Here is a 115,343-nt window from a genome sequence, read left to right as displayed (position 1 = left end):
ATCTCGCACATGGATGAAACCTGTGGGGCGATGCTGGTAAGCAACCCTTGGAACATGGCCTTTCCCGGACGCGTCGCGTTCATCGACCTGGGCGGCCTGCAAACGGCCTGGACGGCAGATCGCAGTGAATTCCTCGGCCATGGCGGTAGTCATGCTTCCCCCGCGGGGCTTGCCGGTCGCACGCCCCTTTCCGGAGCCACAGGCGCCGGATGGGATCCTTGCACGGCCCTGCAGTGTACCGTCGAGCTGGCACCGGGGGAGACGATCGAGATCGTCTCATTCATCGGTCAATGCCATTCCAACGATGAGGCTAGAGCGCTCATCGCCCTCTATCGCCAGGCCGATCTCGACGCCGAGCTCGCCGCGGTCACGGCCTACTGGCAGAAGCAACTGGGTGCAGTGCAGGTCACTACCCCAGACCGCGCAATGGACATCATGCTCAACGGTTGGCTGCTCTACCAGACCCTGGCCTGCCGGATCACTGCGCGTTCCGCCTTCTACCAGGCCAGCGGCGCCTATGGTTTCCGCGATCAGCTACAGGATGGCATGGCTCTGACCTTCGCCAACCCCGAGATGACCCGACACCACCTGCTGCGTGCCGCTTCGCGTCAGTTCGCCGAAGGTGATGTGCAGCACTGGTGGCTGCCCCATTCCGGCCAGGGCGTGCGCACCCGCATTTCCGACGACCGGGTCTGGCTGGCCTATGCCAGCGCCCTCTACATTGCGACCTCGGGCGACGCCGCCGTGCTGGACGAGTCGGTGAAATTTCTGGAAGGCGCGTTGCTCGGCAACGATGAGCACGATGCCTTTTTCCAGCCCATGATCGCTGACGAGGCCGCCTCGCTATACGAGCATTGCGCGCGCGGCCTCGACCAATGCCTGACGTTGACGGGCGAGCACGGCCTGCCATTGATCGGCGGTGGCGACTGGAACGATGGCATGAACCGGGTCGGCGAAGCAGGCAAGGGGGAAAGCGTGTGGCTGGGCTGGCTGCTGGTACGCACCCTCGACCTGTTCCTGCCCTTCGCCGAACAACGCAGCGGCGAAGATGCCCGCGCCAACCGCTGGCGGGCCCACGCGGTCTCGCTGCGTGAGTCGCTTGAACAACACGCCTGGGACGGCCAGTGGTATCGGCGGGCGACTTATGACGACGGTAGCTGGCTCGGTACCCAGGAAAGCGATGAGTGTCGTATCGACTCGATTGCCCAATCCTGGGCGGTACTCTCCGGTGCGGCAAATCCACAGCGGGCCGCAACCGCCATGCGCTCGCTGGAGCGTGAATTGATCCGCAAGGCCCCAGGGCTGGCCCTGCTGTTCTGGCCCCCCTTCGACCAGCCCGCGCGTGACCCCGGCTATATCTGCGGCTACCCTCCCGGGCTGCGGGAAAACGGCGGCCAGTACAGTCATGCTTCGATGTGGGCCATCCTGGCCTATGCGCAGCTGGGCGATGGCGACAAAGCCGCCGAGCTGTTCTCGCTACTCAACCCCATCAACCACGCCCGCACTCTGGAAGAGGCAGAACGTTATAAAGTCGAGCCCTATGTCGTGGCTGCCGATGTGTACTCCGTTGTCCCACATGCCGGGCGAGGCGGCTGGACCTGGTACACGGGGTCCGCTGGCTGGATGTATCGGGCGGGGCTCGAAGGCATTCTTGGCATCCGTCGCGAGGGCGCCTTCCTGATCATCGCCCCGTGCCTACCCGCCGCCTGGCCGGGCTTCGAAGCGACCATTTCAGTGGCCTCGTCCCATTACACCATCCAGGTTGCCCACTCTTTCAAGCGGCACCTCGTCACTTCGCAAGCCCACCTGGACGGAGAAGCAATAGCCTGCGATGCGGGCAAAATCCGTGTGCCGCTCGATGGCGCTCGACACCATCTGGTTCTTGCGATGTCCACCAACCAATCTTCGGTGATAAAGCAGTCGAGTCCGTAAGTGCCTCGTTTCACATCAAACAAACAGCGTGGTCAGCAATGCTCCATTACATGCAGATTGCGGCTATAAATCTGCCCAGCTGAATGCACAGCCCCGCTCACGAGCACTAACCTTAGAGGCCTATTGTTTATACATAACTTTGTAATAAAGGTGCAGCCTGATGGTGAAGCAAGAAAAAAATGAGCTGGGGTTGTCACCACTACCCAAGGGGTATATAGACCGAATTGCAAAGCCTTTCTCGAGCTTTTTGAAGATCGAGTCGGCTGGGGGCGGGCTTTTACTTTTATTCACCATAGTAGCTCTTGCTTTATCAAACTCGCCGTGGGCCCTTCATTTTGAAAGAATATGGGAAATATCGATTGGACTTCACATTGGACCGCTAGAGTCCTCCCGTTCAATACGGGAGTGGATCAATGATGCCTTGATGACGCTGTTTTTCTTTCTGGTAGCATTGGAACTCAAACGAGAATTGATTCTTGGTGAATTAAGAAAACCGCGTGTGGCTGCTTTACCCATAATCGCCGCGTTGGGCGGCATGGCCATCCCTCCTTTAATCTATTTGGCATTGCAAGCGGGGCAACCCGGCCAACACGGTTGGGGCACGGTCATGGCGACAGATACCGCTTTTGTGATCGGTTGTCTGGCCCTATTGGGGACACGTATCCCACAAAGCTTACGCTTATTCATGCTATCTCTAGCGATTATCGATGATATCGGCGCGATTATGGTGGTTGCCATCGGATACAGTAACAATATTAGTTGGGATTCACTGTCTCTTGCTTTGCTTGGATTACTGACAATACGGGCTATGACAATGCTCGGCCTACGAGGATTTCCTCTCTACTTTCTTGTTGGGACAACGATATGGCTGGCTATTGATGCCTCAGGAATCCATCCCACTATCACTGGAGTCATACTCGGTTTGATGACACCTGCACGCCGGTGGGTCAACGATAAACGACTCTATGCCATCTTGGGCCAGGTCGTTTCTCATCCAACCAGTAGAGAGAGCAGCAGGGATACTCAGGACAGGATTACATTACAGGTAGCTGCGATTGCTGCACGCGAATCATTGTCCCCCGTAGAGCGTCTTGAGATTGCGCTACACCCTTGGGTCGGCTTTTTCATCATGCCACTTTTTGCGTTTGCCAATGCCGGATTTCCATTCGCATTTGGCGACTTTAGCAACTCGGTAACTGTGGCGGTATTTTCAGGATTCGTTCTCGGAAAGCCCATCGGGATTCTATTTTTAAGCTGGCTAGCTGTGCGCTTGCACATCGCAACTCGCCCACCTGAGCTTACCTGGGGTTTGATCGCAGGCGGCAGCCTGCTTGCTGGGATCGGATTTACAATGGCATTATTTATTACAAGCCTGGCTTTCGATGAGAGTCTCGCAAGTAGCGCTAAGCTAGGGATTTTTATTGCATCTGCTTTTTCCGCCATGGCGGGAGTCTTACTGCTCACCTGGTTGCATGCGAGAAAGAAGCCGCCTGGCGCGAGTGATTAAATGCTCCGGCTCGCCTCTAGACCAGACAATCAAAAAACTTTTTCTAGCACTGACATGACAAGATCTGAAAACTTGGATTAGGCGAGCAATACAAAATAATTAGCAATATATAATCACCCGCAGTGCACATGAAATATATATAGCTCAACCATATCTATAGCCATGAATGCATGTGACAATAGCTATACCGCAGAGCACAGGACGCTTTGTGTAGGAAGACCGAGCACGGATAGCTTGAGGATGCCAAGGATGCACGAGCAGGACGCTCGTGGAAGCAAGTAAGGATACGCAGTAGTAGAGCCCGGCCCAGGCCTTTCTGGTGTTCGGGCTTTTCTATGCACTTCCTTCGTTTTGCCTCGGAATTGATAATAGGTTTGGCGCTCGCTTTAACGGGGAGAGTCGCTATTATTACTTATAATCCTTTTGGCCCCTGTCACGGAAATCTTTATCATGCGCGTTTTTTCCAATCCCGTCGGTTCGGGCTCACTATGGTTCGACAATCTTGCCACAGCCGATGGCACCCCCATAGCTTACGACCCGCAGGCGCGCGCCTTCCTGCCCATGCCACCTTTTTGCGCCAATCGTGAGGTGATCGGCTGTAACTGGATCGCCCCGGAACAGGGCGCCTTTTGCCAGGCCTGTGCCATGACCGCGCTAGCCCCGGACCCCCAAATCCCTAATGCCATTCCCAACTGGGCGCAGACCGAGGCTGCCAAGCGCTGGGTGCTCGATAACCTGGGCCGTTGGAACTGGTTCCGGCCGGAAGACCCGGGCGTGCGTCCTCTTTTTCACATGCTCGCCGAAGGGCCGACTCCGGTACCCATGGGCCATGTCGAGGGCGTAGTGACTATCAGCGTGGCCGAGGCGGACCCGGTCCTGCGAACTACCCGTCGTCAGGCGTTGGATGAGCCCTACCGAACCATGATCGGCCATATGCGTCATGAAATAGCCCACATGATTTGGTGGCGGCTCAGTTTGCGCGCTGATTTTCTCGATGCTTTTCGTGCCATGTTCGGCGACGAGCGCGCGGATTACCCGACCGCACTCCAGCATCACTATCATGACGGCCCGCCTCCCGATTGGGAGCAACACTTCCTGACCACTTACGCTTCTGCCCATCCTCACGAGGACTGGGCCGAGACCACGGCGCATCTACTGCACCTGACCGATATCGCCGATAGCTTCGTTGCGGCGGAACTGTCATCGCCCCAATTGCCGAGCCCAAGCTGGGACCCGTATTCGGAACCCGATGCCGATCGCCTGATCTATGTCGCTGCCTCACTGGCCGTGGGGATCAATAACGTCAACCGCTCCATGGGGCTATCGGATCTCTACCCCTTTGTGCTGTCGGACATCTCGCGTCGCAAGCTCGCCTTTGTGCATGGCTGGTTGCGCCGGGGTGCTCAGGGGCGCTGAGTTTCAGGGCCGCTCGAACCGTCCAGATGAGAAGAGCGGCGTGGGGCATCGAGCTATGATGGCGTCTGGCTAAGCCCCAGCGAGCTTCGCCCAACTGCAAGCGCACCGGCTATGGCTTAGGCGATTTAGACGCTCTGGAATTGGTGGAAAACGTTCAAGAGTTCGACGCGACGACCAAGTCTTCAAAGAGTGCTCGACTGGCGAAATTTCTGACAAGCTATTGATTTTAATGGTGGGCCCAGCAGGACTCGAACCTGCGACCAAGAGATTAAGAGTGCAATTTTGCTAATTTAAGGATCGCGCCTGCAGTGCGGTTATCCTTAAAATTCAATCAGCTAGGAGATTCCAACATTTACACCAGCCACACTCTTTTCCAGCAATCAGCAACCAACCCGCAACCAGAATTGCTTTTGCACGACTAGTGGCGCAGCTACGCGAGCTTAGGGCTTAGGCTGGTAGCAAGCTAAATGACCGGGCTGGTTCTGTTAGGCTACCCGAGTCTAGTCATGGTGAGCCGTTATCTGGATATTCGGTATAGCCTTGGAAGGTAACGAGGTCACATCACAGGCAAGCCAGCCGCTTTCCACTCCGAATAACCATCCTCGAAGCGTCTGATCCGATAGCCGAGTTACCGCAGGCACTGAACCGCCTCATGCGACATGCCGGGAGCGAGCCAACACCTAACGATAGGATACCAGTCCCTTGAAATCATTTCCGGTGTCGAGTTTCTGGATACTGGTTGGCCTCACCTACGCACTATCAGTACCACTCCTGGTCCTGGCTATACTGCTCACCCGCCTGTTGTGGCGGTGCATCATCCCCTATCAGCACAGGTTTACCGTCCTGCCAGATCACGGCGTACTGGCCGAGGCGCCGCTTGCGCTCCAAGATGTCGGCCACTGCGGTGCGGAGGCTGTCGAGCATCTCCTGGGTATCGGGTGCCAGTTGTGTCATGGCCTGACTCCTTGACGAGTAGCTTGTAGTGGCAGTCATCGTGAATGTGGCTCTGAGGCCCCACCTGCTCAAAAACCGGCTCGGGGGTGCCGCCAGCGTTCATGAAGCAGCGCGCCCGGGTGACGCTGGGAGAGCGAGGGCGCCACCTGGACCGTAGTATACGAGGTCCTGCGCGAGAGGCAGACACTGCTGCTGCAAAAGCTCTATGCAGAGGGAGGCAACTGTTGGCTGAAGAAAGTCGACGGTGCGTGCTCGACGCGCTGAACCAGCGGCTACAGCGCAGCCAGAACCTGAACGATCCATTGCGCGAGCTCGGCGAGTACTTCTTCGAGTCCACCAAGCAGCGCTTCGTCGACAAGCAAACGCCTGACGGCAGCGAGTGGCCCGATAATTCATCGGTCACCCAGGCGCTCAAGGGTGGCAGCGTCCCACTGATCGGCGAGACCCGCCGGCTAACCAGCGAGATCCACTATGCCGTGATCGGTGATGAGCTCGAATGGGGCAGCTCGATGGAGTACGCCCCTGTAAGCCGTTCTGAGTGTTTCCGGCCACTAAGGCCCCCTTGCCGTGTTTGAACGCGCTTGGTGGCTTTTAAACGGAGCTTAATCGGGTATAGACAAGACGTTGAGGAGGTGTGCGCGCACTGAGACCGAAAGTTCAATTGATCTGCTGAGTGACGATACTTACAGTTACCTCCTGCAAGGTTAAGTAAAAATGCCATTACCGCGTAGGGGGCTCAGTGGCAAATAACTATGAGATCGTCATCCGATCCGAGCAGGAGGCTTATGACATACTTCATATGGCTTCCACCGGGGCACTGCCCGAGAATGTTGAAATCCACTTCGACGGGTGGCCGCAGTTAGAGATCATCGTCCGAGGCGATCGATATCAGGGCACGATAACCCCAAGCATCATGAAGGGGTTCATAGAGTTCCAGACGGCCATTTACCGCACCTTTGCGCTGGCACGCTATAACTCGGTCAATATCAACAAGCTGACCAGGGAAGAGAAGGAAGCCCTGGAGCTTTACATCAAGGTTGAAGAAGGCTGTTCTCGTTTCACGATCGACGTCCAGGCGCTCATGGAACGCCTCGTTGACAGGATAGGTGACAAAGTGACTCCAAAAAGTCTCGTAACCATCGCTCTGATCGTGGCTGTCGGCTACTTCGGCGCCAGCATGACCAGGTCTTATCTTGAGGAAAGGCGCCAAGTCCGCATAGCAGAGCTGCAATCGGAGGAGCGCATCGCTGAGTTGAAAGCACAACAGTACTCTGACGAACTCGACGTGCGGCGCATGCAAATCCTGGCTGACGCCACGCTTGACGAGCCTAGAGCTGCCAATATTCGAGAATTTGCAAGTGACGCTCAGAACAGTTTGGTCAGATCGGTGCGCAAAGCCGACGAAGCATCTATTGGCGGCCTCACGATCGAGGGTGAAACCGCTCAGGAACTGACCAAGAATGCCCGTCGCGAAGCGAAGGAGTTAAGGCTTGATGGCGCTTATCGCGTCAAGGCGGTAGATGCTTCCCAGATCGATGTCTTCAAGATCCGTGTGCGGAGTGAAGCTGACGGCGACGAGTTCATAGCGACCGTGCAGGATGAAACGCTCAACAACCGCTATAAAGCCGCCATCCGCGAAGCCGAGTGGGCTAAGAAGCCAGTACACTTGTCGATCAATGCCAGGGTTGTGGGTGACGATATCCGTAAGGCGATCGTGATCGGTGCAGAACCCCTTGCCATAGAATCTGACGACCAAAACCAGCTGCCGCCTCCCGAAAATTCCTAAAACTCTTTAAATCCCGTCTTACCCTCGTGCGCCCCAGCTGGGCTCATGACTACGACAACTTCGCTCCATCCCATCGCCGCCTGCAGTGCGGAAGCCAATCAGCCTCTGGTAGCGGTCTGCGCACTCGCGGTGCGCACCGACGCCGCCAAGTTGCGTCTGATCCCCGCCGGCACCTTCGATGCGCAGCGCGGCTCCATGGAGGATGAGGGGCCCTGGCATCTCGATGCCACCAGCGCTCAGCTATTCAGTCCAGGTCTGCGTGTTCTCATGACTGGGCCGGGTGTCTCAACGATCTCAGGTCTTGGAGAAGCGTCTCGCAAAATCGGCGCATCACGGCTGGCTGCCATGGATTGTAGCTTTCCCCTTCCCTCTCACCGGCCGATATCCCTGCGCTTTGTGAAATCAAACTGAGCACTTCCTCGAGAGACTGGTCTGCCTGTTCGGCCCAGATCGAGTCGGGTAGAGGCTGGCCACTACTGGTCTGGTCTATAAGCGCATTGATATGCCGTGCATGGTCCCCAGCAGTCTTGACCCATCGCTCCATTCGGTAGTAGTGCGATGAGTATCCTTTCGCCTTTGATCCTGGCTGGCTCGTTTGTCGTAGCCGTTCGGCCAGAATCTTCTGGAGGTCGTTCCGTACATCGGCATCAGCAAGGTCCTGATCCTTACTGGCCGCTGCGAGAAACGTATCCAGGACAGCGACCTTCAGGCAATCGGGATGGATCGAAAAGACCCATTCATAGGGGTAGGGTCTCGCCAGGCATTGCCATTGCCCAGTGATCCAGTCGAAGTCCGAACCTGCGAGTCGTGGGTAACTGGCAGAAAGCTCCTTGACCGGGTGCCAACGTTGCGGCGCTGCGACACCGAGCGCCTCCCGCGAGATCTGGATTTTCCGCTGGTGCTTCTCGATGTCCTCGAGCAGCTTTCTGCCCGCGTCCAAGTGCGCCGCCAGGCGTTGCAGCTCACGGTACAACTTCCTGTCTCGTTGCTCCGCGTGACGGCTCATTTCTATTGTGCGCCTTTCGGCCTGGGCCTGCTCGTGCTCACGCCACATGGCAGCTCGTTCGGCTTCATCGCGAGCCTGTTGCTCAGCCCTTTCACGGACATTCTTCTCGTCCGTGGCCTTTTGTGCTTTCAGCGCTTCGCGCTGCTGAGCCTGGTTAAAAGCTATTTGGTGCCGGCGTATCGATTCCGGATACTTGTACCAACGATCATGCCTTGCCCTTGGCCCAGCCAAGAACGCATCCAGCTCGTCATCCTGCCAGTGCGTGCGCGAGCCGCCCTTCAATAGCGCAGATATATCCAGTACGCAGAATGCGCCGGCTATCCTGTACAGTTCCCGAAGGTGGTAGGGCTCCGGCTTAGAGGGATTATGACAGTCCCAGGCGATAGCGAACCGATCGGTTTCACCCACGGGAAGCATTTTGCTGGCGTAGACCATCCACTCCTTATCGTAGGCGGAGACAGTGAGCCCCTGTCCATAGTCGCCGGGCAGGCCTTCTGGCAACCATTGCTTCATGACGGGTGGCAGATTGATTGGGGCGTCGGCACTGAGGCGCCCTTCAAGGGCCTGGTACACGGCGCTAAGGCGTTGCTTGAATCGATCCTTGCCCTGTTCACGCCTGGCCCGTTGCTGCATTTCGGCTTCACGGGCGGCTTGTAGTTGCTCCTGGTAGATCCGCTCATTTTCCTCCACCCGCTGCGCCATCTGGGCTCGCAGGCTTTGTTCATGCCGATGGTAGATCCACTGAGCGTTGGCCGTGATCGATAGTGCCTCTTCGATATCAACAGGCGAGGCCATGCGATCCAGCCCTGAAAGGTCGATTTCGATGGTCGAGACATTGAGCTGTTCGATCCGCTCTCGCTTGCGTTCGTCGACCTCGTGCGTGACCCGTATTTCGATGAAAAGCTCAGTCTCTGAAAGCGTCCCGATAACGTCGGGTGTAATGCCGCTTCGATACTGTTCGACGAGGACATTATCGAATTCAATGACAGTCCCGCTTTTTACCAGATCCCTCCTCTCGCACCGCCCGTCCTTAAAGGCGCTGTCGGAGAACTCCTTGCCGACAGTCACGGTGAGGCCCGGCAACTTGACCCAGCCATGCGAGGCTATCAACTCCTTGGCCTTGAGGTGAATGCCGGTCTCCGCGGCGGTCGTGCAATGACTTTCCTGGACGTGAGCAAAGTGGTGCGCGTATACGGGGCCCATCCTGGCTTGTAATTTCCCATTGCATCCAGGGCAGAGACAGCTGCATTTGTTCCCTCGTTCGGCGATTGTCAATTCACTGATGTGCACGACCACACCATCACGAAGGCCATATGGGATCTTGCCGGTCTCCGATGGTGGCGGGGCTAGCAATGGATCTGACGTGCTCAGCGGCTCAAAAATTGGCGTATCGTTGTGATTTGCGTCTGCGGTGTCCATCCAAGAAGCTTGCCCTTATCCAAAGTTGAATGCTTCTATCGGCTTGTCGATATTGCCGCACTGATAAGCGCCTCATTCCCAAAGAGCTAGGGCGCCCCCCGCTTGTCAGTTTGCGCTTGGGCAGACACGCTCATGCTCCGTAGAGCATTCGCATACCAAGGCCGACCACCCCAGAAGTGATCAACGCGATATCTCAAACTGTTAATTGGTTAGTATTACGTCCTAGGCCTGAACACGTTCCGACGTGGTTCTAGCAAACGTTAGGGGGTGACGAACCACTAATGCCTCTCCTCTCAGGCGCCGCATAACAATCCACTACTGCGGATATTGGTCATCCGTCCTTTACCGATTCCCCGAATGCGTGTGAGCTCTTCCACGCTCTGCCAGGATCGACCATCGATAATTTCTTGAGCACGGGCCGGACCGACGTTGGGGAGCCGATCCAACTCGCTCGCCGGCGTCGTATTAGAATCAATGCAGTGTCTGTCGTCCCTGTCAGATAAGTTGATTACGGTCACTGGATCGTTCGTTTTGCCAAACGCGGGGGTCGCATCGCCCGTGGTCAAATAAAGTGGCGCATGCTCCGAGACGAAGTCTCTTGCGGTGGAGATTTTCACCTCGTCATCCAGCGGCTCCCTGGGGTGAGCGAGCGAGATTGGCATTGCACGCTCAGCAGGATAGAGGCCTTCGTTCGGGCGACTATAATCCGCCTTTCTGACGGCAGCGCCGGGCTAAGCTGGGGATCGATTCGATTTTCAATTTACATCTATCCAGACCAAAAGGTTTGTAGAATAGCCTTTGTCAGGGCTAGCAATTCCACGATGCTTTAATTCTCGTTGCAATGTGGGCTCGATATGCTCATACAGCAGAGCAGCTCGTTCATTAGGTTGAAATTGGGGCCTACCGGGCGGGGCCTTAAAACAATCACGATACTGTTTCTCTACGTTTGGTGCTCGTTTACCATCTCGACCAACAGCGATGGGAATCATGTGGGAGCCAATATCTTGTTTGGCACCGAAGGAATGTACCAACCAGATACTAAGCGCAACCGGTTGATCGACACCCAAAGAAGCCGAGGCACCTAGAAAGGACGGTTCCGCTGAACGCCATCGATTTATAAGTCGATCAACAAGCGGGTGGTCTATACCGATCAGTTCAAGCTTCTCATGCTGCTGCGCGAGGTCGCGATCCAGCGTGTAAACAATCGGCGCTGATCCCGAATCCAGTGCCATCTCAAAGCGAAGCCCATCGACTGGTCGAACACTTCCCCCGTTGTACTCTACGGCAGCCCTCACGAACTCCATAATGCGTGACTTACTTTCATCAATATTCGCAAGCGGCTTGTAATCATCAAGACTGAAACGATCCAGGTCCTGAAACAGCTCGAAGACTACCTTGCGCGCCTCCCTGGCATTGTTCATTGCCGCTTCCAGTTCCTGGTGCGTTCGCTTCAATTCAGGATCGGACAGCGCTTCCCGGTAAAGCTGGTCGTAGCTCAGGCGATCGGTAAGCTGCCCGAGAATCTGGCCTCGCAAATCCTCGGCTACATTCCCCTGGGCATCTACCTTGCCCAGGGTACGTGCGATTTCCTGGAGCTTGTCGGTCAGCATCAGGAATATGCGCCCCTCAATCGTGTCGGAGAGCACCAGGTTGTAAACCTGAGCGGTATCCTTTTGTCCATAACGATGGATGCGTCCGATTCGTTGCTCGACGTCCATCGGATTCCAAGGCAGATCAAAATTGAACAGCACCCGGCTGAATTGCAGGTTGATCCCCTCCCGGCCCGCCGCGGTGCAGATCAAAACGCGCGGGCCATCGGCTTTACGAAAGCGCCTTTCTGCCGCCAATTTCGAGCCATGGTCACCACCGCGAAGCACCACTACGCCCTGTCCTGGGTAAGAGGCTTCAATCTCCCTAGCTAGCAAATCAACCGTCGCTAAGTAGGTCGCAAAAATGACGATTTTCTCGTACGTATTTTGCTCCCACAAGGCACCCAGACCTCGTAACAATTTATCGGCCTTAGTTTCCCTCTCTTGTGGGAACACCTTGAGCAAATCCGAGATGCGCAACCTTTCTTCCGGCAACGACAGCTCAACCGCCGTTGTCACCACATCCTCCCCTTCCGCGGTCACTTCCTCGGCAGAGTCAGACGAAGCCACAGCCGACAGGCGTTCTTCATCGAGCTTGCGAATCAAGCGGAGCTTGAGGTCTGCGAGGATACGATCCACCTCGCCCCGGCTCACGGCGTCATCGGCCAGGCTGTTTTGCTGGTGGATCAACTGGCGAGCCTCTTCCATTAGGGCATGGTGCCCGTCAATGTCCAGCGACTCATCTTTAAGAATGGCTTCATGAATGGTCAGGGCCAACTGGCGACGAAGCAAGGTGCTGCGAACCGCCGCAAAGCTGGAGGCGGCAATCTTCTGAAAGATGGTCATCACGAACCCTAGGGCTCGGCCCTGGTTGCCCTGCTGCTTGGCAAGGTCAAAACCGTCGATCAGGTACTCCCGCAGCTTGGCGTAAAACGCCTTTTCCGCCGGGCTCATGGTGAAGGATTCCGTATGCACCCAGCGTCGCGCGAATAGCGAAGAACCGTCCGCAGTGCAGGCATCGGCTTTGGTGCGCCGATAGACCAATTCATTGAGGCGGTGACGCGCGTCCACCATCTCCTCGGGGCTCTTGAACAGCGTCGGGTTGAGCAACTGGATCAGCATCCAAAAGCGAAAGTGATCCCCCTGGTGTGGTGTGGCCGAGAGCAGAATCAAATCGCGGGCATGGTCGCGCAGGACTTCAGCAAGCTTGTAATTCTCGGTCTTGCGCACCTTCTTGCCGTTCCTGTAGGCCGAGAGGTGATGCGCCTCATCGAACACCACCAGGTCCCAGGGCGGCGCTTCCTTCAAACGGTTGATTCGTGCTCGCCGCTTCAAGGTGTCGACGCTGGCAATCAAACGGTTGTGCTTGTCAAAGGCGTTGCTTCGACGGTCAGTCACATCGCCTTCCGAGCCGAACACCTCAAAATCCAGGTTGAAAACCTCGTTAAGCTCCCGATGCCAGTTGTTGACCAGCCCAGCCGGCACCACCATCAAAGCACGCTCCAGTTCACCACGGCTTGCCAGCTCACGCAGAATCAAGGCAGTTTCGATGGTTTTTCCTAATCCCACCTCATCGGCTACCAGAAAACGTCGGGGCAAGGCGGTTGCAACCTGGTGCGTCAGCACCACCTGGTGGGGCAACAGGTCAATGCGTGCGGACGTCAGCGCCGCCGCGTTCTCCATCAGCGGCAGCGCATGCGCCTCGACATGCAGCCAAGCCGTACGCAGGCGAACCGCATCACCAGCCACTTGGGCAATAATCTGTTCGGCACGGCTCGTGACCAGCTGCAGTGACTCACCGAAAACCTGCCGCTCACCACTCGGAAAAAAGGCACGCACATAGCCATTGGCAGTGAGCTGTACCACCACACCTTCGCCGAACTCGGCATGTAATACACGCTGGCCCGGTTGGAAGCTGGGCTCGGCCATGGATCGTATCTCCCTAGCTAATCCGCGGGTGGTGCAATCCCGCCCAGTGTTTGCCGTCATAGTCAGCGTGCGGGTCATCCGTATTTAGTAGGCGCTCCACCTCATTTTCAGCACCAGAAAACAGCAGACGCCCAATAGGCAATCCCTCCTGCCCGGAAGGCCTGTGCCGCCAGTAGTAGGATTCGCTAGCTCCCTTCATGCTGATGCGGTTCCGACCACTAGGCATCCAGAAGATCAAGCCGGCCTGCCCCTGGTAGAAGTCCTGGAAGGACAGCAAGGCCTCTTTCAGATCGATTTCCAACCAACACCTGGCATCCTCTCCATCCAGGACATCCAAGCATCCTTCCAGCCCCGCTACCACCAGGGCATCGCCATCCGCGGCGGGCAAATCATCCGGCCAGTCGTCGGCCATGGCAAAGAAGTGATGCAGCGACACCACCTCGTCCGGTGTATTCAGGCCGGACAGAATCCCGGCATCCCAAAGCAACGCAATGCCGCGCCGAGGCCAGCCTTGATTGAAGCGTGTTCTGACCATCAATCCTCCTCTTCACCCATACGCTCAAATAAGTTGAGCTGCTTCACCTGGGCCTGGTTGCGTGTCTCCCAGGATTGGTAGAGCGACGCGGCGGTCGAAGCCGCGTTCCGGGTCGGCGAATCCGCACCACGGGTCTTGAACCAGGTCAGAATCGCACCCAAAGCCGGATGGGGTTTGAAGTTTTCGTTATTCAGGGTTTCGCTGGCATTGATGCCACTGCCTTCAAAGCAGGCGCCGATAAGGAACATCGCCTGCTCGTAATCGCTCTGCATACCGCGCCGATGCCGACCGATCCAGCCTTGGGCCAGGTCCAACGGTGAGGTGAGATGAAAGATTTTCTTCTTTTCGTACACCCAACCCCGGCTTGCAAAGTCCGAGGGACCAATGCCCGTCCCGCGCAGGAATTTCTGTAGTTGGTCTCGGGGCAACTGATTGATGCCATCGAACAGACGCAGCAACATACGCGTGAAGGGCTCTGCATTATGCGGTGGCGGCTCCTTAATGCCACCGGACTCCTCATCAAGCAACTGGTTGATGCCCAGCAAGGCCTCTAATACCGTCATCGACGTGTCCTGGTCCTTGTAGACCTGACCATAGTGGCGGGAGAAATACTCCAGCGCCTTGCCGCGCCGAATCACCTGCACATCGGCCTCCGGCAGGCCTTCTTCCTGGTGATGTTCCAGCAAGTTTTGCAGGTCCCGCACATCACGCAGCACCTGGCGCCGCAATTTTGCCCAAGAAATCGGCTTAGGATCCTCGATGCGCTTGCGACAGACATGAATGATGTCGTATTCGATCTTGCGGGAGCCAAACTCGCCCGAGCCCTTGGTTTCATCGCTGCGGATGGGGTAGGTGGCCTCCAGGTAGAAACCGGCATCGAACAGCGATTCGAGCACAGACACCCAAGGCGCATCCTCACTGTGATGGAAGGTAAAACTCAGCAGCCCGCCCGGCTTGAGAACCCGGCCCGCTTCGCGCCAACATTCGGTGAGCAGGCGCTGGTAAAACCGATCGGCGTTCTCTAAACCGGTTTCTTCATCCCGTCCCGGGTGCCGTGCTCGGTTCGCCACCGCCTCTAGCGTCTTGGGAGTGTACTCCGGTCCGAAATAGTCTGGGTAGCGACCCTTCAATGCCAATCGCAACCAGACATAGAAAAAGTCGGAGAGCTCGGAATAATGCAGCAGGCCCCCGAAGGGCGGATCAGTTACAACCAGGTCATAACTGCCTGTTTCCAGCATGGTGAGATCAGTTGACGAGGCGCAGTGTACCTCTGCTTCCCGTACCGGGTCCCCACACTCAATCTTGGTACTTTTTCCATTGATATGAGTTGAAACAACACCCGTTTCTTCTTTCAATCGCTCGTTATGTGTCAGCTCCCATGGAGCCTTAATCCAATCCACGGCTGACGCGAGGCTTCCGTACTGGCTCTGCCAGTTGCCTCGGCCCAACTCAGAAAAAACGCTGTTTTCTACGACATTGTTCTTGGGATGAAAATTAGCGTTACTCATATGGGGAGCTAAGCAGTCTCTACTTACATCCCAAAAGCAGAACATATTCTGGTTTCTCAGATACTGCTGAAATGCCCCAAGCATGAAGTCTCGAACTGCATCTGAATGCTTTCCACCAGTATTGATCGCTTTCAGAAGCAGAGATAGAACAAGCAGTTGGCGTGGGTTGAACATCTTCCACCAATGCGAATAGCCGTGTTGTGGTAAAGGTTGACGCTGGTGGGTCATGTGCCCAAAGGGCAATCCACTACGTGGCCAGAATTCTGCGAGTTCTCCTTCCTTAAGATGCTCCCACTCTTCAGTAGCTTTTCCTATAGACTTTGAGTCTGACAATGCCTTAAAGAATCTACCACCATACGCTTCACCTTGCCTGCAACACTCCGGACAGTGACCGTGAATTGCATAGCTTGCCACAGGTGCTAGTTTCCCAGTTTCTTCGACCGCTTTAACGATTCTCTGGCTAGTTCCACATTCTCCGCAGACAAAAAAACCAGGCTTTGGAGTAGTTCCCCCTTGTGTTCCAGTGTGTATTACAGCTTCAGTATCTGGACAGGCAATGGTTTCTGGCAGTTTGCCACGCACCTCGATCAGCTTGCAGGTCTGCGCCCTGATCTGGTTCCAGCGCACAGTATCCTCCACCGGATCTTCGACACTGCCGTCGAAGGGACGCCCCTGCTCATCCTTGGACGTCTCGCCAGCCAACCATTCTGGGTGAACCAGTAGCGAAAGCTCTACTTTTTTGCGTTTGCCTTTGCCCAGCTTGCCGAATGACTCGATCTGTCCGCAGCAGGGACATTCGGCGCTGTCAGGCTCACCGCTGTGCTCGTTTAGCCGGGCAACGGCGAAGGGCCTTTCCGTGTCGGCAACTACCAACGAAACGCCGGGTGCCATGCGGGCATCGCGCTCTTCTAGATCGTAGTGTTCACCACAATGCTTGCAAGTGCGTGCCCAAGCCTTTACGGAGAGGGCTTTCACGGCCATCACCGGGTTGTTCATGATCGGCGTACGATGGCCGCATCCAGTGACCTGACAGGGGCCGTGCTTGGCCCAGAAAGAGTAAATGATCTCCGGGCCGTGATAGTGATAATCCGTGCGCTCATGCGGCGGCAGCGTCAAGGGGTCGAAATCATCCCCCATGACCTTGCCAGTGCTGACCTGCGTCCACTGTCCGCTGTGGCCCCGCGGACAATCGCAGGCGTAGAAGGGCATGATCTGCGGCTTGACCTCGGCCTCGATCTCCGCCAGAAGAGCCTCAACCTCAGCCTTGTTCACAGGGGCCAGCTCGTTCTTCACCACAAACCAGGCTACTGGGTTGAGCTCGTTACCGACCATCTGCATGCCGAGGCGCGAACCTTCCACGACGGTGGTGCCGCCACCCATGAAGATGTCCGCCACCTTCAAATGCTTGAAAGCACCCTTTTTCTGATGGTTTCCGTAGTAGGCATCCCAGACTAATTTTGCGGCTTCTGCCGGATCATCCGGGGCCTTAATGGCGGACGCCAGCAACAGCGACCGAAACACACTGCTGCGCCGGCGCGCCCACCATTTAGACATCTGGTATATGGGCTTGCCGGCATTACCTTCGATGGCTGCAATCTGATTAATCGGAATAATCGGGAAATCGACCTCGACACAAGTCGGTGGCCGGTTGGGGTCGGAGAAATCGACGGTCTCACACTCCCAGGCATTGCCTGCGCCGACCGCGTTGGCGACCTCCTCGGCCAACCAGTCCGCCTTGTTCATTCCACTGGCTTTCCAGGGCTGATCATTTGCCATGCTTATTTCTGCCTGCTCAGTTCGATAAAGGGTACGGTCACCTCAAGAACACTCAGCCCACCGTGGGCGAGTGTGGGGTAACCGCCCTGGCTCTTCCATTTACGGCGGCCGTTGACGTATAGGTGGCGTCCGTGTTCGCTATCGATGGCCATATCAATCGGCGGCACCCAATCACCGGCCGGAGCATCACCGGGAATGCTCCGGCCGCTCTTGTAGTGCCCCTTGAGGTAGTCCGATTGCTCGCCATTGCTGTCGATGAACTGCCCACTGGCGGCATAACCGTGATCTGCCGTGATGATGAGACGGCGACCGGTCGCCAGCCGTCCAACCAGTGACCAAAAGGCATCTCCGGCAAGGTGTTTTGCCACCTCCTTGGTCAGTGTTTGCAGTCCCTTGCCAGGGTCGTCATGATCGTGCAGACGGTGATCCGGCCAGTGGTGCCAGAAAATCCAGTCGGGCTCCGAACCGATCAGTGCTGCACAATCCGACCACGCGATGTCCACCGATTCTGTACGGGCACCTGGAAAACGAGCGCTGCGCGCTCCGTTGTTTCCGAGCGCAGAACGCTGGCCAAAACCCAGGGCTTTAGCGAAGGGCGTGGTATCGGGGGGTAGCTCAGATCCAGTGGAACGGGCCTGATGCACGGAAAAGCCCCGCGCCTCCGCCTGGTGCAGAATCCATGGCACCTCACGCATTGAGAAGGCATCTAAAATCAGGATGGCTCTACCGGGCGAATGACTGGCCCACCAGGCCGCCAGCTCCTGCGAGGTACGGGGAGCAGCCTGTTCAAAGTGAGACCACAGGTCCCACCCCGCAGTCGCAAGATAGTGATCCAGATCCGCCAAGCTACGATCGCGACTCAAGACTTCCGCCACAGCTGGCCCCTGGTCGAGGCTCTGCGAGCAAATCTCCCAGGAGTAATCAAAAATGGCTGCCCAGGCCTCTTTCGGCTCAGCATTTTGCAGCGTCTGTACCAGTTGGAGCGGCAGAGTCATTGTCCCCCCTCTTTCTCTAGGTCCAGCGCGTAGGTCATGCCATCTGGCAATTTGCGGATCAACTCTTGTAGTTGCGCGCCTGTCAATTGATCCACCCGAAGCGTCAGCCCGTGAAGTTGTGTTCCGGTGCCGATTCCCCATTGCTCGACTTTGCCAAGCAGGTTCAGCGACGACGTTGCCGGAGCGGATAGCGACGTAAAGCTGCCACTGCCACCAAAAATGCCACCGGGAGCAGGTGGCTCTGGGGTGCCCGACTCCCCCGGTGTACCAGGCTGCGGTGACCCTTTGACGCCTCCTGGCCCGTCAGTCGGTTGGCCCGGGGGCACTGTGCCACCAGGAGCAGGCGACACAGGTTGTTCGCTGCCCGGCTGGGTCACACCGCCCGTGGCCGGTACATTCTGTGGAAGCAGTACATGGGTTTCTTCCAAATGTTTGCCAGTACCGAGTTTGCCACGCATGCGTTTGAACGCAGCCTCCTCCTCCTCACCATCGTGGGCTTGGAGGTACTCCATGCCCCGCAAATTAAGCGCGATATCGCCGCGAGCGCATAAACGAACAATTCGCTCTTTTACTAACGTTTCGCCAAGCCAGGGAATGCAGTCTTCACCGCCTGGGCGGGGCTCCCTCAGCTCCCTTAGCAGTTTACTGATGGGCTCGTTGTTTGGCGCGGCCGCCAGGATGAAGGCATCAAAATCCTCCGGGATGAAGAGGTTCTCGCGGATGCTCTTGTCAATGGCATCGGGAATCCGGGCACCTTCAGCCTTATGGCTTTCGATGAAAAAGCGACAATTCTTGGGTTTCTGGTAGTTCCAGTTTGCAATAATGGCAAAGCGATCAAAGCGCGACTTGAGGATGTCGCGGATTTCCTTCTGGTATTTGGTTTGCAGACGGCCATATTCCGGGTTCTCTTTCTTCCAGCGCTCTGCAAGATAAACACAGCGGGCCAGCACCAGAAGATCGCGGTCCAGGAAAAGATTACTTGATCCATCTCTGGGGAGCAGAAAGCGAACAACATTTCGGGCGCTTTGCATGTTGTCCCGCAGCCATTCACCTAGTGTTGCCTCGATATTGGCTGGTGACTCTGGTAGTACAACGATGGGAAGGCGGTTTCCCCAGTTGGTGGGTCCCTCACTTTCGTCCAGCTTCTCCCACGGGCTACTCTTCCACGCCTGGGGCAGGACGATGACCCGGTAGGGTAGCTCTACGTCCCCGCCGCCTTCGAGGACATAGCGTGTTTCCTTAGCGAGGTGCCAACGGTCCTCATCGTCTTGGAATAGCTTATCGTTGCGTGCACTGGCAATGAGCTTGGCCTGGGGGTTTTCCTCTTCCCTGAAGATGAACCGGTTACCGTCTTCGTGGATGTTGAAGCTGTTTTCGACAATGGTAGTCAGTTCCACCTGAAAGGAATTATCATCAACCGGTTTGTCTCGGGTCACATCGACATGAAGGGTGTCTCGGTCCGCACCCGCTTGGTTGACCTCGGCCAGAGAGCGCAGCCATAGGGCTCCGATAATCTCTTCAAGGTGAGGAAGGTTGTGGCCGCTTCCGGCGATGGCGTCGCTGACCGCTTCGAGATTGCGAAGCGCTTTCTCGCGCAGTTTCGCATGGTGCTGATTCGCCACCGAGTCCAGCAGTGCCGTGATGCCGCTGTGTTCATCGTCAAGACGGAAATCCGCTGCGGTCAAAATCGGCTGTTTCTCACCGTTTCGCTTGAATAGGTCTGCCAGAATACGGATCAGGTCACGCGTGCCTTGCGCGCTGGTAGCAATCAGTACCTGATCTTCCAGCAGGTCCATCAGGTGAGGCGCATACGGCCAGGCCTCAATAAACTCCTCACGCATCCTTTCCTGCTCCGCAGGAGGGATATTTTTCAGGCGAAAGTACTCACTGACGTGTGTTTCAACCAGATCCTGAATGGCCGAAGCATCCACCTGAATGCGATTCTCGAACAATCGATGCAGCAACAGACGCAAGCGATCTGTTTTTGCCGACGGTCCCTTAAAATCGACGATGACCGGGTTTACCCGTTGAATCTGCTGGAAGGCATCGGTATTACCGTTTCGCACGGAAACCACCAGTACCAGGTACTCCGGGTACTCCATGGCGATCTCGGAAAGCACCTGTATGAAATTGAAGGCCCAAGTTCGCCATGGATACTGTTTCGTATTGGTCAGGCCGTCGTACCAGGTCTGGAACTCGTCCAAAACCAGTGCCGTCGGTGTGTGCTTGAACAATTCCAGCAATATCTCATCGCTTGGCACATCCGGCTTTTTCTCGTCGAGCGCCTCCCACTTTCCGCGGCAGTAGTTGCCATTGGGGTGGTTATCGAATACCAGATCCCACAGAAACTTGTAGCGCTGCCTGTGCAGGCTTTCGCTGATGACATGCATGCCGCCACGCAATGGCAGCTGCCCCATCTTGGCGTCACCCAGGGTGTGCGACCAGCTATTCAGCCAGTCTTGCGTTGCTGAATGATCGGTAAACGTATGGTACAGCACCGCCATTAAATGTGACTTACCTAGCCCACGTTCGCCTTTCAAGGTGATAGGACGCCCTTGATCGGGGCCAACAGCCTCAATTGCCTTCAACAGATCACGGGATGGGTAGGTGATGCGCAGAAAATCGGACGCTGAAACCTGCGTTGCGCCTGTATTATTTTTATTTGTAAGCTCAATGGCCGTTCCCTTTAATCTACGCCCTTTGAACTCATCGCGAAGGGTTAATCCAAGCATAATTTTCTCCAAAATTCCCCTGCTATCCCCTCAATCATTCTTACTTGCCATCCGTGCGTTCGGTGTTTGCATCCGAACCTGGGACTGCTACACCGTTTTTTTTGCAATAGTCACGAATGAGCACCTCTATCATGTTGGCAATAGAACGGTGCTCACGAGCGGCGGCGGTGCGTAGTGCTTCCTTCACACCGGGATCTATGCGGAACGTCACGGTTGCTGTCTTAGTGGTGGCCATGGCCTTCCCCCCATGGGATGACTGCAGATGTACTGCAATTTACTGCATCCCCTTTCCTCACCCAAGAAAATTTTTCTCTGTCTTTGGTATGTAGGCTTGGATGGGACGGTCCGCCCTACGCCTTCATCTACGTGTGCAAAAAAAAATTCATAGGTCGCCTGTACCGCCATATGGGCGGCACAAGCGTCGTTCACACGCGCTCATAGATGCCCCAGCTCCGCAAAGGACGAACACTCTCACTGCCCACTACGACGTGGTCGATGACTCTGACCTCCACCAGTCCCAGCGCTTCCTTGAGTCGATGGGTAATGCGTCGGTCGGAATCGCTGGGGTCCGGATTGCCCGAGGGGTGGTTGTGCACCAGGATCACCACAGCGGCGTTGCAGGCCAAGGCCCGCATGACCACTTCACGGGGGTAGACACTTGCGAGTCGATGGTGCTGAGGAACAGCTCCTCGAAGCAGATCACCGATGCTGGTTGGCTGATCTTGCGCCCCCTGGCCAGTCGTCGACGAGCGAATGCATTGGTGATGCTCAATAGCTCCGCTTCGGTGACCGGAGCGGTAATGTGGTAGGTACCGGCCACTTCGCCGGCACTCAGCTTGCGATGGTTCATGGGTATCTCCTCAAGCGGCCATGACCATGGCCATGCGCTGCTCCAGTTCCTCGTAAAACGCCTCGACCCGCTCGGCGATGGTGCGTATCAGTGTCTCGTCCCGGTAGGCGCGTTTAACGAACAACGGCATCCCCGGCCAGTAGCTGACGAAGTCGATCCACTCCCGTTCGCTGACCCACAGGCCACCCTGGCACTGAGCGATATGCTCCTGGGGCAGTTCGCCTGCCAGCAGCAGCTCGATCTGGTACTTGGGCAGCTTGGTCTTGACTTCGATAAGCCCATCGCTGTCTACCAGGCTATCCGGCGAGTACCCCGCACCGTGGTTGAGGATGATCCCGACCTGCTTTAGCTGGGTGTTTCCTGTCGCTTCGCTGTAGAGCTCGCGAGCCACCGGCTCCAGTTCGTGGCCCCGCTGGGTATGGGCGTTGCCCTGGAAGGCATCAGAGGGCTCACCGGTGATGCGCTCGCCGATCAGCTGGTTCATGTAGCTCAGAGCACCGGTACCGAAACTGCCGGACCCCTTGCCCTTGACCAGCAAGGTCTTGAGCTCGGACATAGTGACGATGCCTAGCCGTGCGGCATGCCATTCGGGGGTGCCTTGCTCCAGTGTCAAAATCTGCATGGCGGTCTCCTCATGAGTGGGAATACGGCATAGACGGCGAGGGAGCTTCCCCCGCCGCCGGCTCAGTGACGTTGCTGATTGGGCTGCGCCCGCTTCTGGAGCGAGGCCCGCAGCTTGTCGAAGTCGCTGCGGGGGACCTGCTCGGCGCTGGCGTACTTGCCGATGAACCATTCCTGGGTGGCCGGTGGGCAGGCCGCAATCAGCTGCTTGACTTGTCCGGCCTGGAAGGGCGTGACGAGCTTGACTAGGGCAGCCGCCTGGCCGTTGTCGTCCTGGCCCCGGGTGGTGATGTTGAGCAAGGCACAGAGCACGTAGCGCTTGCCGTAGCTGGTCGAGGAACCGAAGGCCTGCACGGCGTTCTTGTTGCCGCTGCCATCGGCCGGCAGCAACATGCTGGTCTCCTCGCGATGGCCTTCTCGATGCATCAGCACGCCGGTGATCTGTATGCCGCGTTCCTGGGTCTGAATACGGAAGCTCACCGCGAAACCATGGCACTGCAGGATGGGGCGTACCGTGTCGACGATATCCTCCAGGGTGGCGTAGTGACCGTTGTTGCCCTGGCCGCGCTCGGCGATGCTCGGCAACTCGGTCTGCATCGCCGCCATGGCGGCGCTGTAGGCCATCAGTGCCTGGCGATCGAGGACTCTTTCTTGAAGCTGTAGCAATCGCTCCATTTTTGTGATGTCGACGTCCGGGTTGAGTGCCGCGCGCTCGATGACCTGAATGATCGCGGTACTCTCGTTGGCCGCAGTGACCACGGTGGCATCGGTACGGGTCTGTGGGGTTTGGCTAGACATGGCAATTTCCTCGCTACTGATACGTGTTGATCACGTCCCGGAGCGCCTCGGCAGGAACCGGGGACAGTTCGACGGTGACGCGGTAGATCTGGCCCTTGGCCAGGACGTGGGTCTGGGCGTGCTGTTGCTCGGCTTCGAGCAATTGCCGAGTTAGCCGGGTCAGCGATTGGCAGAGCCCGATGGACAGTCGGTGTTGCATAAAAGGGATCTCCATAAAAAAGCCCGACCAGATTTGGCCGGGCGTTATGTCGTGAAGGGAGGAGCTGTGGGAAAGGGCATGATCACGCGACGAGCGCGAGGGCCGACTCGAGCGCCTTGTCCTTGAGATTGGCGCCCTGGCCGAACCACGCGGAGTCCATCCGGTAGTCGTTGCTGCGGGCACGCTTCTCGTGGTCGACGTATTCGGTCACGGCGTTGAGCAGTCCCCAGGCCGTGTCCTTGGCGGTACACAGCTCCGCGCCCCGACCTTCGCCCTGATAGAGCTTCTGCACCCGGTTTAGGGCGCGGTAGTTGGGTAGCTTCGAGGGATCGTCCAGCGGCGCCTCGACATTGCAGATCACCGTCTGGAAGTACGCCTTGGCCTCGTCACGGCTGACCTTGCGCTCGGCCAGGGTCTTCAGGCGATGCATGAAGTCGTCCCACTGGGAGACCGAGATCCCCAACTGCTGCTTGACCCGTTGAGCGTCGAACGCCGTGTTGTGCGGGACCTTCACGCCCTGGCTCATGCCGTCGACGGCGATGGTCAGGGTGTTGTTGCAGACCACGCGAACGGTGGTGGGTGTGGCCACGGTCGCCAGCGAGCCATCGCAGGACGTGGCCAGCAGCAAGTAGCCGTTGACGGCATCCTGGCCCTTGAGCGAGGTGCTCAGGCCGCTGCGTGCCAAGGCCCAGAACTTGCGTCCGCCCTTGAGCACCCCGGCCGTCTCCAGTTCGTAGCCGGCGTATTCGGTGAGATCGCGGTAAAACTCCAGCACCTCCTCCGGCTGCACGACCTTGTAACGCTGGGAAACCACTGACAGCGGAGCCTGGGTGTCGGAACGATAGAGTACCTTCTGCTCGGGGAAGGAATGGATGCTGCCCAGGTGAGACGCCGAATCGGCGATGAAGCGCACCGGGGCCTCTTCAATTTGCCAGTCCATGCCGGCCTGGCGTTGCCAGACCTCCAGTGGCTGATGCGGCGCAAGCTGCTGTCCCAGACCATGCCAGGGGGTGTCGCCGACGTAGGCGATGCTTTCGATCTGATGAGCCATGGGATATCTCCTGTTTATTAGCAATGAATACGGCATAAAGAGCCCGCAGCCGGAGAGGCCTCGGGATATTGGAAGAGAAATCGCGGGAAAAGCGGGCTAGCGCGAGAAGCGCTCGGAAGTTACCGAGTGGATCGAAAGGTATGGTGGCAGGCCAGACACTCATGGTTGTCGAGCACCCGGGCGTCGAGCTCGTTACCCAACCGGGCGCCGGTGATCCCGCCCGCCGTGCCGCCTACCAGACCGCCGAAGACGGCACCGGTGAGGCTACCGAGGGCCAGACCGACCGGCCCGGCCCAGGCACTGACCAAGGCCCCAGTCTCGGCCCCGCTCAGGGCCCCAGCAACTCCACCGGCAGAACCCGCTGCCATGCCGATGCCGGCCCCGGTCTTGCGTCCCCGATGCAAGGGACGCGTGCGCAGCGAGCCACAGCTCGGACACGTGATCATCATGCTGACCTCCTGATTGCGGAAATGATGCGTCGAAGAAGCCATTGCTTTCCGACTTCAGGGAGGTAATACGTAGCTGAAAGTTTTTTTAATCGGCCCGTAACGCATGCCAGGGGGACGTAGGGATACGGCGGCTCAACCTACCCGCCGTATTTTCATAGCACTGTGCGGCGCCTGCTCACATCCCACATCCACCGATGTGTATTTCCTTACCGAGTGGCGCCATGGAATGACACGATTCGTTTAACGTGAGAGTTCCTCGTGGTGGCTTGCCCGTTCGGTTTGACTGAGGATTCGATCATCGAAAGACCGGCCCAGCTCCGCACCTATCCGCCAGGGCATTTAGGATATCGTTAATATAGATATATCTAATCATTGATCAGTGACTGCAAGGCTAAGTCACTGACTGAGCACATACCCAAGCCCTCTGAGATTATCCACTGTGGTTTCAGACAGCTCAGATCCTCAAGGAAACTCATGAGAGGCGGCCCCTCTCTGCAGAGTCAGGAGCCGTCTCCCAAGGCGATGGGGGGACCGCTGCCCTATCGCGCACTTCATCATCACGTTCTCGCGTTGTGTCAGCTTCCATTGAGCCGAGTAAGGCTCAGCGAATCCTTCCGCTGTCAGGAGCTGTCCTATGAAACTTCCACCCAAGCGCTCTACTGCCAATAGTAATCACACCCTGCACTGGCAGCCGTTCTTCTCGCCTAAAGCGGGGATCGATCTGCCGGTGCTCACGGCACGGGGGCCGCTGGTCGTCGAGTATCTTCACCGAACCTACGAGGTCTTTGAACGCGCATTGGAGGTCCACTCCAAAGTCATCGTTTGCTGTTTCACCTTGACCCTGCCTCATGGGATTACCTTGCCGGAAGACATCGAGAGCAACGGTCCCATTGTCCGCTTCATTGCTTCGGCTAAGAGCAAAGTAAGGGCCGATCTCAAACGTAAAGGGAGCCCGCACAAGTGCCCGGTGCGCTATGTCATCGCCCGAGAGATGAGTGGCAATGGACGGACTCACTATCACGTCGTGCTGCTGGTCAACGGACATGTCTATCGTACGGTGGGCACCATCGACTACGAAGGTATCAATCTGTTCTGGATGGTTGCTGAGGCTTGGGCCAGTGCTTTACGCATCGAACTTGTGGAGGCCGTAACCCGCGTCAAAACCGGAAATCGCCACTCCAAGCTGAGTTATTACTTTCTGACTCGAGAGAGCGGCCAGGCGAATCTGGACGATGCGTTTCGTCGTGCGAGTTACCTTTGCAAACGGGATACCAAGCAGTTCGGTGATCGCTACCGGGGGCTGTTGACCAGCGAGATCTGAAACAGTGTGGCAGGCGGTGGCCTTGCCACTGTCACCCCGTTAAAGCGCTGGTCAACCAACGTAAGGCCTGGCCGATCACACTCACATTTCCAAGGGGTGATGGCCGTGGCCGTCACCATTGATCGAGCGGGTCCCGCCGATGAACGACGTCAGCACGACATGCCGTAACTTTCGAAAAGGGAACTAAATATCGAAAAAAGGAACCATTTTTAGTAAAATAGCTCTCTCGCAGTCCCCTTTGTCAATCGGCCGGTGGCCGAATCAAACGACCCATCGCCGATTTCCCGGCCGCAGGCTCATGCCCATGTTTCCGTTGACGACCCGATCCCTTCGCAATACGACTGCCGGTGAACGTCTACGCGCCTGGGATCTGGACCTACAGCCGGGCAAACAGCCCAGGCGGTTCGAATCCCACTATCGAGATTGCCAGGCGCTAGAAAACCTATCGCGGCAGATTCAGGCATGGGTCGATCTCGATGAGGCGGACTTCAATGCGATCTGTGGCTCCCCCAATGACGCCGAGGCAGCTATTACCTCCATGCCAGTATCAGCGCCCTCCCTGGCGCCGACCCTCCCCTGCCGAGGCTATGCCGAATCACCCCGCGTCAAACTGATTGAGCAGCTCAAACAGACGCTCGATACGCTAGATAGTTATTCCGATTCGATCCGGCTCACCGGGTATCCCGGTGCGCTCCGTGAGTTCAATCAGCGTCAGGCTCATACGACCCCAGTGGCGTTAATGCATGCCCTTCGGGAGCACTGCCTAAGCGACGCCTTTTTCCAAACACAGGCCAATGCCCAGCGTCGAGAGCGCAAGGCGCACCGCGGCCGTGTCGAGTGGATCAACGGTCTTTTCCAGGAATATGCTTGCCTACAGGTCGTGCACCTAATGCTTGCCAGCATGCCCTTAGAGGACTTCAGTGAGGATGCCTACGACACGCTGCATTCGCAGTGTCAGATGCTGGTAAAACGACTGCGGAAGAAGAAAAATCGGATCTGCATCGGTACCGTAGGCTACCTATGGCGGATTTTTCACCACCCACGGAGCGGATTGCGATTGAGTATGGTGTTATTACTCGACCCCGCATACTGCGACGAGAGCGCCGATCACATAGCCAACGCCGTCGCACAGCATTGGATCGGGCAAATCACCCGTAAACAAGGGGTTGCCCTGACCCAATCGACTGAGCGCGAACGCCTGGCTCAAGTGTCAAGTAGTGTGCCTGCGGCGACATCAGCCTCTCAAGTCGGCGAGGTCCACCGCGACAACACCAGGGAGATGAACCAATTACAACGCCTGCTGGATTACTTGGCGACTCTCGATTACTTTGGCGATTATGCACCCTCGAGGGAAACTAATGAGAAGCGTCACCGACCACGCAGTCAAGGCCGCGGCAGTGGGCCGTGGCGCAAGAAAGTCGTGCCCCGCTCTACTATGGCCGAAGAGAAGAGCGACTCGGCTGAGTCATGAGACCACCTTCTGGAGCATCACGGACCAACTTGGAAATCGGAACCTAGCACATCGCTCATGGTGGTCTTCAAGCGATTAAAGTCTACCGCGTTGACGCCTAGACAAGGCCTTCAGCAATCGAACATGCCCTCTTTAGGGTCTCAACCGAAGCATTTCAGCCGCGCTGCCACTTTCTGAGCTGCGCATCCAGGGCGTCCGCTAACACCGCGTAGCCGTTCACCTTGCCCAACAGCAGCGTCAGGTACTCGTAGGCGAGTTCCTGCTCCAGGTCATGGTGGATAAGTGAGTGCAGGAAGTATCGCAACCACTTCAGATCGGCCTCGACCGGGATGCCTACCCAAGAGATCACATTCTCTTTCAGCCCCGGCATGACATCCCATTCCTTGCAGACAAAGCCACACGCCTCAGCCGTCATCATGAAGTCACGCACTGGCGCTTTCTCCAGCCACCCGGAATCCACATGTAGGAATGCGTGAGGGCTATCCCATAGCGCCTGCATATCACGGCAACGCTTGGCCATGAGTCTTACCTGCGCTTCTCGTAGCGGGGTTTTGTAGCTAACGGGGCTTCCTTGAATTTCCACTCGCGTTACTCTTCTGATGACCAGATTGCTCGCCCGCATCAATGCGGAACCTGTTTGCAGCGGGCAAAATACTATAGCCCCTGGTGATTGGGTAGATGACGGTCTATGTGGCTGCGAACAGACCCTCCTTCAGCTGTAGGGCCCATCCAAGCGGCACGAGCTTGTGAATGGTTGCCACCGCTAGACTCATGGCATTTGACGCTATACATTTGCGAATAACCGTATTTTGAAGGCTAACGTGCATAGGCTGACCCACATGAATGACGACACTTCCATCGGCTCACGGCTACGAAGGCTCATGGAAGAGCAAGAGTTCGGTGAAAACGAACTCGCTCGTCGCACCGGGGTACCCCAGCCGACTATTCACCGCATTCTCAAAGGTGCAAGCCAGTCGCCAAGAATTTCCAATCTAGAAAAGCTGGCCAACGCCCTAGGTACTACTGTTAGCTATCTCGCTCATGGTGATGCACCACCGCGACGCACCGGTATGAACGAGGCTTCGAACCGTGGTTTAGCAGCCTCCGTACCCGGCCCATTAGGCATACCGCTCCTTCCAAATGCGGCAGCTGCAGCGGCCACATCGGTCGCGTACAGAGCGGCAAGAGCAAAGCCAACTCCCCCCACCTACCACTATCCCGTACTTAGCTGGGCACAGGCTGCAGTTATTCGCCAGCCCTACAGCGCTGCGGAATCGGTTGATCTGCGAGTTGAACCCAGTGGCTTCCAGACTAAAGGTACAGGTTTCTGGCTTGAGGTAAGGGGCGATGCCATGGCTGCCCCAACAGGGATGGTACCCAGCCTACCGGAGGGAACCATGATACTTTTCGACTCTGACGCGCCCGTCATACCTGGAAAGCTAGTCCTTGCCACACTTCCAGACAGCCAAGACCCCACGTTCCGTAAACTCATCGAGGAAAGCGGCCAGCGGTACTTGAAACCTCTTAACCCATCTTATCCATTGATTTTATTAGATAAGTCTTCAAGCGTCCTCGCAGTTGCCCTCGAAGCCAGAACCCGGCTTTAAGCCCTGCCCCCTCCTAATCGCTCACTCGCGTGCCTTTACGACCAATCTAATACGTAAACGCATTGACGCGCCAATTCGTTTGGGTATTATTGGCTCGACACTAAGATTTTTCCTTCGGGGTAGAGCTAAAGGGAGGGGCAATTATGGGGGAGAGTCTACTCCGTCCGGAGCAGGTCGCACGCCAGCTGGGTATGAGCCTGAGCTGGGTATATGGACACAAGCACGAAATTGGCTTTATCCAATTCGGCAGTGCGGTGCGTTTTGATAGTGAGGCGGTTGCAGGGTACGCTCAGAAATGCAGGCGCGGTCCTCAACCCAAAGAGGATCGGCTATGGGATACACAGTCTCGAAAAGGAAAGATCGCGACACGTGGGTCGTACGCTGCACCGTCGACGGCCAGCGTACTCAACGAACTTTTCGCACAGAAGGAGAAGCAAGGCAGTATGCCCTGAAGGCGGAGGCGCAGCGGCAAGAAGATGAATTCAACGGTGTCATGGGGCGTAAGCCCAAGTACACCTTCTCTGACGGGCTGCAGCGAATGGTCAGCGAATACGATGTACGCTCTCAGAAGCAGCACATCCTGTTGGTTGCCAGGTGGATGGATGAACATGCACCTGGCGTCATTATCAGTCAGGAGCTGCTGGATGCGGCTCGCCGGATGCAGAAGGCCCTCAAGGAAAAAGGTCTAGCACAGTCAACCATTAACAACCGGATACAGGTCGTCAAACGAGTGCTCTCGTTATCGTACCGTGAGTGGGACTGGCTGGACCTGCCGCTGGACGCCAAGCTGCGCAAGCCATCACCAAAGAATGAGCGGCACGTTTACCTAACTGAGCCCGAGCTTGCTGAGTTGCTGGAGGCAGTTCCCGAGCGCTACGAGGTTGAGCGTCAGGTGATCTTGCTGGCGATGCTCACTGGCATGAGACGAGGGGAGCTGATGGGGCTGGAGCCAGGAAACGTTTACAACGGACGTATAGTACTCAAGCCCAGCCAGACGAAAAATGGCAAGCCGAGGGTGATTCCTTTATCCGAGGAAGCCTTGGCGCTAGTAGAAGCTCTACCTTTCGATACGACTGGTGACAACGTGCGTGGTGCATTCGAGAAAGCCAGGGAGAAGATTGGTCGCCCTGATATTCGCTTTCATGATCTGCGGCACTGCTACGCCTCGCTGCTGGCCAGCAAGGGGGAGGCACTGACGAGCATCAGGGATCTGCTCGGTCATTCGTCGCTCACGGTGACCAGCCGTTATGCGCATGCAGATCCGGCAAGGTGGGAAAGCGTGGTGGCAAAGTTGCCGCGGTTCAGCAACCAAACCGCAACCACACACTGACGGAAATCGAACCTTGGTGCCGTAACCGCCTGATTTAATTGGTGGGCCCAGCAGGACTCGAACCTGCGACCAAGGGATTATGAGTCCCCTGCTCTAACCAACTGAGCTATAGGCCCGGTGTTGCGCGGGCGTATGATAGCGAATGGAAATGGCTGAGACCAGCGCCCGGCTGCTATTCTCGGCACGGCCCAACCATCGGGAGGAAACGACATGGACGTTCGCTACGTTACAGCAGGCCGGCGCTTGCGCCGCCTGGCCAGCCCCCTGCTGATCGCCCCGCTCGCGGCGGGGCTGAGCCTGTCGGCGCACGCCGCCTGGCAGCTCGACCCCGCGCAGTCCCAGGTGACCGCCACCATCGTCGAAGTCACTCCCAGCGGGCCGCTGCCACATACCCATCGGGTCAGCGGCCTGCAGGGCGAGCTGAGCGACACGGGCACCTTGCGCGTGCCGCTGCGCCTCAACCAGACCGACGTCGCCGAGCGCCTGGGGCAGATGCCATCTTGGCTCTCGGGGCTGACCGACGCGCCGCTGGCCACCGTCACCGCCCAGTTCTCCGCGCAGCGCCTCGATGAATTAGCCGTCGGCGAGTCGCTGACCGACACGGTGACATTGGAAGTACAGAGCAACGGCGAGCGCCGTCAGGAGCCGTTGCAGGTGCGCTTCACCCGCGAGTCCAGCGACGTGATTCGACTGCGCAACGCCGAGCGGGTAGCAATGGACGGCAGCGCGCTGATGGCCAACCAGAACGCCCGCGGCATCCTGCTGCTGCTCGGCTACGAGGAGATCGGCGACGAGATCCCGGTCGAGCTGGACGCTACCCTCGTCGACCGCTGAGCCGATGCCCGTCGCGCAATCTACTCCCCTGCCCGCCTGCTGCGGGCCCTGGCTGAGCGCCTGGCCGTGGGCCGAAGCGCTGCCCGGCGCCCGGTGGCTGGCACTGCGTTACGACCGGGCGATATTCACGGCTGAGGAGAGCTGGTCGCAGGCAGCGATCGTACCGCCCGACGCCGTGAGTCGCGCCGCGCCCAAGCGTCAGCTCGAGTTTCTCGCCGGACGGCTGTGTGCCCGCGAAGCGCTCAGCGCGCTGACCGGCGAGCCCCACGTGCCGGCGATCGGCAACGGCAAGGCGCCGCATTGGCCGGCGGGCACGGTGGGCTCGATCACCCATAGCGGCGACCTGGCCGCGGCGCTGGTCGCCCGCGAGGAGCGCTGGCGCGGTATCGGCCAGGATGCCGAGGCACTACTCGGCGAGGCGCGCGCCGAACGCCTGGCACCGCAGATCCTCACCCCTGCCGAGCGCCAATGGTTCGCTGGCTTGCCGGCAGCGCATCGCAGCGAATTCGTCACGCTGGCGTTCTCGCTCAAGGAAAGCCTGTTCAAGGCACTGTTTCCGCTGGTCGGCGTGCGCTTCTATTTTCAGGACGCCGAACTCACCGGCTGGGACGCCGCCCGCCACCAGGCCACGCTAAGGCTGAGAACGACCCTGAGCGACGAATGGCCCGCCGGGCGTGCGCTCACCGGGCACTATGCCCCGCTCGAGCACTACCTGCTCAGCATGATCGCCATCCCCGCCCACCCGGCCTGAAGCCTCGCGCCACGTCTGGCGGCGCCATTTCCCGCCCCTCTTCACAACTGCGTCACTGCTGCGGTCCCTGTGCAGTGACAAGACGCTACATAAGTCGACTTGACTCTCTTTGTTAAATAACAATAATTCGTATTAACATTTGAGACGCAGGATGCCCTCATGTTGTCACACCCATGGCGAATCAGCGCCAGCGCCGCGCTGCTCGGCCTCGGCCAGAATGGCCTGCTCGTCGCCTTGCCGGTACTGGTGGCCCGCTTCGAGCTGACCCTCGCCCAGTGGGCCGGGTTGATCATGGCCGGCTCGATGCTGTTCGTGGTCGGCAGTCCGTTCTGGGGCCGGGTGGCGGATCGTCACGGCAGCCGCCCGGTGGTCATCCAGGCGCTGGCCGGTTACATCGTCAGCTTCATGCTGATCGCTCTCGTCCTGTGGTTTTCCACCGCTCACGACCTGCCCACCCCGGCGCTGCTCGCCGGCCTGCTTATCGCCCGGGTGGTCTACGGCCTGAGCGTGTCCGGCATGGTCCCGGCCTGCCAGCAATGGGCGGTGGCGCTCGATGCCCAGGCCGCGAACGGCCGGGGCCGCGTCGCGGCGCTCGCCACGGTCAGCGCGGGGCTGAGCACCGGGCGCCTGCTGGGCCCGCTGGTCGCCTCCGCCAGCCTGACGTTGTCGGTCTATGCGCCGTTCGTGACGATGCTGCTGGCCGGCGTGCTGGCGTTGCTGTTGGTGCGCGGTATCGCCAACCCGGCCGCAGGGCACGTCGACCCTCAGCCGACCGCCCGGCTACCCGCCCCGCGCAATGGCGTGTTCCTGATCCAGGCGCTGCTGCTGGCGATGTCGGTCTCGCTGATGCAGCTCGGCCTGCCGGCCTCCCTCCAGGCCGCGCTTCCCATCACGCCCGAGCGGGCCAGTCACCTGATGGGGCTGCTGCTATCGCTCGGTGCCGCCGGCGCCTTGCTGGCCCAGCTCGGCGTGATCCGCAGCCGGCGTCTCGCCTGGCCGGCCCTGCTGGGCATCGGCGGGCTGGCGATGACCGCCGGCTACGCGCTACTCGTCCAGGCCAACGACCTCGGCATCTTCGCGATGGGTGTCGTCGTCGCCAGCATCGGCGCGGCGCTCGCCATCCCCGGCTACACCGCCGGCTCGGCCGTTCACCAGGCCCAGGGCGTCAGCGCCGGCTACCTGGCGATGGCCCATACCCTGGGCTACGCCGCCGCCACGCTGTGGGTCGCCAGTCTTGCCAGCGAGCGCCTGCTGCCGCTCGCGCTGGGCGCCGCCATCGCCTGGTTGGCGCTGGTACCGCTGGCCTGGCATCTGGCGGCCCGGGTCGCGTACCGCGCCGAGCCCGCCCGGCCGCGCTGACTCCCGTTCAGGAACGCAACAGGCATAATTCGATTTTCAGCTTAATAGTTAACGATTCCCATTCGCCAATGGTGACCATGTCACTAACCATCAGGAGCCTGCGATGACTCATCCCCGACTCGCGACGGCCACCGGCCATGCCCAGGCGCTCGCCCCGAGCGACATCGCCAGCTGGCGCGTCGATACCCGCAACGACCTGCCGGCCAGCTGTTTCTGCAACGCCCTGCTGCGCGAGACCGGGGGCTGGCAGCGGCTGCAGACCGCCAGCGGGCCGGTCATTCGCTTGCCGGTCACGGCAGGCGTGATCTGGCTGCGCCTGCGCCACATCAGCGCCAGCGGTGAGTGTCGCTTCCTGTGGCCGGCCTACTTCGCCGCCCATGGCCACGACGCCACCGCGCAGCCGCTGGACTTCGCCACGCTGCTCGAGCAGGTGCTGGCCACCGCCGCCCTGGTCGGCCCGCTCGATGCCGAGCAGCGCGAGACGTTTCAACAGCGGGTGCTCGAGAGCCGCGCCAACACCCACCAGAGCCTTGCCGAGCGCGACGACCTCGACCACCTGCAGTACGGCCCGCTCACCTTCGCCGAGGCCGAGCAGGGCCTGCTGGCCGGCCACGCCTTTCATCCTGCGCCCAAGTCGCGGGCACCGTTCGACGCCGAGCAGGCGCGTCGCTACTGCCCCGAGCACCGCGCCCGGGTGGCGCTGGCCTGGTGGGCCGTGGCGCCGCGCGCGCTAGTGTCTTCCTCGAGCCGGCCCCAGTCCGCCGGGGAGCTGGCCCGCGAGCTGCTGCCCGAATCGCTCGCCGGCGAGCTGCCCACCGGGTTCACGCCGTTGCCCATGCACCCCTGGCAGGCCGGCCAGTTGCGCCGGCAGCCCTGCGTGCGCGCCATGGAGGCCGATTGCCGCCTGGTATGGCTGGGCGAGAGCGAGACCGAGTGGTACCCGACCTCGTCGCACCGCTCGCTCTACGCCCCCGGCGCGCCCTGGATGGTCAAGGGCTCGCTGTCGGCGCGGCTGACCAATTCGCTGCGCCTGCTCAGCGAAAAGGAGGTCACCCGCGGCGTGCGTCTCGATGCCTGGATGCGCGAACTCGACACCGCGCGGCGCTTCCCGGGCTTCGCGGTGATGCAGGAGCCGGCCTGGCTGGGCTGGCGCAACGCCTGCGGCGATACCGACCCGGAGAGTCTGGCGGTGCTGCGCGAGAACCCGCTGGCCGACGCCGCGGACGGCGAGACGCCGGTACTTGCCACGCTCACCCAGCAGCCCTTCGACCAGGCCGGCCTGAGCCTGCTCGGCGCGCGCCTGGTGACGCTGGCCGGTGAACGCGCAGCGGCGCCCGGCGCTGCGGCGCCGCTCGCCGAGACCGCCCGCGGCTGGTTCGCGGCCTACTGCGAGCGCGTGCTCACGCCGCTGTTCGGCCTGCTGGTGGAGGACGGCATCGCCCTGCTCGCCCACCAGCAGAACATCGTCCTGCGCCTCGAGGACGGCTGGCCGGTCGGCATGTACTACCGCGACTGCCAGGGCAGCGGCGTCACCCAGCACTTTCTCGCCCGGCATTTCGAACTGGTCGACGCGCCGCCCGAGAACCTGTGGACGCGGGAGACGGTGCGCCGCTACTTCCCCTACTACCTGCTGATCAACTCGACCTTCGCGGTGACCAGCGCGCTGGCCGCCGACGGCCTGATCGACGAGCGCCTGCTGCTCGACGACCTGCGCGATCACCTGGGCACCCTGCGCGAGCGCCTGGTCGGCGATCTCGACTGTCTCGAGCACGTCCTCAGCGCGCCGACCCTCGACGCCAAGGGCAATTTCTTCTGCTACCTGAGCGGCGTCAACGAGGCCACCCTGAGCGACCCGGCACGCCTCTACCGCCCGCTCGCCAACCCGCTCGTCGGCGACGCCGGCGATCACGTTCCCGACCATCCATTGCGCCAAGGAGCCCTGGCATGACCGCGACCCTCACGAGCCCCGCCGCCGATACCGCGCGCGCAGTCGGCGACAGCGCCGCCGCCGCGACCTTGACCGAACGGCCGGACGGCGCCGCCACGCTGGCCTGCCCCGCGAGCCTACCGACCTCGCTGGTCGCTCATCTCGACGCGCTGTTCGCCGAACGCCGCCAGCTCTCCACGCTGATCCTCGACGAGGCCTGGCGCGCCCACCCCGACTGGGCACCGCTGTGCGCCGCGCTGGGCAGCCCGCAGGTGCATCGCGCGGCCTTCTACCAGCAGCCCTGGCACTGGCTGCGGCATACCGCCGCCGATCCCGCCGCCACCCGCTTCGATCCCGGCCTCGGCCACCCGCGACGCCCGCCCAAGCCCCACGGCGAGGTCTACCGGCGCGCCGTACCCGAGCTGGGGCGGGTCTTCTCGCTGCGCGTCATCGATCCCGAGCGCGACCTGGAGCGCTTCGTGCGCTGGATGCACCTGCCACGGGTCGCCGAGTTCTGGGAACAGGCCTGGTCCCGCGACGAGCTGGCGGCGTTCGTCGAAGCACGGCTGGCCGACGCCCACACCCTGCCGCTGATCGGCGAGTTCGACGGCCAAGCGTTCGGTTACTTCGAACTCTACTGGGCGGCCGAGGATCGCCTCGCCCCCTATTACCCCTGGGAGGCCTTCGATCGCGGCCTGCACCTGCTGGTCGGCGAGCAGCAGTTCCGCGGCGCGCGCTTCGTCGACGCCTGGCTCGCCGGGCTGTCGCACTACGCCTACCTCGCCGAACCGCGCACCCGCCGGCTGGTGCTCGAACCGCGCCATGACAACGCCCGGCTGTTTCGCCACCTCGAGCGCCTGGGGCTGCACGCGCAGCGCGACTTCGACTTTCCCCACAAGCGCGCCACGCTGGTCATGGGCCGGCGCGAACGGTTCTTCGCGGAGGTGATGTGATGCAGACCCTGGACGCCGCCCTGGCGCGCCACTGGCCGGCCGCCAACCGTGCGTTGATCGCCAAGATGATCGGTGAGCTCAGCTACGAGCAGATCCTCGCGCCCACCGCTGACGACGAAGACGGCGAAGACGACGGCTACCGTCTCGAGTTGGGCGCGGCCAGCGTGTGGCGTTACCGGGCCCGCCTCAATCTATGGGGCCAGCCAATGGTCGACCCGCAGAGCCTGGCGCCGCCGCCCGGCGAACGCCCGGAGGCCGCCGATTTCCTGCTCGCCCTGGCCCCGGCACTGGGCATGCACGACGGCCAGGTCGCCGAGCATCTCGAGGACCTGTTCGCCACCCTGCGCGCCGACTGCCAGCTGCGCGAGGCCCGCCGCGGGCTGAGTGCCGACGCCGCCATCCGCCTGGCCGAGCCCGAACGGCAGCGGCTGCTCGACGGCCATCCCAAGTTTTTGTTCAACAAGGGCCGGCGCGGCTGGGGGCTCGAAGCGCTGGCGCGCTACGCGCCGGAGCACGGCGGGCGCTTCCGGCTGGGCTGGGTGGCCGTCGCCGACGCCGCGCTGGATAGCGGCGGCATCGCCATCGACAGCCGCGAGCTGCTCGACGCGGCACTCTCGGCCCATGAGCACGCGCGGCTGCGCCAGGCGCTCGCCGAGCGGGTCGCCTACCCGGCCGAGTATCGCCTGCTGCCGGTCCATCCCTGGCAGTGGCAGCAGGTCCTGGGGCCGCTGCATGTCGGCGACATCGCCCACGCCCGGCTGGTCTATCTCGGCGAATTCGGCGACGAGTATGTCGCCCAGCAGTCGCTGCGCACCCTGACCAACGTCAGCCGCCCCCGCGCCGGCTACGACATCAAGCTGCCGCTGACGATCATGAACACCTCCTGCTATCGCGGTATTCCCGGGCGCTTCTTGCTCGCCGGGCCGGCCGCCTCGCAGTGGCTCAAGGCGCGCGCGACCGACGACCCCGAGCTCGCCGGCGCCGGGCTCGAGATCCTCGCCGAGCCGGCCGCCGCGGTGCTGCCGCATGACCAGTACGCGCGCCTGGAGGCCGCGCCCTATCGCTATCACGAGCTGTTCGGGGTGATCTGGCGCGAATCGCTGGCGCCGCGCCTGGGCGACGACGAACAGGCGCTGCTGATGGCCGAGTTGATGCAGTGCGACGAACACGGCCGGCCGTGGCTGGCCGCCTACATCGACGCCTCCGGCATCACCGCGGACCGCTGGCTGACCCGGCTGTTCGAGGCCACCCTGGTGCCGATGTGGCACCTGATGTGCCGCTATGGCGTGTCGCTGATCGCCCACGGCCAGAACCTCACCGTGATCCTGCGCGACGGGGTGCCCCACCGCCTGGCGCTGAAGGACTTCCAGGGCGACCTGCGGCTGGTCGACGAGGAGTTCGCCGAAGCCGCCGACCTGCCCGAAGCGCTCAAGCGCGTCACCGTGCGCCTGCCGCCCGACAAGCTGATCCACGACCTGCAGACCGGCCACTTCGTCACTACGCTGCGCTTCATCGCCCCGCTGGCCGCGGCCTGCGGCGTCGACGAGACGCGCTTCTACCGGTTGTGCGGCGCAGTGCTCGAGCGCTATGCCGCGCGCCACCCCGAGCTCGCCGAGCGCTTTGCGCGCTTCGACCTGTTCGCTCCGCGCATCCTGCGCCTGACCCTCAACCGCGCGAAGTTCCTGCACGCCACCGACCATGCCGCCGAGCGGATGCTCGCCGAGATGCGGCTGACGGTCGCCAACCCGTTGCATCACGCCTGTGCTCAAACGTCCCACAAGGAGGTGCTGGATGCCTGACATGCCCCTTCACCATGCCGCTTTCGACCTCGCCGGCCTGGGCGCCGGTCCGTTCAACCTGAGCATCGCCGCGCTCGCCGACAGCCACGTGCCGACGCTGCGCACGCGCTTCTTCGAGCGCAGGGAGACGCTCAGCTGGCATCCCGGCATGCTGCTGCCCGACACCCACCTGCAGACCGGCTTCCTCAAGGACCTGGTCACCGCGGTGGCCCCCGACAGCCCGCATTCGTTCCTCAACTACCTGGTCTGCCATCGGCGCTTCTATCGCTTCGTCAACGCCGAGCTGCCGACCCTGAGCCGCGCCGAGTTCTCCGACTACCTGCGCTGGGTGGGCGGGCGACTGAGCTCGGTCGAGACCGGCAACGCGGTGCGCGAAGTCGGCCTCGACCGCCACGGCTTCCGACTGTCCTGCGATCGCGGCAGCTACCGCGCCCGCCACCTGTGCCTGGGCACCGGCAAGACGCCGTGGCTGCCGCCCTTCGCCGAGGCGCTGCGCGGCCCGCAGTGCCTGCATGCCGCCGAGATCGCCCATGCCGAGCGCGACTTCACCGGCAAGCGGGTGGCGATCGTGGGTGGCGGGCAGAGCGGCGCGGACATCTTCATCAATGCCCTGCGCGGTCACTGGGGCCAGCCCGGCGAGCTCAACTGGCTGTCGCGGCGGCGCAACTTCCAGCCGCTCGACGAGACCGCCTTCACCAACGAGTACTTCACCCCCGAGTACACCCGCGGCTTCCACGGCCTGCCCGGGTCGATCCGCGAGCAGGAAGTCGCCGCCCAGAAACTGGCCAGCGACGGCATCACCCCGGCCGCCCTGCAAACGCTGTATCGCGAGCTCTATCACCGCTTCGACGTGCTCGGCGAGGCGCGCTGGGCGCGGCTGCTGCCGCATCGCCAGGCCACCGCGCTGACCCGCCATGGCCCCGGTTACCGGCTGACCAGCGAGCATGGCCTGGGCGGCGAGCGCGAGGTCTTCGACGCCGACGTGGTGATCTTCGCCACCGGTTTCGCCACGACGCTGCCCGAGTGCCTGGCGCCGCTGGCCGGACGCCTGGAACGCGACGCGCGCGGCGAGCTGGTGCTCGGCGCGCATTTCGAGACCCGCTGGGATGGCCCGGCGGACCATCGGCTCTACGCCGTCAATGCCGGCCGCCACAGCCATGGCATCGCCGAGCCGCAACTCTCGCTGATGGCCTGGCGCTCGGCGACGATCCTCAATCATGCCTGCGGTCGCGAGGTATTCGATCTCGGCGACGAGGCCGGGCCGATCGCCTGGCAGCCGCTCGCCGAACGCAGCGCCTGGGCACGGGCGATCTAGCGCGCCGGGCGACCATTGATAACAATTCGTATTTAATTTAACCTCTGCGGCTCGGGACGCTGGCGCGCGCGCATCGGATGCATCGCCAGCGTCCCGCCCCGCCCGTCCGCTTGCGGAGTTCGTCATGTTCCAAGTCAATGCCGCCAGCTTCGCGATCAATGGCAAAACCCTGCTGGAGCCCACCGACCTGCGTTTCGACGAGGGCCGGGTCTACGGCCTGATCGGCCATAACGGCTCGGGCAAGTCGACGCTGCTCAAGCTGCTCGCCCAGCAGCAGGGCGCCAGCCAGGGCGAGATCCAGCTCGACGGACGGCCGCTGGCCAACTGGGGCAATCGCGAATTCGCCCGCCAGGTCGCCTACCTGCCGCAGCATCTGCCCGGCGCCGAGGCGCTGACCGGCCGCGAGCTGGTGGCGTTCGGCCGCTACCCCTGGCACGGCCTGCTGGGGCGCATGAGCGACGAGGACCAACGCCAGATCGAGCGCGCCATCGCGCTGACCCATACCGAGGCGTTCGCCGACCGGCTGGTCGACACGCTCTCCGGCGGCGAGCGCCAGCGCGTGTGGCTGGCGATGCTGATCGCCCAGGGCAGCCGCTTCCTGCTGCTCGACGAGCCGTTGGCGGCGCTCGACATCGCTCATCAGGTCGAGGTGCTGGCGCTGATCCGCAAGCTCTGCCACGAACTGAAGCTGGGGGTGATCATCGTCCTGCACGACGTCAACATGGCCGCCCGCTACTGCGATCATCTCATCGCCCTGCACAGCGGCCGGCTGCTCGCCCAGGGCGCGCCCAGCGAGCTGATGTGCGACGCCACCCTCGAGGCGATCTACGGCATTCCGATGCGGGTGATGGCCCACCCCGGCGGCGATCATCCGATCGCCGTGCTGCATTGAGCCCCGATCGTCGAACCGGCTTCGGAGCCCGAGTGTCCCCAGCCCGCCTGACCCGTCCCGTTTCGCCGCTGATCGCAGTCCTGCTGCTGGCCTTGCTGTGTGCGTTGCTGCCGGCTCGGGCAGCCGCGAGTGCGCCGCCGCGCCTGGCCACCATCGACTGGACCATCGCCGAGACCCTGCTGGGGCTCGGCATCACGCCGCTTGCCGTCGCCCAGACCGATTCCTACCGCGACTGGGTCGGCGCGCCCCAACTCCCCGACTCGGTGGCCGACCTGGGGCTGCGCGCCCAGCCCAATCTCGAGCTGCTCGCCGACCTGGCCCCCGAGCGCATCCTGATCTCGCCGATGTTCGCCTCGTTGGAATCGCGCCTGTCGCAGATCGCCCCGGTAGCGACGGTGGGCCTGTATGCCCGCGAGGGTCCGCTGTGGCCCAACCTGCTGGCCGCGACCCGCGAGATCGCCGAGCTCGCCGGGCGCCCCCAGGCCGCCGAGCGGCTGATCGCCGACAGCCAGGCACGCATCGCGGCGCTGGCCGACACCCTGCCGCCGATCGAACGGCCGCTGTTGATGGTCCAGTTCATGGACGCCCGTCATGTGCGCGTCTTCGGCGATCATTCGCTCTACGACGCCGTGCTCGACCGGCTGGGGCTCGCCAACGCCTGGACCGGCGCCACCAACAGCTGGGGCTTCTCGCTGGTCGGCCTCGAGGCACTGGCGGGCATCGACGCGCGGCTGGTAGTGGTCGAGCCGTTGCCGGTCGGCGTCGAGGCGGCGCTGGCCGACAGCGGGCTATGGCGTCACCTCGAGCCGGTGCGCCGCGAGCGGGTGGTTACCCTGCCGCCGGTATGGAGCTTCGGCGGGCTGCTCTCGGCGCAGCGCTTCGCCGAGCAGCTGGCCGCTGCGCTGCGCGCGGCCGAAATGAGCGACGAGGGCGACACGCCATGAAAGCGACCGCCGCCCGCCTGACGCAGCGCCGCTGGCTCACCCCGGGACGCGCCTGCGCCGCGTTCGCCGCGCTGACCCTGGCGCTGGCGTGGCTGGCGGTGGACGCCCAGATGGGCCTGAATGATGCCGTGCACGGCCTGTTCGCCCCCAGCGAGGGCCGGATCGGCCAGTGGGTCGCGCATTACAGCTTCTGGCCGCGGCTCGGCGTCGCGCTGCTCGCCGGCGGCGGGCTGGCGCTGGCCGGGGTGCTGATGCAGCAGGTGCTGCGCAACCCGCTGGCCGCGCCGACCACGCTGGGGGTGGCCAGCGGCGCCAACCTGGCGCTGCTGGCGGCGACGCTGTTCGCCCCGGGGCTTTTGGTGCTGGGCCGCGAGTGGGTCGCGCTGGTCGGGGGCGGGCTGGCCATGGGGCTGGTCTTCGCGCTGGCCTGGCGACGCGGGCTGACGCCGATGGTGGTGGTGCTCGCCGGGCTGGTGGTCAACCTCTACTTCGGCGCGCTGAGCGTGGTGCTGCTGCTGTTCAATCAGGAGGCGCTCAAGGGCCTGATGATCTGGGGTGCCGGCTCGCTTGCGCAGAACAACTGGGATGGCGTGGCTTACCTGTTGCCGCGCCTGGCGATCGCCACGCTGCTGACACTGGCACTCATCAAGCCGCTGACGATCCTCGAGCTCGACGACGCCAATGCGCGCAGCCTCGGCGTCTCGCTCAAGCAGATGCGCCTGGCCAGCCTGGGCCTGGCGGTGTTCGTCACCGCCTGCGTGGTCAGCGTGGTCGGGGTGGTGGGTTTCATCGGCCTGGCCGCCCCGGCCATCGCACGGCTGCTGGGCGCGCGTCGGCTAGGCGCACGGCTACTCTGGGCGACGCTGCTCGGCGCCCTGCTGCTGACCGCCACCGACCTGCTGCTGCAGCGCTTCTCGGGCAAGCTGCCGACGCTGATTCCCACCGGGGCGACGACCGCCGCGCTGGGCGCGCCGCTGCTGCTGTGGCTGATCCGCCGTCTGCACCTGGGCGGCCAGCGACCGCGCGTCGAGGCCGGCGAGACGCCGATCTCGCACGACACGCCGCGGCGACTGGCCGGCGTGCTCGCCGTGGCCCTGCTCCTGGCCGTCGGCGTGAGCCTGCTGATCGGCCAAGGCGCCGGGGGCTGGCAAACGCCGCTGGCCAGCGGCGACTGGTCGACGCTGCCATGGCGCTGGCCGCGACTGCTCGCCGCCGGTGCCGCGGGGGTGCTGCTGGCGCTCGCCGGCACGCTGATCCAGCGGGTCACCGGCAACCCCATGGCCAGCCCGGAAGTCCTGGGCATCAGCGGCGGCACGGCGATCGGACTGGTCGTCGCGCTGTTGCTGATTCCCGGCATCGGCTACCTGGGGCTGATCGGCGTGGGTACGCTGGCGGCGCTGGTCACGCTGGTGGTGCTCGTCGCGCTCAACCGGCGCAACGGCTTCCAGCCCGAACAGTTGCTGCTCACCGGGGTGGCGATCACCGCGCTGTTCGACGCCGTGCGCAGCTTCATCCTCGCCGGCGGCGACCCGCGCGGCCAGCAGATCATCGCCTGGATGTCCGGCTCGACCTATTACCTCGACGCCCCGGTGGCGGTCATCGTGCTGGGCCTGGCCGTGGTGCTGGCGATCGCCGCCACGCCGTTCGCCCGCTGGCTCGACCTGCTGCCGCTCGGTGCGCCCACCGCCCAGGCGCTAGGCGTCAACGTCGCCCGCGCCCGGCTATTGCTGCTGGGGCTGGTGGCGCTGCTCACCGCCTGCGCTACCCTGGTGGTCGGCCCGTTGTCCTTCGTCGGCCTGCTGGCTCCGCACATGGCCCGGCTGATGGGCTTCAAGCGCGCCCGCGACCACCTGCTCGGCGCCACGCTGATCGGCGCGCTGCTGATGATTCTCGCCGACTGGGTGGGCCGCCAGTTGCTGTTTCCCCAGGAGATTCCCGCCGGGCTGGTCGCCACCCTGCTCGGCGGCGCCTACTTCATGTGGGGGCTGCGCCGGCTCTAGGCGCGGCCCCGCCAGCGCCTAGAGCCGGCTCTTCCTCGCTTCTCCCAGTCGCCTGCACGCCCGATGGGAAGAAAAATAGCGCGTGAAATAGGCGCTTTTCGCCATTAAAGCGCGCTCTCGAGCGCGCCGATAACCTGCTTGGTTGCCAGGTAATCGAACCATGGACGTTCTCTCGGGCGATTGATCGCCACCTGCCATGAGCGTCGACGACGCATCTTTTCAGCGTTCTCCCGTCGCATGGCAGCACCCCTCGCCAGCCTTCCGTATGCGCTTCAGCGCCGGTCATCCGCGCTGATGCCAACTCGCGATCCCTCTCCCTGCAGGTAACGACCATGCGCTCCTTGATTGATTTCACACTCACCAGCCAATGGAATGGCGGCTATGTGATGGAAATCTCCATCACCAATACGGGCCTGGAGCCGATTCACGATTACCGGATCGACTTCGATCTGCCCGGCACCCTGACCGACGTCTGGGGCGGCGATCTCATGGTTCTCGCGCCAGGACGCTACGGCGTCGTCGACGACGATGCCAACAACGATATCGCCGTCGGCGAAACCGCACGCTTCAAGATCAAGGTGATCAGCGAGACCGGCGAACTGCCGAGCGGCTTCACCGTCAACGACGAGGCCGCCGAACTCAGCGACGCAGCGCAAGCCCTGATCGACGCCCATATGCCGGAAGACGTACTCGGCGACGACTTCGTCTTCGCCGACAACGCGATAAGCGTCGACGCCACGATCACCGCCAGGCAGTTGGAGGCACTGATCGACAGCGCCCCGGATGGCGCCACCATCCAGCTACAAGCGGGCGCGTACCGCTTCGATCAGGCAATCGCCGTTACCCGCTCCGACGTGACGATCGCCGGGGCCGGCTCCGCCGAGACCCATATCACCTTCACCGATGCCGCGCTGGTCGACGGCGCCACGCAGGCGTTCCTGGTCGCGAGCGATGCCACGCAGTCCATCGGCAATCTACAGGCCGCTGCCAGCGAGGGTGATACCACGCTCACCCTGGACGCCGGTCATGGCCTGGCGGTAGGCGATGCGTTGCGCCTGTGGCAGGACAACGATGCCGCCTACCTGGACAGCATCGGCGATCGCGAATGGCGCCAGGATGCCCCGCTGCGCACCAGCATGGCGCGGGTCGTCGCGGTGGAGGGCGACCAGGTCACGCTCGATCGTGGCGTGCATTTCGATTTCGCGGCCCAGGCGACCCAGGTCGAGCGGGTCGGCTTGCTGGAAAACGTCAGCCTGGGCGGCTTCACGATCGCCTACGAACTGGGCGCGGCCGACAGCGGCGATTTCAGCAACCTCCTGCCGGCGCTCGATCGCTACCACGCCATCGAGTTCAACGGCACGCTGAACGGCCATCTCGAGGATATCCGCATCGTCGATGGCCCTTCGACCGCCTTCGAGTTCGCCCGGTCGCTGGATATCAGCGCCAGCGGTCTCGAGGCTCTGGGCAGCTTCAACAAGGGCGGCAACGGCAACGGCTATGGTTTCGAGTTGCGCGAGAACTACGATGGCCAGCTGGACGACCTGGTCAGCCTGGGCATGCGCCACGGGCTGGTGTTCGCCTCGTGGAGCTCATCGGTGGGCAATCGCATCAACATCGACGCGACCGACCGCGACATCAACTTCCATGGCGGCCAGGACCATGCCAACGTGGTCCACGTCGAGCAATCGATCCGTGATGCGGGTCATGACAGCATGTCCACGAGCGTCTGGTTCAACACAGGGGAAAGCTTCGGCGCCCCGACCGACGCCGCGAGCAATACCGTGACCTTCGACTACGTGGTCGGCTCGCGGCGCGACGACGAAATCCAGGCCACCGACGATGGCGCCTACCTTGACGGCGCGCTCGGTCACGATCGCCTGCTTGGCGGTGCCGGTGATGACCTGCTGCGCGGCGGCGCCGGCTGGGGCGACGATTTCATCGATGGCGGGGCGGGACACGATACGGCCCTGATCGACGGCAACTTCGCCGATTACCGCATCAGTTACAACGACGATGGCAGCCTGTTCATCGACGGTATCGGTGACGACGATACCCTGGTCAACGTCGAGACCGCGGTTTTCGCCGATGGCGTGACCCTCGATGTCGCTTCGGGCGTGGCCACTCAGGGCAGTGCGATGGCGATCCCCGACGCCGCTTCGATCCTCGCCGACGACGCGGCCGCAATCATCGACTTGCCGCAGGACACCGCACCGCAAGTAGCGGTCGCCATGGAGAGCGTCAGCCGCTGGTCGAGCGGCTATGTAATGGCGGTGGAACTGACCAACACCGGCACCACGACCATTCTCGAGCCACAGATCGGTTTCGAGCTGGGCGCAGAGATCACCCAGTACTACGGCACCACCCTGCTCGCGCGCCAGGGCGACAGCTATCTGGTCGGCGACAACGCCGAGCTGGCGCCCGGCGCCACGATACGCTTCTCGTTCAAGGCCTACGCTCCCGAGAGTCTGCTGCCCCGAGGGCTCACGCTCAACGGTCAGGCGCTGGACGTAGATACCACGGCGCTCCAGGCGGGCAGCGCAGCCGACGTCGACGACCTGATCAGCGTTACCGGCAACGTCACCAGTGAATGGTCGAGCGGTTACGTCGCCGAGGTCTTCGTGACCAATACCGCGACCGAGACCCTCAACGACGTATCGCTCGACTTCGATCTGCCGGGGCCGATCGATGCCATCTGGAACGCCGCCCTGAGCGGCGGCGAGGGACATTACACGGCAACCGACGGCGCCTCGCTGGCCCCCGGCGAAACCTGGCGCTTCTCCTACAAGAGCTATTCGGAAACCGCCCTGCCCAGCAATACCCGGGCCACCGGCCATATCGAGCCGGCCGACGAGAAGTCCGTCGAACTGAACACCGCTCCCGAGGACCTGACGCTGGCAGGCACCCTCGACGACGATCTGCTTTTCGGCTTCGACGGCGACGACAGCCTCGCGGGCAACGCCGGTGACGACCGTCTGATCGGCGGCGAAGGCAGCGACACGCTTGAGGGCGGTGATGGCGCGGACAGCTTCGTGTTCCGCTCGACCTTCGAGTCGGGGCCGGACGATTCCGACCGGATCCTCGATTTCGATTTTGCCGAGGGCGACATCATCGACCTGTCGGCGATCGATGCCAACTCGGCGCTCGACGGCGACCAGGCCTTCGACTGGCGCGGCGAGCTGGGCTTCACGGGGGCGGGTGGCGAGCTGCGCTTGAGTGGCGCAACGCTGCAGGCCGATGTCAACGGCGACGGCATCACCGATATGGCGATCGAATTGGTGGGGGGCAACGTCAACGGCGCCGACGGGTTGATCCTGTAACCGCTCAAACGTCGGCGACGGTTGAAATTGCGCATTCAGGCCCTATGTTGAATAACAGGCGTGACGTAAAGAAATGCGAGGCGGTGTAAGGAGAGTAACCGCCTCCTTTTCTTCATGGTCGGCAACGACCAGGCTTCACGCCTCCGGCGTCTCAGCAGCGCCTCGCGGCGCGACGGACGAGACGCCTGGACACTCGAAAAGGATTTTGTACAAGGAGAGCCAGACCATGGATACGCGCAAGCCGTTCAACAAGACCCTGCTCACTACGCTCACCGCCGGTGCGCTGAGTTTCGGAACTCTGGCCTGGGGTGCGCCTCAGGGGTTGTATTCCGCCGATGAGCTGACCGACGCCGACGTCTTCAGCAAGAGCAACCCCTCCGAGGATATCGGCGACGTCGAGGACGTCCTGCTCGACGAGAACATGAAGGTCAGCGGCCTGGTGATCGACACTGGCAACCTGCTCGACATGGGCAGCAAGCAATATGTCATCAAGACCGGGGATTTCAGCGTCGAGACCCAGAACGGCAATGACCTTGAGAACATCAAATACAAGGTGCACGTCGACCTGACTGAAGAGGAAATCACCCAGCAACCCGAATACACCAACGACTGGTGGACGCAGACCAAGCAAGCCACCAGCCAGGCTTGGCAGAACACCAAGGAAACCGCACAGAGCGCTTGGGAAAGCACCAAGGCGGCTACCTCCAATGCCTTGACGGAAGCCGGCGACGCCCTTAGCGAGGCCGGTGACAAGACCGAGCAGGCCGTTGACGAGGCTGGCGATGAAACCCAGCAGGCCGCCGAAGAGGCCCAGGAAGGCGTGGATCAGAACAACTGATTTCCGTGCCCGATGAAGCCAAAAAAGCCCGGTCGATGACCGGGCTTTTTCGTGGCTTTCCAGCCGAGCGTCATTCGCCCGCCGGCTGGCTTACCAGCGGTACTTGAGACTGCCGATCACGCTGCGCGACTCACCGTAGTAGCACCAGTAGTCACATCCACTGATGTACTCCTTGTCGGTCAGGTTGGTGACATTGACTTGCGCCGTCCATGCGGAATTAATTTCGTAACTGGCCATGGCATCGTAAACGGTATAGGAAGACACTTCATCATCTCGATTAGGGTCGGCGTTGACACTCTCACCCACGTAACGCGCCCCAGCGCCGATTTCAAGCCCATGCAAGGCTCCACCCTCGAAGCCGTAGTCTAACCATAGCGAGGCTTGGTGGCGCGGTATCAAACCGGCACGAAACTCGCCACGTTCAGGATCTTCGATGGTGATATCCAGGTAGGTATAAGCCGCTGTGAGCTGAAGCTTCTCCGTCAAATAGCTCACGCCTTCAAGTTCAAAACCTTGCGAGTGACGTTCACCGCCTTGTGACTGAATGAACTGGTCATCCGTATACAGCGTATTAGTTTCCTTTAGGTCGAATACAGCGGCGGTTATGTATCCGTCCAGCCAGTCGGGTGTGTACTTAACCCCGGCTTCCCACTGCTCGCCTTCACTGGGTTCGTAGGCTTGCCCATCCGGACCACGCCCCACTTGCGGGCTGAATGACTCGCTATAGCTGAGGTAGGGTGAAATGCCATAGTCACCGAGATACATCACCCCACCGCTGAATGACAGCTGATTCTCACTTTCGTCATAGTCATTCGCTAAGGGATTCTCGCTGTAACTTTCCACGCTTGCCGAATCATGACGTATACCGCCCAGCAGGATCCAACGATCCCCTAGGCGCAGCTGATCTTGAATATAAACGCCGATCTGCTCCTTCTTCTCTTCGGCATCATACTGCAATGAACCAGGCGAATAATTACCATATTCGGGCTCGAAGACATCAATCTCTGTGAACGTACCCGTACCATCGCCATTTTGGTAATCGACATCGAAGTTCTGATAATCGACACCCAGCAACAAGGTGTTTTCGGTGTTCGCTGTAAACCACTTGCCCACCAGGCGGTTATCCACCGTAAAAGCATCGTAACTACCATCACGGTATGTCAGATAGCGACCCACCGTGCGGTCGTCCGCATTAAGTGTGGTAAAAGGCGACAAAGAACGCAGCAATAAATCCATGCGGTTGTAGCGCAGGTTTTGTTGAAATTGCCAAGTGTCATCTATGTCATGTTCGAGCTCGTATCCTAGCGAAACCTGCTCACGCTCCTGATGCTCGTAATCCGGTTCACCCAGATTAGTCTCTCGGTCTATACGCCCAAACTCTGTAGTCTCCAGCGAACCATCTACTGGTCGGAAGCCCTTGCTAGGCGTGCCGTGGTCCTTCATATAACTGGCCAGGAAGGTCACGGTGGTATCTTCCGAGAGATCCACCGCCAGGCTCGGAGCCAGATAAACGCGCTGATTGTCGGTGTAGTCCAACTCACCATCACCCTCGCGGAAGAGCCCGACCATTCGATAGCGCATGTTATCGGTGCCAGCGAGCGGCCCGGAGGTGTCGATACCCACTTGGCGATGGTCCTTGTTACCGCCTTGAATCTCGAAGAGCCCCTGCCGCTCCTCGGTGGGGCGCTTGCTGATCGCGTTCACGACACCACCGGGAGGTGCCTCGCCGTACAGGATCGAGGCTGGCCCCTTGAGCAGGTCGACACGTTCCAAACCGAAAGGCTCGGTCACCCACCAGAAATAGCCACCCTCACGGAAAAGACGCAAACCGTCTTGGTAAGTCGAATTCTCGCCGCTAAAGCCTCGAATGTTGAACCAATCGACACCGTTGTCACTTCCGTAGGGCGCCGCCTGCACTCCACTGCGGTAGCGAAAGGTCTCGTCGTAACTGTTGACGGCGCGCTTATCGAGTTCATCGCGACCGACCTGGGAAACGGCACGCGGGGTTTCTATGGGAGGCGTCGCAACCTTCAGCGCCGTCGCCGTAACCACCATGGTTTCACTGTCTTCGCTGGCTGTCGTGGTGGCTGAATCCTGGGCCAGCGCGGTCAGCGGCAGTGCCAGCAGCGCGCCGGAAAGCGACAAACCCAGCGCGCGGCGGATCGCCAGCGACAAACACAGGTCCGCCGCGGCAGGAGATGGGATGTGGGACATGGGAGCCTCGAATGATCGGATGGGCCGTTTTGGTTGTTAACGCGCATGATAAAGATTTTTATTTAGCGTCACAACGGAACTAGCCCCACCGAGAGCTGTCTGGCTGCTTTCGGCCCTTCCCTCAGCCGATTCGCGACACCGCATCGCGACTGGCATTGGCACGCTGCTCGCCGGTCAACTCGCTCAACTGGCCGTCGCGCATCTCCAGCAGGCGGTCGGCGTGCTCGAAGTAGCTGTCGTCATGGCTGATCGCGAACACCGTCAGCCCCTGCTCGCGCATCGCCGGCAGCAGTTCGCGATAGAACACCCGCCGGAAGAGCGGGTCCTGATCGGCGGCCCATTCGTCGAGCAGCAGGATGTCGCGCTGTTCGCAGATCGCCACCAACAACGCCAGGCGCTTGCGCTGGCCCTGGGAGAGCTGCCGCGAGGTCACCCGCTGGTCGACGAATTCCAGCTTCTCGCGCATGTTAAGGCGCTCGAGCCAAGCCTCGACCAGCGTCGGGTCGGCTGCCCCACCGTGCGGCCCCAGCAACTGGTCGAACAGGTGGAAATCGGTGAACACGCTGGCGAAGCGTTGCCGATAGGCTTCCCATTGGCGATCGTCGATGACCGTGCCGTCGACCCGGATCTCGCCCGATTGCGGGTGGTAGAGCCCGGTCAGCAGGCGCGCCAGGGTCGACTTGCCGCTGCCGTTGCCGCCGATCAGGAAGATCTGCTCGCCGCGATGCACGGTAAGATCGAGCGGGCCGACGGCGAAGCCGGGTTTGTCGCCGAGCGGGGCGTAACGAAAGCTCACGCCGTGGAACTCGATGCATTGCCAGTCGGCCGGGGCATCTGCGATGTCGAAACCCTCGCGGTCCTCGGCGAGTTGCAGCGATTCGAGCTTGTTGAATGCCACCTGGGCGCTGAGCAGGGTCGGCAGCGCCCCCACCGCGCCGATCAGCGGGGTGCGCAGGAACAGCAATGCCAGCGCGTAGGTCGCGGCCACCGTGGTATTGGCCCAGCCCAGCCCATTGGCCAGGTAGAAGGCCACGCCGATGGCGCCGAGCATCATGATGTTGGCCCAGTTGTTGGCGCTCAGGTGAAAGGTGTCGGCACAGATGACGTGGTGGCGGTAGTCACGCGAGGCGGCATCGAAACTTCCGCCGTACAGCCGCCGGGCGCGATAGCGGTTGAGCGAGAGCTCCTTGCGGCCGTCGATCACCGCCTCGTAGTTCTGGTAGAGCCGATCCTCGGATTCACGCACCAGATGCAGATGGTGATAGACCCGCGATACCAGCCACCAGCCGATCAGCATGGTCAGGGTGATCCACAGCGCGGTGACCGCCAGCATCGGCGCCGATAGATAGCCGAGATAGACGGCCGTGGCGACGGTCAACACGATGCCCTGCACCAGCTCCGGCAGCCGCACGAAGGCGATGGTGACGTTGCGCACGTCGCTCGACAGGCTGGCCAGAAGATGCGCGCTACCCAGTTGCTCGAGGCGCTCGATGTGGGTGTCGAGCATGCGCTTGATCAGCCGTCCGCGCAGGTGGTAGACGAACCAGTGGCCCAGCGTGGTCAGCGCCAGCTGTGCGCCCAGCGATACCGCCAGCAGCAGCACCAGCAGGCCGATGAAACCCGGCAAGGCGGTCAGGGCGCTGGCGGTATCGGCGATCATCCGCTGGTTGATGAACGCGATCACCCCCACGCCCAGCCCGGCGCTCGCCAGGCTCAACAGCATCACGCCGATGAACGGCCAGCGGTAATCGCGAAAGACGACGCGCAGCAACTCCATGCAAGACCCCGAACCTGTCAGTTTGGCGCATACCTTTGGATAAAACGTCCATGCCGTCAATGAACCATTATCGTTGCCAGGCCGGGAAGTCGCCTGCCCCGCCTCGAGAGGTCGCCAGTTAGCGCTCGGGCAGCGGTTCGGCAGTTGTACCGCTGCGCGCTTTAACGCCTCGTCTCGCGCTCAGCAACGCATGCGCCAACCCGCCGATCAATACCCCCCAGAAGGCCGACCCCAGCCCCAGCAGGCTCACCCCCGAGGCGGTCGCCATGAAGGTGATCACCGAGGCTTCGCGGTGCCCCGGCTCCTCCAGCGCGGTCGTCAGGTTGGCGGCGATCGCGCCGATCAAGGCCAATCCGGCCAGCACGGCGATGAAGGCCGCCGGCAGCGCCGTGAACAACGCCACGATGCTGCCGGCGAACAGCGCGCCGAACAGGTAGAACACGCCGTTGGCGATACCCGCCACGTAGCGTTTTTGCGGATCTTCATGGGCATCCTGGCCGGTGCAGATCGCTGCGGTGATCGCCGCCACGACGGTGGTGATGCCACCGAACAGCGCCATCGGCAGCGACACCAGGCTGGTCACGGTGACGATCGGCCTGGCCCGGGTGCGATAGCCGGCCCCGCGCATGATCGCCATGCCCGGCAGGAACTGCCCCGTCAGGCTGACCAACACCAGCGGCAGGGCCAGGCTGAGGGTGGCGTGCCAACTCCATTCGGGGGCGATGAAGACGGGTGAGGCCAGCTGCCAGCGCACCCCCGCCAGCGAGGCGCCCTCGAGCCACGCCGCCAGCGCGATGCCGGTGGCCAACAGCAGGATCAGGCAGTAACGCGGCACCAGGCGCTTGTAGATCAGGTAAGCGAACAGCATGCCCACCGCCAGCAGCGGCGTGGATTCGATCGCCTGGAAGGCGCCCAGCCCGAACTGGAAAAGGATGCCCGCCATCATCCCCGCGGCGATGCCCTTGGGAATCATCGCCACCAGGCGGTCGAAGGTCCCGGTGATGCCGATCAGCAGGATCGCCAGCGCCGCGACGAGATAGGCGCCGACCGCCTCGTTCAGCGACAATCCGGGGAACAGCGTGACCAGCAGCGCGGTGCCGGGCGCCGACCAGGCGGTGATCACCGGCGCCCTCAGCCACGCGCTCAGGACGATGCCCGAGACCGCGGCGCCCATCGAGATGGCCCACACCCAGGAGGTCATCATCGCCGGGGAAACCTCGGCGCTGTGAGCGGCCTGGAAGAAGATCGCCAGCGGGCCGGAGTAGGAGATCATCACGGCCAGGAACCCGGCCGTGACGGCGGAAAGCGACAGATCCTTGAACATCGTCGCGACTCCTTGCTGTCAGGGGCACGCCAGGTGGCGTCGCCAACGAAAAAGCGCCCGCGACCGGCGCGGGCGAAGGGAGGATGAGGTGCATCCCTAGGTCATCGGCCGCCGCTGCGCTCAGGCCGGTTCGTGGGCGATTCGCTTGATGAACCCGAAGTCTCGGGTCTCGAAGATCAGCGACACCAGCACCCCGAGCACCAGGGCCCAGAACGAGGCGCCGATGCCCCAGAGCTGGATTCCCGAGGTCGCGATGAGGAAGGCGAACAGCGCGCCCATCACGTGCTTGTGTCCGGCGAAGGCCATCGACAGCGCCGAAGTCAGCACCCGCATCAACGCCAGCCCGGCGATGATGGCGATGAAGTAGCCCGGCATGGTCTCGATCAGGCTGAAGAAGTAACCGTAGAACGGGCCGCACAGCACGAAGATCGCGCCCACGATCACCGCCGCCACCCAGCGCCGGTCTGCGTCGCCGGCCTCCGGCGACGAACAGATGCCGGTCATCGGCGCGGCGATGCAGGTGCTGTGCAGGTTGAAGAAGGCCGAGATCATGGTGGCGAAGCCGTTCACCGCGGTGATTCCGTTGGCCGGCACTTCCCGGTAGCCCATGCCCTTCACCAGCCCCACGCCCGCCGGGGTTTCCATGCCCACCAGGATCAGCGCCAGGGGCAGGCCGTAGGCCAGGAAGGCGGCCATGGTGAACTCGGGCATCACGAATTGCGGGAAGGTCACGGAGAACTCGAGGCCCGAGAGGTCCACCCCGGTCGCGACCAGATAAGCGATCCCGGCCGCCATCGAGACGATCAGCGGCGGGACACGGCGCAACAGCCGCGAGGACACGAAGAACGTCAGGATCATGATCGCGGCGGGCAGCATGGCGCTCTCCAGCGGCGTGACCATCTTGGTACCGAAGCTCAGCAAGATGCCGGCGACCATCCCCATGACGATGGGCATCGGGATCAGGCGCATCACCGTGGACATCACCCCGCCCAGCCCGGCGACCAGCGAGATCGCGCCGGCGATCAGCGTCGCACCCAGCGCCGGCGCCAGCCCCACCTGGGGAATCACGGCGGCGAACAGCAAAGCCCCGGGGATCGAATTGGCCATGGGCAGCGGCAAGCGGTAGTAGGACGGCACCAGCAGGCCGAACACGCCGTTGATCACGAAATAGGCGATCACCCAGAGCATGATGAATGCCGGATCGAGTCCGGCGGCGGTGCCCGCGCTGATGTGGATCACTCCGGCGCTGAGGCCGAAGATCCCCGCCACCAGGCCGGCGGTGACATTGTCGACCGACATGTCGCGGATGAAGTCGCGGGGCAGGTTCTTGAAACCGACCCCTTTCTCGATGTGTTTCATGGCGTCCTCCAGGGAGGCTTATTGTCATTGGAATCGAAGGTGCGATTGATGGGAGCGAACCCGCGCCGCTCAGCCCTGATCGCCGCCCGCCACCGGCACCACGCTGCCGGTGATGTAGCTGGCATCATCCGAGGCCAGAAACAGGATCGGCGCGGCCTGCTCATCGAGGGTGGCGTAGCGGTGCATCAGGCTGCTCGCCTTGGTCTGGTCGATGTGCGCCTGGAACCAGGCCCGCTCCTGCTCGGTGCGCGCTTCCGGGGTGCCGCGCGAGATACGCCGTGGCGGTGCTTCGGTTCCTCCCGGCGCGGTGGCGACGACGCGGATACCGGATTCGGCGTACTCGAAGGCCAGCGACGCGGTCATGGCGTTGATGCCGCCCTTGGCCGCCGAATAGGGAATCCGGTGGATGCCCCGCGTGGCCGCCGAGGAGACGTTGACGATGACGCCGCTGCCCTGCTCGACCATCGCCGGCAACGCCGCCCGGCAGCACCACAGCGTCGGCATCAGCGAGCGGGTGATCTCGGCGGCGATCTCGGCCTCGCTGAACTCGACGAACGGCTTGAAGTTGATCGCACCGCCGACGTTGTTGATCAGCACGTCGATCCGGCCGAAGCGCTCGCGGGCCTGGCGCATGGCGCTCTCGGCGCCTTGCCAGGTTTCGAGATCGGCCTGGACGGCAATCGCCTCGCCCCCTCGTTCGACGATGCCCGCCACGATCTCATGCACGACGTCGGCGCGATCAACCAGCACCAGCCGGCCGCCCTCCGCGGCGGCCCGCTCGGCGACCCGCCGCCCGATGCCCTGGGCGGCCCCGGTGACGACCATGACCTTGCCATCGAAGCGTGCGGCACTCATGCGACCTCCTCGCTGGCGGGCGTCAGGCTGGGAGCGAACTTCTCGTAGTGAAAGCTGGCCGGCGCAATGTCCTGCTCGCGGAAATGCTTGAGCACGGCATCGACCATCGGCGGCGGTCCGCACAGGTAGACGTCAACGTCGCCGTCGTGCAGCGTGTCGGCCTCCATGTGATGGGTCACGTAGCCCTTGCGCGGGTGCTCGCTTGCCTCGTCGGCGACCACGGTGGTGTAGCTGAAGTTGGGCAGTCGCCCGGCGTAGGCGTCGAGCTCGTCGCGCTTGACCAGGTGATCGTCGCGGCTGACGCCGTAGATCATGTGGATCGGTTGGTCGCAGCCCTTCTCGCTCAGCAGCTCGAGCATCGACAAAAACGGCGCCAGGCCGGTGCCGCCGGCCAGCATCAGCAGCGGCCGCTTGACCTCGCGCAGGTAGAAGCTGCCCAGCGGCCCGGTCATGGTCAGGCTATCGCCGGGCGTGGCCGTGCCGGTCAGGTAGCCGCTCATCAGGCCCTCGGCCACGTTGCGGATCAGAAACGACGCCCGCTTGTCGCCCGGGCGCGAACTGAACGAGTAGGAGCGCGTCTCGTCGCTGCCCGGCACCTGGATGTTGATGTACTGGCCGGGCAGGAACGTCAGTTCGGCCTCGTCGTCCAGGTCCACGATCAGTTCGATGCTGTCCTCGGAGAGCGGATCGACCCGGGCCACCTGACCGGTCAATTCACCGACCTGGGTCTTGCACAGCGTCGAGGCCACCGGCACCTGGATGATGCAATCGGAGCTCGGCACCATCTGGCAGGTCAGCACCTTGCCCTCGGCCTCCTCCTGCTCGGAAAGCGCCTCCTCCAGATAATCGTCGCCCATGTCGAAGGCACCCTGGTCGCAATGCCCCTTGCAGGTACCGCATACGCCGTCGGAGCAGTCCATCGGCAGGTTGATCTTCTGGCGATAGGCGGCGTCGAGCACCGTTTCCCCCGACTTGCAGGTGATGAAGCGGGACACGCCGTCCTCGAAGTTGAGTGCAATGGTGTAGCTCATGATCGTTCTCCTCCCACCCGGGCGGCGCTCAGACGTGATAGACGTCGATGACCTGGTGGATATAGTCGTTGTTCAGCACCACCTTCTTGTAAGCGATCAGTGGCGCGTCCCCGGACACGTCCAGGGTGTAGAAGGACGTGCCGAAGTAGGCGTTGGTCTGCTGGTAGCGGTGGCTCAGGGTGTGCCAGTTGAAGCGCAGCTCGACCTTGTCGCCGTCCTGGCTCAACACCTCCAGGTTGGAGATCTGGTGGGTGGTGCGCGGTTCGGGAATGCTGGTCGCCCCGGAGCGTTCGGTCTTGATGCGGTAGACGCGATCCTCCAGCCCCTCGCGGTTGGAGTAGTAGATCAGCGAGATCTCGCTCTGCGGATCCTCGGTCAGCCGGTCGTCGTCGTCCCAGGCCGGCATCCAGAACACCGCGTCCTTGCTGTAGCAGGTCAGCCACTCGTCCCATTCGCGGTCGTCGAGCAGCCGCGCCTCGCGATGGACGAAGGCCTGGATGTCCAGAAAATTCATGCTCATGGCGATGCCCTCTCTTACGAAGCGCTCGTTGCTACGGGCGTGGCGGGAATGAACTGGCTGCGCTGCTTGTCGATGGCGCGCAGCATCTCCTCGACCCAGTGCTTGTGATGCATCACGTACAGGCCCTCGTCCTCGGGCGACGCGCCGCTGAGCCGCGGCTTCATGTCGATGGCCTTGGCGTTGTCGTCGGCGCCCTCGATCCACTGCGTGGCGCCGCGGCTCAAGTCGTTCCACTCGGCATCCAGTCCGGCGTAGCCGTTCTGGCAGGCCCGGAACTCCTCCAGGTCGTCGGGTGTGCCCATGCCGCTGACGTTAAAGAAGTCCTCGTACTGGCGGATACGCAGCGCCCGATCCTCGGCGGACTCGCCCTTGGGCGCGAAGCAGTAGATGGTGACTTCGCTCTTGTCGACGGCCAGCGGGCGGATGACGCGGATCTGCGTGGAGAACTGGTCCATCAGGTAGACGTTGGGATACAGGCAGAGATTGCGGGTCTGATTGACGATGGAGTCGGCCCGCGCTTCGCCGAACTCGGCCTCGATTCGGTCCTTCTGGTTGTAGACCGGGCGTACCTCGGGGTTGAGCAGACGCGTCCACAGCATCATGTGGCCGTTTTCATAGGAGTAGAAACCGCCCAGGCTCTTCGACCAGCCGTTGGCGTCCACCGCCTTGGTGCCGCCGGCGTCGTAGTTGCGACGGTCCATGGTCGAGGAGTAATTCCAGTGCACGGTGCTGACGTGGTAGCCGTCGGCGCCGTTCTCGGCCCCCAGCTTCCAGTTGCCGTTGAAGGTGTACGAGGAGGTACCGCGCAGGATCTCGAGGCCGTCCGGCGCCTGGTCGACGATGTTGTCGATGATCTTGGTGGTCTCGCCCAGATGCTCGGTGAGGGGCTGGACATCCGCGCTCAGGCTGCCGAACAGGAAGCCGCGGTAGTTCTCGAACCGCGCGATGCGCTTGAGATCGTACGAGCCGTCCTGCTTGAAGCCCTTCGGGTAGGCGCCGGTCTTCTCGTTCTTGGCCTTGAGCAGCTTGCCGTCGTTCTTGAACGTCCAGCCGTGGAACGGGCAGGTGAAGGTGCCCTTGTTGCCGCGTTTCTTGCGGCACAGCGTGGCACCGCGGTGGGCGCAGGCGTTGATCAGCGCGTGCAGCTCGCCCTGCTTGTCGCGGGTGACGATCACCGGCTGGCGCCCCAGGGTCACGGTCATGTAGTCGCCCGGCTCGGGAATCTGGCTCTCGTGGGCCAGGAACAGCCAGTTGCCTTCGAAGATGTACTTCATTTCCAGCTCGAAGAAGGCCGGGTCGGTGAACATGCTGCGGTGACAGCGGAAGATGCCGTTGTCGGGATCGTCGACGACCGCGCTGCGAACCCGCTGCTCGAGACGATCAAGCTGAGTGGTCATGATCATGCTCCTCGTAGTGTCTTGTGACCGCTGCCTCCCCGGGGTGACCCCGGCACCGGGCCAGGGTTACCCAACCCATCGCCTGGGCGACGGGAAGTCAGCGGTGATCAGGCATTCGTCAGGGATGTGCCGGGATCAGGCCTCGGTCTCGGCCGTCGACCGCTCGCTCGACTCGAACGTATCCTCGAGGGCACGCGGGCGTTTGTGGCGGCCTTGCAGCTCGGGATCGGTGGTCCTGGCCAGCTCGACGTCGAAGATCACTTCGGTGAACGGACTCTCCAAGCCGCGTTCTGCCGCCTCGGCCGGGTCCTCGATGCGCGTGCCCTCGACCACCAGTTCCTCGCGCGTGGCGAAGGCGAAGTCGTCGAAGGTGTAGGGATCGCCGGCCAGGTTGATCTGGGTGGTCAGGTGCTTGTGACCGGGCGCCGAAATGAAGTAATGGATATGCGCCGGGCGCTGGCCATGCCGGCCCAGGGCCGAGAGCACCTGGTCGGTGGGACTCTCCGGCGGCACGCCGTAACCGGAGGGAATGATGCTGCGCGCGCGGTAGCGTCCCTCGGCATCGGTCAGGATGGTCCGGCGCAGGTTGTAATCCGACTGCGACGGATCGAAGAACGAGTAGTTGCCCCTGGAGTCGGCGTGCCAGATCTCGACCTGGGCGCCAGGAACCGGCTTGCCGTCGGTGTCGCGTACCTGACCGGTCAACCACATCACCTCGGCGTCCGGGTCGCTGCCGTCGTCCATGCGCACCTCACCCTCGCTGACGGGAGCGCCGGCAACGTACAGCGGGCCTTCGATGGTACGCGGCGTACCGCCGCTCAGGCCGGCCTGTTCGTCGGCCGCGTCCATGCGCATGTCCAGGTAGTGGTCGAAGCCCAGCCCCGGCGCCAGCAGGCCGAACTGACCGGTCTCGCCCAGTCGATTGAGCAGGCTGACGGTGGACCAGAACTCCTCGGGCGTGATGTCGAAGTCATCGATCAGCTGGTACACGTCGGACAGCAGGCGATGCATGATCTGCTTGGCGCGCGTGTCGCCACCGGTCTGCTCGAAGCCACTGACCAGGTTGAGGAATTCCTGGACTTCGCGGGTATCGTAGATCTTGACGGTCATGGTCGTTACCTCACTTGTTGTAGTCATTGGTGGTGATGAGTCGGCGTGGTTAGGCTCAGCCAGGGTTGGCTGCTCAGCTATCGTCGTCGCGCACGGACGACGGATGCCGACACAGCGGCCTGACGCGGATCTCCATGTAGGGGAACAGCGGCAGGTTGCTGATGATCTCCTGGAGTTCGGCGTTGTCCTCGACATCGAAGACGCTGACATTGGCGTAGCTGCCGGCGACCCGCCACAGGTGGCGCCACTTGCCCTGTTGCTGCAATTGCTGGGCGTAGGCCTTCTCGGTCGCCTTGATGTCGGCGGCACGCCCGGTGGGCATGTCGGGGGGCAGCTTGACGGTCATTTCGACGTGGAACAGCATGATCGGTCTCCCGTGATGGATGGCCTCTGACGAGGTGTTCGGGCCTCAGCCGTCGTTGCGGCGGTAATAGCCCAGCTTGTCTTCATCGAGGGTGACGCCCAGCCCCGGACCCCTGGGCAACTCGACCCCGAACTCGTGATAGCGCAGCGGCTCGCTGACGATGTCGTCCTTGAGCAGCAGCGGCCCGAACATCTCGGTGCCCCAGGCCAGGGTGTCGAGGGTCGCCCAGGCATGCAGCGAGGCCGCCGTGCCGAGGGTGCCCTCGAGCATGGTGCCGCCGTACAGGCCGATCCCCGCCGCTTGGGCGACATGGGCCAGTTCGAGCGCCCCGCAGGGGCCGGCGGACTTGGCGATCTTCAGCGCATAGGCGCCGCTGAAGCCGGCGGCGGCCAGGGCGTAGCCGTCGCGGGCGTCCTGGATCGCTTCGTCGGCGAGCATCGGCACCTGGAAACGCTGCGCCAGGCGCACCAGGCCGGCGAACTCACGCGCCGGAATGGCCTGTTCGATCAGCTCGATGCCCGCCTCTTGCAATGCGGCGATGCCACGGACCGCCGTGGCCTCGTCCCAGGCCTGGTTGACGTCGACGCGCACGCTGGCCCGGTCGCCCAAGGCCGCCTTGATGGCCGCCACGTGACGCACGTCGTCGTCGACGGCGTTGGCGCCGATCTTGAGCTTGAAGTCGCAGTGGCGACGGTCGTCGAGACGCTGGAAGGCTTCGTCGATATCCTTGCGGGTATCGCCGCTGGCCAGCGTCCACAGCACCGGCAGGTGAGCGTGACGGGCCCCGCCCAGCAGGTCCGAGACGCTCAGTCCCAGGCGCTTGCCCTGGGCGTCGAGCAGCGCGGTTTCCAGTGCCGACTTGGCGATGGCATTGCCGCGCACGTGACGCTGCATGCGCGCCCGCAAGGCGTTGAGGTTGGCCGACGGCTGCCCGATGAGCAGCGGCGCCAGGTAGGTGTCGATGTTGCGCTTGATGCTTTCCGGGCTCTCCGGTCCGTAGCTCAAGCCACCGATGGTGGTGCCCTCGCCCAGTCCTTCGAGGCCATCGGAATGGCGCATGCGCACGATGACCAGGGTCTGGCAGGCCATGGTGGTCATCGACAGCTTGTGCGGCCGAATGGTCGGCAGGTCGACCAGATGGGTTTCGATGGTGTCGATCACGGCGGACATGCGTGGCTCCCGAATTGCGCCCTGTGCAGGATTGAAGGCAGTTTGATTGCGCCCCGGGAGTGAAACCAATATCGTTTGAGTGCGCTTCCATACCCAGGAGGTATCATGGAACTGCGTCACCTTCGCTACTTCTGCGTCGTGGCCGACGAGCTCAACCTGACCCGCGCGGCCCGTCGGCTGAACATGGCTCAGCCGCCATTGACCAGGCAGATCAAGCAATTGGAGGAAGAAGTCGGCGTCAGGCTGTTCGAGCGGAGCCGGCGGGGACTGACCCTGACCACGGCGGGCCAGTTCTTCTATGAGCATACCCTGCAGGTACTGGAGAAGCTCGACACCACCATCACCGCCACCCGCCACATCGATCGCAGTAAATTGTTGATGTTCGGGATAGGTTTCGTGCCTTCGCTGTTCTACGGCCAGTTGCCGCTGCTGGTGCGCGGTTTGCGACAAAAGGATAACGTCGAGCTGGCGCTGGTCGAGCTGACCACGGTGCAGCAGATCCAGGCGCTCAAGGCCGGGCGCATCGACATCGGCTTCGGCCGCCTGCAGATCGACGACCCCGACGTGGAGCAGGAGATCCTGTTCGAGGAGCCGATCATTGCCGCGCTGCCGGCCGGGCACCCGCTGGAAAACACCCAGCCGACCCTGGCCGAGCTGGCCCAGTACCCGCTGATCCTGTTTCCGGCCTCGCCCAGGCCGAGCCTCGCCGACGTCATGCTGGGCCTGTTCCGGCGCCGCGGGCTCAAGGTCAGCGTGGCCCAGGAAGCCAACGAACTGCAGACGGCGCTCGGCCTGGTGGCCTCGGATCTGGGCATAACGCTGGTGCCCGAGCAGGTCGGCCGGCTCAGGCGCGACAACATCGTCTACGTGCCTCTCGCCGAGAAGCACATCACCACGCCGATCATCTGCAGTCGCCGCCGCGGCGAGCCGGCCTCGCCGGTCATGCGGGAAGCCAATGCGATTCTCGAGGTGCTGGTCGAGAACCGCCGCAGCGGCCGCTACCCGGGCACGACGCCAGCCCTCGTTCGCCCGTGATGCTCCTGTGCCGCTCGAGCGACTAGAATCACCACAATCCATCCGCTCGATAATCCCCGGACAAGGAGTACCCGCATATGGCCCCCACCTGGCCCAGGCATGAACTCACCGAACGGCTCGGTTTAAGCTTGCCGCTCATCCAGGCGCCGATGGCCGGTGCCAACGACGCCCGCCTGGCGATCGCCGTGAGCCGCGCCGGCGGGCTGGGCTCGATCCCCTGCGCGATGTCGAGCGTCGAGGCCATCGAGCAGCAGGTCGCGCGCTTTCGCGAGGCCAGCCGCGGGCCGCTGAACCTCAACTTCTTCTGTCACACGCCGTCGCCGCCCGCGCCAGAGGCGCAGCGCAAATGGCGCGAGGCGCTGGCTCCCTACTACCGCGAGACCGGACTCGATCCCGACCAGCAGGCGCCCGCCGCCCAGCGTGAGCCGTTCGGCGAGGCGCACTGCGCACTCGTCGAACGGCTGCGTCCCGAGGTGGTGAGCTTTCATTTCGGACTGCCCGAGGCCGGCCTGCTCGAGCGGGTCAAGGCCGCCGGCTGCACGGTGCTGGCCAGCGCCACCACCGTCGCCGAGGGTCGCTGGCTGGAGACTCATGGGGTGGACATGGTCATCGCCCAGGGCGCCGAAGCGGGCGGTCATCGCGGCATCTTCCTGAGCGCTGACGTCGACCGCCAGCCCGGCACCCTGGCGCTGGTGCCGCAACTGGTCGACGCGGTGAGGCTGCCGGTGATCGCCGCCGGTGGGATCGGCGACGCCCGCGGCATCGCCGCCGCCTTCGCCCTCGGTGCCTGCGGCGTGCAACTCGGCACCGTCTATCTGGCCACGCCCGAGAGCCTGATCGGCGATATCCATCGCGCCGCGCTGCAAAATGCGCGCGACGACAACACCGTGATCACCAACCTGTTCTCGGGACGTCCGGCGCGCGGGCTGGTCAATCGCGTGGTCGGCGAGCTCGGGCCGTTGTCGCCGCTCGCGCCACCCTTCCCGAGCGCCGGCGGCGCCCTGGCTCCGCTCAAGCAGGCCTTCGAGGCGCGAGGCAGTGGTGACTTCTCGTCGCTGTGGGCCGGCCAGGCCGCGGCGCTGGCCCGAGAGCTAGACGCCGAGACGCTGACCATTCGGCTGGGCGAAGAGGCACTGGCCCGGTTGCGCGCGCTGAGCGGCGTCTAGCGGCGCTGCTAGCGAGCGAACACCACCGTGCTGCCGCCATGCAGGAACACCCGCCGTTCGATGTGATAGCCGATCGCCCGGGCCAGGGTCAGGCACTCGATGTCGCGCCCCTTGGCGACCAGGTCCTCGGGATAGTGGGTGTGATCGACCGGCTCGACGCCCTGGGTGATGATCGGCCCCTCGTCGAGGTCGTTGTTGATGTAGTGGGCGGTGGCGCCGACCAGCTTGACGCCCATCGCGTAGGCCTGGTGGTAGGGCTTGGCGCCCTTGAAGCCGGGCAGCAGCGAATGGTGGATATTGATCGCCCGACCGCTCAGCAATTCGCACATCGCCGGCGAGAGCACCTGCATGTAGCGCGCCAGGATCACCAGCTCGGCGCCGGTATCCTCGATCACCCGGCGAATCTGCGCCTCCTGCTGGGGCTTGGTCTCGGGGGTGATCGGAAAGTGGTGGTACGGCAGCTCATGCCAGGCCGCCAGCGGCTCGAGATCGGGATGATTGGAAACCACCGCGCGGATGTCGATGGGCAACTGGCCGATGCGGTAGCGATAAAGCAGGTCGTTGAGGCAATGATCGGCCTTGGAGACCAGGATCACCGTGCGCGGGCGGGTACCCGGTGCGGTGAGCTCGTAGTCCATGTCGAACTCGGCGGCTCGCGGCGCGAAAGCCTCGTCGAAGGCCTGCGCGTCGAAGTCCGGTTCCTCGGGGCGAAACTCGGCGCGAATGAAGAAGCGCCCACTCAGGCGCTCGTCGAAGGAGTGGATCTCGGTGATGTAGCAGCGCCGCTCCTTGAGAAAGCGCGTGACCACGTCCACCGTGCCCAGCCGGCTGGGGCACTGGGCAGCGATGATCCAGGTATCGGGGGTGCGGCTCATGGCGACCTCTCGAGACGAAGGCCGGGCGAACCCGACCCGGAAAAGCGTTTCATTCCCAGCTCCCAGCGCTCACGACTCGACCGTCACGCCGTACTCCTCGGCGGCGTCGAGCAACCAGCGATAGCAGTAATCGGCGAAACTGCGCCGCACCACCAGTTCCCAACGGTCGTCAAAGGGCCGGCGCAGAATCACCGTGGCCTTGGCGAAAACCGTGGTCACGCCTTTGCCGACCGGGAAGTGCTGCGGATGCACGTCATAGGGAGTGGATTTCATCAGCGCCTCGCGGGCACACGGCCCGCTGAGCTCGATGACGGTCTGTCCGCCGCTGGCGTCGACGATAGCGAAGTGGGCATCGCCCAGGGCATCGCGCAGGCGCTTCTCCAGCGAGAAAGCTTCGCCGTCGGGGACGATGACCAGCCACTCGTCCGGCGACAGCCACTGGATCGAGCGCTCGCCGCGATCGTCGACCGTCAGCGCCCCGGGACGCGCCGGCAGGCCAAGGCCGAGCACCTCGCGCACCGCCTCGTCGAGCACGATCGCCCCGCCGCGCAGGATAAGATGGCCGAGGAAGGCCCGCTCGCGCAGCGTCACGCCCGGTGCGTGGGCTGTCGGTACCGGCAAGCTCGACCGCGAGAAGGCCAGCGGCGATTCGGCCTCGACTTCGGCGGTCGGCCGGCTATCGAATTGACGCACATCAGACATTCTGGCGCTCTCCCTTGGGATCAACGAACACGGTGCTGACGATCTCGGCGGCATGGACCTTGCCGTCGACCATTGGCAGGTAGACGGTCTCGCCTATCCGCTGGTGGCCGCCCTTGACCACCGCCAGGGCGAAGCCGCTGTCGAGTACCGGGCTGTAGTAGCTGGAGGTGACGTGACCGACCATGCGCATGGGGATCGCCTGCTCGGGATCGAGGACGATCTGCGCGCCCTCCTCGAGCACCACCCTGGGGTCGTGCGGGCGCAGGCCGACCAGTTGCTTGCGATCGCCGCGCCGGGTGTCGGAGCGGCTCAGCGCGCGCTTGCCGATCCACGGGAACGGCTTGTCGTAGCCGATCGCCCACTGCATGCCCAGATCCTCCGGGGTCACCGAACCGTCGGTGTCCTGGCCGACGATGATCAGCCCCTTCTCGGCACGCAGCACATGCATGGTCTCGGTGCCGTAGGGCGTCAGGTCGTACTTCTCGCCGTGGGCGAACAGGGTCTTCCAGACGTGCATGGCGTAGTTGGCCTGGACATTGATCTCGTAGGACAGCTCGCCGGTGAATGAGATGCGAAATACCCGCGCCGGCACACCGGCCACGGTGCCCTCGCGCCAGTCCATGAACTTGAACTGCTCGCGGTCGAGATCGATGTCGGTGATCTCGGCCAGCAGGTTGCGCGCCTCGGGGCCGGTCACGGTCATCGTCGCCCAGTGGTCGGTCACCGAGTCGAAGTAGACCTGGAGTTCCGGCCATTCGGTCTGGTGCCAGAGCTCGAGCCACTCCAGCACGCCCGCGGCGCCGCCGGTGGTGGTGGTCATCAGGAAGTGGTTGTCACCCAGGCAGCTGGTGGTGCCGTCGTCCATCAGCATGCCGTCGTCCTTGCACATCAGGCCGTAGCGGACACGCCCCGGAGCCAGCTTGGCCCACTTGTTGGTGTAGATCCGGCCCAGGAACTCACGAGCGTCGGGGCCCTGGATGTCGATCTTGCCCAGCGTCGAGGCATCGAGGATTCCCACCCCCTCGCGCACCGCCAGGCACTCGCGGGCCACCGCGTCGTGCATGCTTTCCTTCTTGCCGTTGACGGTCCGGGGGAAGTACCAAGGGCGCTTCCACTGGCCGACGTCCTCGAACTCGGCGCCGTGCTCGACGTGCCACTGGTGTAGCGCGGTGTAGCGCTCGGGATCGAACAGCGCACCGCAATGGCGGCCGACGATCGCGCCGAAGGTCACCGGCGTGTAGTTGGGGCGGAACACCGTGGTGCCGGTCTGGGGAATCGTCTGTCCCAGGCAGCGCGCGGCGATCGCCATGCCATTGATGTTGCCGAGCTTGCCCTGGTCGGTGCCGAAGCCCATCGCGGTGTAGCGCTTGACGTGCTCGATCGACTCGAAGCCCTCGCGGGTGGCGAGCTCGATGCCCGCCGCGGTGACGTCGTTCTGCAGGTCGACGAACTGCTTGGGCGCGCGCAGCGTGGGTTTCTCGTGAGGCACCTGGTAGAGCGCACAGGCCGCGCCCTCGCGAATCGCCGCGACGCGCGGCGTGGCCAGCGTGGCCGCCGTGAAGCCGCAGGCCTCGGCGGCGCGCTGACCGGCGGCGAGGCCATCGGCAAGCACTTCGCCGAGCGCGTAGATACCGCGCGCGGCGCCAGCCGGCGTCATTCCCGGCACGTCGCCGGGCACGAACCCCAGGATCGTCTCGTCCCAGCTCGGCCGCGCGCCGGTGTGCGACGAGAGATGCACTACCGGGCTGTAGCCGCCGGAGCTGGCGATGGTGTCGCAGGTCAGTTCCTTGATCTCGCCGATCACCCGGAAGCCGTCGACGTCGATCGGCGCCACCCGCGCGGCGCTGACGCGATTCGCTCCCTTGGCTTCGATCACCGCGCTGCCGGCGATGATTTTCAACCCCGCGGCCCGCGCCCGCTCGACGAGCTCGCCCTCAGGATTGGCGCGGGCGTCGACGATCGCCACCACCTCGCGACCGGCGTCGAACCAATCCAGCGCCGCGCGGTAGCCATGATCGTTGCTGGTGGAGAGCACCAGCTTGCTCCCCGGCACCACGCCGTAACGACGGATGTAGCTCGACACCGCCCCGGCCAGCAGGTTGCCCGGCACGTCGTTGCCGGCGTAGACCAGCGGCCGCTCGTGGGCGCCGCTGGCCAGCACGACCCGTCCGGCGCGCACGCGGTGCAGCCGCGAGCGCGTCTGGCGGCGGCCCTCGAGGCGCGGCGCGCTGTCGGCGAGGTGCTCGGTGCGCCGCTCGTGCAGGGTGACGAAGTTGTGATCGTGATAGCCGTTGGCGGTGGTGCGGGGCAGCAGGGTGACATTGCCCTGCGACTCGCCCAGCGCCTCGAGTTCGGCAAGCGTCGCCTCGACCCAGGCCATCGCCGGGGCCTCGTCGAGGGTCTCGCGGCTTTCCAGCAGCGAACCGCCCAGCTCTTCCTGCTCGTCGCAGACGATCACCCGCGCGCCGCTGCGCGCGGCCGAGAGCGCCGCGGCGAGCCCGGCCGGGCCGGCGCCGATCACCAGCACGTCGCAGTGGTGGTTCATGTGATCGTAGCTGTCGGGATCGGGCTCGCCCGGGCTGCGCCCCAGCCCGGCGGACTTGCGGATGTATTTTTCGTAGGTCATCCACAGCGAGGCCGGGGCCATGAAGGTCTTGTAGTAGAAGCCCGGCGGCATGAACTGCCCGCCCAGCTTGCCGATGGTGCCCATCAGGTCGCGCTGCACGTTGGGCCAGCCGTTGGTGCTGCGTGCGACCAGACCGTCGTACAGCGCCTGCTGGGTGGCACGCACGTTGGGCACCTGGGTCGCCTCGTCGGCACCCAACTGGACCACCGCGTTGGGTTCCTCGGCGCCGGCGGCGACGATCCCGCGCGGCCGCGAGTACTTGAAGCTGCGGTTGACCACGTCGACGCCGTTGGCGAGCAGCGCCGAGGCCAGGGTATCGCCGGCGTAACCGCTGTAACGCGTGCCGTTGAAGGTGAACGCGAGCGGCCTGCCGCGATCGATGCGGCCGCCCTCCGCCAGCCGGTTGGGCTGCTGCGTGGCACTCGATGGCTGGTTCATGCCCGGACTCCCTTGTTTGCGGCGCTATTGTCATCATCAACGGCCGCGGGCGCGGCGGCGTCACTGGCGCCAACGGTCTGCTGGCCGCCGTCGGCGACCTGCACGCCCGCCGCCTTGGCGTCGCGGGCCAGGCTCTCGGCGGTGATCGTCGGCGGCTCGCCCATCCGGTAGGTCTCGAGGATGGCGTAGCTCACCGTATGCCGGGTGATGTTGAAGAACTTGCGACAGCCCACCGCGTGCACCCATAGCTCGTGATGAATGCCCCGCGGGTTGTCGCGAAAGAACAGGTAGTCGCCCCACTCGGCATCGGAGCAGGCGTCCGGGTCCGCCGGGCGGGCGATGTGCGCCTGGCCCTTGGGATGGAATTCTTCCTCTTCGCGATATTCTTCGCAGTAAGGGCAGTAGATATGGAACATGATGGTCTCCCTTAGTGCGCCACGCCCGCGGCGCCATGCTCATCGATAAGAGCACCGCTCCGGAACCGATCGATCGAGAACGGCGCGGCCAGCGGATGGGCCTGCCCCTTGGCCAGCGTCCAGGCGAACACGTTGCCCGAGCCGGGGGTGGCCTTGAAGCCGCCGGTGCCCCAGCCGCAGTTGAAGTACAGTCCCTTGATCGGTGTCTTCGAGAGGATCGGGCAGGCGTCCGGACAGGTATCGACGATGCCGCCCCACTGACGATTCATGCGTACCCGCGAGAAGATCGGGAACATCTCGACGATCGCCTGCAGGGTGTGCTCGACGGTGGCGTAGCTGCCGCGCTGGCCGTAGCCGTTGTAGCCGTCGATGCCGGCGCCGATCACCAAATCGCCCTTGTCGGACTGGCTGATGTAGCCGTGGACGTGATTGGACATCACCACGGTGTCGAGGATCGGCTTCAACGGTTCGGAAACCAGGGCCTGCAGGGGGTGCGATTCCAGCGGCAGCTTGAAGCCGGCCATCTTCGCCAGCACCCCGGAGTTGCCGGCGGCCACGCAGCCCACGCTCTTGGCGCCGATATCGCCGCGGTTGGTATGCACACCGACCACTCGGCCGTCGACGATCTTGAAGCCGGTGACTTCGGTGTTCTGCAACAGGTCGACGCCGCGGCTGTCGGCGCCGCGGGCGTAGCCCCAGGCCACCGCATCGTGGCGCGCCACGCCGGCGCGCGGCTGCCACGAGGCGCCCATCACCGGGTAGCGCGCACGCTTGGAGCAGTCGAGGATCGGCACGATCTCCTGCACCTGACTGGCATCGAGCGCCTCGCTGTCGATGCCGTTAAGGCGGTTGGCGTTGACCCGGCGCTGTATGTCGCGCATGTCCTGCAGGGTGTGACCGAGGTTCAACACGCCGCGTTGCGAGAACATCACGTTGTAGTTGAGATCCTGCGAAAGCCCCTCCCAGAGCTTCATCGAATGCTCGTAGAGCGCCGCCGACTCGTCCCACAGATAGTTGGAACGCACGATGGTGGTGTTGCGCGCGGTGTTGCCGCCGCCCAGCCAGCCCTTCTCGATCACCGCGACGTTGGTGATGCCGTGCTCCTTGGCCAGGTAATAGGCGGTCGCCAGGCCGTGGCCGCCGCCGCCGACGATGATCACGTCGTATTCGGCCTTGGGCGTGGGGTTGCGCCACTGGCGCTGCCAGTGCTCGTGATGGCTGAACGCGTGCTTGACCAGGCCGAAGCCGGAATAGCGTTGCATGGGGGCTCTCCTGCATGTGGAGCGGTGGCGCAGCTCGCAATGGGCGACACGACACCAACCGGTTACCGCGATGGTATCGGCGGGTCCGCCGCGCAAGATGCTCGCCGGCGTCACCCGCCGGCGCGTTTACGACATGCCGGGCGATGCGCTGCTCAACACTGTGTTTCCGGCGCCGACATTGCACCGCAGCGTGACGACTGGCGACAATAGACGCCCCGTCGATCCCCAACCAAGGACTTCGCATGCTCGCCGAACTCTTCGCGGTAATGGCGCCGGTATTCTTCGGCGCCAGCCTGGGTTACTTCTGGATACGCCTGGGCTACGACTACCCGGTCGAGTTCGTCACCAAGCTGGTCTTCAACATCGGCACCCCGGCGCTGGTGCTGGCCGCGCTGGGCAACGCCGAGATCGACGCCCAGAGTTTCGGCCGGACGATGCTCGGCACGCTGCTGGTGCTCGCCGCGATGGGCCTGGCGAGCGTGCTGATGGCCAGGCTGCTGGGCAAGAGCTGGAAGGTCATCGTCTCGCCGATGATGTTCCCCAACACCGGCAACATGGGCCTGCCGGTGACGCTCTATGCCTTCGGCAACGCCGGCTTCGCCTACGCCATCACCTCGATGGTCTCGGTATCGCTGGTCCAGTTCACCTTCGGCGCGCTGCTCGCCAGCCGCAGCGGCCGTCCGCTGCGTACCCTGGCGCGCACGCCCACCTTTTATGCGATCCTGATCGCCACCGGACTGCTGCTCACCGATACCACCCTGCCGCGCTGGCTGGCCAATACCGTGGATCTGATCTCGGGCTTCAGCGTGCCGCTGATGCTGATCACCCTCGGCGTGTCGCTGGCCAGCATCCAGGTCAAGAGCATCGCCGCCGGCTTCAAGTTCAGCCTGCTGCGGATTCCCGCCGCCGCGGCGATCGCCTACGGAGTGGGTCACCTGCTCGACCTGCCGCCGCTGGCGCAAAGCGTCCTGGTGCTGCAGATGAGCATGCCGGTGGCGGTCTACAACTATCTGTTCGCCCAGCGTGCCCGGCGCGAGCCGGAATTCGTCGCCGGACTGGTGTTCTGCTCGACGCTGCTGTCGTTTTTGTACCTGCCGGTGCTGCTGGCGGTACTGCACTAAGCACAGGGCCACGCGCTTGGCGTGGCCCTGGTCGTTACGCTCGCCGGCGGTGTGGCGATTCAGCTCTGGGTTTTCTCGCCAAGATAATCGGCCTTGCTGACACGCTTGAGCCACAGCGGGTTCGTCCAGGCGGTATCGCCATCGGCATCGTCGACTTCCAACGCGACCCAGCCCTCGGCGTCGCCGGGAATCTCGAAGGTCAATGTCGCGTCAGTGCCGTCGAGCGATTGCGAGGCGAGCACCTTACCGCCCTGGCCGATCAGGCGCGCTTCCTTGAGGCCGTTGACGGCAGTGGTGTTCACCGTCCACTCGCCCTTGGCGTCCTCGATCAAGCGTAGACTGTCGCCGAACATGTGGTTCTCGGGGAATAGTAACGGCCCCTGGGTAGCGTAACCGTGGCCGTCCTTGAGAGCACGGGCGAAGGTGCGTGGGGTCAGCTCTCCGGGAACGTGGCCCATCATGCGGATGCGGCCAGTGAGGTCATTCCAGGCGTCATGCGTGTCGGTACCTGCCGTGAAATACACACGCGCACCTTGATCCCACAGACGTTGCGCGGCTTTCAGCGTGGGCGCATTGTCCACCTCAGCGTTGAGTTCGAGCAGGTCGAAATGCGGCGTAAAGCCGCCGGGCACCTTGCCATCGCCTAGGTTCTGCAGATAGCCGTAGGCGTTGTATGGGTGGTTGAGGGGAATCACCTCAGCGCCCAGGCGACGCACGTCCGCGATGATGTCCTGCACATCGGCGGTGCCGGGATCGACCTTGAGTTCACCGTTCATCTCGATGGGGAACGGATTCATGTGGCCCCACGAAGGCGAAATCTCGATTGAAGGAATGAACGGCACACCGCGCTCGGCCGAGAGCTTGCGGAAGGTGTCGTGGTTGGCGGTGGAGTCGTGATCGCTGATGAAGGTCAGGTCAAGATCCGTGGCCAATTGCGCACGCACTACGACATCCGGCGGTGTGGTGCCTTCCAGCACGTTGGCATGGTGGTGCAGGTCGGCGCCGTACCAGTGTGTGTCGTTGGGCTCGACGAGACGCTCGATCTCGACCGTCTTGTCGATCTCTTCCCCGGTCTCGAGGCTGACGTCCAGCGTTTCCTCCCGAGCCGTGAAGCCGGCACCAGCGTTAACGCCCAGGCGATACTCGCCGGGGGCCAGCTTGAGCTCGGCATGCCCGGCCGGGTCCAGCTCGGTGAAGAAGGTCTGCTTGCCGAGGAACTCCACCAGTGGCTGCTGGCCCTTGAGGATAGTCAGTCGCGCATCGCGCGGCATGTCGCCCGTTTCGCTGCGGATATCCAGGCTAAGCGTACCGGGCCCCTGAATGCCATCGAAGGTTAGCTTGCGCTCGCTGCCATCGGTGATGTTGAGCGTGACCGGCTTGGAATTAGCGAAGCCTTCCGCGGTCGCGTACGCCTGATACTCGCCCACCGGCAGTCTCATCGAGAAGGTCCCCTCGTCGGCCAGCGTCCAGGCATAGGGCACCCCGTTCTTCTCGATCACTACCAGGCCGTTGTGCGGTGCCTGGCCACTGCCATTACGCAGTTGACCGTGAATCTCGCCGCTCGCGAGGTTCTTGCGCTCGATCTCATTGGCCACCACCGGTGCCAGGTCGCCTTCCGGTACTACCTGCAACCAGCCCTCGAAACTACGCGATTCACCGGCTTTCAGGCTGTGCTCCAGGTACATGTCCTTGCCCTGATAATTGATGCGGTCGAAATACGGCGCATGCAAAGCGAAAGCCCAGTCCTGATCGTAGGCCACCACGCGATCGGTCAGTGCAGCGCTGGCCTCGGTTTCCTTGGCGTCGCCCAGACCGGGTACGCCGAACAGGTAGCCGGTATCCGGCCATAGCGTGAAGCCTGAACGAATGTCCTTCAGCGGCGCCTCGCCCTGATTGTCGAGCACGGTTTCCAGATGCACGCGGTCGCTGCCGGCCTCCAGCGTGTAGGTAGTCGTGACCATCACCTCGCCGAAGTTGCGGCTGACACGGATCACCGCGCGCTCAGGTGACTTCTCGACGACCTCGACCTTCCTGCCATCGTTGGGCCAGGCGGACCAGTTGTTGGGAATAAAGTCGGCGAAGGCGACCCGGTCGAGGTCGATCTCGCCGTCCTTCACCGCCGCCAGGTCGACCAGGGTGCCCCGCGGCACGCCCCAAGGCGGCCGCGATTCGACGGCCAACGCGAAGGCTAGCTTATCGTTGGCGACGGTGATGTCCTGGGCGTTGATGGCCTCACCATCCGGAATATCAGTCGCGCCGCGCGTGACGCTGACATCGGCCTGCGCCGCCAGTGGTAAACTCGCCAAAAGGCCCAATACCAATCCGACTGTAGCAGGATGACGCGCACGGCATTGGCTGTTGGCCGCCGGAAACAAGGTTGGCTGCATTATGAATGCTCCCTCGCATAGCAAATTGTTATCGAAAGTCTCGCTTTTCATCATGCTCATTTTTGATCGAACGTTCAATTAATTCGGACTAAAACGTACAGTCGGTGAGGCTCAGACACTGCCAGGCATACACCAGGCATCAAAAAAGCCCCGGGCCATTTGCTGGCTCGAGGCTTTGACGTTTTCTTCTGACCTTCCACGACCGCCCGAGGCGGCCGATAGAGTGGATCAGTTACGCTTGATTGCGGCACCGAAACGCTTGTTGAAGCGCTCGACGCGGCCGCCGGTGGTCGCCTGCTTCTGCTTGCCGGTGTAGAACGGGTGGCAGTTGGAGCAGACGTCCAGATGGAAATCGTCGCTGGCCGTGGTACCGATCGAGTGGGTTGCACCACACGAGCAGGTTGCCGTGACCGTCTTGTATTCCGGATGGATACCTTGTTTCATCGTGAAGCCTCATGAAGCGGTGTGCCGCCACCCGATCCTGTATCGCTGTTCGGTCGAGCACCGCACACGGGTTGTGAGTAACCGGTTGACTTCCATGCCTCGCCAGCAACGGCCGGAGCAGGAAGGCCGGGCATTATAGCAGAGCCAGCAGCGGAGGCCAATTGTCAACCACCCCCCCCGAGAGTCCGGCGCCCTGCGTGCTGGGCGTCGCCGTGCCCACCCCGTTGCGCCGCCTATTCGATTATCGCCCCTGCCAGCCGGCGCCTTCGCGGGGCTGGCAGCCGGGGCTGCGGGTGCGGGTGCCGCTGGGCAAGCGCGAAGTGGTCGGCGTGGTCGTCGAATGTCGCGACACCAGCGACTTTCCGCTCGCGCAGTTGAAGCCGGTGGCGGCCTGGCTGGACAGCGAACCGCTGCCCGAGGATTGGCTGTGGCTGTGCCGCTTCACCGCGCGCTACTACCAGCACTCGCTCGGCGACACCCTGCATCAGGCGATGCCGGTGCTGCTGCGTCAGGGCCGGCCGCTGGAGGCGCGCACCCGCGAGCGCTGGCAGCTCACCGCGAGCGGCCGGGACCTCGACCCGGCCCGGCTGGGCCGCGCCCGCCGCCAGGTCGAGCTGGTCGAGCTGCTGCGCCAGCACCCGCGCGGGGTCATCAGCTCGGTGATCAGCGCCCAAGGCTTCACCCGCGCCCAGCTGCGCGCGCTGGCCGACAAGGGGCTGATCGACTGCCACGAGGAGCCGCTGACCGCCGCGCCGGCGCCCAGCCACGGCGGCCTGCTCGCCGAGCCCGCGTTGACCCTGAATCGCGAGCAGGCGACGGCGCTGGCCGCGCTGCACGAGGGGCTGGATCGCTATCATCCCTGTCTGCTGCATGGCGTCACCGGCAGCGGCAAGACCGAGGTCTACCTGCAACTGATCGAGGCGGTGGTGGCGCGCAACCGCCAGGCGCTGGTGCTGGTGCCGGAGATCGGCCTTACCCCGCAGACCCTGGCGCGCTTTCGCCGTCGCTTTAGGGTCCCGGTGATCGCCCTGCACTCGGGACTCAGCGATGCCGAGCGCCTCGATGCCTGGGAGGCCGCCCGCGCCGGTCGCGCGCCGATCATCATCGGTACCCGCTCGGCGCTGTTCACGCCGCTGGCGCGCCCCGGGGCGATCATCGTCGACGAGGAGCACGACGGCTCGTTCAAGCAGCAGGACAGCCTGCGCTATCACGCCCGCGACCTGGCGATCGCCCGCGCCCATCATCACGACATTCCGATCGTGCTGGGCAGCGCAACGCCGTCGCTGGAAAGCCTGGTCCAGGCGCGGGCCGGCAATTATCGTCACCTGCGGCTGACCCACCGGCCCAGCCATCACGCGCCGGCGCGGCTCGAACTCACCGACCTGCGCGGTCGGCCGCGCCAGGGTGGGATGATTCCGCCGACCATCGACGCCATTCGCCAGGCACTCGCCGCCGGCAACCAGGTGCTGGTGTTCATCAACCGCCGCGGTTTCGCCCCCACCCTGGCCTGCCATGCCTGTGGCTGGCTGGCCGAATGCGATCATTGCGACGCGCGGCTGACCCTGCACCGCCAGCCGCCGCAGCTCACCTGCCACCATTGCGAACGCCAGCGCGGCCTGCCAGACGCCTGCCCCGAGTGCGGCAGCGCCGACCTGCGCCCGCTGGGCACCGGCACCGAGCGCAGCGAGGAAACCCTCGCCGCGCTGTTCCCCGAGGTGCCGGTGCACCGCATCGACCGCGACAGCACCCGGCGCAAGGACGCCCTCGAGAACACTCTCGCCGAGATCCGCCGCGGCGAGCCGTGCCTGCTGGTGGGCACGCAGATGATCGCCAAGGGCCATCATCTGCCGCACGTCACCCTGGTGGTGGTGGTCAACGCCGACGCCGGGCTCTACGCCAGCGACTTCCGCGCGCTCGAGCACAGCGCCCAGCTACTGGTTCAGGTGGCCGGACGTGCCGGACGCGCCGACCGCCCCGGCCGGGTGTTGGTGCAGACCCTGCATCCCGACGACCCGCACCTGCGCCTGCTCGCCGAGAGCGGCTTCGACGCGCTCGCCGAGACGCTGCTCGATGAGCGCCGACTGGCCGCCCTGCCACCCTATCGCTTCATGGCCCTGCTACGCCTGGAGAGCCCGCGCGAGGCCGACGCCATGGCGCTGGCCGGCGACGCTGCCACCCAGCTGCGCCAATGGCTCGCCGAGCGCGCCCTGAGCGTCGACTGCCTGGGGCCGGTGCCCGCGCCGATGGAGCGGCGCCAGAATCGCTACCATGTGCAGCTGATGCTATCGGCGGCCAAGCGCAGTCCGCTGCACGAAGCCTGCGCCTGGCTCACCGGCTGGCTCGAGCAGGCACCGGGGGCGCGCCGCGCACGTTGGGCGCTCGACGTCGACCCGCAGACGTTGAGCTAACGCTACGAGCCACGAGCTACGAGCCACGAGCCACGAGCCACCGAAGCCCGAAGCCCGAAGCCCGAAGCCCGAAGCCCGAAGCCCGAAGCTGATGTTGTGGGTTTAAAGCCGCGGCGCAATTGCCGATAATGGCCGCCCAAATGCTCGCACGCGAGCGACGCTTACACGCCTTCACCGGCGCGCGACCCGCCTTCATCGCTCGCGCTCCCAGGCCACAGGACTGCACGCAAGCCACATGAAAGACACCATCATTGCACTGCTCGACGAGGCCCTGGCCACGCTCAAGCAGCAGGGCATCGTGCCCGCCGACGCCTCGCCGGCCTATAAGGTCGACCCCGCCAAGGACAAGGCCCATGGCGACTATGCCAGCAACCTGGCGATGACCCTGGCCAAGCCCGCCGGCAAGCCGCCGCGCGACGTCGCCCAGGCGCTGATCGAGGCGCTGCCCGCCAGCGATGCCGTGCGCAAGGTCGAGATCGCCGGACCCGGCTTCATCAATTTCTTCGCCGCCACCGACGCCGTGGCCCAAGTGGTATCGGCGATCCTCGACAGCGGCGACAGCTACGGGCGCAGCATGGTCGGCGCCGGGCGCAAGGTGCAGGTGGAGTTCGTGTCGGCCAATCCCACCGGCCCGCTGCACGTCGGCCACGGCCGCGGCGCGGCGGTCGGCGACTGCCTGTGCCGGCTGCTCGAGGCCAGCGGCTACGACGTCACCCGCGAGTTCTACTACAACGACGCCGGCGCGCAGATCAACAACCTGGCGCTGTCGGTGCAGGCTCGTGCCAAGGGCCTCACGCCCGACGACGCCAGCTGGCCCGCCGACGGCTACCGCGGCGGCTACATCACCGACGTGGCGAAAAGCTACCTGGCCGGCGAGACCGTCGATGCCGACGATCGCCACGTCACCGCCAAGGCCGATCCCGACGATCTCGACGCCATTCGCGACTTCGCGGTGGCCTACCTGCGTCGCGAGCAGGATCTCGACCTCAAGGCCTTCGGGGTGGCCTTCGACGTCTACTTCCTCGAGTCCTCGCTGTACGAAGACGGCAAGGTCGAGGCCACCGCCGCCAAGCTGGTCGACGGCGGCCACACCTACGAGGCCGACGGCGCGCTGTGGCTGCGCACCACCGATTTCGGCGACGACAAGGACCGGGTGATGCGCAAGCAGGATGGTGGCTACACCTACTTCCTGCCCGACGTCGCCTACCATCTCGACAAGTGGCAGCGCGGTTTCGAGACGGTGATCAACGAACAGGGCGCCGATCATCATTCGACGGTGACCCGCGTGCGCGCCGGCCTGCAGGCGCTTGAGACGGGCATTCCCGAGGGCTGGCCGGATTACGTGCTCCATCAGATGGTGCTGGTCACCCGCTCGGGGGTCGAGGTCAAGCTTTCCAAGCGCGCCGGCAGCTACGTCACCCTGCGCGATCTGATCGACGAGGTCGGTCGCGACGCCACGCGCTACTTCCTCGCCGCGCGGCGCGCCGACTCGCAGCTGACCTTCGACATCGACCTGGCCCGCTCGCAGTCCAACGACAACCCCGTGTACTACGTGCAGTACGCCCATGCCCGGGTGTGCAGCGTGATGAGAAAGGCCGAGGCCGACGGCCGGCCCTTCGACCACGACCTGGCGCTGGCCAATCTTTCCCTGCTCGAGACCGACCAGGAGAAGGCGCTGATGAATCGCCTGGCCCGCTACGCCGAGGTCGTCGCGCACGCCGCCGCCAACCGCGAACCGCAGCAGATCGCCCAGTACCTGCAGGATCTCGCCGCCGATTTCCATACCTGCTACAACGCCGTCAAGGTAATGGTCGACGACGCTCCGCTGCGCAATGCACGCCTCGCGCTGGGCCTGGCCACGCGCCAGGTGCTGCGCAACGGTCTCGACCTGCTGGGCGTCAGCGCGCCCGAGGAGATGTAAGCCATGGCCCGCACCGCCACGCAAAGCTCGAGCCGCCGGCGCGCCCCGGCGAAGGGCGCCACCGCACGCCGCTCCCAGCGCAAGCAGTCCAGCGAAGGGCTGCGCGTGCCGGGCTGGCTGTGGGCGTTGCTGGGCCTGGTCGCCGGCTTCGCGCTGGCCCAGTACTTCCAGCAGTCGGCGCCGCCGATGGCGACGCTGATGCCCAAGCCGGCCAGCCAGACGCAGGCACCGTCGTCTTCGTCTTCGTCGTCGGGCAAGGCGCAAGCCCCGGCCAAGGACGAGTCGCGCATGCCGACCTTCGAGTTCTACACCCTGCTGCCCGAGTCCGAGGTCGTCGCGCCCAAGGTCGAGGCCTATCAGTCCACGCCACGCCCCAGTGACGACACCAGCGACAAGCCCGATGCCGGTCAGGCCGCGAAAGCCGCCGGGGGCGGCAGCTTCATGCTGCAGGCCGCCTCGTTCAAGAACGTCGCCGATGCCAAGCGGCTCGCCGGACGCCTGCAGAATCTCGGCCTGCTGGCCAAGATCACCGCGGTCCAGGCCAACGGCAACCAGACCTGGCATCGCGTGCAGGTGGGGCCCTACGAAGACACCCGCGAACTCAGCCGCGCTCAGGACCTGATGGTCACCCAGGGCATCGAGCCGCTGATGATCAAGCTGCAGAACTGAAGTCGGGCGCCCGCGCCGTGGCCGGGCCCGGCGGGCGCTTCCTTCCCGGCGTGCCTATCGCCTGCATGCCGGGCACGCCGTCGATCCTTTCCAGCCTCGAACCGATTGCTCCTTGTGCTTGATTTCAGGGCACGTCGCCCGCATCTCCCGATGCATAGCTTTGATTGAACAAATAGCCTTGCAGCGGCACTGCCTCGTCACGCAGTGTCCCATTCGTCATCGGGTGCCACACGTCAGCTCGGCGCCCCGCAACGGAGTTCCCGCCACATGACCACGATCGTTTCCGTGCGTCGCGATGGCCAGGTGGCCCTGGCCGGCGATGGCCAGGTCTCGCTGGGCGACACGGTCCTCAAAGGCAACGCCAGCAAGGTGCGCCGCCTGTACCGCGGCCAGGTACTGGCCGGTTTCGCCGGCGGCACCGCCGACGCCTTCACGCTGTTCGAGCGCTTCGAGTCGCAGCTCGAGAAGTACCAGGGCCATCTCACCAAGGCCGCCGTCGAACTGGCCAAGGATTGGCGTACCGACCGCGCCCTGCGCAAGCTCGAGGCGATGCTGGTGGTCGCCGACAAGACCGCCTCGCTGATCATCACCGGCAACGGCGATGTGGTCGAGCCCGAGCGCGGCATCATCGCCATCGGCTCGGGCGGCAACTTCGCGCTCTCGGCGGCCCGTGCGCTGCTCGAGAACACCGAGCTGTCGGCCCGCGAGATCACCGAGAAGTCGCTCCACATCGCCGCCGACATCTGCGTCTACACCAACCACAACACCGTCATCGAGGAGCTCGCCTGACATGTCCCAGATGACCCCCCGCGAGATCGTCCACGCCCTCGACCAGTTCATCATCGGCCAGCACGACGCCAAGCGTGCGGTGGCGATCGCGCTGCGCAACCGTTGGCGGCGCATGCAGCTCGACGACGAGTTGCGCCCCGAGGTCACGCCCAAGAACATCCTGATGATCGGCCCCACCGGGGTCGGCAAGACCGAGATCGCCCGGCGTCTGGCCAAGCTGGCGCGCGCGCCGTTCATCAAGATCGAGGCGACCAAGTTCACCGAGGTCGGCTATGTCGGCCGCGACGTCGAGTCGATCATCCGCGATCTGGTCGAGATGGCGATCAAGATGGTCCGCGAGCAGGCCAAGGACGAGGTCGCCCACAAGGCCGAGGACGCCGCCGAGGATCGCATCCTCGACGCGCTGCTGCCGCGCCCGCGGGGCAGCGAGTACGACCACGCCCGCGACGAGTCGTCGACCCGTCAGACGTTTCGCAAGAAGCTCCGCGAGGGCCAGCTCGACGACAAGCAGATCGACATCGAGATTACCCCGCAGGGCGGCGGCTTCGACATCAGCACGCCGCCGGGCATGGAGGAGATGACCAACCAGCTGCAGAGCCTGTTCTCGAGCATGAGCAAGCAGAAGCCCGAGTCCAAGCGGGTCACCGTCAAGGAGGCCTGGCCGCTGCTGCGCGACGAGGAAGCCGCCAAGCTGGTCAACGACGAGGAGATCAAGCGCCGCGCCGTCGAGGCCGTCGAGCAGCACGGCATCGTGTTCCTCGACGAGATCGACAAGGTCGCCAAGGGCGGCGGCAACCAGAGCGGTGCCGATGTCTCCCGCGAGGGCGTGCAGCGCGATCTGCTGCCGCTGATCGAGGGCTCGACGGTGTCGACCAAGCACGGCATGATCAAGACCGATCACATCCTGTTCATCGCCTCGGGCGCCTTCCACCTGTCCAAGCCGTCGGATCTGATCCCCGAGCTGCAGGGCCGGCTGCCGATCCGCGTCGAACTCTCGGCACTGAGTCCCAACGATTTCGAGCGCATCCTCACCGAGCCCTCGGCCTCGCTGACACGCCAGTATCAGGCGCTGATGGACACCGAAGGGCTTCAGATCCAGTTCACCGAGGATGGCATCGCGCGGATCGCCGAGATCGCCTGGCAGGTCAACGAGGGCACCGAGAACATCGGCGCGCGTCGCCTGCACACGGTGATGGAACGCCTGCTCGAGGAAGCCTCGTTCAAGGGCGGCGACCTGCAGGGCCCGCTGACCATCGACGCCGCCTACGTCGACTCCCAGCTCGGCGATCTGGCCAAGGACGAGGATCTGTCGCGGTATATTCTTTAAGCCACGGGCAACGGGCTTCGGGCGGCGAGCCGCTCGTAGCTCGTAGCTCGTAGCTCGTAGCTCGTAGCTCGTAGCTCGTAGCTCGTAGCTCGTAGCTCGTAGCTCGTAGCCAGGAGGCCACCATGTCCGCCCCGATTCCCACCCGCGTGCATTACCATCAGCAGGCCCGCGAACTCGAACTCGGCTACGCCGACGGTCGCAGCTACCGGCTTTCGGCCGAGTACCTGCGCGTACATTCGCCCTCCGCCGAGGTCCGCGGCCACGGCCCGGATACCGCCAAGCTGCAGACCGGCATGAAGTTCGTCGGCTTGAAGAACATCACCCAGACCGGGCGCTACGCGCTCAAGCTGCATTTCGACGACGGCCACGATACGGGGCTGTATAGCTGGGACTATCTCTACGACCTGGCGGTCAACCAGGACGCCTACTGGGCGGACTATCTCAAGAAACTCGAGGACGCCGGCGCCTCGCGCGAGCCGCTGGGCATCCCGCTCAAGCCGGTATAGCCGCGGCGCCGTACCTAGGGCCACGCACAGACAAGCCGGCCGGGCGGCGCTACAATGTCGGCCACATCGCCCCGCCTCGATCCGTCCGGCCATTTTCGCGCCGTGCCCGACCGGGTATCGTCGGGGCCTGCGGGTAGCTCGCCGGCACATAGAAGGGATGCTCATGAACAAGCGCACGACTCACTTCGGCTACCAGGAAGTCCCGGTCGATGAGAAGGCCGCCCGGGTGGCCGATGTCTTCCATTCGGTGGCCAGCCGCTACGACCTGATGAACGATCTGATGTCGATGGGCATCCATCGACTCTGGAAGCGCCTGACGCTGGAACGCTCGGGCGTGCGCCGCGGTCACCAGGTGCTGGATATCGCCGGCGGCACCGGCGACCTGACGCTCAAGTTCGCCCAGCGCGTCGGCCCCGCCGGGCGCGTGGTGCTCGCCGACATCAACGCCTCGATGCTGCGCGTCGGCCGCGACAAGTTGCTCGACCAGGGCGTCGGCGGCAACGTCGAATACGTCCAGGCCAACGCCGAGTGCCTGCCGTTCCCCGACAACAGCTTCGATTGCATCACCATCGCCTTCGGCCTGCGCAACGTCACCGACAAGGACGCCGCGCTGGCCTCGATGGCCCGCGTGCTCAAGCCCGGCGGCCGGCTGCTGGTGCTGGAATTCTCCAAGCCGGTACACGGCGCGCTGTCACGGGTCTACGACGAGTACTCCTTCCGCCTGCTGCCGAAGATCGGCGAGTGGGTCGCCCACGACGCCGACAGCTATCGCTACCTGGCCGAGTCGATCCGCATGCATCCCGATCAGGAAACCCTCAAGGCGATGATGGAGAGGGCCGGCCTCGAGCGGGTCGAGTACACCAACCTGACCGGCGGCATCGTCGCTCTCCACCGCGGCATCAAGCTCTGAGGAATCGATGGCGTTGACTCTCCCCTTGCTGCTGGCCGCCGCCGAAAGAACCCTGAACACCCTGCTCGCCCGCGACCCCGCCGCGCCCAGCCGGCTGCGTCAGCTGGCCGGCAAGCGTCTGCTGCTGCGCCTCGAGCGCCCACGATTGGCGGTGCTGGTCGGCTTCCACGAGCGGGGCCTGGACCTCGCGCACGCCCCCGACGCCGAAGAGGCCGACGCCGATGCGCTGGTCGAGATCGACAGCGAGGCCTTGAGCGCGCTGCTCGCCGGCGAGTCGCTCGAGCGGCTGATGTTCTCGGGCCGATTGTCGCTGCGCGGCCAGACCCACCTGCTCGAGGCCACCCGCACGCTGCTTATGGATATCGATCTCGACTGGGAGGCCAGTCTCGCCGAGTGGCTGGGCGACGTGCCGGCCAACGCGTTGGCCGAGGGCCTGCGGCGCTTCGCCGAGTTCGGTCTGCGCAGCCAGCGCGAACTGCGCGCCGACCTTGCCGATTACGTCTTCGAGGAGGCGCGATTGCTCCCCGGCCAGGCCCAGCGCGACGTGCTGCGCGATCATCTGACCGAACTCGAGATCGCCACCGACCGTCTGGAAGCGCGTTTCGCCCGGCTCGAGCGCAAGCTCGCCGAACGCCGGGAGCCCGCCCCGTGAACCTGCGACTGCTGCGCATTCTATGGGTTGTCGCCCGCTACCGCCTCGATACGCTGGTGCCGCTGGACCGTTTGCCGGCGCTGCTGCGTCTGGCCTTCCGACTGTCGCCGCTGCGCCTGCTGCCGGTCGGCCGCCATTCGCGCGGGCTGCGCCTGCGCCTGGCCCTGGAGGCGCTGGGACCGATCTTCGTCAAGTTCGGCCAGATGCTCTCCACGCGGCGCGACCTGCTGCCGCCGGATATCGCCGACGACCTGCGCAGCCTGCAGGACCAGGTGCCGCCGTTCCCCGGCGACCAGGCGCGCGCGCTGATCGAGGAGGAGCTCGAGTGCCCCATCGACGTCGCCTTCGCGCGCTTCGATACGACGCCCATGGCCTCGGCGTCGGTGGCCCAGGTACACGCCGCCCGGCTGCACAGCGGCGAGGAGGTGGTGGTCAAGGTCATTCGTCCCGGAATCGACCGCGTGATGCGTCAGGATATCGCCCTGATGTACACCCTGGCGCGGCTGATGCGGCTGGTCCCCGAGGCGCGCCGACTGCGCCCGGTGGAAGTGATCGCCGACTACGAGGCGACGCTGTTCGACGAGCTCGACCTGCACAAGGAAGCCGCCAACACCTCGCAGCTCAAGCGCAACTTCAAGCATTCGCCACTGCTCTACGTACCGTCCATCCACTGGCCGCTGACTCGCCGCCAGGTGCTGGTCCAGGAGCGCATCTACGGGATCCCGGTGGCCGACATGGTCAGCCTCGAGGCCCAGGGCACCGACCTGCGCAAGCTCGCCGAGCGCGGCGTGGAGATCTTCTTCACCCAGGTGTTTCGCGACAATTTCTTTCATGCCGACATGCACCCGGGCAATATCTTCGTCACCCGCGACAAGCCCGACGACCCGCAGTACATCGCCATCGACTGCGGCATCGTCGGCAGCCTGACCCGCGAGGACCAGGATTATCTGGCGCGTAACCTGCTGGCCTTCTTCCACCAGGATTACTACGAAGTGGCGGTGCTGCATATCGAGTCCGGCTGGGTCGGCGAAGGCACCCGCGCCAACGAGTTCGCCGCGGCGATACGCGCGGTGTGCGAGCCGATCCTCGAGAAGCCGCTCAAGGATATCTCCTTCGGCCAGGTGCTGCTGGGGCTGTTCCAGACCGCGCGGCGCTTCAACATGGAGGTCCAGCCGCAACTGGTGCTGCTGCAGAAGACGCTGCTCAACATCGAGGGCCTGGGCCGCCAGTTGTATCCCGATCTCGACCTGTGGCAGACCGCCAAGCCCTATCTCGAGCGCTGGATGAAGGAGCGCGCCGGGCCGCGCGGCTTCTGGGCCTCGCTCACGAAGCAGGCGCCGGAACTCAGCCGCCAGTTGCCCGAACTGCCGGTGCTCGCCCATCAGGCACTATTGCGGGTCGAGTCCGAGCGGCGCCAGCGCCATCAGCAGGTCGCGACGCTGCAGCACATCGATCGCCACCTGGCGCGCGCCGGACGCAACACCCGCCGCCTGCGCCTGGGGGCCTTGGTACTGGCGCTGACGTTGGCCTGGCAGCCCCTCTGGCAGTGGGCCGAGCAGCAGCCCTGGCCGGTGCTCGCCGGCGCCGCGCTGGGCGCGATACTGCTCGCCTGGCGCTGAAGCGATCCCTGCAAGCGCCTGAATGCCTTGCGTTTACGATTTTCTGACTCAGGACTGTCATCGATGAGCGATACTCTCAAACAGCTCGCCGACGTGCTCGACCAACGGCGCCACGCCGACCCCGATTCTTCGTACGTGGCCTCGCTGCACCACAAGGGTCTCAACAAGATCCTCGAGAAAGTCGGCGAGGAAGCGACTGAGGCGATCATCGCCGCCAAGGATGCGACCAATGGCGGCGCTGACGAACGTCAGGCGCTGGTCGCCGAAACCGCCGACCTGTGGTTTCATAGCCTGGTGATGCTGTCGCATCTGGGCATCGATTCGCAGGCGGTACTCGACGAGCTGGCAGGCCGTTTCGGCATCTCCGGACTCGACGAGAAAGCCGCCCGCGACACGCAATGATCGAGGGTCCGCCGACCCCAGAGGAGAAAGTCATGTTAGGTGGCATCAGTATCTGGCAGTTGCTGATCGTTCTCGGCATCATCATCCTGATCTTCGGCACCAAGAAGCTACGCAACGTCGGCACCGACATCGGCGGCGCCGTCAAGGGCTTCAAGAGCGCCATGAACGAAGAGGACAAGGACAAGAAGGACGACGCCAGCCAGCGCCAGGTCCGTCACGACGACGAAGGCCAGACCTACGACGTCAAGGCGGGACAGCGCGACACCGCCGAGCAAGAACGCAAAGAGCCGAAGTAAGCCGCCATGTTCGACGTGGGTTTTCTCGAGCTGATGCTGATCGGCGTGGTCGGCCTGCTGGTACTGGGACCCGAGCGCCTGCCCAAGGCGGCGCGCACCGCCGGGTTGTGGATCGGCAAGGCCAAGCGCACAGTGGCCAACATGCAACGCGAGATCAACGCCCAGCTCGAGGCCGAGGAGTTGCGCCAGAAGCTCAGCGAGCAAGAGAAGAAGCTCAACGCCGGCCTGGGCAAGGCGCGCCGCGAGCTCGAGGGAGTCGGCGAGCCCCGGCGCGCTGATAATGGCGGTCGACCCGACGCCGACGAGGCGCGCCAGCAGGCCGCCCATGAACCCGTCGAGCCGGCTACGACGCCGGTCGATTCGGATCCGACACCGACCGCCGCCGACAAGGACTCCACGCCGCGATGAGCGATTCCCCTCACTCGTCTGACGACAAGGGCTCGGATCCCTCCCAGGCCCAGGCGCCGTTGATCGAGCACCTGATTGAGCTGCGCTCGCGGCTGATGCGCGCGGTGATCGCCATCTTGGTGATCTTCGCGGCACTCTATGCGTTTTCCAACGATATCTACACCTTCGTCGCCGACCCGCTGATGGCGCTGCTGCCGGAAGGTTCGCAGATGATCGCCACCGAGGTCGCTTCGCCGTTTCTGGCGCCCTTCAAGCTGACGCTGGTAGTGGCGGTGTTCGTCGCGGTGCCGTTCGTGCTGCACCAGGCCTGGGCGTTCATCGCCCCCGGCCTGTACGAGCACGAGAAGCATCTGGCGATACCGCTTTTGGCCTCGAGCGTGCTGCTGTTCTACGGCGGCGCGGCGTTCGCCTACTATGTCGTCTTTCCGCTGCTGTTCGATTTCTTCGTGCATACCGGGCCGCAGAACGTCGCGGTGATGACCGACATCAACCAGTATCTGAACTTCGTGCTGAAGTTGTTCTTCGCCTTCGGCGTGGCCTTCGAGATCCCCATCGCCACCTTCCTGCTGATCTGGACCGGGGCGACCAGCGTCGCGAGCCTGACCAAGAAGCGCCCCTACGTGATCCTCGGCTGCTTCGTGGTGGGCATGCTGATGACCCCCCCTGATGTGATCTCGCAGACCCTGCTGGCGGTGCCGATGTGGCTGCTCTACGAGATCGGCATCTTCGCCGGACGCCTGCTGCATCGTCGCCGCGCCGCCGACGCGGAAGAAACCGATTCGAACGAGGCCTAGAGCGCCGCCGTCCGCGTGCGACACTTTCCCGCAGGCTGCCGGGCGCTTCATCCGTGCGCTTTCCGGCATTGATATACTCGAAGCTATCGGCGTCATTGTCATCGCCCTGTCACATGCGCGGGGCATATTGGACGACAATGACGGTCGCGTCCCTTCACGACCGGAGAAACCAGCTTGAGTCTGCTAACCCAACGCCAGTACCCGAACACGCGCATGCGCCGCATGCGCAAGGACGACTTCTCGCGGCGCCTGATGCGCGAATCGACGCTGACCCCGAGCGATTTGATCCTGCCGGTGTTCGTGCTCGACGGCGAGCAGCGTCGCGAGGCGGTGGCCTCGATGCCCGGCGTCGAACGCCTGTCGCTCGACCTGCTGATCGAGGAGGCCCGCGAAGTCGCCGCGCTGGGCGTGCCCGCGCTGGCGCTGTTCCCGGTGATCGACCCGGCCCAGAAGAGCGAGTTCGCCGAGGAAGCCTACAACGCCAGCGGACTGGTTCAGCGCAGCGTTCGCGCGCTCAAGCAGGCCTGCCCCGAGCTCGGCCTGATCACCGACGTCGCGCTCGATCCCTACACCAGCCACGGCCAGGACGGCATCCTCGACGAACACGGCTATGTGCAGAACGATCGCACCGTCGAGACGCTGCTCAAGCAGGCGCTGTCGCATGCCGAGGCCGGCGCCGACATCGTCGCGCCCTCGGACATGATGGATGGGCGGATCGGCGCGATCCGCGCGGTGCTCGAGCAGGAGAATCTGCACAACGCGCGGATCATGGCCTACTCCGCCAAGTACGCCTCGCGCTACTACGGCCCGTTCCGCGACGCGGTGGGCTCGGCGGGCAATCTCGGCCGCGCCGACAAGACCACCTACCAGATGGACCCGGCCAACAGCGACGAGGCGTTGCACGAAACCGCGCTGGACATCGCCGAGGGCGCAGACATGGTGATGGTCAAGCCGGGCATGCCGTATCTCGACGTGTTGAGCCGCATCAAGCGCGACTTGCAGGTGCCGACCTTCGCCTACCAGGTCAGTGGCGAGTATGCGATGCACATGGCCGCCTTCGAGAACGGCTGGCTGGAGGCCGACACCGTGATTCTCGAGTCGCTGACGTGCTTCAAGCGCGCCGGCGCCGACGGCATCCTGACCTACTTCGCCAAGCGCGCGGCACAATTGCTCAACCGATAGCGGCGGGCTGCGCCCTCGCCGCGCTGGAGTCGTCCGATGGAAGACACGCCGAGCCAGCCCACGCCGCCCACCGGGACGGTCGATGCGGCGGGCAGTGACGCCACCAACGAGGCACCGTTGCGGGTCAATCGCACCCGCACCGGCATTCACGCCAAGCCGACGCCCTCGCCGGAGGCCGAGCTCGACGATCCATCGCTCTACTTCAATCGCGAACTCTCGCACCTGCAGTTCAACATCCGCGTGCTCGAGCAGGCCCTGGACACCTCGCACCCATTGCTCAACCGGCTGATGTTTTTGCTGATATTCTCGTCGAACCTCGACGAATTCTTCGAGATTCGGGTCGCCGGGCTCAAGCACCAGCTGATGCTCGGCCACGAGGACGCCAGCGGCCCCGACGGACTCTCTCCGCGCCGGGCGCTGGCCGAGATCTCGCGCATCGCCCACGAGCAGACCGAGCGGCAGTACCGCATCCTCAATGAGGTACTGATCCCCGCGCTCGAGGAGCAGCGCATCCGTTACCGTCGCCGTGCGCAATGGACCCAGGCCCAGCGCGACTGGGTGCGCGAGTACTTCGACGAGGAGATCGCGCCGGTGATCAGCCCGATCGGGCTGGACCCTTCGCATCCCTTCCCGCGGCTGGTCAACAAGAGCCTCAACTTCATCGTCGAGCTCGAGGGCAAGGATGCCTTCGGCCGCGAGGGCGGCCTGGCGATCCTGCCGGCGCCACGCTCGCTGCCGCGGGTCATCCGCCTGCCCGATGCGCTCGCCGAGCCCGGCTACACCGACTACGTCTTCCTGTCGTCGATGATTCACGCCCACGCCCAGGAGGTCTTCCCGGGCATGGAAGTACGCGGTTGCTATCAGTTCCGGCTGACCCGCAACGCCGACCTGACGGTCGATCCCGAGGCGATATCGGACCTGGCCTCGGCGCTACGCGGCGAGCTTCTGGCGCGGCGTTACGGCGACGGGGTGCGCCTGGAGGTCGCCGACAACTGCCCCGACCGGCTCGCCCACTTCCTGCTCAAGCAGTTCGAGCTCGGCGAGCCGGATCTTTACCGGGTCAGCGGCCCGGTCAATCTGACCCGCATGATAACGGTGCTCGGCGATATCGAGCGCCCGGACCTGCTCTACCGACCCTTCATCCCCGGGCTGCCCAAGAGCCTCAAGCCGGACGGCAGTCTGTTCGATGCGATTCGCAACAACGATATCCTGCTGCACCATCCGTTCCAGTCGTTCGCCCCGGTCGAGGACCTGCTGCGCGAGGCCGCCCGCGACGCCGACGTGCTGGCGATCAAGCAGACGCTGTATCGCACCGGCTCCGATTCGAGCATCGTCGGCGCGCTGGTCGACGCCGCACGCAACGGCAAGGAAGTCACCGTGGTCATCGAGTTGCGCGCGCGCTTCGACGAGGCCGACAACCTGGCGCTGGCCTCGCGTCTGCAGGAAGCCGGGGCGATCGTCATCTATGGGGTGATGGCCTACAAGACCCATGCCAAGATGCTGCATATCGTGCGCCGCGAGAACGGCGAATTGCGTTATTACGCCCACCTGGGCACCGGCAACTATCATTCGAAGACCGCCAAGCTGTATACCGACTACAGCCTGCTGACCGCCAACGAGACGCTGTGCGAGGACGTCCACCGGGTCTTCCAGCAGCTCTCGGGAATGGGCAAGCCGCGCAACATCGTCAGCCTGCTGCATGCGCCCTTCGTGCTGCACCAGCGGCTGGTCGAGATGATCGACCGCGAAGCCAAGATCGCCGAGAAGGGCAAGAAGGCCCATCTGATCATCAAGTGCAACTCGCTGACCGAACCGCGCCTGATCCGCGCGCTGTATCGCGCCTCCCGGGCCGGCGTGACGTGCGACCTGATCATCCGCGGGATGTGCTGCCTGCGCCCCGGGGTGCCCGGTATCTCGGACAACATCCGGGTGCGCTCGAACATCGGCCGCTTTCTCGAACATACCCGGGTCTTCTATTTCCACAACGACGGCAAGCCCGAGACCTGGGCGTCGAGCGCCGACTTCATGGAGCGCAACATGTTCCACCGCGTGGAGACCTGCTTTCCGGTCCTCGACAAGAAACTCGCCCAGCGCGTGCGCAAGGATCTGGAAACCTACCTGGTCGACAACTGCCAGAGCTGGCTGCTCCAGGAAGACGGCAGCTATCGCAAGCTGGACCCCTGCGGCGGCGCCCCGATCAGCGCCCAGGAAACGCTGCTCTACGCTTACGCCACCAAGGCGTAGGCCGCCCTCGCCTGACCGCCTTCAAACTGCATCTACCTGAAAAAGCCCCCGATCGGGGGCTTTGCGGCGGTTGTGAAACGCACTAGATACCGACTTGCCCACCGTCGGCCTTCTGAATCACCACCGTGGCGGCGCGCGGGCGTACCGTGCCCGTCGCCGCGGCCGTCGCGTCGTCGCCCGACGGCCAGTTGCCGGGGTGCTGGATATTGATGAACAGCGCGGTGCGATCCGGCGTGGCGAAGATGCCGGTCACCTCGCCGCCGTTCGGCCCCACCGCGAAGCGCTTGAGCTGCGCCTGGTCGTCGGCGCCGATCACCGCGGCATTACCCTGCTTGCGGCTGACCGATGCCGGAACCACCGCCAGCAACTGGTCGTTGGTGTATTCGCTCACGCCCTCGTAGCCGTTGTCGGTCTGGATCCACAGGATCCCCTGGCCCGCGCTGCGTGCGTCGAACCACAGGCCATCGGGGCTGGCGAACTGATTGGCCTCGGTGAGCCCGGACAGATTGTCGGCGTCGCCGGCGGCGGCGCCGAAGACGAAGATTTCCCACTCGAAGGCATCGTGCCCCGGCGTTTCGCGCCAGCGGATCACCTGACCCGCCTGGTTGTCGGCGCGCGGATTGGGGGCGTTCGTCGGCGCGGTGGCATAGCCGACGCCGAGGCCGTCGATATCGCTACCGCCGTTGGTGTAGGTGGCGGCGCTGTCCTCGGCGGTACGCTTGGAGTTGTTGGTCAGGGTCATGTAGACCTCGCCGCTCGACGGATCGACGGTGCCCCACTCGGGGCGATCCATCGGCGTGGCGCCCAGCAGGTCGGCGGCGTCGCAGGTATGCACGATCACCCCGGCCAGGTCGCCGCGTGCCAGGCCCAGCGCAGCGTCGAGGCGCCCGTCGTCGGTGGTCTTGGCATCCGGCGTCAGCGCCAGCCATTCGCCGCTGCCATCGGCGTCGAAGCGGGCGACGTAGAGCGTGCCCTGGTCCATGTACTTGGCGCCGATCGCCAGGCGGTCGTAACTGCCGCCGGCGCGGTTGGCATCGGCCGGGTCCCAGACGGCGTCGGAAACGAACTTGTAGATGTATTCGTTGCGCGAGTCGTGGCCGGAGTAGAACACCACCGGCTCGCCCTCGACCAGCTTGCCCGGCCAGCAGCCCTCGTGGCGAAAGCGTCCCAGCGCGGTGCGCTTGACCGCCTGGGCGCGACCGTCATAGGGGTCGATCTCGACGATATAGCCGAAGGTGCGGCTCTCGTTGCGATAGTCGTCGGTGGGCCCGTCGCCGCGCGGAGTGACGTCGAAACGCGCGAATTCGCCGTCCTGCTCGCTGGCGTCACCGGCGGCGGTCTCCCAGCCGTAGCGACCGCGTTCGGTGGGCAGTCCCAGGCGCGCATCGTCGCGTGAACGCTCGCCGTGATTGACGAACACCTCCGGCCAGTTCTCCTCGCAGGTCAGGTAGGTGCCCCACGGCGTGTAGCCGTTGGCGCAGTTGTTGTTGGTGCCGCGGGCATGGCCGCCCTCGGGCGAGTACCGGGTCCTGACGTAGTCGCTGCCGGCGACCGGGCCGGCCAGACGCATCGGCGTCGCCGAGGTGATACGGCGATTGTGGGCATCGTCGGCGACGTGCTGCCAGCGACCGTCGGCATCCTTCCTGACGCGCACGATGGTGATGCCGTGGGCGTTGATCTCGGTACGCACCTCGTCGGCCGGACGCGACCCTTCGTCGGCATTGGTCGGCCCGCCCTGGGGCGCCCACAGCGCCTCCTGGTCGATGTACTCGTTGTTCAGGGCGAGCAGGAAATCGCGCGAGGCGCTGGCTTCGTCGAGCGCGAAGGCGTGCATGCCGTCATGATGCATGCCGACGCTGTTGGCCTGGATCGCCGGGGTGACGGCGAGATCCCCGCGCCAGGCCGGCGCCTGGCCATTGAGCGGCGTCCCCCAGGGGATCAGCACCTGGGCGGTATAGCCCTCGGGCACCACCACCGCGTCCGTGCGCGAACCGCGCAGCGACTCGAAGGCCAGCGCCAACGGCGACTTGGCCGCGCCGCTCTCGGTCACTCCGGCCACTGCTGAACCACTCAGCCCGCTCAGCCCGAAGCCGCCGAACACCGACAGCGCCGCCAGGCCGAGGCCGCCCTGCATGATGCCGCGCCGCGAGACATGCTTGTCGAGCACACTGGAAAAGGGCTCGTTACGGCTGTCGTTGTGGACCCGCGAGTCTTCGATTTCCTTGCTCATCATCCCCTCACTCATCACGTGATTGTTGGCCAGGCGATGCCAACACGCCTGGACGATGCCGGACTCACGGTAAGCGGCGATAATGACAGCAAGATGAAGGCGCCCCGTCAGGCGGGGCGTGAGCGTTATTCGTCGCGGCTCAACGGCGCAGCCGTTCGGCGGCGCGTGTCAGCAGCGACTCGGTGGTCTCCCAGCCCAGGCAGGCGTCGGTGATCGACACCCCGTAACGCAGCGCACCGGGCCTGAGCGGCTGCTTGCCCTCGTTGAGATGGCCCTCGAGCATCACCCCGACCAGGCCGTCGTCGCCGGCCAGGCGCTGATCGAGCACGTCGAGCAGCACCTCGCTCTGACGGCGATGATCCTTGCGCGAGTTGGCATGGCTGCAATCGACCATGATCCGGGCCGGCAGACCGGCCTCGCTCAACGCTCGGCGGCTGGCGGCGACACTCGCGGCGTCGTAGTTGGGCCGGCCGTGGCCGCCACGCAGCACCAGGTGGGTATGGGCGTTGCCGGCGGTTTCGCGCATCAGCGGAGCGCCATCGAGCCCCATGGCGAAATGTCGGTGACCGTGAGCGGCGGCATGCATGGCGTCGATCGCCACGCCGATGTCGCCGTCGGTGGCGTTCTTGAAGCCCACCACGGCCTCGAGCCCACTGGCCATCTCGCGATGAATCTGCGATTCGGTGGTGCGCGCGCCGATCGCCGCCCAGGCCAGCAGATCGTCGAAGTAGCCGGCGGCCAGCGGCTGCAGCAGCTCGGTCGCCACCGGCAGTCCGAGCGCGGCGATGTCGCGCATCAGCCGTCGCGACAGCGCCAGCCCGGAGGCCATGTCGTCGCTGCCGTCTAGATGCGGGTCGTAGGCGAGGCCCTTCCAGCCCACCGTGGTGCGCGGCTTTTCGACATACACGCGCATCACCAGCAGCAGCCGGTCGCCGACCAGCCGGTTGAGCCCGGCCAGACGCTCGGCGTAGGCCAGCGCGGCTTGGGGATCGTGGATCGAACAGGGCCCGACCACCACCAGCAGGCGATCGTCACGGCCGTCGAGGATGGCGCGGATCGCCTGGCGCTGGGCGTCGATCTGCGCCGCCAGCACGGCGTCGAGGGGGATGTCGCGACGCAGCTCCGCGGCGGTGGGCAATGCGCGCTGACGCGTGCGGGTGACTTCGTGCGTAGCGTGTGCGGCGTCGGTCAGGGTCAAGGGGGCATTCATGAGCAGGATTCCTGGCACGGGCCCGCATCAGCGGGCAAGGAGACTTCGTAATGTTCGTTGGCCACCCGAGTGCTGGTTGCACAGGCGTGCCCGGCCAGAGGCGGCAGACTGTACCGGCCGGGAGCGGCTAAATCGCCAATAACCCTCGCCCCGATAAGCGTCTGAATAGCGCGGATAGGCGAATGTGCTGCGGGTCATGGTCGTCTCCTCGGTCGCGGTCGGCGTCTGCCGTGCATTAAAAAACCCCCGCCGGGTTGCCGACGGGGGTTTGGGGAGGCAACCCTGGCGGTCAGGGTGCGCCTCGTGGCTCAGGCCGAATCGGCCGGGCCGCCGGGCGCACCCCGCGTAAACCAATAGCCATAGCCCTGCCAGTCGGACACGACGAAGCCGCCGGCGAAAGCGCGGCAAAGCGTCGTGACGATGACTGATTTAGGGCTGGGGACCATGGGTCGTCTCCTGAGATTCGCTTTCAATCCTACACACCCGGCGCGGTTTGGCAACCCCGATCGAACGCCATGCGAACAAATCCGTTGCTCAGCGGCCGGCCGAGCCGCCATCCACCGTCAGGGTCACGCCGGTGGTGAAGCGATTGTCGAGCAGGTAGCGCAGGCTCTGGTAGATCACGCCGGGGCCCGGCACCATGCCCATCGCCGAGTGGTGGCGCGCGGCCTCGCCGATCTCGCCGTCGTCCTCGCCATTGAGCATCACCGGCCCAGGGGCGATGGCGTTGACCTGAATGCTCGGGGCATACAGCGCGGCGAACGAGCGGGTGAGGTTGTCCAGCCCCGCCTTGGTCGCGGCGTAGGCGGCATGCTCCGGCATCCCCTGCGCAGCCAGGTGGTCGGTGATGTGGATTATATCGCGCTGCGGCTCGCTGCATGCCTCGAGCAGCTCGCGACAGTGGTGATTGATCAGGTACGGCGCCTGCATATGAACGTTGAACAGCCGCTCGAAATGCGCCCCGCTGCCATCGTCCCCGGCATCCGGCGCCCAGCTCGCGGCGTTGTGGACGATCGCTCGCAGCGCCGACGTCTCGCCGCGCAGTCGCTCGATGAAGTCGAGGATTCCGGCGCGCGCGGCGAAATCGCCCTGCAGGGTGATCGCCCCGCGGCGACGCAGCGCCTCGAGCGAGGCGTGCTCGCGCCGGTAGCCGACGATCAGCGGATGCCCGTCATCCAGCAGCCGCTGGGCGCAGTAGTGGCCGACCCGCTGGGCGGCACCGGTGATCAGGATCGGCGCCATGCTCACGACTGGTTACTCGTATCCCGCGTCGTCGCGGTCTCGAGCGCCGGGAACAGCGGCTGGCGCGGCGCATAGGCGAAGACGTCGGAGAATACATGGCCCGGCTCGAGCCCGCGTGGCGCCAGCGTATCGATGCAGGCGTAGACCATCCCCGGCGAGCCGGAGAGATAGACATCGTAGCCCGAGACGTCGTCCAGCCCGGCGGCCAGCGCCTCGTCGATCCGGCCCTGGTGAGCGAATACCCGCTCGTCCTCGAAACCGGGTTCGAGCGGCTCCTCGACGACGGCATGGAAGCTGAAGTTGGGATAGCGTGCGGCCCACTCGCGAGCCAGGCTCTCGAGGTAGAAATCGCGGCGCTCACGCACCGCCCACCAGAACATCACCGGCTGCGCGCCGCCGGCGGCGAAGGCCGCCTCGAGCAGCGCCTTCATCTGCGCGAAGCCGGTGCCGGCGGCGACCAGCAGCAAGGGGCGCGCGCTATCGGGAACCAGCACGCACTCGCCGCCGGGCAGGCGCAAGGTGAGCCGGCCGCCGCGTTCCATCATTTCGCGCAGGCGTTGCGAGTTGGCGCGCTCGGGCCAGTGCTGGATGTGCAGTTCGATGCTGCCGTCGTCGCGATGGGCGTTGGCGATCGAGAACGGCACCCAGGTCTCGTCGTCGAGCTTGAGTTCGAGATACTGCCCCGGGGCGTGGGCCACGGCCTCGCTGCGCCCCTCGAGGCGTACGCGGAAGACGTCGGGGGTCAAGTCCTCCACCGAGGCTACCTGGCAGGTCAGGGTCCTTGCCGTCATGCTGTCCTCATGATTGATCGGGCAGGTTGATGCCGAGTTCCGCCCAGCGTGCGTCGACTCGCGCCTTGGTGGTCTCGTCCATGACGATCGGCCGGCCCCATTCGCGATCGGTTTCGCCGGGCCACTTGTCGGTGGCGTCCAGGCCCATCTTCGAGCCCAGCCCGGCGACCGGCGAGGCGAAGTCGAGATAGTCGATCGGGGTGTTCTCGACCATCACCGTATCACGCGCGGGGTCCATGCGCGTGGTGATCGCCCAGATCACGTCCTGCCAGTTGCGCGCGTCGACATCGGCGTCGAGCACGATCACGAACTTGGTGTACATGAACTGGCGCAGGAAGCTCCACACCCCCATCATCACCCGCTTGGCGTGCCCCGGGTACTGCTTGTTCATGGTCACCACCGCCATGCGGTAGGAGCAGCCTTCGGGCGGCAGGTAGAAGTCGACGATCTCGGGGAACTGCTTGCGCAGGATCGGCACGAATACTTCGTTGAGCGCCAGCCCCAGGATCGCCGGCTCGTCCGGGGGGCGGCCGGTATAGGTGGAATGGTAGATGGGATCGCGGCGGTGGGTGATGCGCTCGACCGTGAACACCGGAAAGGTCTCGACCTCGTTGTAGTACCCGGTGTGATCGCCGTAGGGCCCCTCTGCCGCGGTGTCGTCGGGATAGATGAAGCCCTCGAGGACGATCTCCGCCGAGGCCGGCACCTCGAGCTCGGCGTGCCCGCACTTGACCAGTTCGGTGCGCGAGCCGCGCAGCAGCCCGGCGAAGGCGTATTCCGAGAGCGTATCCGGCACCGGCGTCACCGCCCCGAGAATCGTCGCCGGATCGGCGCCCAGCGCCACCGCCACCGGGAACGGCTCGCCGGGATGGGCCTTCTGCCATTCGAGAAAGTCCAGCGCGCCACCGCGATGGGAGAGCCAGCGCATGATCAGGCGATTCCTGCCGAGCTTCTGCTGGCGGTATATCCCTAAGTTCTGGCGCTCCTTGTGCGGTCCCTTGGTCACCACCAGCGCCCAGGTGACCAGCGGCGCGACGTCGCCCGGCCAGCAGTGCTGGATGGGGATGCGATCGAGATCGACCGCCTCGCCCTCGAGAATCACCTCCTGACAAGGCGCGCGGCGCACGGTCTTGGGCCCCATGCTCATCACCTGGCGGAACACCGGCAGCTTGTCGATGGCGTCGCGAAAGCCCTTGGGCGGCTCGGGCTCCTTGAGGAAGGCCAGCAGTTCGCCGACCTCGCGCAACGCGGCCACGCTGTCCTGGCCCATGCCCAGCGCCACGCGCCGTGGCGTGCCGAACAGGTTGCCCAGCACCGGCATCTCATGGCCCTTGACGTTCTCGAACAGCAGCGCCGGGCCGCCGGCACGCAGGGTGCGATCGCAGATCTCGGTGATCTCGAGATACGGATCGACCTCGGCGCTAATCCGCTGCAACTCGCCCTGCGCCTCGAGCGCCGCGACGAACTCGCGCAAGTCCTTATACTTCATATGGATTTCCGTGCCAGAACGCGAAAGGGGCAGCATAGCATGCCGCCCCTTCAGTTCACTGCCTGGATTGCTGCCCGCCGCCGAGTGATGAGAAGGCAGGTGCGTTATGAACGATACGCAGACAAGGCGAATCCGACTGAGGCAGCGGAATGTACGAGTTTGTACATGAGCATGCCGAAGAAGGATTCAACACCGTCTGCGTGAGCGCAATAGCACCTGATCAGCGGCGCTTCATGGCCTCGAAAAACTCGATATTGGTCTTGGTATCCTTCAGACGATCGATCAGGAACTCGGTCGCCGCGGTATCGTCCATCGGGTTGAGCAGCTTGCGCAGTATCCACATGCGCTGCATCTCTTCCTCGGAGGCGATCAGGTCCTCGCGCCGGGTGCCGCTGCGGCGGATGTTCATCGCCGGGTAGACGCGCCGCTCGGCCAGCTTGCGGTCGAGATGGGCTTCCATGTTGCCGGTGCCCTTGAACTCCTCGAAGATCACCTCGTCCATCTTCGAGCCGGTGTCGACCAGCGCGGTGGCGATGATCGTCAGGCTGCCGCCCTCCTCGATGTTGCGCGCCGCGCCGAAGAAGCGCTTGGGCTTTTCCAGGGCGTGGGCGTCGACGCCGCCGGTGAGCACCTTGCCGGAGCTCGGCACCACGGTGTTGTAGGCGCGCGCCAGGCGAGTGATGGAGTCGAGCAGGATGACCACGTCCTTCTTGTGCTCGACCAGCCGCTTGGCCTTCTCGATGACCATCTCGGCGACCTGCACGTGACGTGCCGGCGGCTCGTCGAAGGTCGAGGCGACGACTTCACCACGGACGGTGCGCGACATCTCGGTGACCTCTTCCGGGCGCTCGTCGATCAGCAGCACGATCAGGTGGCACTCGGGGTTGTTGCGGGTGATCGAGGTCGCGATGTTCTGCAGCATCAGCGTCTTGCCGGCCTTGGGCGGCGAGACGATCAGCCCGCGCTGACCCTTGCCGATGGGCGCGGTGAGGTCGATGATGCGCGAGGTCAGATCCTCGGTGGAACCGTTGCCGATCTCCATGAACATGCGTTCCTGGGGAAACAGCGGCGTGAGGTTCTCGAAGAGGATCTTGTGCTTGGCGTTTTCGGGCTTGTCGAGGTTGATCTGGTTGACCTTCAACAGCGCGAAATAGCGTTCGCCTTCCTTGGGCGGGCGGATCTTGCCCGAGATCGAGTCGCCCTTGCGCAGATTGAAGCGGCGAATCTGCGACGGCGAGACGTAGATGTCGTCGGGCCCGGCCAGATAGGAGCTGTCGGCGCTTCGCAGGAAGCCGAAACCGTCCTGGAGGATCTCGAGAACGCCATCGCCGTAGATATCCTCGCCGCTCTTGGCGTGCTTCTTGAGGATGGCGAAGATAATGTCCTGCTTGCGGGAACGGGCGAGATTGTCGATGCCCATCTCCTGGGCGATCTCCAGCAGCTCCGGAACGGTCTTTTGCTTGAGTTCGGTAAGATTCATCTTTTGTTCAGAAATAGCTCATGTCAGCGTGGCGGCTTTGGGCCGATAGGACAGGAGGCGGTGACGGTACGCCGCGCGGTGCGTTCAGAACCCGATGTGAGCCTCTCGCCGGATGTGGGCATCGTATGGCGTCTCCGAGAGGAGGCCATGGATACTATCGGAATCGAGGGAGGCGCTGTTCCTTCGCCTGGTGTTACGTTCCTTCAATCAACGACTGCCAATCGACAGCGGAGATGAACAGCGGGTTTTCTGACGACTTGGAGTTGACCGCGTCGGTGACACCGCGCGACGGTCGGGAAGCTTTCGGAACAGGCGAACGCTTCGATACTAGTTAAGCGCGAAGGCAAACGCAACCCCCACGACGACCCGGGCCCCGAAAAGGGTCAGCACCCCGTCGGCGCGGCGCCGCGCTCATGCATCGAGCGCGGTTTCGATGAAATTCGCCAGTTGGGCGTCGTCGAGCGCACCCACCCGCGTGGCATCGAGGTCGCCGTCCTCGAACAGCGCCAGCGTCGGCATGCCGCGTACGCCGTACTTCTGCGCTACGTCGGGGTCGCGGTCGACGTCGACCAGATAGCAGCGTAGCCGTTCGCGCTGCTGGGCGGCGAGTCGCTCCAGGCGCGGGATCAGCGCCTGGCAGGGCTCGCACCACTCGGCGACGAACACCAGCAGCGTGCTGCCCGAGGCCGACAACTGTGCCTCAAGCGCGTCGCCGGAGAGCCATTCGATGGATGCTTCGGCCATGATCTCGATCCTCCGCTGGATTGTAGGGCGGCCATGCCTTGCCGCCCGCCATTGGACGACGCCCGACGGCGATTGACAAGCCACCGGGGCGCCAGCAACCTTGCTTCAATGATCAGACAGGGACAGCACATGAGCAGGACGCCCGCCACCGCCCGGGAGCCGCGCCGACTCGCGGCCATCGACCTCGGTTCGAACAGTTTCCATCTGCTGGTGGCCAACGCGCACCAGGGTGAATTGCAAGTGGTCGCCAAGCAAGGCGAGAAAGTCCAGTTGGCGGCCGGCCTGGACGACGACGAGCGGCTCGACGAAGCCGCCATGCAGCGGGCCCTGAGTTGCCTCGAGCGCTTCGCTCCCTTCGTCGAGGGCATCCCCGCTCAGCAGTTGCGCGTGGTCGGCACCAACGCGCTGCGCTCGGCCAGCAACAGCGAGACGCTGATCGAGCGCGCCGAGTCGCTGCTCGGCCACGAGATCGAGATCATCGCCGGGCGCGAGGAAGCGCGGCTGATCTACCTGGGCGCGGCTCACGCACTGGCCGACGTGCACGGCAAGCGGCTGATCGTCGACATCGGCGGCGGCTCGACCGAGTTGATCATCGGCGAGCATTTCGAGCCGCTGGCCCTGGAAAGCCTGCACATGGGTTGCGTGGCCTACACGCGGCGCTTCTTTGCCGATGGCGAGATCACCGAGCGGCGCTTTCGTCAGGCCGAGCTCGCCGCGCTTTCCGAGATCGCCAACATCCAGCGCCCCTACCGCGAACTGGGCTGGAGCGATCCGGTCGGCTCGAGCGGCACCATCAAGGCCGCCGCCGCTGTGCTCGCCGCCGCCGGCGACAGCCCCGAGGGCATCATCCAGCGCGACGCCCTCGAGCGTCTGCGCAAGCGCCTGATCAAGTGCAAGCAGCTCGACAAGGTGGAATTCGGCGGTCTCAAGGCCGACCGCGCGCGGGTGTTCCCGGCGGGCGTGGCGATCCTGTGTGCGGTCTTCGAGGCCTTCGAACTCGAGCACATGCGCTATTCCGACGGCGCGCTGCGCGAAGGCGTGCTCTACGACCTGATCGGCCGCGATACCGCCGAGGACCCGCGCCTGCAGACGCTGGCCGCCCAGAAGCGCCGCTACGGCGTCGACGCTCGCCAGGCCGACAACGTCGCCGCCACCGCCATGGCCGCCTTCGCGCAAGTGCAGCCGAGCTGGCAGCTGAGCGATGAAGCCGGTCAGTTCCTGGCCTGGGCCGCCGAGTTGCACGAGATCGGCCTGGCCGTCTCGCACAGCCAGTTCCATCGCCACGGCGCCTACCTGCTCGAACATGCCGACCTGCCGGGGTTCTCGCGCCCCGAGCAGCAGTTGCTGGCGTTCCTGGTGCGCTGCCACCGGCGCAAGTTCGCCGTCAAGGAACTCGAGGCGCTGCCCGCCTCCCTGCAGCCGCGCTATGCGCGCCTGGCGCGGCTGCTGCGCCTGGCAGTGGCGCTCAACCATTCGCGCCCCGAGCAGCCGATCATGGATTTCACGCTGAGCGTCGAGGGTGAGGCGTTGCAACTGACCCTGCCCCAGCACCTCGCTGAACATGCGCTGCTGCTCAACGACCTGCAGCAGGAAGTCGCTTACCAACAGAGCGCCGGGTACCCGCTGAGCCTCGAGCCGAAGCCCATCGACGCCTGAGGAGTGGCGCGAGGCACAGATGCCTCCAGGTCGCTAGTCGTGAACTAGCGCCGCTCCCAGCCCTCGGCGACGGCCACGTCCAGCACCGCGACCAGCGTTGGGCCATGCCAGGCCAGCAACTGGCGCGGCCGCAGCCAGGGCGGCACCCCAGCCTCCTGCAGCAGACGCTTGACGTCACGCCGACCGCGCCCGGCGACACGCAGCGACTCGCCTCCCTGACGCAGGGTCAATACCAGCGGTTGCGGCCCCCCTTCCAGCGGAGCCAGGTAGCCATCGACGACACCTAACGGCGTCGTCAGCGGCGTGTGGCCGTCCCATTCGCGTCGCCAGTCGCTCGGCACCGATGCCAGCGGTGCCTGCAGGTAGCAGCGCCCGCGCCAGCAACGCGCCTCGCCGCCCGGCCAGGCGATGTGCACCCGCGCATCGGCGCGCGCCTTGAGCTGGCCGAGCAGGGACTCGAGACGCGCGCTCGGCGGAGTCGGCAGGCCGAGGCGCTGGCAGGCATGACGAATCAGCAGGCGTTGGCGGGCCGGGGAAAGCTGGCGCAGGGCGTCCAGCGCGAGCCTCGCCGGCATGCCTCCGGCACGCGCCAGATCGAGCGCCGCCAGTTCGTCGAGCAGGGCGTCGGCTTCACAAGCGCGCTCGGCGACACCGGCGAGCGATGCCGCGGCCGCGGGCCAACGCCCGCCGAGCAGCGGCAGCACCTCCCGGCGCAGGAAATTGCGATCGAAGGCCGTGTCGGCATTGCTCGGATCGTCGCACCAGCGCACGCCCAGCGCGGCAGCCTCGTCCACCAGGCGTGCCCGCGTGACGCCGAGCAGCGGCCGGACCAGTTGCCGGCCCTGCCAGTCGCGCCGCGCCGGCATCGCCGCCAGCCCGCGTATGCCGCCACCGCGCAGCGCGGCGAGCAGCACGCTCTCGGCCTGATCGTCGCCGTGCTGGGCCAGCCACAGCGTCTCACCCCGGGCGACACGCCGTGCGAAGGCCACGTAACGCGCCTCGCGCGCCGCCGCCTCGATCCCCTTCCCCGCACGCTCGACCGCGACCCGCTCGACGTACAGCGGCACGCCCAGGCGCGAACACAGCGCCCGGCAGTGCCGCTCGAAGTCGTCGGCGGCCGGTTGCAGGGCGTGATTGACGTGCAGGGCGTACAGCGGCCGCGGCACGCGGTGGGCGGCGTGTGCGGCCAGGGTCAGCAACAGCGAGGAATCGAGACCGCCGGAGAGGGCCACCCAGACGGCACGCCCCGGCGGTGTCTCCACCAGGGCGCGATCAATGGTAGCTTGCAGGGACATTGAGAACCTTCCGGTCTAGCGGGGCCGCTTCGCGCGACGTGCCATTCATTCGGCCGGGTCGCGGCAGAGGCGTCGCGAGCGACGCCAAGACAAGGCAAAAAAGACCGAGGGCGCGGAGTTTACGAGTCTGTAAATGAGCAGCCCGAGATCTTTTTTAACGCCGTATTGGCGAGCGCAGCAGGCTCTGACCGATCAGGCGGGCGCTCCGTAGCTCATCAGTCGCTTGTACCGCCGCTCGAGCAGGGCGTCGGTATCCATCGCCTGCAGGCGATCGAGACTCGCCGTCAGCGATTCCTTGACCCGCTCGGCGGTGATCCGCGGGTGACGGTGGGCGCCGCCTACCGGCTCGTCGATCAGCGTATCGACGAAGCCCAACTCCTTGAGGCGCTCGGCGGTGATGCCCATCGCCTGCGCCGCTTCCGAGGCCTTCTCGGCGCTCTTCCACAGGATCGAGGCGCAGCCTTCCGGCGAGATCACCGAGTAGGTCGAATACTGCAGCATGGCGAGTTCGTCGCACACGCCGATCGCCAGCGCACCGCCGGAACCGCCCTCGCCGATCACGGTGGCGACGATCGGCGTCTTAAGCCGCGACATCACCGCCAGGTTGTAGGCGATCGCCTCGGACTGGCCGCGCTCCTCGGCATCGATGCCCGGGTAGGCGCCCGGGGTGTCGATGAAGGTCAGCACCGGCATCTTGAAGCGCTCGGCCATCTCCATCAGCCGGCAGGCCTTGCGATAGCCCTCGGGGCGCGGCATGCCGAAGTTGCGGCGCACCTTCTCCTTGACGTCGCGGCCCTTCTGGTGACCGATGACCATTACCGGCTGGTCGTCGAGTCGGGCGACGCCGCCGACGATCGCCGCGTCGTCGGCGAAGTGGCGATCGCCGTGCAGCTCGTCGAAGTCGCTGAACACCCTTTCGAGGTAGTCCAGCGTGTAGGGGCGCTGGGGGTGGCGCGAAAGCTGCGAGACCTGCCACGCGGACAGGTCGCGAAAGATCGACTCGGTGAGCTTCTTGCTCTTCTCCTCGAGCTTGCCGATCTCGTCGCTGATGTTGATCTTGCTGTCGTTGCCGACCAACCGCAGCTCCTCGATCTTGGCCTGCAGTTCGGCAATCGGCTGTTCGAAGTCCAGATAGTTGGGGTTCATAGCGCTTCTGCTTTTGGAAATAGGCACGGCCAGTTTGGAGGCCACGGCTGTGATACGACGACGGGCGTGCAATAACCGCGCATTATCGCAGCTTGGTCGACTCACGCAAGGTACGCAAAGCCCCGCTCAGCCGCGGTACTTGAGGCGAACGCCATCCTGACCCTCGACATCGCGCAGCGCGGCGAGCAGTTCGTCGGCCGGCGACACCTTCCAGTCGCCGCCCAGTTCCAGCCAGCCGCTGGCATAGTCGTTGCGATAGCGCACCCGCACCGGCAGACCGGCGTCGCTGCGCCACGGATCGAGACTCGCCCGCAGGCTGGAGACGAAGCGTCCATTGCAGCGGGCGCCGTCCACCGACAGCTCGACGGCTTCGCCGTAGCGTGCGCGGGCGTCGACCATCGCCGTGATCTCCTTGCCGCGCAGGCGCAACCCGCCGGAATAGTCGTCGCTCTGGACCTCGCCCTCGACGATCAGCACCTGGTCGGTACCCAGGTTGCCGCGCGCCTGATCGAACAGCTCGCCGAACAGTGACGCCTCGATGCGCCCGGTACGATCGTCCAGCGTGACGAAGGCCATGGTGTCGCCACGCTTGGACTTCATGGTGCGCATCGCCACCACCAGCCCGGCGACGCGCTGCGGCTCGCGGGACGGCTTGAGATCGCTGATTCGCGTCGACACGAAGCGCGCCAGCTCGTGCTCGTACTCGTCGATCGGATGACCGGTGAGATACAGCCCCAGGGTGTCCTTCTCGCCGGCCAGACGCTCCTTGTCGCTCCAGTCACGCACGCCGCGGTAGTCGGCGTAGGCGTCGCCGGCCTCGGGTTCGCTGAACGCCTCGCCGAACATGTCCATCATGCCCAGGTTGGCATTGGTGGTGCTCTGGGCGGCGGCCTTGAGCGCATCCTCCAGGGCGGCGCTGAGCACCGCCCGCGACGGCCCCAGGTTGTCCAGCGCCCCTGAGCGGATCAACGCCTCCAGGGTGCGCTTGTTCATGCGCTTGCCGTCGACCCGGCGGCAAAAGTCGAACAGGTCGCTGAAGGCGCCGCCCTCGGCACGCGCCTCGACGATCGCGCCGATCGGCCCCTCGCCGACCCCACGGATCGCGCCGAGACCGTAGACCACGCGCCCCTCGTCGTCGACGGTGAACTTGTAGCCACCGACGTTGACGTCGGGCGGGGTCACCGTGAGGCCCAGGTTGCGGCACTCCTCGATCAGCGGCACCACCTTGTCGAGGTTGTCCATCTCGGTGGACAGCACCGCGGCCATGAACGGCCCCGGGTAGTGGGCCTTGAGCCAGGCGGTCTGGTAGGAAACCAGGCCGTAGGCCGCCGAGTGCGACTTGTTGAAGCCGTAACCGGCGAACTTCTCCACCAGATCGAAGATGTTGCCCGCCAGTTCCTTGTCGATGCCGTTGGCCGCGCAGCCCTCCATGAAGCCGGCGCGCTGCTTGGCCATCTCCTCGGGCTTCTTCTTGCCCATCGCGCGGCGCAGCATATCGGCCTGGCCCAGGCTGTAACCCGCCAGCACCTGGGCGATCTGCATCACCTGCTCCTGGTAGAGGATGATGCCGTAGGTGGGTTCGAGCACCGGCTTGAGCAGTTCGTGCTGGTAGTCCGGATGCGGGAAGGAAAGCTCGGCGCGACCGTGCTTGCGGTTGATGAAGTCGTCGACCATGCCCGACTGCAGCGGCCCGGGGCGGAACAGCGCGACCAGTGCGATCATGTCTTCCAGCGAGTCCGGCTGCAGGCGCTTGATCAGCTCCTTCATGCCGCGCGATTCGAGCTGGAAGACGGCGGTGGTCTCGGCCTTCTTGAGCATGTCGAAGGTCGGCGTGTCGTCGAGCGGAATGGTGTCGAGATCGAGCGGGCCATAGCCGTCGCGCTCACGCACCTTGTCGACCATCTCCAGCGCCCAGTCGATGATCGTCAGGGTACGCAGGCCCAGGAAGTCGAACTTGACCAGCCCGGCGTCCTCGATGTCGTTCTTGTCGAACTGCACCACCAGGCTGCCGCCGCCGTCGTCGCACAAAAGCGGCGAGAAGTCGGTGAGCTTGGTCGGCGCAATCACCACCCCGCCGGCGTGCTTGCCGGTGCCGCGGGTGATGCCCTCGAGCCGCAGCGCCATGTCCCAGATCTCCTGGGCCTCCTCGTCATTGGCGAGGTAGTCGCGCAACGCCTCTTCCTGGTCGAACGCCTTGGCCAGGGTCATGCCGACCTCGAAGGGGATCAGCTTGGAGAGCTTGTCGCCCAGCGAGTAGGGCTTGCCCTGGGCGCGCGCCACGTCGCGCACCACCGCCTTGGCGGCCATGGTACCGAAGGTGACGATCTGCGACACCGCATCGCGGCCGTAGCGTTCGGCGACGTAATCGATGACGTCGTCGCGCTTCTCCATGCAGAAGTCGACATCGAAGTCGGGCATCGACACACGCTCGGGGTTCAGGAAGCGCTCGAACAGCAGGTCGTATTCCAGCGGGTCGAGATCGGTGATCTTGAGCGCGTAGGCGACCAGCGAGCCGGCCCCCGAACCGCGCCCCGGCCCCACCGGGATGTCGTTGTCCTTGGCCCATTGGATGAAGTCCATGACGATCAGGAAGTAGCCCGGAAAGCCCATCTTGATGATGATGTCGAGCTCGAAATCCAGCCGCTCGCGATAGGCGCTCTCGTGCTCGGCGCGATCGCGATCGGCGTAGATCGCCGCCTCGCCCTCGAACAGTTGCGTCAAACGCTCGCTCAGGCCGTCATGGGAGACCTTGCGAAAAAAGCCGTCGAGGGTCATGCCCTCGGGAATCGGGAAATCGGGCAGGAAGATCTCGCCGAGACGCACGTCGACGTTGCAGCGCGCGGCGATCATCACGCTGTTCTCGAGCGCCTCGGGGATGTCGGCGAACAGCTCGGCCATCTCCGCGGGGCTCTTGAGATACTGCTCCTCGCTGTAGCGCCGCTCGCGGCGACGATCGTCGAGCGCCTTGCCCTCGCCGATCGAGACCCGGGTCTCGTGGGCCCAGAAGTCCTCGCGGGTCAGAAAGCGCACGTCGTTGGTGGCCACCACCGGCGTCGAGGTCGCGCCAGCCAGCTCCACCGACAGGTGCAGGCACTCCTCGTCGTACTGGCGCTCGGTACGCTGCAGTTCGAGGTAGAAGCGTCCCGGAAAGTGCTGCTGCCACTCTTCGAGCACCGTGCGCGCCTCGGCCTTGTGGTCGGCGAGCAGGAAGCGACCGATCTCTCCTTCGCGCGCCCCGGACAGCGCGATCAGCCCTTCGCTCTGGGCGAAGATCCACTCCTTCTTGAGCACCGCGATGCCCTGCTGCTGGCCTTCCAGCCAGCCCCGCGAGATCAGCTCGGTGAGGTGGCGGTAGCCGCTGTCGTTCATCGCCAGCAGCGTCAGCCGGTAGGGGTGGCTGGTGTCGAAGGGATTCTCGAGCCACAGGTCGGCGCCGATGATCGGCTTGAGACCGGCGCCGAGCGCCGCCTTGTAGCCCTTGACCAGGCCGAACAGGTTGGCCTCGTCGGTGACCGCCATCGCCGGCATGCCGGCTTCGGCCGTCGCTGCGACCAGCGGCTTGAGGCGCACCAGTCCATCGACGAGTGAGTATTCGCTGTGTACGCGGAGGTGAACGAAAGGCGTCGTCATATCGGGCTCGCGGTTTGTTCGGCGATCCAGGGCGCGGCGGGGCGGTCGTGGATGCGCCATCGCCGAGCCAGGGTCAGAAACGGTCAGAAAAGGTCGAGCTGTTTTTTCACCGGGGCGAACGAGCGCCGATGCTCGGGCAACGGTCCCAGTCGCTCCAGGGCCGCCAGGTGTTCGGGCGTCGGGTAGCCCTTGTGACGGGCGAAACCGTACTCCGGGAAGCGCTCGTGCAATGCCACCATCTGCGCGTCGCGGGCCACCTTGGCGAGGATCGACGCCGCGCCGATGGCCGGATGGCGGGCATCGCCCTTGACCACCGCCTGGCCGGGACAATGATGCCCGGGCAGCCGGTTGCCGTCGACCAGCAGGTATTCGGCGGCGATCAGCAGACCGTCGATCGCCCGGCGCATCGCCAGGTGAGTGGCGTGATAGATATTGAGTTCGTCGATCTCGGCGGGCGTCGCCTCGGCCACGGCGAAGGCCAGCGCCTGGCCGCGAATCGCCGCGTCGAGCGTCAAGCGACGCTGCTCGCTGAGGGCCTTGGAATCGCCCAGCCCATCGATCGGCCGGCACGGGTCGAGAATCACCGCGGCAGCGACCACCGAGCCGATCAGCGGTCCGCGGCCGACTTCATCGACGCCGGCCAGTCGCTCGCCGGCGTAATCGATGACCAGTTCGGCTTCGCCATCGAGCCCACGCAGGGTATGAGTCACGCCCGGACTGGTCAGCGCGATGGTCATTGTCGCTCTCCTTTGCCCTTGACCTCGCCGATGGGCCCGCTGCCGGTGACAGCGTCGACGGTCGCCTCGCCCGGCTCACTCGACTCGCTTGGCTCATTCGGCAGGGGCCGCCGAGCCGCCACCGCCAGCACCGCCTCGGCGGCCCGCTCGCTGGCACCGCGCTGCAGCGTGGCGTGCAGCGTGGCGAAGCGCGCCTCCATGGCCTGGCGCGCCACATCGTCTTCGAGCCACTGCGCCAGCGCCGCGGCGATCGCCTGCGGGGTCGCGGCGTGCTGAATAAGCTCCGGCACCAGTGTCTCGCGGGCGATCAGGTTGGGCAACGAGATCCAGTCGGTCTTGACCATGTGCCGGGCCAGCCAGTGGGTCGCCGGCGCCATCTTGTAGGCTACCACCATCGGCCGGTGGCAGAGCATCGCCTCCAGCGCCGCGGTTCCCGAGGCCAGCAACACCGCGTCGCTGGCGACCATCGCCTCCCGCGAGCGACCATCGAGCAGAGTAACCCGTCCGATTAGTTGCGGGTGTTCGGCGAGCAGTGCCTCGAGTTCGCCGCGCCGCGCCGCGGTGGCCGCGGGGATCACCAACTGCAAGCCGTCGACGCCGGCCGTCAGGCGCTCGGCGGCGGCCAGGAAGGTGGCGCCCAGAAAGCGGATCTCGTTGCCGCGCGAGCCGGGCAATACCGCCAGCACCGGGCGTTCGGCATCCAGCCCCAGCGCGTGCCGGGCGGCCAGCCGGTCGTTGGTAAGCGGCAGCTCGTCGGCCAGCGGATGGCCGACGAAGGCCACCGGCACCCGATGGCGGGCGTAGAAAGCCGCCTCGAACGGCAGAAACGTCAGCATCGCGTCAACCGAGCGGGCGATGCCCTTGACGCGGCCCTGACGCCAGGCCCATACCGAGGGGCTGACGTAATGCGCGGTGGCGAGGCCCGCCTCGCGCAGTTGGCGCTCGAGGCCCAGGTTGAAGTCCGGCGCGTCGATGCCGACCATCGCGTCGGGCTGCCAGGCCAGCGCGTCGCGCTTCAGATGGCGGCGCACGCGGATCAATCCCGGCAGGTGCTTGAGCACTTCGACCAACCCCATCACCGACAGGGTTTCCAGCGGATAGAGGCTGTCGAGGCCCTCGGCGATCATTCGCGGACCGCCGATGCCGCGGAACTGCACCTCGGGATGGCGCGCCTTGAGCGCACGCATCAGCCCAGCGCCGAGAATGTCACCCGAAAGCTCGCCGGCGACCAGGTAGATCCTCATGGCTCAGCGAATGATGCCGCGGGTCGAGGCGCGCAACGAGTCGCTGAAGGCGGTGACCTCGGGCAGGTCGGCATAGCGCGCGTCGATCTCGGCGAGCGCCTGATCGAGCGTCAGCCCCTGGCGATAGACCAGCCGATAGGCGTCGGACAGCGCCTTGAGCGCCTCGCGCGAGAAGCCGCGGCGCTTGAGCCCGACCAGATTGAGCCCGTGGGCCTGGCCGGGATTGCCGTTGACCATCAGGTAGGCGGGAATGTCCTTGGTGACGATCGAGCCGCCGCCGCACATCGCATGGGTACCGACGTAGCAGAACTGATGGATGGCGCTGAGGCCGCCGAGGATCACGAAGTCGCCCAGCGTGACGTGGCCGCCCAGGGTCGCCTGGTTGGCGAGGATGCAGTCGTCGCCGATCACGCAGTCGTGGCCGATATGAGCGTAGGCCATGAACAGGTTGCGGCTGCCGATGGTCGTCACGCCGCGATCCTGGACGGTGCCGCGGTGCAGGGTCACCCCCTCGCGCACGACGTTGTCGTCGCCCATCTCGAGGCGCGTCGGCTCGCCGGCGTACTTCTTGTCCTGGCACTCTTCGCCGACCGAGGCGAACTGGAAGATGCGGTTACGCTGGCCGAGCCGGGTAGGCCCCTTGAGTACCACGTGCGGGCCGATCCGACAGCCCGCGCCGACCTCGACATCGGCGCCGATCACACTGAACGGCCCCACCTCGACGTCGTCGGCCAGTTGCGCACCGGGATCGACGATGGCGGTTGGATGAATCAAGCGACCTTCCTCTCGGCACAGATGATATCGGCTTCGCAGACCAGTTCACCGTCGGTCGTGGCGCGACAGGCGAATTTCCAGATGCCGCGCTTGGCGAAAATCACCCGGGCTTCCAGGCGCAGCTGGTCGCCGGGCATTGCCGGACGCTTAAGACGCACGTTGTCGCTACCCACATAGTAGTAAACGTAACCGTCGCGGGGCAGCTTGTTGACCGTCTTGAAGCCCAGGATGCCGGCCGCCTGTGCCAGCGCCTCGATGATCAGCACGCCGGGCATGATCGGATGGTGCGGAAAATGCCCGTTGAAGAAAGGCTCGTTGATGCTGACGTTCTTGTGGGCAACGATGTATTCGCCGAGTTCCAGCTCCATCACCCGATCTACCAGCAGAAAGGGATAGCGATGAGGGAGATACTCTCGAATTTCGTTGATGTCCATTACCATCGATGCAACCTCTGAAAGTGCGTCACGCCTGTCCGAGCGGCGCAGGCAATTCTGGGACAAGCCCGCTGCCTGTGAAGTGACGGGGGATTATAGCGTTGCTACCTGCGTCTTACAGCCTCAAGACTGACGCGAGTCGCGCTCGAGCCGGCTCAGACGCTTGGCGATATCGTCCAGTTGCTTGAAACGCACGGCATTCTTGCGCCATTGCGCATTCTGCATGGAGCCGGTACCCGATGAGTAGACGCCGGGCTCGGTGATCGAGTTGGTGACCAGGCTCATGCCGGTCACCTGCACGCCATCGCAGATCGTCAGGTGGCCGGAAAGACCGACACCGCCGCCCAGCATGCAATGCCGACCGACCTTGGTGGAACCGGCGATGCCCACACAGCCGGCCAGCGCACTGTGCGCGCCGACCTGCACGTTGTGGGCGATCTGCACCTGGCTGTCGATCTTGACGTCGTCGCCGATCAGGGTATCGCCCAGCGCGCCGCGATCGATGCTCGAGCAGCTGCCCACTTCGACGTCGTCGCCGATGATCACCCCGCCCAATTGGGCGATCTTGTGCCAGCGCGCGCCGTCATGGGCGAAGCCGAAGCCATCGGCGCCGATCACACAGCCGCTGTGCAGAATGGCGCGTTCGCCGATCATCACGCCGTGATAGACGGTGACGTTGGCGTACAGCCGCGAACCGGCGCCCAGCGACGAGTCGGCACCGACCACGCTGCCCGGGCCGATCACCACGTCGTCGCCGATGACCGCGCCGCGCTCGACGACCGCCTGGGCCTCGATGCGTACGTTGGCGCCCAGCGAGACGTCCTCGGCAACCACCGCCGAAGGATGCACGCCGGGCGTCTGAGGTGCCGCCATGGGGTCGAACAGCCGCGAGAGTTCGGCGTAGGCCAGATAGGGATTGTCGAGTTCGAGACGCGCGACCGGGCAGTCGGCGACATGGGCCGGGTGCAGCAATACCGCCGCCGCCCGGGTCTGGGGGAGATACTTGAGATACGCCTTGTTGGCGAGGAAGCTGATGTCGTCCGGGCCGGCATCGCTGAGCGTCGCCAAGCCGCTGACCCGACGCTCGCCATCGCCGACGAGGGTCGCCCCCAGTCTCGTAGCCAGCTCGCCCAGCGAGCAGGAAAAGTTCTTGGTAGTCTTCATGTCATCGGCGAGGCCGGCGCCAGAACGCTCGGCACCTCAGTTGGCATTGAGGATATCGGTCACTTCCTGAGTCAGGTCGAGGCCGTCGCCCATGTAGACCACGGCATCGCTGTCGACCACCATCTGCACGTCGTGACGCGCGACGACCTTGTCGATCGCCTTGTCGAGACGCGGCTTGGCCGACTTGAGGAAGGCCTGCTCTTTCTGCTGTTGGGTCTGCTGCAACTGAGCGCGCAGTTGCTGGAAACGGATGCCCTTCTGGCGCAACTCCTGCTGAGCCTGGCTGCGCTCGCTTTCCGACATCACCGCCCCATCCTGCTGCAGCTTCTGCTGAAGCTGTTGCAACTCCTGGCTTAGCTGCTCGACCTGCTTGCGCTGGCTGCTGGTCTGGTTACGCAATTCATTCATCGAGCGCTGCGCCGCGTCGGAGTCCATCAATGCCGCGCGCCAGTCGAGCACTGCAACATCGGTGGCATAGGCGGGAGCGGCCAGCGCCCCCATAAGGCACAGGGCGCCAGTCAGCTTACGCATGCCATCGTCTCCTTGGTTGAAGCCTCGGCCGGCATCAGAACGTCTGGCCGAGGGAGAATTGGAAGACCTGGGAGTCGTCGTCGTCCTTCGCGTTGAGCGGCTTGGCGACACTGAAGGTCAGCGGCCCCACCGGGGTCAGCCAGGAAAGCCCCAGCCCGGCGCTGTAGCGCAGGTCGTCGAGATGAACACCGCTTTCGCAGCTCGACTCGTAGCCTTCGGGCACGTCATAGCAATCGGTCAGATAGGTGTTGCCGGCATCGAGGAATACCGTGGTCTGCAGCGAGCGACGATCCTCGATGAACGGGAACGGATAGATCAGCTCGACGGAGCCTTCGACCAGCACGTTGCCGCCCAGAGTGTCCTCGCTGCCGCCGGAGGGATCGGTGGTCCTCGGCCCCAGCGTATTGCCTGAGAAGCCGCGTACCGATCCCAGGCCGCCGGAATAGAAATTTTCGTAGAACGGATAGGGGTCGTTGCCGATGGTATCGGCGTAACCCAGCGAGGAAGCGAACTTGAGCGACCAGTCGGGGCTCAGTTCGAACAGCTTCTGGCCGTTATAGCGCAACTTGTAATATTCGGCGTCGGAGCCCGGCACCGCGGTCTCCAGCGATACGCGCTGGTAGCTGCCCGCGGTGGGTAGAATGCCCCGATTGAGATTGTTGCGGGTCCAACTGGCGGTCAGCTTGTAACTGGTGGCATCCTCGCCCTGGCTATCGACGTATTCGACGATCTCCACCGGCGTGTCGTCGTAGGTCTCGACGCTCAGATCCTCGAGCCCCACGCCGAAGTTCAGGCGGCTGAGATCGTTGATCGGATAACCGAAATTGATGCTGCCGCCGTAGGAATCGGTCGAGTAGGTCGAGATGTCGGAATCTTCGTAATCGGTCTCGCGGTAAAACAGGTTATAGCCGCGCGAGATGCCGTCGAGAGTCCAGTAGGGGTCGGTGAAGCCGAAGTTCAGGTTGGTATAGGTGTCGCTACGCTGCGCGCCGACGTCCACCTTGTTGCCGGTGCCGAGGAAGTTCTTCTGTGACAGCGAGGCGCCGTAGATCACCCCGGCGGTCTGCGAGAAGCCGACGCTCGCCGAGATCGAGCCGGACGGCTGCTCCTCGACATTGTAGGTAACGTCGACTTGGCTGGGCTCGCCGGCGACCGGACGCGTCTCGACATCGACCTGACGGAAGAAGCCCAGCCGTTCGAGGCGCTGCTTGGACTGGCTGATCTTGTCGGTGGAGGCCGGGGCGCCCTCCATCTGGATCATCTCGCGACGCAACACCTCATCCTGGGTGGTGGTATTGCCCTCGAAGTTGATGCGACGCACGTAGGCCCGACGCCCGGGCTCGACCATGAAGGTGACGTCGACGGTGTCGCCGTCCGCGTCGACCTCGGGCACGCTCTCGACATTGGCGAAGGCGAAGCCCTCGGCGCCGAGCTTCTGGCGCAATGCCTCGGCGGACTCGGTGAGCGCGCTGCGCGAATAGATGTCGCCCGGTTTGGCGGTGATCAGCGAGCGCGCTTCGCGCTCGCTGATCTTCAGGTCGCCGGCAAAGCCGATCTCATCGATGCGATAGCGCTTGCCCTCGTCGACGTTGACGGTGACGAAGATCTTCGACTTGTCGGGACTGATCGCGACCTGGGTCGAGGTGATGGCGAAATTCACATAGCCGCGATCGAGATAATAGGAGCGCAGCGACTCGAGATCACCGGAGAGCTTCTCGCGGGAGTATTCATCGTCGGAGAACCAGCCGAAAAACCAGCCCGGGCGGTCTTCGAGCTGCAGCAACTCACGCAGGGTAGCGTCGTCGAACGCCTGGTTGCCGACGATGTTGATCTGGCGAATCTTGGCGACCGCGCCCTCGTTGACGTCGATGTTGACCTGCACGCGGTTGCGATCGACCGGCTCGACCGAGGCGTCGATACTGGCGCTGTAGCGACCCTGGGAGTGATAGAGCTGTTCCAACTGACGCTGGACCTCTTCGAGCGAGGCCCGTTGCAGGACCTGACCTTCAGACAGGCCGGAATCCGACAGCCCTTTGCGCAGGTCCTCGTCGGAGATCTGCGAATTGCCTTCGATCTCGATGCGCGAGATCGACGGGCGCTCCTCGACGTGAATGATCAGCACGTCGTTGTCGCGGGCCAAGCTGACATCCTCGAACAGCCCGGTATCGAAGAGTTGCTTGGCTGCGTCGGCCAGTTCACGGTCGTCGACGCGCTCGTTGGCGGAAACCGGGAAGGCGTTGAAGACGGAGGCGGCCGAAACCCGCTGCAGCCCCTCCACGCGAATGTCGGAAACAGTAAAGGGGGCCGCCTGGGCCAGTTGGGTGCTGCAGAGCAGCAGTGCCGCCAATCCGATGGTCTTGAGTTTCATGCAGTCGCTTCGCTCGAGTTGTTCCGCCGGCTCGCTGAACAGGCACCTTATACATTTACGCGGGTAACTGACAAGGCCAACCATGGCGCTTGCCGCGCGTCACCCTAACACGGCCCCGCAGGGCATTTCTCACCGCCAGCCACCTTTCTACAAACGCATCAGGTCGAAATACAGCGCCATCACCATCAGCGTTCCGACCAGCGCCATGCCGAGGCGCAAGCCTGCCGACTGAGCCGCTTCGGACACCGGCCGTCCGCGGACCAGTTCGATGAAGTAGTACAGCAGATGGCCGCCGTCGAGCACCGGGATCGGCAGCAGGTTGAGCACCCCCAGGCTGATCGACAGGTAGGCCATGAAGGCCACGAAGCTCTCCAGCCCGCTGCGCGCGGTCTCGCCGGCGATCCGCGCGATGGTGATCGGTCCCGACAGGTTGCTCGGTGAAATCAGCCCGATCAGCATCTTGCGGATCGAATCCAGCGTCAGCACGGTCATCTCGCCGGTCCGCGACACCGCCTCGGTCACCGCGCCCAGCGGACCGTAGCGAATCTCGCGGCGGTACGCCTCGGGCCAGCTGACCGGCTCGACACCGGCGCCGACATAGCCGATCGCCTCGCCGTCGTGCTCGCGGCGCTGCGGCGTCAAGCTCACCTCGCGGGTCGCTCCATCACGCTCGACGCGCAGCGTCAGGAGCTCGCCCGGACTGGCACGCACCCGCTCGACGAAGGTCATCCACTCACCGATCGGCTCGCCGTCGACCGCCACGATGCGATCGCCGACCTGCAATCCGGCCCGCGCGGCGGCGCCGTCGTCGAGCACCTGGCCAAGCACCGCCGGCGTCGCCGGACGCCAGGGGGTCACCCCCAGGGTCGCCAGCGGCTGCGGCGGATCCTGGCCGACCAGCCAATCGGACACCGGCACCTGATATCGGTTCGCCGCCTGCTCGCTGCGTTCGGGGTCGCGGGTCGCGATCTCGAGCGAGCCGTTGGCGCCGATCGCCGAAAGCAGTTCGAGATTGACCGCTTCCCAGGTCGGCGTGGCATCGCCCTGCACCGCGACGATCTCCTGGCCGCTCGCCAACCCGGCACGCGCCGCCGGCGAGTCCGGCGCAACCGGACCGATCACCGGCGCCACGGTGCTGGTGCCCATCACGAAGATCAACCAGTACGCGCCGATCGCCAGCAGAAAGTTGGCCAGCGGCCCCGCCGCGACGATGGCGATCCGCGACCACACCCCCTTGCGGTTGAAGGCGCGATCGAGCTCCTCCTCGGCCACCGGGCCCTCGCGCTCGTCGAGCATCTTGACGTAGCCGCCCAATGGAATGGCGGCGATCGCATACTCGGTGCCATGCCGGTCGAAACGCGACCACAGCGGCTTGCCGAAACCCACCGAGAAACGCAGCACCTTGACGCCGCAACGCCGTGCGACCCAGAAGTGCCCGAACTCGTGAAAGGTGATCAGCAGCCCCAACACCACGATGGCCGCCAGGACATTCTGAATCGCGTCCATCTCTACTCTCCTCGCGTTAACGCCTCGGCCGCCGAGCGGCAATCCACCGAGCGGCATCCTGTCGGGCCCGCGCATCCTCGACGAGAATCATATCCAGCTCATGGGCCGGCTGCACCTCACGCGCGGCGAGCACCGCCTCGACGACTTCGCCGATCGCGGTGAAGGCCAGCCGGCCCTCGAGGAACGCCTCGACCGCCACCTCGTTGGCGGCGTTGAGAACGGCCGGCGCGGTACCGCCGGCC

At 64.2% G+C, this 115,343-nt stretch carries 93 protein-coding genes, 1 tRNA gene and 1 pseudogene (2 of these 95 cut by a window edge); 40 read left to right on the top strand and 55 right to left on the bottom strand.

The genetic code is table 11. The annotated features are described in order from the left end of the window. The 3 genes from R6258_RS05730 to R6258_RS05720 all read left to right on the top strand — a co-directional run. On the top strand, positions 1-1,932 hold the 3' portion of the coding sequence (locus R6258_RS05730; protein WP_318448492.1) for a GH36-type glycosyl hydrolase domain-containing protein. The gene continues 6,561 nt to the left of window position 1, outside the view; the window shows 1,932 of its 8,493 coding nt (coding positions 6,562-8,493); its start codon lies off the left edge, out of view; the stop codon is at positions 1,930-1,932. Positions 1,933-2,092: 160 nt separating this feature from the next. After that, positions 2,093-3,439: a Na+/H+ antiporter NhaA gene (gene nhaA / locus R6258_RS05725; RefSeq protein ID WP_318448490.1), complete on the top strand. Its 1,347-nt coding sequence runs from the start codon at positions 2,093-2,095 to the stop codon at positions 3,437-3,439. Between the two features lie 450 nt (positions 3,440-3,889). Further along, positions 3,890-4,855, top strand: coding sequence for a putative zinc-binding metallopeptidase (locus R6258_RS05720; protein ID WP_318448488.1), 966 nt, complete (start codon positions 3,890-3,892; stop codon positions 4,853-4,855). Between the two features lie 759 nt (positions 4,856-5,614). Here the strand turns inward: R6258_RS05720 and R6258_RS05715 are convergent. Further along, positions 5,615-5,809, bottom strand: a complete 195-nt coding sequence (locus tag R6258_RS05715) for a hypothetical protein (RefSeq protein ID WP_318448486.1) — start codon at positions 5,807-5,809, stop codon at positions 5,615-5,617. 224 nt (positions 5,810-6,033) lie between these two features. On the opposite strand from R6258_RS05715, the gene R6258_RS05710 reads away from it, so the two are divergent. Then, positions 6,034-6,384 carry a phage virion morphogenesis protein gene (locus R6258_RS05710; protein WP_318448484.1) on the top strand — a complete coding sequence of 117 codons (351 nt, stop codon included), beginning with the start codon at positions 6,034-6,036 and terminating at the stop codon, positions 6,382-6,384. 164 nt (positions 6,385-6,548) lie between these two features. After that, positions 6,549-7,595, top strand: coding sequence for a hypothetical protein (locus R6258_RS05705; RefSeq protein ID WP_318448482.1), 1,047 nt, complete (start codon positions 6,549-6,551; stop codon positions 7,593-7,595). Positions 7,596-7,860: 265 nt separating this feature from the next. Here R6258_RS05705 and R6258_RS05700 read toward each other — a convergent pair whose 3' ends face one another. The 14 genes and pseudogenes from R6258_RS05700 to R6258_RS05635 form a co-directional block, all read right to left on the bottom strand. Next, the gene (locus R6258_RS05700; RefSeq protein WP_318448480.1) at positions 7,861-10,020 is read right to left on the bottom strand and encodes a competence protein CoiA family protein; all 2,160 of its coding nucleotides are present in this window, start codon (positions 10,018-10,020) and stop codon (positions 7,861-7,863) included. A 293-nt stretch (positions 10,021-10,313) separates the two neighbouring features. Further along, entirely contained in the window at positions 10,314-10,682 is a 369-nt protein-coding gene (locus R6258_RS05695) for a ComEA family DNA-binding protein (RefSeq protein WP_318448478.1), read from the bottom strand. 93 nt (positions 10,683-10,775) lie between these two features. Beyond that, the gene (locus R6258_RS05690; protein WP_318448476.1) at positions 10,776-13,538 is read right to left on the bottom strand and encodes a DEAD/DEAH box helicase; all 2,763 of its coding nucleotides are present in this window, start codon (positions 13,536-13,538) and stop codon (positions 10,776-10,778) included. Between the two features lie 13 nt (positions 13,539-13,551). Continuing rightward, positions 13,552-14,073 (bottom strand): hypothetical protein, encoded by a 522-nt coding sequence (locus R6258_RS05685; RefSeq protein WP_318448474.1) that lies wholly within the window; start codon positions 14,071-14,073, stop codon positions 13,552-13,554. Next, on the bottom strand, positions 14,073-17,357 hold the full coding sequence (locus R6258_RS05680) for a hypothetical protein (RefSeq protein ID WP_318448472.1): 3,285 nt from the start codon (positions 17,355-17,357) through the stop codon (positions 14,073-14,075). The genes R6258_RS05685 and R6258_RS05680 overlap by 1 nt, the downstream gene beginning before the upstream one ends. Positions 17,358-17,359: 2 nt before the next feature. Further along, entirely contained in the window at positions 17,360-18,352 is a 993-nt protein-coding gene (locus R6258_RS05675) for a hypothetical protein (RefSeq protein ID WP_318448470.1), read from the bottom strand. Next, positions 18,349-21,084, bottom strand: a complete 2,736-nt coding sequence (locus R6258_RS05670; protein ID WP_318448468.1) for a DUF499 domain-containing protein — start codon at positions 21,082-21,084, stop codon at positions 18,349-18,351. The genes R6258_RS05675 and R6258_RS05670 overlap by 4 nt, the downstream gene beginning before the upstream one ends. Positions 21,085-21,124: 40 nt before the next feature. Beyond that, the gene (locus tag R6258_RS05665; protein ID WP_318448466.1) at positions 21,125-21,319 is read right to left on the bottom strand and encodes a ribbon-helix-helix protein, CopG family; all 195 of its coding nucleotides are present in this window, start codon (positions 21,317-21,319) and stop codon (positions 21,125-21,127) included. A 200-nt stretch (positions 21,320-21,519) separates the two neighbouring features. Beyond that, positions 21,520-21,934 (bottom strand): annotated as a pseudogene (locus R6258_RS05660) (JAB domain-containing protein). A gap of 10 nt (positions 21,935-21,944) precedes the next feature. Next, entirely contained in the window at positions 21,945-22,556 is a 612-nt protein-coding gene (locus R6258_RS05655) for a lambda exonuclease family protein (RefSeq protein ID WP_318448465.1), read from the bottom strand. A 62-nt stretch (positions 22,557-22,618) separates the two neighbouring features. Continuing rightward, positions 22,619-23,353, bottom strand: coding sequence for an ERF family protein (locus R6258_RS05650; protein WP_318448463.1), 735 nt, complete (start codon positions 23,351-23,353; stop codon positions 22,619-22,621). Between the two features lie 13 nt (positions 23,354-23,366). Further along, positions 23,367-23,552, bottom strand: coding sequence for a hypothetical protein (locus tag R6258_RS05645; RefSeq protein ID WP_318448461.1), 186 nt, complete (start codon positions 23,550-23,552; stop codon positions 23,367-23,369). A gap of 82 nt (positions 23,553-23,634) precedes the next feature. Next, entirely contained in the window at positions 23,635-24,603 is a 969-nt protein-coding gene (locus R6258_RS05640) for a DUF932 domain-containing protein (protein WP_318448458.1), read from the bottom strand. A 119-nt stretch (positions 24,604-24,722) separates the two neighbouring features. Continuing rightward, entirely contained in the window at positions 24,723-25,052 is a 330-nt protein-coding gene (locus R6258_RS05635; protein WP_318448456.1) for a hypothetical protein, read from the bottom strand. A 634-nt stretch (positions 25,053-25,686) separates the two neighbouring features. Between R6258_RS05635 and R6258_RS05630 the strand changes: the two genes are divergently transcribed. Both R6258_RS05630 and R6258_RS05625 read left to right on the top strand, forming a co-directional pair. Further along, positions 25,687-26,373, top strand: a complete 687-nt coding sequence (locus R6258_RS05630; protein WP_318448454.1) for an inovirus-type Gp2 protein — start codon at positions 25,687-25,689, stop codon at positions 26,371-26,373. A 304-nt stretch (positions 26,374-26,677) separates the two neighbouring features. Continuing rightward, a complete protein-coding gene (locus R6258_RS05625) occupies positions 26,678-27,844 on the top strand; it encodes a hypothetical protein (protein WP_318448452.1) in 1,167 nt (388 codons plus the stop codon). A gap of 154 nt (positions 27,845-27,998) precedes the next feature. Here R6258_RS05625 and R6258_RS05620 read toward each other — a convergent pair whose 3' ends face one another. Beyond that, positions 27,999-28,364 (bottom strand): hypothetical protein, encoded by a 366-nt coding sequence (locus R6258_RS05620; protein WP_318448451.1) that lies wholly within the window; start codon positions 28,362-28,364, stop codon positions 27,999-28,001. Between the two features lie 319 nt (positions 28,365-28,683). Here R6258_RS05620 and R6258_RS05615 point away from each other — a divergent pair, with 319 nt between their 5' ends. Continuing rightward, positions 28,684-29,451 carry an XRE family transcriptional regulator gene (locus R6258_RS05615; protein ID WP_318448449.1) on the top strand — a complete coding sequence of 256 codons (768 nt, stop codon included), beginning with the start codon at positions 28,684-28,686 and terminating at the stop codon, positions 29,449-29,451. Between the two features lie 331 nt (positions 29,452-29,782). Beyond that, complete coding sequence (locus R6258_RS05610) at positions 29,783-30,781, top strand: site-specific integrase (RefSeq protein WP_318448447.1); 999 nt, start codon at positions 29,783-29,785, stop codon at positions 30,779-30,781. 39 nt (positions 30,782-30,820) lie between these two features. Here the strand turns inward: R6258_RS05610 and R6258_RS05605 are convergent. Then, positions 30,821-30,897, bottom strand: a tRNA-Ile gene (locus R6258_RS05605). Between the two features lie 94 nt (positions 30,898-30,991). On the opposite strand from R6258_RS05605, the gene R6258_RS05600 reads away from it, so the two are divergent. The 12 genes from R6258_RS05600 to R6258_RS05545 all read left to right on the top strand — a co-directional run bounded on the left by R6258_RS05600 (position 30,992) and on the right by R6258_RS05545 (position 47,710). Then, complete coding sequence (locus tag R6258_RS05600; protein ID WP_318448446.1) at positions 30,992-31,615, top strand: hypothetical protein; 624 nt, start codon at positions 30,992-30,994, stop codon at positions 31,613-31,615. 4 nt (positions 31,616-31,619) lie between these two features. Continuing rightward, positions 31,620-32,366 (top strand): 4'-phosphopantetheinyl transferase family protein, encoded by a 747-nt coding sequence (locus R6258_RS05595; protein WP_318448444.1) that lies wholly within the window; start codon positions 31,620-31,622, stop codon positions 32,364-32,366. Positions 32,367-32,525: 159 nt separating this feature from the next. Beyond that, a complete protein-coding gene (locus R6258_RS05590; protein ID WP_318448443.1) occupies positions 32,526-33,725 on the top strand; it encodes an MFS transporter in 1,200 nt (399 codons plus the stop codon). 103 nt (positions 33,726-33,828) lie between these two features. After that, positions 33,829-35,673: an IucA/IucC family protein gene (locus R6258_RS05585; RefSeq protein ID WP_318448442.1), complete on the top strand. Its 1,845-nt coding sequence runs from the start codon at positions 33,829-33,831 to the stop codon at positions 35,671-35,673. Next, positions 35,670-36,605: a GNAT family N-acetyltransferase gene (locus R6258_RS05580; RefSeq protein WP_318448440.1), complete on the top strand. Its 936-nt coding sequence runs from the start codon at positions 35,670-35,672 to the stop codon at positions 36,603-36,605. The genes R6258_RS05585 and R6258_RS05580 overlap by 4 nt, the downstream gene beginning before the upstream one ends. Then, positions 36,605-38,404 carry an IucA/IucC family protein gene (locus tag R6258_RS05575; RefSeq protein ID WP_318448766.1) on the top strand — a complete coding sequence of 600 codons (1,800 nt, stop codon included), beginning with the start codon at positions 36,605-36,607 and terminating at the stop codon, positions 38,402-38,404. The genes R6258_RS05580 and R6258_RS05575 overlap by 1 nt, the downstream gene beginning before the upstream one ends. Beyond that, positions 38,397-39,719 carry a lysine N(6)-hydroxylase/L-ornithine N(5)-oxygenase family protein gene (locus R6258_RS05570; RefSeq protein WP_318448438.1) on the top strand — a complete coding sequence of 441 codons (1,323 nt, stop codon included), beginning with the start codon at positions 38,397-38,399 and terminating at the stop codon, positions 39,717-39,719. The genes R6258_RS05575 and R6258_RS05570 overlap by 8 nt, the downstream gene beginning before the upstream one ends. Before the next feature lie 124 nt (positions 39,720-39,843). Next, positions 39,844-40,611, top strand: a complete 768-nt coding sequence (locus tag R6258_RS05565) for an ATP-binding cassette domain-containing protein (protein ID WP_318448437.1) — start codon at positions 39,844-39,846, stop codon at positions 40,609-40,611. 32 nt (positions 40,612-40,643) lie between these two features. Then, positions 40,644-41,555, top strand: coding sequence for an ABC transporter substrate-binding protein (locus R6258_RS05560; protein WP_318448436.1), 912 nt, complete (start codon positions 40,644-40,646; stop codon positions 41,553-41,555). Beyond that, positions 41,552-43,555 carry a Fe(3+)-hydroxamate ABC transporter permease FhuB gene (gene fhuB / locus R6258_RS05555; RefSeq protein ID WP_318448434.1) on the top strand — a complete coding sequence of 668 codons (2,004 nt, stop codon included), beginning with the start codon at positions 41,552-41,554 and terminating at the stop codon, positions 43,553-43,555. The genes R6258_RS05560 and fhuB overlap by 4 nt, the downstream gene beginning before the upstream one ends. Positions 43,556-43,887: 332 nt before the next feature. Beyond that, positions 43,888-46,872 (top strand): cellulose binding domain-containing protein, encoded by a 2,985-nt coding sequence (locus tag R6258_RS05550; protein ID WP_318448433.1) that lies wholly within the window; start codon positions 43,888-43,890, stop codon positions 46,870-46,872. A gap of 226 nt (positions 46,873-47,098) precedes the next feature. Further along, positions 47,099-47,710 carry a PRC-barrel domain-containing protein gene (locus R6258_RS05545; protein ID WP_318448431.1) on the top strand — a complete coding sequence of 204 codons (612 nt, stop codon included), beginning with the start codon at positions 47,099-47,101 and terminating at the stop codon, positions 47,708-47,710. A gap of 90 nt (positions 47,711-47,800) precedes the next feature. Here R6258_RS05545 and R6258_RS05540 read toward each other — a convergent pair whose 3' ends face one another. The 11 genes from R6258_RS05540 to R6258_RS05490 all read right to left on the bottom strand — a co-directional run bounded on the left by R6258_RS05540 (position 47,801) and on the right by R6258_RS05490 (position 60,831). Further along, on the bottom strand, positions 47,801-49,924 hold the full coding sequence (locus R6258_RS05540) for a TonB-dependent siderophore receptor (protein ID WP_318448429.1): 2,124 nt from the start codon (positions 49,922-49,924) through the stop codon (positions 47,801-47,803). Between the two features lie 121 nt (positions 49,925-50,045). After that, on the bottom strand, positions 50,046-51,701 hold the full coding sequence (locus tag R6258_RS05535; RefSeq protein WP_318448428.1) for a multidrug ABC transporter permease/ATP-binding protein: 1,656 nt from the start codon (positions 51,699-51,701) through the stop codon (positions 50,046-50,048). Positions 51,702-51,819: 118 nt separating this feature from the next. Further along, positions 51,820-53,025 (bottom strand): benzoate/H(+) symporter BenE family transporter, encoded by a 1,206-nt coding sequence (locus R6258_RS05530; protein ID WP_318448426.1) that lies wholly within the window; start codon positions 53,023-53,025, stop codon positions 51,820-51,822. Positions 53,026-53,145: 120 nt separating this feature from the next. Then, a complete protein-coding gene (locus R6258_RS05525; protein WP_318448424.1) occupies positions 53,146-54,384 on the bottom strand; it encodes a benzoate/H(+) symporter BenE family transporter in 1,239 nt (412 codons plus the stop codon). Between the two features lie 69 nt (positions 54,385-54,453). Beyond that, a complete protein-coding gene (benD, locus tag R6258_RS05520) occupies positions 54,454-55,239 on the bottom strand; it encodes a benzoate diol dehydrogenase BenD (protein ID WP_318448422.1) in 786 nt (261 codons plus the stop codon). Beyond that, positions 55,236-56,270: a benzoate 1,2-dioxygenase electron transfer component BenC gene (gene benC, locus R6258_RS05515; RefSeq protein ID WP_318448421.1), complete on the bottom strand. Its 1,035-nt coding sequence runs from the start codon at positions 56,268-56,270 to the stop codon at positions 55,236-55,238. The genes benD and benC overlap by 4 nt, the downstream gene beginning before the upstream one ends. A gap of 28 nt (positions 56,271-56,298) precedes the next feature. Further along, positions 56,299-56,790 (bottom strand): benzoate 1,2-dioxygenase small subunit, encoded by a 492-nt coding sequence (gene benB, locus R6258_RS05510; protein WP_318448419.1) that lies wholly within the window; start codon positions 56,788-56,790, stop codon positions 56,299-56,301. A 14-nt stretch (positions 56,791-56,804) separates the two neighbouring features. Beyond that, positions 56,805-58,187, bottom strand: a complete 1,383-nt coding sequence (locus R6258_RS05505) for a Rieske 2Fe-2S domain-containing protein (RefSeq protein WP_318448417.1) — start codon at positions 58,185-58,187, stop codon at positions 56,805-56,807. Positions 58,188-58,322: 135 nt separating this feature from the next. Further along, complete coding sequence (catA, locus tag R6258_RS05500) at positions 58,323-59,297, bottom strand: catechol 1,2-dioxygenase (RefSeq protein WP_318448415.1); 975 nt, start codon at positions 59,295-59,297, stop codon at positions 58,323-58,325. Positions 59,298-59,370: 73 nt separating this feature from the next. Beyond that, positions 59,371-59,661: a muconolactone Delta-isomerase gene (gene catC / locus R6258_RS05495; protein WP_318448413.1), complete on the bottom strand. Its 291-nt coding sequence runs from the start codon at positions 59,659-59,661 to the stop codon at positions 59,371-59,373. A gap of 45 nt (positions 59,662-59,706) precedes the next feature. Then, positions 59,707-60,831: a muconate/chloromuconate family cycloisomerase gene (locus tag R6258_RS05490; RefSeq protein ID WP_318448411.1), complete on the bottom strand. Its 1,125-nt coding sequence runs from the start codon at positions 60,829-60,831 to the stop codon at positions 59,707-59,709. A gap of 105 nt (positions 60,832-60,936) precedes the next feature. Between R6258_RS05490 and R6258_RS05485 the strand changes: the two genes are divergently transcribed. Continuing rightward, the gene (locus tag R6258_RS05485; RefSeq protein ID WP_318448409.1) at positions 60,937-61,866 is read left to right on the top strand and encodes a LysR family transcriptional regulator; all 930 of its coding nucleotides are present in this window, start codon (positions 60,937-60,939) and stop codon (positions 61,864-61,866) included. Positions 61,867-61,943: 77 nt separating this feature from the next. Beyond that, entirely contained in the window at positions 61,944-63,032 is a 1,089-nt protein-coding gene (locus R6258_RS05480; protein WP_318448407.1) for a nitronate monooxygenase, read from the top strand. A gap of 8 nt (positions 63,033-63,040) precedes the next feature. Here R6258_RS05480 and R6258_RS05475 read toward each other — a convergent pair whose 3' ends face one another. From R6258_RS05475 to R6258_RS05455, 5 genes are all read right to left on the bottom strand, one after another. Continuing rightward, positions 63,041-63,907, bottom strand: coding sequence for a formyltetrahydrofolate deformylase (locus R6258_RS05475; protein ID WP_318448406.1), 867 nt, complete (start codon positions 63,905-63,907; stop codon positions 63,041-63,043). Between the two features lie 69 nt (positions 63,908-63,976). After that, complete coding sequence (locus R6258_RS05470; RefSeq protein WP_318448404.1) at positions 63,977-64,609, bottom strand: sarcosine oxidase subunit gamma; 633 nt, start codon at positions 64,607-64,609, stop codon at positions 63,977-63,979. Next, positions 64,602-67,673 (bottom strand): sarcosine oxidase subunit alpha family protein, encoded by a 3,072-nt coding sequence (locus tag R6258_RS05465; RefSeq protein WP_318448402.1) that lies wholly within the window; start codon positions 67,671-67,673, stop codon positions 64,602-64,604. The genes R6258_RS05470 and R6258_RS05465 overlap by 8 nt, the downstream gene beginning before the upstream one ends. Then, positions 67,670-68,089, bottom strand: coding sequence for a sarcosine oxidase subunit delta (locus R6258_RS05460; RefSeq protein ID WP_318448400.1), 420 nt, complete (start codon positions 68,087-68,089; stop codon positions 67,670-67,672). Before R6258_RS05460 ends, R6258_RS05465 begins: the two co-directional genes overlap by 4 nt. Before the next feature lie 11 nt (positions 68,090-68,100). Next, positions 68,101-69,351, bottom strand: a complete 1,251-nt coding sequence (locus tag R6258_RS05455; protein WP_318448398.1) for a sarcosine oxidase subunit beta family protein — start codon at positions 69,349-69,351, stop codon at positions 68,101-68,103. A 242-nt stretch (positions 69,352-69,593) separates the two neighbouring features. Between R6258_RS05455 and R6258_RS05450 the strand changes: the two genes are divergently transcribed. After that, positions 69,594-70,472, top strand: coding sequence for an AEC family transporter (locus R6258_RS05450; RefSeq protein WP_318448396.1), 879 nt, complete (start codon positions 69,594-69,596; stop codon positions 70,470-70,472). A gap of 59 nt (positions 70,473-70,531) precedes the next feature. Here the strand turns inward: R6258_RS05450 and R6258_RS05445 are convergent, their stop codons facing one another. Together R6258_RS05445 and rpmE are read right to left on the bottom strand one after the other, a co-directional pair. After that, positions 70,532-72,859, bottom strand: a complete 2,328-nt coding sequence (locus R6258_RS05445) for a CehA/McbA family metallohydrolase (protein WP_318448394.1) — start codon at positions 72,857-72,859, stop codon at positions 70,532-70,534. A gap of 228 nt (positions 72,860-73,087) precedes the next feature. Next, positions 73,088-73,303, bottom strand: a complete 216-nt coding sequence (gene rpmE / locus R6258_RS05440; RefSeq protein WP_318448392.1) for a 50S ribosomal protein L31 — start codon at positions 73,301-73,303, stop codon at positions 73,088-73,090. 161 nt (positions 73,304-73,464) lie between these two features. On the opposite strand from rpmE, the gene R6258_RS05435 reads away from it, so the two are divergent. The 15 genes from R6258_RS05435 to ppk1 all read left to right on the top strand — a co-directional run bounded on the left by R6258_RS05435 (position 73,465) and on the right by ppk1 (position 89,430). Continuing rightward, a complete protein-coding gene (locus tag R6258_RS05435) occupies positions 73,465-75,711 on the top strand; it encodes a primosomal protein N' (protein WP_318448390.1) in 2,247 nt (748 codons plus the stop codon). 235 nt (positions 75,712-75,946) lie between these two features. Continuing rightward, on the top strand, positions 75,947-77,632 hold the full coding sequence (gene argS / locus R6258_RS05430; protein WP_318448387.1) for an arginine--tRNA ligase: 1,686 nt from the start codon (positions 75,947-75,949) through the stop codon (positions 77,630-77,632). Positions 77,633-77,635: 3 nt separating this feature from the next. Next, on the top strand, positions 77,636-78,301 hold the full coding sequence (locus R6258_RS05425) for an SPOR domain-containing protein (protein ID WP_318448386.1): 666 nt from the start codon (positions 77,636-77,638) through the stop codon (positions 78,299-78,301). Between the two features lie 267 nt (positions 78,302-78,568). Beyond that, positions 78,569-79,090: an ATP-dependent protease subunit HslV gene (gene hslV, locus R6258_RS05420; RefSeq protein WP_318448384.1), complete on the top strand. Its 522-nt coding sequence runs from the start codon at positions 78,569-78,571 to the stop codon at positions 79,088-79,090. A gap of 1 nt (position 79,091) precedes the next feature. Further along, a complete protein-coding gene (gene hslU, locus R6258_RS05415) occupies positions 79,092-80,417 on the top strand; it encodes an ATP-dependent protease ATPase subunit HslU (RefSeq protein ID WP_318448382.1) in 1,326 nt (441 codons plus the stop codon). 122 nt (positions 80,418-80,539) lie between these two features. Continuing rightward, complete coding sequence (locus R6258_RS05410; protein WP_318448379.1) at positions 80,540-80,923, top strand: DUF971 domain-containing protein; 384 nt, start codon at positions 80,540-80,542, stop codon at positions 80,921-80,923. A 163-nt stretch (positions 80,924-81,086) separates the two neighbouring features. Continuing rightward, on the top strand, positions 81,087-81,833 hold the full coding sequence (gene ubiE, locus R6258_RS05405; RefSeq protein WP_318448377.1) for a bifunctional demethylmenaquinone methyltransferase/2-methoxy-6-polyprenyl-1,4-benzoquinol methylase UbiE: 747 nt from the start codon (positions 81,087-81,089) through the stop codon (positions 81,831-81,833). A 7-nt stretch (positions 81,834-81,840) separates the two neighbouring features. Then, positions 81,841-82,485, top strand: coding sequence for an SCP2 domain-containing protein (locus R6258_RS05400; protein ID WP_318448375.1), 645 nt, complete (start codon positions 81,841-81,843; stop codon positions 82,483-82,485). Then, positions 82,482-84,104, top strand: a complete 1,623-nt coding sequence (gene ubiB, locus R6258_RS05395; RefSeq protein WP_318448372.1) for a ubiquinone biosynthesis regulatory protein kinase UbiB — start codon at positions 82,482-82,484, stop codon at positions 84,102-84,104. Before R6258_RS05400 ends, ubiB begins: the two co-directional genes overlap by 4 nt. 63 nt (positions 84,105-84,167) lie before the next feature. Continuing rightward, entirely contained in the window at positions 84,168-84,506 is a 339-nt protein-coding gene (locus R6258_RS05390) for a phosphoribosyl-ATP diphosphatase (RefSeq protein ID WP_031384629.1), read from the top strand. A 32-nt stretch (positions 84,507-84,538) separates the two neighbouring features. Then, positions 84,539-84,802, top strand: a complete 264-nt coding sequence (gene tatA, locus R6258_RS05385) for a Sec-independent protein translocase subunit TatA (RefSeq protein WP_318448368.1) — start codon at positions 84,539-84,541, stop codon at positions 84,800-84,802. Positions 84,803-84,808: 6 nt separating this feature from the next. Further along, on the top strand, positions 84,809-85,210 hold the full coding sequence (gene tatB / locus R6258_RS05380; RefSeq protein WP_318448365.1) for a Sec-independent protein translocase protein TatB: 402 nt from the start codon (positions 84,809-84,811) through the stop codon (positions 85,208-85,210). Beyond that, a complete protein-coding gene (tatC, locus tag R6258_RS05375) occupies positions 85,207-86,004 on the top strand; it encodes a twin-arginine translocase subunit TatC (RefSeq protein ID WP_318448363.1) in 798 nt (265 codons plus the stop codon). Before tatB ends, tatC begins: the two co-directional genes overlap by 4 nt. Before the next feature lie 174 nt (positions 86,005-86,178). Next, a complete protein-coding gene (gene hemB, locus R6258_RS05370; protein ID WP_318448360.1) occupies positions 86,179-87,186 on the top strand; it encodes a porphobilinogen synthase in 1,008 nt (335 codons plus the stop codon). Between the two features lie 36 nt (positions 87,187-87,222). Further along, positions 87,223-89,430 carry a polyphosphate kinase 1 gene (ppk1, locus tag R6258_RS05365; protein WP_318448358.1) on the top strand — a complete coding sequence of 736 codons (2,208 nt, stop codon included), beginning with the start codon at positions 87,223-87,225 and terminating at the stop codon, positions 89,428-89,430. Between the two features lie 82 nt (positions 89,431-89,512). Here the strand turns inward: ppk1 and R6258_RS05360 are convergent, their stop codons facing one another. The 8 genes from R6258_RS05360 to R6258_RS05325 form a co-directional block, all read right to left on the bottom strand. Continuing rightward, a complete protein-coding gene (locus R6258_RS05360) occupies positions 89,513-91,660 on the bottom strand; it encodes a PhoX family phosphatase (RefSeq protein WP_318448764.1) in 2,148 nt (715 codons plus the stop codon). A 139-nt stretch (positions 91,661-91,799) separates the two neighbouring features. Beyond that, the gene (locus tag R6258_RS05355) at positions 91,800-92,870 is read right to left on the bottom strand and encodes a 3-deoxy-7-phosphoheptulonate synthase (protein WP_318448356.1); all 1,071 of its coding nucleotides are present in this window, start codon (positions 92,868-92,870) and stop codon (positions 91,800-91,802) included. A 308-nt stretch (positions 92,871-93,178) separates the two neighbouring features. After that, positions 93,179-93,316: a hypothetical protein gene (locus R6258_RS05350; protein ID WP_318448353.1), complete on the bottom strand. Its 138-nt coding sequence runs from the start codon at positions 93,314-93,316 to the stop codon at positions 93,179-93,181. Positions 93,317-93,404: 88 nt separating this feature from the next. Continuing rightward, positions 93,405-94,112, bottom strand: a complete 708-nt coding sequence (gene folM / locus R6258_RS05345) for a dihydromonapterin reductase (RefSeq protein WP_318448762.1) — start codon at positions 94,110-94,112, stop codon at positions 93,405-93,407. Positions 94,113-94,114: 2 nt separating this feature from the next. Next, complete coding sequence (locus tag R6258_RS05340) at positions 94,115-94,903, bottom strand: NAD(P)H-flavin reductase (protein ID WP_318448351.1); 789 nt, start codon at positions 94,901-94,903, stop codon at positions 94,115-94,117. A 7-nt stretch (positions 94,904-94,910) separates the two neighbouring features. Next, positions 94,911-96,392 carry a 4-hydroxy-3-polyprenylbenzoate decarboxylase gene (gene ubiD, locus R6258_RS05335; RefSeq protein ID WP_318448348.1) on the bottom strand — a complete coding sequence of 494 codons (1,482 nt, stop codon included), beginning with the start codon at positions 96,390-96,392 and terminating at the stop codon, positions 94,911-94,913. A gap of 220 nt (positions 96,393-96,612) precedes the next feature. After that, positions 96,613-97,872 (bottom strand): transcription termination factor Rho, encoded by a 1,260-nt coding sequence (gene rho / locus R6258_RS05330; protein ID WP_136069015.1) that lies wholly within the window; start codon positions 97,870-97,872, stop codon positions 96,613-96,615. A gap of 411 nt (positions 97,873-98,283) precedes the next feature. Continuing rightward, positions 98,284-98,616, bottom strand: coding sequence for a thioredoxin family protein (locus R6258_RS05325; protein ID WP_318448345.1), 333 nt, complete (start codon positions 98,614-98,616; stop codon positions 98,284-98,286). A 129-nt stretch (positions 98,617-98,745) separates the two neighbouring features. Between R6258_RS05325 and ppx the strand changes: the two genes are divergently transcribed. After that, complete coding sequence (gene ppx, locus R6258_RS05320) at positions 98,746-100,272, top strand: exopolyphosphatase (protein WP_318448343.1); 1,527 nt, start codon at positions 98,746-98,748, stop codon at positions 100,270-100,272. Positions 100,273-100,316: 44 nt separating this feature from the next. On the opposite strand, the gene tilS is transcribed toward ppx, so the two are convergent. From tilS to ispC, 12 genes are all read right to left on the bottom strand, one after another. Then, a complete protein-coding gene (tilS, locus tag R6258_RS05315; protein ID WP_318448340.1) occupies positions 100,317-101,567 on the bottom strand; it encodes a tRNA lysidine(34) synthetase TilS in 1,251 nt (416 codons plus the stop codon). A gap of 192 nt (positions 101,568-101,759) precedes the next feature. Further along, positions 101,760-102,713 (bottom strand): acetyl-CoA carboxylase carboxyltransferase subunit alpha, encoded by a 954-nt coding sequence (locus R6258_RS05310; protein ID WP_318448338.1) that lies wholly within the window; start codon positions 102,711-102,713, stop codon positions 101,760-101,762. Positions 102,714-102,839: 126 nt separating this feature from the next. Beyond that, a complete protein-coding gene (gene dnaE / locus R6258_RS05305; protein ID WP_318448336.1) occupies positions 102,840-106,343 on the bottom strand; it encodes a DNA polymerase III subunit alpha in 3,504 nt (1,167 codons plus the stop codon). A gap of 83 nt (positions 106,344-106,426) precedes the next feature. Next, positions 106,427-107,080: a ribonuclease HII gene (rnhB, locus tag R6258_RS05300; RefSeq protein WP_318448333.1), complete on the bottom strand. Its 654-nt coding sequence runs from the start codon at positions 107,078-107,080 to the stop codon at positions 106,427-106,429. Then, on the bottom strand, positions 107,077-108,324 hold the full coding sequence (gene lpxB, locus R6258_RS05295; protein ID WP_318448331.1) for a lipid-A-disaccharide synthase: 1,248 nt from the start codon (positions 108,322-108,324) through the stop codon (positions 107,077-107,079). Before lpxB ends, rnhB begins: the two co-directional genes overlap by 4 nt. Positions 108,325-108,327: 3 nt before the next feature. Next, a complete protein-coding gene (gene lpxA, locus R6258_RS05290; protein WP_318448328.1) occupies positions 108,328-109,098 on the bottom strand; it encodes an acyl-ACP--UDP-N-acetylglucosamine O-acyltransferase in 771 nt (256 codons plus the stop codon). Beyond that, the gene (gene fabZ / locus R6258_RS05285; RefSeq protein ID WP_318448326.1) at positions 109,095-109,538 is read right to left on the bottom strand and encodes a 3-hydroxyacyl-ACP dehydratase FabZ; all 444 of its coding nucleotides are present in this window, start codon (positions 109,536-109,538) and stop codon (positions 109,095-109,097) included. The genes lpxA and fabZ overlap by 4 nt, the downstream gene beginning before the upstream one ends. Before the next feature lie 117 nt (positions 109,539-109,655). After that, on the bottom strand, positions 109,656-110,696 hold the full coding sequence (lpxD, locus tag R6258_RS05280; protein ID WP_318448325.1) for a UDP-3-O-(3-hydroxymyristoyl)glucosamine N-acyltransferase: 1,041 nt from the start codon (positions 110,694-110,696) through the stop codon (positions 109,656-109,658). 36 nt (positions 110,697-110,732) lie between these two features. Then, on the bottom strand, positions 110,733-111,227 hold the full coding sequence (locus tag R6258_RS05275; protein ID WP_318448323.1) for an OmpH family outer membrane protein: 495 nt from the start codon (positions 111,225-111,227) through the stop codon (positions 110,733-110,735). A 34-nt stretch (positions 111,228-111,261) separates the two neighbouring features. Further along, the gene (gene bamA, locus R6258_RS05270) at positions 111,262-113,595 is read right to left on the bottom strand and encodes an outer membrane protein assembly factor BamA (protein WP_318448320.1); all 2,334 of its coding nucleotides are present in this window, start codon (positions 113,593-113,595) and stop codon (positions 111,262-111,264) included. A 147-nt stretch (positions 113,596-113,742) separates the two neighbouring features. Further along, positions 113,743-115,101 (bottom strand): sigma E protease regulator RseP, encoded by a 1,359-nt coding sequence (gene rseP, locus R6258_RS05265; RefSeq protein WP_318448317.1) that lies wholly within the window; start codon positions 115,099-115,101, stop codon positions 113,743-113,745. 16 nt (positions 115,102-115,117) lie between these two features. Next, a protein-coding gene (ispC, locus tag R6258_RS05260) for a 1-deoxy-D-xylulose-5-phosphate reductoisomerase (RefSeq protein ID WP_318448314.1) crosses the window boundary here: on the bottom strand, positions 115,118-115,343 show its 3' end. 989 nt of this gene lie beyond the right edge of the window; only the last 226 of its 1,215 coding nucleotides appear in the window; its start codon lies beyond the right edge, outside the window; the stop codon is at positions 115,118-115,120.

Source organism: Halomonas sp. HP20-15, from assembly GCF_033446685.1.
Taxonomy (GTDB): Bacteria; Pseudomonadota; Gammaproteobacteria; order Pseudomonadales; family Halomonadaceae; genus Modicisalibacter.
Note: the sequence above shows the minus strand (reverse complement) of the source record. Positions and strands in the feature narration are given on the sequence as shown.

Excerpts from the sequence above, each read along its gene's own strand:
- R6258_RS05445 (WP_318448394.1), bottom strand. The coding sequence starts at position 72,859 with ATGCAGCCAACCTTGTTTCCGGCGGCCAACAGCCAATGCCGTGCGCGT.
- R6258_RS05635 (WP_318448456.1), bottom strand. The coding sequence starts at position 25,052 with ATGATGATCACGTGTCCGAGCTGTGGCTCGCTGCGCACGCGTCCCTTG.
- catC (WP_318448413.1), bottom strand. The coding sequence starts at position 59,661 with ATGCTGTTCCACGTCGAAATGACCGTCAAGCTGCCCCCCGACATGCCC.
- R6258_RS05525 (WP_318448424.1), bottom strand. The coding sequence starts at position 54,384 with ATGAAACACATCGAGAAAGGGGTCGGTTTCAAGAACCTGCCCCGCGAC.
- rpmE (WP_318448392.1), bottom strand. The coding sequence starts at position 73,303 with ATGAAACAAGGTATCCATCCGGAATACAAGACGGTCACGGCAACCTGC.
- R6258_RS05490 (WP_318448411.1), bottom strand. The coding sequence starts at position 60,831 with ATGTCCGCCGTGATCGACACCATCGAAACCCATCTGGTCGACCTGCCG.
- R6258_RS05480 (WP_318448407.1), top strand. The coding sequence starts at position 61,944 with ATGGCCCCCACCTGGCCCAGGCATGAACTCACCGAACGGCTCGGTTTA.
- R6258_RS05550 (WP_318448433.1), top strand. The coding sequence starts at position 43,888 with ATGCGCTCCTTGATTGATTTCACACTCACCAGCCAATGGAATGGCGGC.
- R6258_RS05630 (WP_318448454.1), top strand. The coding sequence starts at position 25,687 with ATGAAACTTCCACCCAAGCGCTCTACTGCCAATAGTAATCACACCCTG.
- R6258_RS05465 (WP_318448402.1), bottom strand. The coding sequence starts at position 67,673 with ATGAACCAGCCATCGAGTGCCACGCAGCAGCCCAACCGGCTGGCGGAG.
- R6258_RS05410 (WP_318448379.1), top strand. The coding sequence starts at position 80,540 with ATGTCCGCCCCGATTCCCACCCGCGTGCATTACCATCAGCAGGCCCGC.
- R6258_RS05355 (WP_318448356.1), bottom strand. The coding sequence starts at position 92,870 with ATGAATGCCCCCTTGACCCTGACCGACGCCGCACACGCTACGCACGAA.
- R6258_RS05570 (WP_318448438.1), top strand. The coding sequence starts at position 38,397 with ATGCCTGACATGCCCCTTCACCATGCCGCTTTCGACCTCGCCGGCCTG.
- nhaA (WP_318448490.1), top strand. The coding sequence starts at position 2,093 with ATGGTGAAGCAAGAAAAAAATGAGCTGGGGTTGTCACCACTACCCAAG.
- R6258_RS05700 (WP_318448480.1), bottom strand. The coding sequence starts at position 10,020 with ATGGACACCGCAGACGCAAATCACAACGATACGCCAATTTTTGAGCCG.
- ubiD (WP_318448348.1), bottom strand. The coding sequence starts at position 96,392 with ATGAAGTATAAGGACTTGCGCGAGTTCGTCGCGGCGCTCGAGGCGCAG.
- rnhB (WP_318448333.1), bottom strand. The coding sequence starts at position 107,080 with ATGACCATCGCGCTGACCAGTCCGGGCGTGACTCATACCCTGCGTGGG.
- R6258_RS05690 (WP_318448476.1), bottom strand. The coding sequence starts at position 13,538 with ATGGCCGAGCCCAGCTTCCAACCGGGCCAGCGTGTATTACATGCCGAG.
- R6258_RS05720 (WP_318448488.1), top strand. The coding sequence starts at position 3,890 with ATGCGCGTTTTTTCCAATCCCGTCGGTTCGGGCTCACTATGGTTCGAC.
- benC (WP_318448421.1), bottom strand. The coding sequence starts at position 56,270 with ATGAGCTACACCATTGCACTCAACTTCGAGGACGGCGTGTCCCGCTTC.
- benD (WP_318448422.1), bottom strand. The coding sequence starts at position 55,239 with ATGAGTGCCGCACGCTTCGATGGCAAGGTCATGGTCGTCACCGGGGCC.
- ppk1 (WP_318448358.1), top strand. The coding sequence starts at position 87,223 with ATGGAAGACACGCCGAGCCAGCCCACGCCGCCCACCGGGACGGTCGAT.
- tatA (WP_318448368.1), top strand. The coding sequence starts at position 84,539 with ATGTTAGGTGGCATCAGTATCTGGCAGTTGCTGATCGTTCTCGGCATC.
- rseP (WP_318448317.1), bottom strand. The coding sequence starts at position 115,101 with ATGGACGCGATTCAGAATGTCCTGGCGGCCATCGTGGTGTTGGGGCTG.
- argS (WP_318448387.1), top strand. The coding sequence starts at position 75,947 with ATGAAAGACACCATCATTGCACTGCTCGACGAGGCCCTGGCCACGCTC.
- bamA (WP_318448320.1), bottom strand. The coding sequence starts at position 113,595 with ATGAAACTCAAGACCATCGGATTGGCGGCACTGCTGCTCTGCAGCACC.
- R6258_RS05275 (WP_318448323.1), bottom strand. The coding sequence starts at position 111,227 with ATGCGTAAGCTGACTGGCGCCCTGTGCCTTATGGGGGCGCTGGCCGCT.
- R6258_RS05425 (WP_318448386.1), top strand. The coding sequence starts at position 77,636 with ATGGCCCGCACCGCCACGCAAAGCTCGAGCCGCCGGCGCGCCCCGGCG.
- R6258_RS05645 (WP_318448461.1), bottom strand. The coding sequence starts at position 23,552 with ATGCAACACCGACTGTCCATCGGGCTCTGCCAATCGCTGACCCGGCTA.
- lpxD (WP_318448325.1), bottom strand. The coding sequence starts at position 110,696 with ATGAAGACTACCAAGAACTTTTCCTGCTCGCTGGGCGAGCTGGCTACG.
- catA (WP_318448415.1), bottom strand. The coding sequence starts at position 59,297 with ATGACCGTCAAGATCTACGATACCCGCGAAGTCCAGGAATTCCTCAAC.
- R6258_RS05450 (WP_318448396.1), top strand. The coding sequence starts at position 69,594 with ATGCTCGCCGAACTCTTCGCGGTAATGGCGCCGGTATTCTTCGGCGCC.
- R6258_RS05340 (WP_318448351.1), bottom strand. The coding sequence starts at position 94,903 with ATGACGGCAAGGACCCTGACCTGCCAGGTAGCCTCGGTGGAGGACTTG.
- R6258_RS05675 (WP_318448470.1), bottom strand. The coding sequence starts at position 18,352 with ATGACTCTGCCGCTCCAACTGGTACAGACGCTGCAAAATGCTGAGCCG.
- R6258_RS05325 (WP_318448345.1), bottom strand. The coding sequence starts at position 98,616 with ATGGCCGAAGCATCCATCGAATGGCTCTCCGGCGACGCGCTTGAGGCA.
- R6258_RS05535 (WP_318448428.1), bottom strand. The coding sequence starts at position 51,701 with ATGGAGTTGCTGCGCGTCGTCTTTCGCGATTACCGCTGGCCGTTCATC.
- R6258_RS05680 (WP_318448472.1), bottom strand. The coding sequence starts at position 17,357 with ATGGCAAATGATCAGCCCTGGAAAGCCAGTGGAATGAACAAGGCGGAC.
- R6258_RS05590 (WP_318448443.1), top strand. The coding sequence starts at position 32,526 with ATGTTGTCACACCCATGGCGAATCAGCGCCAGCGCCGCGCTGCTCGGC.
- tatB (WP_318448365.1), top strand. The coding sequence starts at position 84,809 with ATGTTCGACGTGGGTTTTCTCGAGCTGATGCTGATCGGCGTGGTCGGC.
- R6258_RS05360 (WP_318448764.1), bottom strand. The coding sequence starts at position 91,660 with ATGAGCAAGGAAATCGAAGACTCGCGGGTCCACAACGACAGCCGTAAC.
- R6258_RS05540 (WP_318448429.1), bottom strand. The coding sequence starts at position 49,924 with ATGTCCCACATCCCATCTCCTGCCGCGGCGGACCTGTGTTTGTCGCTG.
- R6258_RS05655 (WP_318448465.1), bottom strand. The coding sequence starts at position 22,556 with ATGCAGATTTTGACACTGGAGCAAGGCACCCCCGAATGGCATGCCGCA.
- R6258_RS05475 (WP_318448406.1), bottom strand. The coding sequence starts at position 63,907 with ATGAGCCGCACCCCCGATACCTGGATCATCGCTGCCCAGTGCCCCAGC.
- R6258_RS05580 (WP_318448440.1), top strand. The coding sequence starts at position 35,670 with ATGACCGCGACCCTCACGAGCCCCGCCGCCGATACCGCGCGCGCAGTC.
- R6258_RS05390 (WP_031384629.1), top strand. The coding sequence starts at position 84,168 with ATGAGCGATACTCTCAAACAGCTCGCCGACGTGCTCGACCAACGGCGC.
- R6258_RS05620 (WP_318448451.1), bottom strand. The coding sequence starts at position 28,364 with ATGGCCAAGCGTTGCCGTGATATGCAGGCGCTATGGGATAGCCCTCAC.
- R6258_RS05470 (WP_318448404.1), bottom strand. The coding sequence starts at position 64,609 with ATGTCTGATGTGCGTCAATTCGATAGCCGGCCGACCGCCGAAGTCGAG.
- R6258_RS05565 (WP_318448437.1), top strand. The coding sequence starts at position 39,844 with ATGTTCCAAGTCAATGCCGCCAGCTTCGCGATCAATGGCAAAACCCTG.
- tatC (WP_318448363.1), top strand. The coding sequence starts at position 85,207 with ATGAGCGATTCCCCTCACTCGTCTGACGACAAGGGCTCGGATCCCTCC.
- hslV (WP_318448384.1), top strand. The coding sequence starts at position 78,569 with ATGACCACGATCGTTTCCGTGCGTCGCGATGGCCAGGTGGCCCTGGCC.
- R6258_RS05615 (WP_318448449.1), top strand. The coding sequence starts at position 28,684 with ATGAATGACGACACTTCCATCGGCTCACGGCTACGAAGGCTCATGGAA.
- ppx (WP_318448343.1), top strand. The coding sequence starts at position 98,746 with ATGAGCAGGACGCCCGCCACCGCCCGGGAGCCGCGCCGACTCGCGGCC.
- R6258_RS05625 (WP_318448452.1), top strand. The coding sequence starts at position 26,678 with ATGTTTCCGTTGACGACCCGATCCCTTCGCAATACGACTGCCGGTGAA.
- R6258_RS05695 (WP_318448478.1), bottom strand. The coding sequence starts at position 10,682 with ATGCCAATCTCGCTCGCTCACCCCAGGGAGCCGCTGGATGACGAGGTG.
- R6258_RS05600 (WP_318448446.1), top strand. The coding sequence starts at position 30,992 with ATGGACGTTCGCTACGTTACAGCAGGCCGGCGCTTGCGCCGCCTGGCC.
- R6258_RS05640 (WP_318448458.1), bottom strand. The coding sequence starts at position 24,603 with ATGGCTCATCAGATCGAAAGCATCGCCTACGTCGGCGACACCCCCTGG.
- R6258_RS05400 (WP_318448375.1), top strand. The coding sequence starts at position 81,841 with ATGGCGTTGACTCTCCCCTTGCTGCTGGCCGCCGCCGAAAGAACCCTG.
- rho (WP_136069015.1), bottom strand. The coding sequence starts at position 97,872 with ATGAATCTTACCGAACTCAAGCAAAAGACCGTTCCGGAGCTGCTGGAG.
- ubiE (WP_318448377.1), top strand. The coding sequence starts at position 81,087 with ATGAACAAGCGCACGACTCACTTCGGCTACCAGGAAGTCCCGGTCGAT.
- R6258_RS05545 (WP_318448431.1), top strand. The coding sequence starts at position 47,099 with ATGGATACGCGCAAGCCGTTCAACAAGACCCTGCTCACTACGCTCACC.
- benB (WP_318448419.1), bottom strand. The coding sequence starts at position 56,790 with ATGAGCATGAATTTTCTGGACATCCAGGCCTTCGTCCATCGCGAGGCG.
- R6258_RS05460 (WP_318448400.1), bottom strand. The coding sequence starts at position 68,089 with ATGTTCCATATCTACTGCCCTTACTGCGAAGAATATCGCGAAGAGGAA.
- fabZ (WP_318448326.1), bottom strand. The coding sequence starts at position 109,538 with ATGGTAATGGACATCAACGAAATTCGAGAGTATCTCCCTCATCGCTAT.
- R6258_RS05455 (WP_318448398.1), bottom strand. The coding sequence starts at position 69,351 with ATGCAACGCTATTCCGGCTTCGGCCTGGTCAAGCACGCGTTCAGCCAT.
- folM (WP_318448762.1), bottom strand. The coding sequence starts at position 94,112 with ATGGCGCCGATCCTGATCACCGGTGCCGCCCAGCGGGTCGGCCACTAC.
- R6258_RS05685 (WP_318448474.1), bottom strand. The coding sequence starts at position 14,073 with ATGGTCAGAACACGCTTCAATCAAGGCTGGCCTCGGCGCGGCATTGCG.
- R6258_RS05665 (WP_318448466.1), bottom strand. The coding sequence starts at position 21,319 with ATGGCCACCACTAAGACAGCAACCGTGACGTTCCGCATAGATCCCGGT.
- tilS (WP_318448340.1), bottom strand. The coding sequence starts at position 101,567 with ATGTCCCTGCAAGCTACCATTGATCGCGCCCTGGTGGAGACACCGCCG.
- R6258_RS05350 (WP_318448353.1), bottom strand. The coding sequence starts at position 93,316 with ATGGTCCCCAGCCCTAAATCAGTCATCGTCACGACGCTTTGCCGCGCT.
- R6258_RS05310 (WP_318448338.1), bottom strand. The coding sequence starts at position 102,713 with ATGAACCCCAACTATCTGGACTTCGAACAGCCGATTGCCGAACTGCAG.
- lpxB (WP_318448331.1), bottom strand. The coding sequence starts at position 108,324 with ATGAGGATCTACCTGGTCGCCGGCGAGCTTTCGGGTGACATTCTCGGC.
- R6258_RS05610 (WP_318448447.1), top strand. The coding sequence starts at position 29,783 with ATGGGATACACAGTCTCGAAAAGGAAAGATCGCGACACGTGGGTCGTA.
- fhuB (WP_318448434.1), top strand. The coding sequence starts at position 41,552 with ATGAAAGCGACCGCCGCCCGCCTGACGCAGCGCCGCTGGCTCACCCCG.
- R6258_RS05715 (WP_318448486.1), bottom strand. The coding sequence starts at position 5,809 with ATGACACAACTGGCACCCGATACCCAGGAGATGCTCGACAGCCTCCGC.
- hslU (WP_318448382.1), top strand. The coding sequence starts at position 79,092 with ATGTCCCAGATGACCCCCCGCGAGATCGTCCACGCCCTCGACCAGTTC.
- R6258_RS05530 (WP_318448426.1), bottom strand. The coding sequence starts at position 53,025 with ATGTTCAAGGATCTGTCGCTTTCCGCCGTCACGGCCGGGTTCCTGGCC.
- R6258_RS05505 (WP_318448417.1), bottom strand. The coding sequence starts at position 58,187 with ATGACCACTCAGCTTGATCGTCTCGAGCAGCGGGTTCGCAGCGCGGTC.
- R6258_RS05595 (WP_318448444.1), top strand. The coding sequence starts at position 31,620 with ATGCCCGTCGCGCAATCTACTCCCCTGCCCGCCTGCTGCGGGCCCTGG.
- R6258_RS05670 (WP_318448468.1), bottom strand. The coding sequence starts at position 21,084 with ATGCTTGGATTAACCCTTCGCGATGAGTTCAAAGGGCGTAGATTAAAG.
- R6258_RS05485 (WP_318448409.1), top strand. The coding sequence starts at position 60,937 with ATGGAACTGCGTCACCTTCGCTACTTCTGCGTCGTGGCCGACGAGCTC.
- R6258_RS05575 (WP_318448766.1), top strand. The coding sequence starts at position 36,605 with ATGCAGACCCTGGACGCCGCCCTGGCGCGCCACTGGCCGGCCGCCAAC.
- R6258_RS05650 (WP_318448463.1), bottom strand. The coding sequence starts at position 23,353 with ATGTCTAGCCAAACCCCACAGACCCGTACCGATGCCACCGTGGTCACT.
- dnaE (WP_318448336.1), bottom strand. The coding sequence starts at position 106,343 with ATGACGACGCCTTTCGTTCACCTCCGCGTACACAGCGAATACTCACTC.
- R6258_RS05585 (WP_318448442.1), top strand. The coding sequence starts at position 33,829 with ATGACTCATCCCCGACTCGCGACGGCCACCGGCCATGCCCAGGCGCTC.